The 114,493-nt window shown below is 68.6% G+C and carries 100 protein-coding genes, 7 tRNA genes, 1 other RNA gene and 5 pseudogenes (1 of these 113 running past the window's edge); 47 read left to right on the top strand and 66 right to left on the bottom strand.

The window, feature by feature from the left end:
* The 3 genes from AC1VNH_RS01995 to thrS form a co-directional block, all read right to left on the bottom strand.
* Positions 1-301: the 5' portion of a hypothetical protein gene (locus tag AC1VNH_RS01995; protein WP_483109650.1), read on the bottom strand. Its footprint begins 272 nt before the window's first position; 301 of the gene's 573 nt are visible here — the first part of the coding sequence; the start codon lies at positions 299-301; its stop codon lies beyond the left edge, outside the window.
* Positions 302-383: 82 nt separating this feature from the next.
* A complete protein-coding gene (locus tag AC1VNH_RS01990; RefSeq protein ID WP_243227909.1) occupies positions 384-941 on the bottom strand; it encodes an HIT family protein in 558 nt (185 codons plus the stop codon).
* A complete protein-coding gene (thrS, locus tag AC1VNH_RS01985) occupies positions 938-2,944 on the bottom strand; it encodes a threonine--tRNA ligase (protein WP_483109649.1) in 2,007 nt (668 codons plus the stop codon). The genes AC1VNH_RS01990 and thrS overlap by 4 nt, the downstream gene beginning before the upstream one ends.
* Positions 2,945-3,007: 63 nt before the next feature.
* Between thrS and AC1VNH_RS01980 the strand changes: the two genes are divergently transcribed.
* Positions 3,008-4,162, top strand: coding sequence for an ArsB/NhaD family transporter (locus tag AC1VNH_RS01980; RefSeq protein ID WP_483109648.1), 1,155 nt, complete (start codon positions 3,008-3,010; stop codon positions 4,160-4,162).
* Between the two features lie 2 nt (positions 4,163-4,164).
* On the opposite strand, the gene AC1VNH_RS01975 is transcribed toward AC1VNH_RS01980, so the two are convergent.
* Complete coding sequence (locus tag AC1VNH_RS01975; protein WP_243227912.1) at positions 4,165-4,506, bottom strand: hypothetical protein; 342 nt, start codon at positions 4,504-4,506, stop codon at positions 4,165-4,167.
* A gap of 62 nt (positions 4,507-4,568) precedes the next feature.
* Positions 4,569-5,564: an IS481 family transposase gene (locus AC1VNH_RS01970; protein WP_483109452.1), complete on the bottom strand. Its 996-nt coding sequence runs from the start codon at positions 5,562-5,564 to the stop codon at positions 4,569-4,571.
* A gap of 300 nt (positions 5,565-5,864) precedes the next feature.
* Between AC1VNH_RS01970 and AC1VNH_RS01965 the strand changes: the two genes are divergently transcribed.
* The 4 genes and pseudogenes from AC1VNH_RS01965 to AC1VNH_RS01950 all read left to right on the top strand — a co-directional run bounded on the left by AC1VNH_RS01965 (position 5,865) and on the right by AC1VNH_RS01950 (position 11,334).
* Complete coding sequence (locus tag AC1VNH_RS01965; protein ID WP_483109647.1) at positions 5,865-7,496, top strand: ABC transporter substrate-binding protein; 1,632 nt, start codon at positions 5,865-5,867, stop codon at positions 7,494-7,496.
* 97 nt (positions 7,497-7,593) lie between these two features.
* Positions 7,594-8,666 (top strand): annotated as a pseudogene (locus AC1VNH_RS01960) (ABC transporter permease).
* A complete protein-coding gene (locus AC1VNH_RS01955; protein WP_483109646.1) occupies positions 8,666-9,649 on the top strand; it encodes an ABC transporter permease in 984 nt (327 codons plus the stop codon). Before AC1VNH_RS01960 ends, AC1VNH_RS01955 begins: the two are co-directional and overlap by 1 nt.
* Positions 9,646-11,334 (top strand): dipeptide ABC transporter ATP-binding protein, encoded by a 1,689-nt coding sequence (locus AC1VNH_RS01950; protein WP_483109645.1) that lies wholly within the window; start codon positions 9,646-9,648, stop codon positions 11,332-11,334. Before AC1VNH_RS01955 ends, AC1VNH_RS01950 begins: the two co-directional genes overlap by 4 nt.
* A 57-nt stretch (positions 11,335-11,391) precedes the next feature.
* On the opposite strand, the gene AC1VNH_RS01945 is transcribed toward AC1VNH_RS01950, so the two are convergent.
* Positions 11,392-12,606, bottom strand: coding sequence for a cupin domain-containing protein (locus AC1VNH_RS01945; protein WP_483109644.1), 1,215 nt, complete (start codon positions 12,604-12,606; stop codon positions 11,392-11,394).
* Between the two features lie 153 nt (positions 12,607-12,759).
* Between AC1VNH_RS01945 and AC1VNH_RS01940 the strand changes: the two are divergent.
* The 3 genes and pseudogenes from AC1VNH_RS01940 to AC1VNH_RS01930 all read left to right on the top strand — a co-directional run.
* Positions 12,760-13,110, top strand: a pseudogene (locus AC1VNH_RS01940) (alpha/beta fold hydrolase); the annotation flags it as partial.
* Between the two features lie 161 nt (positions 13,111-13,271).
* Positions 13,272-13,559: an alpha/beta fold hydrolase gene (locus AC1VNH_RS01935; protein WP_483109643.1), complete on the top strand. Its 288-nt coding sequence runs from the start codon at positions 13,272-13,274 to the stop codon at positions 13,557-13,559.
* A 365-nt stretch (positions 13,560-13,924) separates the two neighbouring features.
* The gene (locus AC1VNH_RS01930; protein WP_483109642.1) at positions 13,925-14,401 is read left to right on the top strand and encodes a hypothetical protein; all 477 of its coding nucleotides are present in this window, start codon (positions 13,925-13,927) and stop codon (positions 14,399-14,401) included.
* An 82-nt stretch (positions 14,402-14,483) separates the two neighbouring features.
* Here AC1VNH_RS01930 and AC1VNH_RS01925 read toward each other — a convergent pair.
* The 3 genes from AC1VNH_RS01925 to AC1VNH_RS01915 form a co-directional block, all read right to left on the bottom strand.
* Positions 14,484-14,555 (bottom strand) — tRNA-Val (locus AC1VNH_RS01925).
* Positions 14,556-14,581: 26 nt separating this feature from the next.
* Positions 14,582-14,652 (bottom strand) — tRNA-Cys (locus tag AC1VNH_RS01920).
* A 55-nt stretch (positions 14,653-14,707) separates the two neighbouring features.
* A tRNA-Gly gene (locus tag AC1VNH_RS01915) sits at positions 14,708-14,780 on the bottom strand.
* A gap of 148 nt (positions 14,781-14,928) precedes the next feature.
* Between AC1VNH_RS01915 and AC1VNH_RS01910 the strand changes: the two genes are divergently transcribed.
* A tRNA-Val gene (locus tag AC1VNH_RS01910) sits at positions 14,929-15,004 on the top strand.
* A gap of 392 nt (positions 15,005-15,396) precedes the next feature.
* Complete coding sequence (locus AC1VNH_RS01905) at positions 15,397-16,059, top strand: pentapeptide repeat-containing protein (RefSeq protein WP_483109641.1); 663 nt, start codon at positions 15,397-15,399, stop codon at positions 16,057-16,059.
* A 3-nt stretch (positions 16,060-16,062) separates the two neighbouring features.
* On the opposite strand, the gene AC1VNH_RS01900 is transcribed toward AC1VNH_RS01905, so the two are convergent.
* From AC1VNH_RS01900 to zapE, 3 genes are all read right to left on the bottom strand, one after another.
* The gene (locus AC1VNH_RS01900) at positions 16,063-16,524 is read right to left on the bottom strand and encodes a type II toxin-antitoxin system PemK/MazF family toxin (RefSeq protein WP_483109640.1); all 462 of its coding nucleotides are present in this window, start codon (positions 16,522-16,524) and stop codon (positions 16,063-16,065) included.
* A 95-nt stretch (positions 16,525-16,619) separates the two neighbouring features.
* Positions 16,620-17,846, bottom strand: coding sequence for an ammonium transporter (locus AC1VNH_RS01895; protein WP_483109639.1), 1,227 nt, complete (start codon positions 17,844-17,846; stop codon positions 16,620-16,622).
* A gap of 193 nt (positions 17,847-18,039) precedes the next feature.
* Positions 18,040-19,074: a cell division protein ZapE gene (zapE, locus tag AC1VNH_RS01890; protein ID WP_483109638.1), complete on the bottom strand. Its 1,035-nt coding sequence runs from the start codon at positions 19,072-19,074 to the stop codon at positions 18,040-18,042.
* 122 nt (positions 19,075-19,196) lie between these two features.
* On the opposite strand from zapE, the gene AC1VNH_RS01885 reads away from it, so the two are divergent.
* The 4 genes from AC1VNH_RS01885 (at position 19,197) to AC1VNH_RS01870 (ending at position 22,354) form a co-directional block, all read left to right on the top strand.
* Positions 19,197-20,099, top strand: a complete 903-nt coding sequence (locus AC1VNH_RS01885; protein ID WP_483109637.1) for a sulfurtransferase — start codon at positions 19,197-19,199, stop codon at positions 20,097-20,099.
* 91 nt (positions 20,100-20,190) lie between these two features.
* Positions 20,191-21,162, top strand: a complete 972-nt coding sequence (locus tag AC1VNH_RS01880; protein ID WP_483109636.1) for an IS481 family transposase — start codon at positions 20,191-20,193, stop codon at positions 21,160-21,162.
* 38 nt (positions 21,163-21,200) lie between these two features.
* Positions 21,201-21,641: a SufE family protein gene (locus AC1VNH_RS01875; protein ID WP_483109635.1), complete on the top strand. Its 441-nt coding sequence runs from the start codon at positions 21,201-21,203 to the stop codon at positions 21,639-21,641.
* Positions 21,642-21,643: 2 nt separating this feature from the next.
* Positions 21,644-22,354 (top strand): dihydrofolate reductase family protein, encoded by a 711-nt coding sequence (locus AC1VNH_RS01870; protein WP_483112672.1) that lies wholly within the window; start codon positions 21,644-21,646, stop codon positions 22,352-22,354.
* Here AC1VNH_RS01870 and AC1VNH_RS01865 read toward each other — a convergent pair.
* Positions 22,323-23,546, bottom strand: a complete 1,224-nt coding sequence (locus AC1VNH_RS01865; RefSeq protein ID WP_483109634.1) for an alpha/beta hydrolase family protein — start codon at positions 23,544-23,546, stop codon at positions 22,323-22,325. The two genes, AC1VNH_RS01870 and AC1VNH_RS01865, sit on opposite strands and share 32 nt — an antisense overlap.
* Before the next feature lie 25 nt (positions 23,547-23,571).
* Between AC1VNH_RS01865 and AC1VNH_RS01860 the strand changes: the two genes are divergently transcribed.
* The 4 genes from AC1VNH_RS01860 to AC1VNH_RS01845 all read left to right on the top strand — a co-directional run bounded on the left by AC1VNH_RS01860 (position 23,572) and on the right by AC1VNH_RS01845 (position 28,780).
* The gene (locus AC1VNH_RS01860; RefSeq protein WP_483109633.1) at positions 23,572-24,159 is read left to right on the top strand and encodes a DUF3000 domain-containing protein; all 588 of its coding nucleotides are present in this window, start codon (positions 23,572-23,574) and stop codon (positions 24,157-24,159) included.
* Positions 24,152-25,348 carry a ribonuclease D gene (locus AC1VNH_RS01855; protein WP_483109632.1) on the top strand — a complete coding sequence of 399 codons (1,197 nt, stop codon included), beginning with the start codon at positions 24,152-24,154 and terminating at the stop codon, positions 25,346-25,348. Before AC1VNH_RS01860 ends, AC1VNH_RS01855 begins: the two co-directional genes overlap by 8 nt.
* Before the next feature lie 73 nt (positions 25,349-25,421).
* Positions 25,422-26,627, top strand: coding sequence for a thiolase family protein (locus AC1VNH_RS01850; RefSeq protein ID WP_483109631.1), 1,206 nt, complete (start codon positions 25,422-25,424; stop codon positions 26,625-26,627).
* Positions 26,628-26,635: 8 nt separating this feature from the next.
* Positions 26,636-28,780, top strand: a complete 2,145-nt coding sequence (locus tag AC1VNH_RS01845) for a 3-hydroxyacyl-CoA dehydrogenase NAD-binding domain-containing protein (RefSeq protein WP_483112671.1) — start codon at positions 26,636-26,638, stop codon at positions 28,778-28,780.
* A 58-nt stretch (positions 28,781-28,838) separates the two neighbouring features.
* On the opposite strand, the gene dxs is transcribed toward AC1VNH_RS01845, so the two are convergent.
* The 6 genes from dxs to dut all read right to left on the bottom strand — a co-directional run bounded on the left by dxs (position 28,839) and on the right by dut (position 36,090).
* The gene (gene dxs / locus AC1VNH_RS01840) at positions 28,839-30,797 is read right to left on the bottom strand and encodes a 1-deoxy-D-xylulose-5-phosphate synthase (protein ID WP_483109630.1); all 1,959 of its coding nucleotides are present in this window, start codon (positions 30,795-30,797) and stop codon (positions 28,839-28,841) included.
* Between the two features lie 29 nt (positions 30,798-30,826).
* Positions 30,827-31,198 (bottom strand): DUF2200 domain-containing protein, encoded by a 372-nt coding sequence (locus AC1VNH_RS01835; RefSeq protein WP_483109629.1) that lies wholly within the window; start codon positions 31,196-31,198, stop codon positions 30,827-30,829.
* A 74-nt stretch (positions 31,199-31,272) separates the two neighbouring features.
* Positions 31,273-34,107 (bottom strand): aconitate hydratase, encoded by a 2,835-nt coding sequence (locus tag AC1VNH_RS01830; protein WP_483109628.1) that lies wholly within the window; start codon positions 34,105-34,107, stop codon positions 31,273-31,275.
* Positions 34,108-34,247: 140 nt separating this feature from the next.
* Complete coding sequence (locus AC1VNH_RS01825) at positions 34,248-35,042, bottom strand: DUF3159 domain-containing protein (RefSeq protein ID WP_483109627.1); 795 nt, start codon at positions 35,040-35,042, stop codon at positions 34,248-34,250.
* Positions 35,039-35,638 (bottom strand): DUF3710 domain-containing protein, encoded by a 600-nt coding sequence (locus AC1VNH_RS01820; protein WP_243227932.1) that lies wholly within the window; start codon positions 35,636-35,638, stop codon positions 35,039-35,041. Before AC1VNH_RS01820 ends, AC1VNH_RS01825 begins: the two co-directional genes overlap by 4 nt.
* Positions 35,635-36,090, bottom strand: a complete 456-nt coding sequence (dut, locus tag AC1VNH_RS01815; RefSeq protein ID WP_483109626.1) for a dUTP diphosphatase — start codon at positions 36,088-36,090, stop codon at positions 35,635-35,637. The genes AC1VNH_RS01820 and dut overlap by 4 nt, the downstream gene beginning before the upstream one ends.
* A gap of 21 nt (positions 36,091-36,111) precedes the next feature.
* On the opposite strand from dut, the gene AC1VNH_RS01810 reads away from it, so the two are divergent.
* On the top strand, positions 36,112-36,582 hold the full coding sequence (locus tag AC1VNH_RS01810; RefSeq protein ID WP_483109625.1) for a DUF3093 domain-containing protein: 471 nt from the start codon (positions 36,112-36,114) through the stop codon (positions 36,580-36,582).
* Here AC1VNH_RS01810 and AC1VNH_RS01805 read toward each other — a convergent pair.
* A complete protein-coding gene (locus tag AC1VNH_RS01805) occupies positions 36,557-36,850 on the bottom strand; it encodes a DUF4193 domain-containing protein (protein ID WP_483109624.1) in 294 nt (97 codons plus the stop codon). The two genes, AC1VNH_RS01810 and AC1VNH_RS01805, sit on opposite strands and share 26 nt — an antisense overlap.
* A gap of 84 nt (positions 36,851-36,934) precedes the next feature.
* Between AC1VNH_RS01805 and sepH the strand changes: the two genes are divergently transcribed.
* Positions 36,935-38,146, top strand: coding sequence for a septation protein SepH (gene sepH / locus AC1VNH_RS01800; RefSeq protein WP_483109623.1), 1,212 nt, complete (start codon positions 36,935-36,937; stop codon positions 38,144-38,146).
* On the opposite strand, the gene AC1VNH_RS01795 is transcribed toward sepH, so the two are convergent.
* Positions 38,091-39,212, bottom strand: coding sequence for an alkaline phosphatase family protein (locus tag AC1VNH_RS01795; RefSeq protein ID WP_483109622.1), 1,122 nt, complete (start codon positions 39,210-39,212; stop codon positions 38,091-38,093). The two genes, sepH and AC1VNH_RS01795, sit on opposite strands and share 56 nt — an antisense overlap.
* A gap of 54 nt (positions 39,213-39,266) precedes the next feature.
* On the opposite strand from AC1VNH_RS01795, the gene AC1VNH_RS01790 reads away from it, so the two are divergent.
* Complete coding sequence (locus AC1VNH_RS01790; RefSeq protein WP_483109621.1) at positions 39,267-41,726, top strand: DNA gyrase/topoisomerase IV subunit A; 2,460 nt, start codon at positions 39,267-39,269, stop codon at positions 41,724-41,726.
* Between the two features lie 122 nt (positions 41,727-41,848).
* On the opposite strand, the gene AC1VNH_RS01785 is transcribed toward AC1VNH_RS01790, so the two are convergent.
* The gene (locus AC1VNH_RS01785; RefSeq protein WP_483109620.1) at positions 41,849-43,918 is read right to left on the bottom strand and encodes a DNA gyrase/topoisomerase IV subunit B; all 2,070 of its coding nucleotides are present in this window, start codon (positions 43,916-43,918) and stop codon (positions 41,849-41,851) included.
* A gap of 166 nt (positions 43,919-44,084) precedes the next feature.
* Here AC1VNH_RS01785 and AC1VNH_RS01780 point away from each other — a divergent pair, with 166 nt between their 5' ends.
* Positions 44,085-44,309 carry a DUF7455 domain-containing protein gene (locus AC1VNH_RS01780; protein ID WP_137416902.1) on the top strand — a complete coding sequence of 75 codons (225 nt, stop codon included), beginning with the start codon at positions 44,085-44,087 and terminating at the stop codon, positions 44,307-44,309.
* A gap of 6 nt (positions 44,310-44,315) precedes the next feature.
* Here the strand turns inward: AC1VNH_RS01780 and AC1VNH_RS01775 are convergent, their stop codons facing one another.
* From AC1VNH_RS01775 to AC1VNH_RS01750, 6 genes are all read right to left on the bottom strand, one after another.
* Entirely contained in the window at positions 44,316-45,350 is a 1,035-nt protein-coding gene (locus tag AC1VNH_RS01775) for an alanine racemase (protein ID WP_483109619.1), read from the bottom strand.
* Entirely contained in the window at positions 45,347-46,000 is a 654-nt protein-coding gene (locus AC1VNH_RS01770; protein ID WP_483109618.1) for an alanine racemase, read from the bottom strand. Before AC1VNH_RS01770 ends, AC1VNH_RS01775 begins: the two co-directional genes overlap by 4 nt.
* 4 nt (positions 46,001-46,004) lie before the next feature.
* Positions 46,005-46,751 (bottom strand): type 1 glutamine amidotransferase, encoded by a 747-nt coding sequence (locus tag AC1VNH_RS01765; protein ID WP_483109617.1) that lies wholly within the window; start codon positions 46,749-46,751, stop codon positions 46,005-46,007.
* Complete coding sequence (locus AC1VNH_RS01760; protein WP_483109616.1) at positions 46,748-48,043, bottom strand: MurT ligase domain-containing protein; 1,296 nt, start codon at positions 48,041-48,043, stop codon at positions 46,748-46,750. Before AC1VNH_RS01760 ends, AC1VNH_RS01765 begins: the two co-directional genes overlap by 4 nt.
* A 7-nt stretch (positions 48,044-48,050) precedes the next feature.
* A complete protein-coding gene (locus tag AC1VNH_RS01755) occupies positions 48,051-49,394 on the bottom strand; it encodes an RNA polymerase sigma factor (RefSeq protein WP_483109615.1) in 1,344 nt (447 codons plus the stop codon).
* Between the two features lie 200 nt (positions 49,395-49,594).
* The gene (locus AC1VNH_RS01750; RefSeq protein WP_483109614.1) at positions 49,595-50,524 is read right to left on the bottom strand and encodes a proteasome assembly chaperone family protein; all 930 of its coding nucleotides are present in this window, start codon (positions 50,522-50,524) and stop codon (positions 49,595-49,597) included.
* 81 nt (positions 50,525-50,605) lie between these two features.
* Between AC1VNH_RS01750 and AC1VNH_RS01745 the strand changes: the two genes are divergently transcribed.
* The 3 genes from AC1VNH_RS01745 to sucB are packed head-to-tail and all read left to right on the top strand — an operon-like array spanning position 50,606 to position 55,183.
* Positions 50,606-52,075 (top strand): leucyl aminopeptidase, encoded by a 1,470-nt coding sequence (locus AC1VNH_RS01745; RefSeq protein WP_483109613.1) that lies wholly within the window; start codon positions 50,606-50,608, stop codon positions 52,073-52,075.
* Positions 52,072-53,442, top strand: a complete 1,371-nt coding sequence (gene lpdA, locus AC1VNH_RS01740; RefSeq protein WP_483109612.1) for a dihydrolipoyl dehydrogenase — start codon at positions 52,072-52,074, stop codon at positions 53,440-53,442. The genes AC1VNH_RS01745 and lpdA overlap by 4 nt, the downstream gene beginning before the upstream one ends.
* Positions 53,443-53,497: 55 nt before the next feature.
* Positions 53,498-55,183 (top strand): 2-oxoglutarate dehydrogenase, E2 component, dihydrolipoamide succinyltransferase, encoded by a 1,686-nt coding sequence (gene sucB / locus AC1VNH_RS01735; protein ID WP_483109611.1) that lies wholly within the window; start codon positions 53,498-53,500, stop codon positions 55,181-55,183.
* A gap of 12 nt (positions 55,184-55,195) precedes the next feature.
* Here sucB and AC1VNH_RS01730 read toward each other — a convergent pair whose 3' ends face one another.
* Positions 55,196-56,461: a hypothetical protein gene (locus AC1VNH_RS01730; RefSeq protein WP_483109610.1), complete on the bottom strand. Its 1,266-nt coding sequence runs from the start codon at positions 56,459-56,461 to the stop codon at positions 55,196-55,198.
* Between the two features lie 119 nt (positions 56,462-56,580).
* Between AC1VNH_RS01730 and AC1VNH_RS01725 the strand changes: the two genes are divergently transcribed.
* Positions 56,581-57,291, top strand: coding sequence for a DUF4191 domain-containing protein (locus AC1VNH_RS01725; protein ID WP_483109609.1), 711 nt, complete (start codon positions 56,581-56,583; stop codon positions 57,289-57,291).
* Positions 57,292-57,294: 3 nt separating this feature from the next.
* Here the strand turns inward: AC1VNH_RS01725 and AC1VNH_RS01720 are convergent, their stop codons facing one another.
* The gene (locus AC1VNH_RS01720) at positions 57,295-57,729 is read right to left on the bottom strand and encodes an RDD family protein (RefSeq protein ID WP_243227949.1); all 435 of its coding nucleotides are present in this window, start codon (positions 57,727-57,729) and stop codon (positions 57,295-57,297) included.
* Between the two features lie 135 nt (positions 57,730-57,864).
* On the opposite strand from AC1VNH_RS01720, the pseudogene glnA reads away from it, so the two are divergent.
* A pseudogene (gene glnA, locus AC1VNH_RS01715) lies at positions 57,865-59,288 on the top strand (type I glutamate--ammonia ligase).
* 71 nt (positions 59,289-59,359) lie between these two features.
* Here the strand turns inward: glnA and AC1VNH_RS01710 are convergent.
* From AC1VNH_RS01710 to AC1VNH_RS01670, 9 genes are all read right to left on the bottom strand, one after another.
* Positions 59,360-60,184 (bottom strand): DUF4190 domain-containing protein, encoded by an 825-nt coding sequence (locus tag AC1VNH_RS01710; RefSeq protein ID WP_483109608.1) that lies wholly within the window; start codon positions 60,182-60,184, stop codon positions 59,360-59,362.
* 165 nt (positions 60,185-60,349) lie between these two features.
* The gene (locus AC1VNH_RS01705) at positions 60,350-61,768 is read right to left on the bottom strand and encodes a PepSY-associated TM helix domain-containing protein (protein ID WP_483109607.1); all 1,419 of its coding nucleotides are present in this window, start codon (positions 61,766-61,768) and stop codon (positions 60,350-60,352) included.
* Between the two features lie 11 nt (positions 61,769-61,779).
* Positions 61,780-63,006 carry a Dyp-type peroxidase gene (locus AC1VNH_RS01700; RefSeq protein ID WP_483109606.1) on the bottom strand — a complete coding sequence of 409 codons (1,227 nt, stop codon included), beginning with the start codon at positions 63,004-63,006 and terminating at the stop codon, positions 61,780-61,782.
* A complete protein-coding gene (locus AC1VNH_RS01695; protein ID WP_483109605.1) occupies positions 63,006-63,539 on the bottom strand; it encodes a copper chaperone PCu(A)C in 534 nt (177 codons plus the stop codon). Before AC1VNH_RS01695 ends, AC1VNH_RS01700 begins: the two co-directional genes overlap by 1 nt.
* Before the next feature lie 34 nt (positions 63,540-63,573).
* Entirely contained in the window at positions 63,574-64,170 is a 597-nt protein-coding gene (locus AC1VNH_RS01690) for a copper resistance CopC family protein (protein ID WP_483109604.1), read from the bottom strand.
* A 108-nt stretch (positions 64,171-64,278) separates the two neighbouring features.
* Positions 64,279-64,896, bottom strand: coding sequence for a hypothetical protein (locus tag AC1VNH_RS01685; RefSeq protein ID WP_483109603.1), 618 nt, complete (start codon positions 64,894-64,896; stop codon positions 64,279-64,281).
* 48 nt (positions 64,897-64,944) lie between these two features.
* On the bottom strand, positions 64,945-67,944 hold the full coding sequence (locus AC1VNH_RS01680; protein ID WP_483109602.1) for a bifunctional [glutamine synthetase] adenylyltransferase/[glutamine synthetase]-adenylyl-L-tyrosine phosphorylase: 3,000 nt from the start codon (positions 67,942-67,944) through the stop codon (positions 64,945-64,947).
* Between the two features lie 7 nt (positions 67,945-67,951).
* Entirely contained in the window at positions 67,952-69,289 is a 1,338-nt protein-coding gene (locus AC1VNH_RS01675; RefSeq protein ID WP_243227958.1) for a glutamine synthetase family protein, read from the bottom strand.
* A 61-nt stretch (positions 69,290-69,350) separates the two neighbouring features.
* On the bottom strand, positions 69,351-69,536 hold the full coding sequence (locus tag AC1VNH_RS01670) for an SPOR domain-containing protein (protein ID WP_344230789.1): 186 nt from the start codon (positions 69,534-69,536) through the stop codon (positions 69,351-69,353).
* A 68-nt stretch (positions 69,537-69,604) separates the two neighbouring features.
* Here AC1VNH_RS01670 and ppgK point away from each other — a divergent pair, with 68 nt between their 5' ends.
* Positions 69,605-70,402 carry a polyphosphate--glucose phosphotransferase gene (ppgK, locus tag AC1VNH_RS01665; protein ID WP_243227960.1) on the top strand — a complete coding sequence of 266 codons (798 nt, stop codon included), beginning with the start codon at positions 69,605-69,607 and terminating at the stop codon, positions 70,400-70,402.
* A 1-nt stretch (position 70,403) separates the two neighbouring features.
* Here the strand turns inward: ppgK and AC1VNH_RS01660 are convergent, their stop codons facing one another.
* Positions 70,404-71,093 carry a DJ-1/PfpI family protein gene (locus tag AC1VNH_RS01660; RefSeq protein ID WP_483109601.1) on the bottom strand — a complete coding sequence of 230 codons (690 nt, stop codon included), beginning with the start codon at positions 71,091-71,093 and terminating at the stop codon, positions 70,404-70,406.
* A gap of 80 nt (positions 71,094-71,173) precedes the next feature.
* On the opposite strand from AC1VNH_RS01660, the gene AC1VNH_RS01655 reads away from it, so the two are divergent.
* Entirely contained in the window at positions 71,174-71,461 is a 288-nt protein-coding gene (locus AC1VNH_RS01655; protein ID WP_483109600.1) for a DUF6966 domain-containing protein, read from the top strand.
* Positions 71,462-71,479: 18 nt separating this feature from the next.
* On the opposite strand, the gene rnpB is transcribed toward AC1VNH_RS01655, so the two are convergent.
* The 3 genes from rnpB to AC1VNH_RS01640 all read right to left on the bottom strand — a co-directional run bounded on the left by rnpB (position 71,480) and on the right by AC1VNH_RS01640 (position 74,258).
* An RNA gene (gene rnpB / locus AC1VNH_RS01650) (RNase P RNA component class A) lies at positions 71,480-71,840 on the bottom strand.
* Positions 71,841-71,854: 14 nt separating this feature from the next.
* On the bottom strand, positions 71,855-73,507 hold the full coding sequence (locus AC1VNH_RS01645; protein ID WP_483109599.1) for a bifunctional 3'-5' exonuclease/DNA polymerase: 1,653 nt from the start codon (positions 73,505-73,507) through the stop codon (positions 71,855-71,857).
* Positions 73,508-73,526: 19 nt separating this feature from the next.
* Positions 73,527-74,258, bottom strand: coding sequence for a zinc ribbon domain-containing protein (locus AC1VNH_RS01640; RefSeq protein ID WP_483109598.1), 732 nt, complete (start codon positions 74,256-74,258; stop codon positions 73,527-73,529).
* Positions 74,259-74,400: 142 nt separating this feature from the next.
* Between AC1VNH_RS01640 and AC1VNH_RS01635 the strand changes: the two genes are divergently transcribed.
* The 5 genes from AC1VNH_RS01635 to AC1VNH_RS01615 all read left to right on the top strand — a co-directional run bounded on the left by AC1VNH_RS01635 (position 74,401) and on the right by AC1VNH_RS01615 (position 78,639).
* On the top strand, positions 74,401-75,207 hold the full coding sequence (locus tag AC1VNH_RS01635) for an ABC transporter ATP-binding protein (RefSeq protein WP_483109597.1): 807 nt from the start codon (positions 74,401-74,403) through the stop codon (positions 75,205-75,207).
* A gap of 48 nt (positions 75,208-75,255) precedes the next feature.
* Positions 75,256-76,260 carry an aliphatic sulfonate ABC transporter substrate-binding protein gene (locus AC1VNH_RS01630; RefSeq protein WP_483109596.1) on the top strand — a complete coding sequence of 335 codons (1,005 nt, stop codon included), beginning with the start codon at positions 75,256-75,258 and terminating at the stop codon, positions 76,258-76,260.
* A gap of 28 nt (positions 76,261-76,288) precedes the next feature.
* Positions 76,289-77,107 (top strand): ABC transporter permease, encoded by an 819-nt coding sequence (locus AC1VNH_RS01625; RefSeq protein WP_243227965.1) that lies wholly within the window; start codon positions 76,289-76,291, stop codon positions 77,105-77,107.
* A gap of 240 nt (positions 77,108-77,347) precedes the next feature.
* On the top strand, positions 77,348-77,869 hold the full coding sequence (locus AC1VNH_RS01620; protein ID WP_483109595.1) for a hypothetical protein: 522 nt from the start codon (positions 77,348-77,350) through the stop codon (positions 77,867-77,869).
* 116 nt (positions 77,870-77,985) lie between these two features.
* Complete coding sequence (locus AC1VNH_RS01615) at positions 77,986-78,639, top strand: PKD domain-containing protein (protein WP_483109594.1); 654 nt, start codon at positions 77,986-77,988, stop codon at positions 78,637-78,639.
* 72 nt (positions 78,640-78,711) lie between these two features.
* Here AC1VNH_RS01615 and AC1VNH_RS01610 read toward each other — a convergent pair whose 3' ends face one another.
* Entirely contained in the window at positions 78,712-79,938 is a 1,227-nt protein-coding gene (locus AC1VNH_RS01610) for a multidrug effflux MFS transporter (protein ID WP_483109593.1), read from the bottom strand.
* Positions 79,939-79,992: 54 nt separating this feature from the next.
* Here AC1VNH_RS01610 and AC1VNH_RS01605 point away from each other — a divergent pair, with 54 nt between their 5' ends.
* Positions 79,993-80,466, top strand: coding sequence for a MarR family winged helix-turn-helix transcriptional regulator (locus AC1VNH_RS01605; protein ID WP_483109592.1), 474 nt, complete (start codon positions 79,993-79,995; stop codon positions 80,464-80,466).
* Between the two features lie 33 nt (positions 80,467-80,499).
* On the opposite strand, the gene AC1VNH_RS01600 is transcribed toward AC1VNH_RS01605, so the two are convergent.
* A complete protein-coding gene (locus tag AC1VNH_RS01600; RefSeq protein WP_483109591.1) occupies positions 80,500-80,940 on the bottom strand; it encodes a DUF2000 family protein in 441 nt (146 codons plus the stop codon).
* A gap of 48 nt (positions 80,941-80,988) precedes the next feature.
* On the opposite strand from AC1VNH_RS01600, the gene AC1VNH_RS01595 reads away from it, so the two are divergent.
* Positions 80,989-81,765, top strand: a complete 777-nt coding sequence (locus AC1VNH_RS01595) for a helix-turn-helix transcriptional regulator (protein WP_483109590.1) — start codon at positions 80,989-80,991, stop codon at positions 81,763-81,765.
* A gap of 90 nt (positions 81,766-81,855) precedes the next feature.
* Here AC1VNH_RS01595 and AC1VNH_RS01590 read toward each other — a convergent pair whose 3' ends face one another.
* Complete coding sequence (locus tag AC1VNH_RS01590; protein WP_483109589.1) at positions 81,856-82,593, bottom strand: hypothetical protein; 738 nt, start codon at positions 82,591-82,593, stop codon at positions 81,856-81,858.
* Between the two features lie 240 nt (positions 82,594-82,833).
* Positions 82,834-82,906 (bottom strand) — tRNA-Val (locus AC1VNH_RS01585).
* A 169-nt stretch (positions 82,907-83,075) separates the two neighbouring features.
* Here AC1VNH_RS01585 and aceE point away from each other — a divergent pair.
* The 6 genes from aceE (at position 83,076) to AC1VNH_RS01555 (ending at position 90,644) form a co-directional block, all read left to right on the top strand.
* Positions 83,076-85,802 (top strand): pyruvate dehydrogenase (acetyl-transferring), homodimeric type, encoded by a 2,727-nt coding sequence (gene aceE / locus AC1VNH_RS01580; protein ID WP_483109588.1) that lies wholly within the window; start codon positions 83,076-83,078, stop codon positions 85,800-85,802.
* A gap of 2 nt (positions 85,803-85,804) precedes the next feature.
* Positions 85,805-87,028: a PucR family transcriptional regulator gene (locus tag AC1VNH_RS01575; RefSeq protein WP_137416865.1), complete on the top strand. Its 1,224-nt coding sequence runs from the start codon at positions 85,805-85,807 to the stop codon at positions 87,026-87,028.
* A gap of 85 nt (positions 87,029-87,113) precedes the next feature.
* A complete protein-coding gene (locus AC1VNH_RS01570; RefSeq protein WP_483109587.1) occupies positions 87,114-88,034 on the top strand; it encodes an ACP S-malonyltransferase in 921 nt (306 codons plus the stop codon).
* On the top strand, positions 88,031-89,035 hold the full coding sequence (locus AC1VNH_RS01565; protein WP_483109586.1) for a beta-ketoacyl-ACP synthase III: 1,005 nt from the start codon (positions 88,031-88,033) through the stop codon (positions 89,033-89,035). Before AC1VNH_RS01570 ends, AC1VNH_RS01565 begins: the two co-directional genes overlap by 4 nt.
* Positions 89,036-89,101: 66 nt before the next feature.
* Positions 89,102-89,350 carry an acyl carrier protein gene (locus AC1VNH_RS01560; RefSeq protein WP_019182110.1) on the top strand — a complete coding sequence of 83 codons (249 nt, stop codon included), beginning with the start codon at positions 89,102-89,104 and terminating at the stop codon, positions 89,348-89,350.
* Between the two features lie 55 nt (positions 89,351-89,405).
* Positions 89,406-90,644, top strand: a complete 1,239-nt coding sequence (locus AC1VNH_RS01555; RefSeq protein WP_483109585.1) for a beta-ketoacyl-[acyl-carrier-protein] synthase family protein — start codon at positions 89,406-89,408, stop codon at positions 90,642-90,644.
* Between the two features lie 133 nt (positions 90,645-90,777).
* Here the strand turns inward: AC1VNH_RS01555 and AC1VNH_RS01550 are convergent, their stop codons facing one another.
* Complete coding sequence (locus AC1VNH_RS01550) at positions 90,778-91,281, bottom strand: DUF3145 domain-containing protein (RefSeq protein WP_483109584.1); 504 nt, start codon at positions 91,279-91,281, stop codon at positions 90,778-90,780.
* A 240-nt stretch (positions 91,282-91,521) separates the two neighbouring features.
* Between AC1VNH_RS01550 and AC1VNH_RS01545 the strand changes: the two genes are divergently transcribed.
* The gene (locus AC1VNH_RS01545) at positions 91,522-93,150 is read left to right on the top strand and encodes an MFS transporter (protein ID WP_483109583.1); all 1,629 of its coding nucleotides are present in this window, start codon (positions 91,522-91,524) and stop codon (positions 93,148-93,150) included.
* Between the two features lie 39 nt (positions 93,151-93,189).
* Here AC1VNH_RS01545 and AC1VNH_RS01540 read toward each other — a convergent pair whose 3' ends face one another.
* The 4 genes from AC1VNH_RS01540 to AC1VNH_RS01525 form a co-directional block, all read right to left on the bottom strand.
* Entirely contained in the window at positions 93,190-94,149 is a 960-nt protein-coding gene (locus AC1VNH_RS01540) for a D-alanine--D-alanine ligase family protein (protein WP_483109582.1), read from the bottom strand.
* Positions 94,150-95,304 carry an alanine racemase gene (gene alr / locus AC1VNH_RS01535; protein WP_483109581.1) on the bottom strand — a complete coding sequence of 385 codons (1,155 nt, stop codon included), beginning with the start codon at positions 95,302-95,304 and terminating at the stop codon, positions 94,150-94,152.
* A gap of 80 nt (positions 95,305-95,384) precedes the next feature.
* Positions 95,385-95,458: transfer RNA gene (locus AC1VNH_RS01530), tRNA-Ile, on the bottom strand.
* A 14-nt stretch (positions 95,459-95,472) separates the two neighbouring features.
* Positions 95,473-96,468 (bottom strand): DMT family transporter, encoded by a 996-nt coding sequence (locus AC1VNH_RS01525; RefSeq protein ID WP_234072981.1) that lies wholly within the window; start codon positions 96,466-96,468, stop codon positions 95,473-95,475.
* Between the two features lie 44 nt (positions 96,469-96,512).
* Here AC1VNH_RS01525 and def point away from each other — a divergent pair, with 44 nt between their 5' ends.
* A complete protein-coding gene (gene def, locus AC1VNH_RS01520; protein WP_483109580.1) occupies positions 96,513-97,079 on the top strand; it encodes a peptide deformylase in 567 nt (188 codons plus the stop codon).
* 3 nt (positions 97,080-97,082) lie between these two features.
* Here def and AC1VNH_RS01515 read toward each other — a convergent pair whose 3' ends face one another.
* From AC1VNH_RS01515 to dusB, 6 genes and pseudogenes are all read right to left on the bottom strand, one after another.
* A complete protein-coding gene (locus tag AC1VNH_RS01515; RefSeq protein WP_483109579.1) occupies positions 97,083-98,495 on the bottom strand; it encodes an SPFH domain-containing protein in 1,413 nt (470 codons plus the stop codon).
* A gap of 223 nt (positions 98,496-98,718) precedes the next feature.
* Positions 98,719-98,791: transfer RNA gene (locus AC1VNH_RS01510), tRNA-Asn, on the bottom strand.
* Between the two features lie 52 nt (positions 98,792-98,843).
* The gene (locus AC1VNH_RS01505) at positions 98,844-99,614 is read right to left on the bottom strand and encodes an ATP-binding cassette domain-containing protein (protein ID WP_483109578.1); all 771 of its coding nucleotides are present in this window, start codon (positions 99,612-99,614) and stop codon (positions 98,844-98,846) included.
* A gap of 32 nt (positions 99,615-99,646) precedes the next feature.
* Positions 99,647-101,500 carry a DNA primase gene (dnaG, locus tag AC1VNH_RS01500; RefSeq protein WP_483109577.1) on the bottom strand — a complete coding sequence of 618 codons (1,854 nt, stop codon included), beginning with the start codon at positions 101,498-101,500 and terminating at the stop codon, positions 99,647-99,649.
* Positions 101,500-102,877, bottom strand: a pseudogene (locus tag AC1VNH_RS01495) (deoxyguanosinetriphosphate triphosphohydrolase). Before AC1VNH_RS01495 ends, dnaG begins: the two are co-directional and overlap by 1 nt.
* Positions 102,849-104,010 (bottom strand): annotated as a pseudogene (gene dusB, locus AC1VNH_RS01490) (tRNA dihydrouridine synthase DusB). The pseudogenes AC1VNH_RS01495 and dusB overlap by 29 nt, the downstream one beginning before the upstream one ends.
* 51 nt (positions 104,011-104,061) lie before the next feature.
* On the opposite strand from dusB, the gene AC1VNH_RS01485 reads away from it, so the two are divergent.
* A complete protein-coding gene (locus tag AC1VNH_RS01485; protein WP_483109576.1) occupies positions 104,062-104,565 on the top strand; it encodes a glutathione peroxidase in 504 nt (167 codons plus the stop codon).
* A 1-nt stretch (position 104,566) separates the two neighbouring features.
* Here the strand turns inward: AC1VNH_RS01485 and AC1VNH_RS01480 are convergent, their stop codons facing one another.
* Positions 104,567-105,241 carry a DsbA family oxidoreductase gene (locus AC1VNH_RS01480; RefSeq protein ID WP_483109575.1) on the bottom strand — a complete coding sequence of 225 codons (675 nt, stop codon included), beginning with the start codon at positions 105,239-105,241 and terminating at the stop codon, positions 104,567-104,569.
* Between the two features lie 237 nt (positions 105,242-105,478).
* Between AC1VNH_RS01480 and AC1VNH_RS01475 the strand changes: the two genes are divergently transcribed.
* Complete coding sequence (locus tag AC1VNH_RS01475) at positions 105,479-106,513, top strand: PIG-L family deacetylase (protein WP_483109574.1); 1,035 nt, start codon at positions 105,479-105,481, stop codon at positions 106,511-106,513.
* Between the two features lie 7 nt (positions 106,514-106,520).
* Here AC1VNH_RS01475 and AC1VNH_RS01470 read toward each other — a convergent pair whose 3' ends face one another.
* Both AC1VNH_RS01470 and recO read right to left on the bottom strand, forming a co-directional pair.
* Entirely contained in the window at positions 106,521-107,324 is an 804-nt protein-coding gene (locus AC1VNH_RS01470; protein ID WP_483109573.1) for an isoprenyl transferase, read from the bottom strand.
* On the bottom strand, positions 107,321-108,049 hold the full coding sequence (gene recO / locus AC1VNH_RS01465; RefSeq protein WP_483109572.1) for a DNA repair protein RecO: 729 nt from the start codon (positions 108,047-108,049) through the stop codon (positions 107,321-107,323). The genes AC1VNH_RS01470 and recO overlap by 4 nt, the downstream gene beginning before the upstream one ends.
* Before the next feature lie 35 nt (positions 108,050-108,084).
* Between recO and AC1VNH_RS01460 the strand changes: the two genes are divergently transcribed.
* Entirely contained in the window at positions 108,085-108,786 is a 702-nt protein-coding gene (locus tag AC1VNH_RS01460) for a trimeric intracellular cation channel family protein (protein WP_243227991.1), read from the top strand.
* Between the two features lie 103 nt (positions 108,787-108,889).
* Here AC1VNH_RS01460 and leuA read toward each other — a convergent pair whose 3' ends face one another.
* The 5 genes from leuA to AC1VNH_RS01435 form a co-directional block, all read right to left on the bottom strand.
* Positions 108,890-110,647, bottom strand: a complete 1,758-nt coding sequence (gene leuA / locus AC1VNH_RS01455; protein ID WP_483109571.1) for a 2-isopropylmalate synthase — start codon at positions 110,645-110,647, stop codon at positions 108,890-108,892.
* Positions 110,648-110,779: 132 nt separating this feature from the next.
* Positions 110,780-111,676, bottom strand: coding sequence for a GTPase Era (gene era / locus AC1VNH_RS01450; protein ID WP_483109570.1), 897 nt, complete (start codon positions 111,674-111,676; stop codon positions 110,780-110,782).
* Entirely contained in the window at positions 111,673-112,983 is a 1,311-nt protein-coding gene (locus AC1VNH_RS01445) for a hemolysin family protein (protein ID WP_483109569.1), read from the bottom strand. Before AC1VNH_RS01445 ends, era begins: the two co-directional genes overlap by 4 nt.
* Positions 112,980-113,456, bottom strand: coding sequence for an rRNA maturation RNase YbeY (gene ybeY / locus AC1VNH_RS01440; RefSeq protein WP_234072993.1), 477 nt, complete (start codon positions 113,454-113,456; stop codon positions 112,980-112,982). The genes AC1VNH_RS01445 and ybeY overlap by 4 nt, the downstream gene beginning before the upstream one ends.
* Positions 113,453-114,484, bottom strand: a complete 1,032-nt coding sequence (locus AC1VNH_RS01435) for a PhoH family protein (protein WP_243228218.1) — start codon at positions 114,482-114,484, stop codon at positions 113,453-113,455. The genes ybeY and AC1VNH_RS01435 overlap by 4 nt, the downstream gene beginning before the upstream one ends.
* Positions 114,485-114,493: the final 9 nt, after the last annotated feature.

Genomic DNA, 114,493 nt, shown 5'->3' with positions numbered 1-114,493 from the left:
ACTCCGTGTAGGCCCGCTGCTGCGAGATGAACTCCTGCTGCTCCGGCGTCTTCGGCGTCAGCATCGGGTCACCGGGGATCTGCTGCTGAGCCTCGAAGAAGGCATCGCGCTCGGCGAAGACGTCACCGTCGATCAGATCGTCGGAGCCGGATTCGTCGGTGTTCTGCGTGGGCTCGCCCGAGGGAGAGAGTGCCTCCCCAGGTTCGCTAGATGCCGGCAGCGGAGTGAACTGGCACCCCGCCAGCGGGACCAGAGCCAGCAACAGCATGGGTGCGATGAGGCGGACCGAACGTGTGCGCATGAGAGACCCCCGGGCTCGTGGAACGATGCCCGCCACGCTATCGACAGCGCCCGGTGCGTGCCCGGAGGCTTGTGGAGAACGCTCAGAGCGGCCAGGCGTCAGCGAGGGAGCGGCGCACGTCCCCGAGCAGCTGCGGCAGCGCTTTCGTGCGCGCGATGATGGGGAAGAAGTTCGCGTCGGTCGCCCATCGCGGCACAACGTGCTGATGAAGATGCCCCGCCACCCCGGCGCCGGCGACGGCGCCCTGATTCATCCCGATGTTGAACCCGTCGCACCGGGAGGTCTCGCGCAGCACACGCATCGCCGTCTGGGTGAGCGCACCGATCTCGGCGACTTCCTCGGCATCCGCCTGGTCATAGGTCGGGATGTGGCGGTAGGGGCAGACCAGCAGATGGCCGGAGTTGTACGGGAACAGGTTCAGCAGGACGTAGGCACGGACCCCGCGATGAACGATGAGTCCGTCTTCGTCGCTCTTGTGCGGCGCCGCGCAGAACGGGCACTGCTCGGAGTGCGGCTCGGGGCCGGCCTGGATGTACGCCATGCGGTGCGGAGTCCACAACCGCTGGAATTCATCCGGGACGCCGGGCAGATCGGATGCGGCGACCAGCGCCGCATCCGTCTGCTCCGGCTCTGTCGTCACGCGAGGTCCTCCGCGGTGTTGACGAGGACCTTCTCGGCGATCGCCCGCTGGATCATCGCGATCGCGTCGTCGACGGGAATCCCGTTGGTCTGCGTCCCGTCACGGAAGCGGAACGAGACGGTGCCGGCACTGCGGTCCTGCTCCCCCGCGATCAGCTGGATCGGGACCTTCTGCGTCGTGTGCGTGCGGATCTTCTTCTGCATCCGGTCGTCGGAGTGGTCGACCTCGGCCCGGACGCCCGATGCCCTGAGGCGGTCGACGATGCCGTCCAGGTAGTCCGCGAACTGCTCGGCGACCGGGATGCCGACGACCTGCACGGGCGAGAGCCACACGGGGAAAGCCCCGGCATAGTGCTCCAGCAGGATGGCGAAGAAGCGCTCGATCGAACCGAATAGCGCCCGGTGGATCATGATCGGGCGGTGCTTCTCGCCGTCGGGCCCCGTGTACTCGAGGCCGAAGCGCTCGGGGAGGTTCGGGTCGACCTGCACGGTCGACAGCTGCCACGTGCGGCCGATCGCGTCGCGGGTCTTGAGGTCGATCTTCGGCCCGTAGAACGCGGCCTCGCCCGGCACTTCGGTGAGCTTCAGACCGCTCGCCATGGCGACGTTGCGCAGCGCATTCGTCGAGTACTCCCAGAACTCGTCCGAGCCGATCCATTTCGACTTCTCGTCGTCACGCATCGACAGCTCCAGCTCGAAGTCCTCGAGGCCGAAGTCGCGGAGCATCGAGATGACGAACTCCAGCACGCGGGTCGCCTCGGATTCGAGCTGCTCGGGGGTGACGAACAGGTGCGAGTCGTCCTGAGTGAACCCGCGCACGCGGGTGAGACCGTGCAACGCCCCCGAGAGCTCGTTGCGGTAGACGGTGCCGTTCTCCGCAAGCCGCATCGGCAGGTCGCGGTAGCTGCGGCCGCGCTCCTTGTAGATCAGGATGTGCATCGGACAGTTCATCGGCTTGAGGTAGTACTCCTGGCCAACCTTCGTGACGTTGCCCTCGGCGTCGCGCTCCTCGTCCATCGTGATGGGCGGAAACATACCCTCCCGGTAGGTCACCAGGTGGTTCGAGGTGATGAACAGGTCTTCCTTGGAGATGTGCGGGGTGTAGACGTAGGTGTAGCCCCCTTCCACATGCCGACGGCGGGCATGCTGCTCCATCTCGCCGCGGACGATGCCGCCCTTGGGATGCCAGACGCTCAGGCCCGAGCCGATCTCGTCGGGGAACGAGAACAGGTCGAGTTCCTTGCCGAGTTTGCGGTGGTCGCGCTTCGCCGCCTCCTCCAGTCGGTGCTGGTAGGCACGCAGGTCGTCCTTGCTCGCCCACGCGGAGCCGTAGATGCGCTGCAGCTGCGGGTTCTTCTCGCTGCCGCGCCAGTAAGCGCCGGCGATGCGCTGCAGATCCCAGCCATTGCCGATGACGCGGGTGCTCGGCACGTGGGGCCCGCGGCAGAGGTCCTTCCAGACCGTCTCACCATCGCGGTTCACGTTGTCGTAGATCGTCAGCTCGCCCGCGCCGACCTCGACCGATGCCCCCTCGGCCGCTTCCTTCTTGCCGCCCTTCAACCCGATCAGCTCGAGCTTGAAGGGCTCGTCGGCGAGCTCCGCCCGCGCCTCGTCGTCCGTGACGACGCGGCGCACGAAACGCTGGTTCTCGCGGACGATCCGCTCCATCTCCTTCTTGATGGCCTTGACGTCCTCCGGGGTGAAGGGAGTGTCGGTGCCGAAGTCGTAGTAGAAGCCGTCGGTCACGGGCGGACCGATACCGAGGTTGGTCTGCGGCTTGATGCGCTGCACCGCCTGGGCGAGCACGTGCGCGGTGGAGTGCCGGAGGATGGCGAGGCCGTCCTCGGACGAGATCGTGACCGGCTCGACGACGTCGGTCTCAGCGACCGTCGTCGCGAGGTCCTTCAGTTCGCCGTTCACGCGCAACGCGATGACGGAGCGGTCGGGGAAGAGGGCGAATCCGTCTGCGGGGTAGGCGACGGCTGCCGGGGTCAGATCAGTCAAAGGACGCTCCTGAAGTGGGTCTCAATCGATCCTATCGAGCTTGCGAGGCGGCAAGATGGTGTCGTGAAGCTGGCTCTCATCGGCGGCGCGCTGCTGCTGGTCGGCATCGCCGCGGTCCTTTTCGGCGTCCTCCCCCCGGATGCGGCTGTCGCGGTGGCCGAACGCATCCTTCCCGTCCTCGGCTTCGTCACCGCGATCACGGTCGTCGCAGAGCTCGCGACCCGTGTCGGTCTGTTCGATGTGCTGGGGGCATTCCTGGCCCGCCTCTCTCGCGGGCGCACCATCCTGCTCTGGCTTCTCGTGGTCGCGCTCGCGCTCGTGTCCACCGCCTTCCTCTCGCTCGACACCACGGCGGTGCTCCTGACCCCCGTCGTCGTCGCCGTTGCGAGGGCGAACGGGCTTCCGCCGCTCCCGTTCGCGTTCGCCACGGTGTGGCTCGCCAACACGGCATCGCTGTTTCTGCCGGTGTCGAACCTCACGAACCTGCTCGCCGCCCACAATCTCGAGGACGGCACGGGAGCGTTCATCGGGCTGCTCGGACCTTCCGCACTGATCGCCGTGTTCGTCACCGTCGCGCTGCTGTGGCTGCGCGACCGTCGTCAACTGCGCGGGCGTTTCTCCCCCGCCGGATCACCACAGGTCGCCGACAGGGCCTTGCTGATCGCGGCCGGCGTGATCGTCGCGGTCATGCTGCCGCTGTTGGTCTCTGGCCTGGAGCCCTGGATGCCGGCCACGTTCGCGGCGGTCCTTCTCGTCGGATTCGTCGCGTGGCGCTCACCACGCCTGCTCTCCCTGCGACTCATCCCGTGGCAACTCCTCGTCTTCGCGAGCGGTCTGCTCCTGGTCGCCTCGGCGGCGGATGCGGCAGGCCTGCTCGATCCCGTGTCGGCCGTCCTCAACGCCTCGGACCAGCCGTGGACCGTGTTCACCGTCGCCGGTGCGGGCACCGTCGGTGCGAACGTCATCAACAACCTGCCCGCCTATCTGGCTCTCGAACCGGCGGTCGCCACATCCCCCGTCCATCTCGCGGCCCTGCTCATCGGCGTCAACGCCGGTCCGCTCGTCACGCCATGGGCATCGCTGGCGACGCTGCTGTGGCACGAGCGGCTGCAATCCGAGGGCATCGAGGTGTCGTGGGGACGATTCATCCTGTGGGGTGCGCTGGCCGCTCCCCTTGTGGTGGGTCTCGCCACGCTTCCGCTGGTCTGGATGCGGTGAGCTCAGGCCTCGGTGATGTCGTAGTCGGGGTCGTATCCGTCGTCCGGCTCGCTGTAGCCCTCGACCGCTCGCAGATGCCGCTCGGGCGTCGGGCGCACTCGCGCGAGGTGGGCCTCGAGCTCGGAGCCGTCGAAGTCCGGATCGTCGCCCTCCCACGCGACGGGCACCGAGAGCACGTCGTTGCCGAGGCCGACCACGAGTTCGGCGGTGCCCTCAGGATCGATGGGGACCCGCACGGCAGCCGCTTCGCCACGCTTGGCGAGTTCCGCCGTCAGTTCCACGAGCACGCGCGCCACGTCGTCGGTGGTCAGAACGTTCTCGCCCGCGTAGGTGATGCGTCTCATGCATCCACCATGCGCTCCGGCCCATCGCGTGCCGGGGCGGTTGCGACGACCTCTGCAGTGGTCTAGGTGTAGTGCCCAGTCAGGTTGTTTGAGATCCGGCTGATGGGCGGGAGCTTTCCGATGGCGGTGTGGGGCCTGTGGTGATTGTAGAAGTGCAGCCACGCGGGCAGGGCGGCGCGTCGTGCTGACTCCGAGTTGTAGTGCTTGGCGTAGGCCCAGCCGTCGGCCAGCGTGCGGTGGAAGCGCTCGATCTTGCCGTTGGTCTGCGGTCGGCGGGGCCGCGTGAACTTCGGGGTGATGCCGAGCTCTGCGCATGCGTGTTTCCAAGCGTGGGAGCGGTAGGCGGAGCCGTTGTCGGAGAGCACTCTCTCGACTCTCACGCCGCGGTCGGCGAACCAGGACGACGCTCGACGCAAGACGCCGATCGCGGTCTCTGCTCGTTCGTCGTCGTGGATTTCGGCGTAAGCCGCTCGGGAGTGGTCGTCGATGACGGTGTGGACGAATGCGTGCCGCATCAGCGGGTTCCGATAGTCGTTGCGGTCCTTCCCTGGCGTAGCGGCCCGGTTGCGGCGTCCTTGGGCGCGTCCGACGTAACGCCAGCCGCCGCCGTCGGGGATGTTGCCGAGCTTCTTCACGTCAACGTGGATCAGGGATCCGGGATGATCGTGCTCGTATCGTCGGGCGGGCTCGCCGGTGCGCACGTCAACGTGCGAGAGACGGTTCAGCCGACAGCGGGTCAGGACCGCGTGAACAGTGGAAGCCGACATCCCCAGACGCCCCGCGATCTGGACCGGGCCGAGGCGTTTGCGGATCCTCAGATGCACGATTCGCCTCACAAGGCTTTGCGGGGTCCTGTTCGGATGCCGGTGCGGCCGGCTCGACCTGTCGACCATCCCGTCGGGTCCGAGCTCGACATAGCGTCGAGCCCACTTCGCCGCGGTCGGATACGACACCCGGAAGTAGTCGGCCGCTGCTGACACCGACCAGCCATCCTCGATGATCTGCCTGGCCAGCCGGAGTCGTTGGCGCGGAGTCAGCGCCGCGTTAGCGTGGGACACGAGAACCTCCTCGGTTCAGAGCGGAAGCGGTAGCAGCTCCACTCTGCCTGGGAGGTTCTCGTCACATCAGGGCATCCAGATCAAACAACGTCCCCGGGCACTACATCTAGGCGCGCGCAGAACCGACGATCTCGAGGCTGCGATCTAAGCGATCTGTTGACCGACAACGCCTCGCGGAAGGCGTTTCGGGTGCGTTAAAAGATCGCCATGTTGCTGGGTGTTCGCTCACGATCAGGTGAGAATGACCTGCATGCGCTGGGCGAAGTGCGCCCGGCGACCATTCACAGCAGGGATACCACTATGTCTCTTGTTCACATCAGGCGCGGCCGCACAGCGCTCGCACTCGCCGCTCTTGCCGGCACGGCCGTGATGCTCGCCGCTTGCTCCAGCGGCGACAGCGGCGAATCGAGCGGCGGCGGTGAAGGCGGCGACCTCATCGTCGGCACCACCGACAAGATCACCTTCATCGACCCGGCCGGCTCATACGACAACGGTTCGTTCGCGGTGATGAACCAGGTCTACCCCTTCCTCTTCAACAGCCAGTACGGCACCGCGGATGTGACCCCGGACATCGCCGAGTCGGGCGAGTTCACCTCGCCGACGGAGTTCACCGTCACGCTCAAGGACGGCCTCACCTTCGCGAACGGTCACGAGCTCACCTCGTCGGACGTGAAGTTCAGCTTCGACCGGCAGCTGAAGATCGCCGATCCGAACGGCCCCTCCTCGCTCCTCGGCAACCTCGCATCCGTCGAGGCTCCCGACGACACCACCGTCGTCTTCACCCTGAAGAACGGCAACGACCAGACGTGGGAGCAGATCCTCTCCAGCCCCGCAGGCCCCATCGTCGACGAAGAGGTGTTCTCGCCCGATGCCCTCACGAGCGACGACGACATCGTCGCCGGGAACGCCTTCGGCGGTCAGTACGTCATCGACTCGTACAAGATCAACGAGCTCATCTCCTACAAGCCGAACCCCGACTACAAGGGCGCGCTCGGTGCCGCGGAGAACAGCAGCGTCACGGTCAAGTACTACGCCGATTCGTCGAACCTGAAGCTCGACGTCGCCGGCGGCGACATCGACGTCGCCTTCCGCAGCCTCTCCGCCACCGACGTGGACGATCTGTCGAAGAACGACGCGGTGAAGGTCGTGGATGGTCCGGGCGGCGAGATCCGCTACATCGTGTTCAACTTCGACACGATGCCGTTCGGCGCTGCGACGCCCGAGGCCGACCCGACAAAGTCGCTCGCGGTGCGGCAGGCGATGGCCGACCTCGTCGACCGCGAGGCGCTGAGCGAGGACGTCTACAAGGGCACCTACACCCCGCTGTACTCCTACGTACCGCAGGGTCTGACCGGAGCAACCGAGCCCCTCAAGGAGCTCTACGGCGACGGCGCGGGTGCGCCCGACCTCGACAAGGCGAAGGCCACCCTCGAGGCCGCCGGCGTCTCCACTCCGGTCACGCTGAACCTCCAGTACAACGGCGACCACTACGGCCCCTCTTCGGGTGACGAGTACGCCGCGGTCAAGTCGCAGCTGGAAGAGGGGGGCCTGTTCACGGTCAACCTCGCGCAGACCGAGTGGGTGCAGTACTCCAAGGACCGCAGCGCCGACGTCTACCCGATGTATCAGCTCGGTTGGTTCCCCGACTACTCCGACGCGGACAACTACCTCACGCCGTTCTTCACCGCGGACAACTTCCTCGTGAACCACTACGACAACAGCGCGGTGCAGGAGCTCATCACGGCTCAGGCGTCCGAGACGGATGCGGCCGCGCGCCAGTCGGACATCGAGCAGATCCAGGAACTCGTGGCGAAGGACCTCTCGACGCTGCCGCTACTGCAGGGCACGCAGGTCGCGGTCGTCGGCAAGGACGTGGACGGCGCCGTGCTCGACGGCTCGTTCAAGTTCCGCTACGCCCCGCTCCACAAGTAAGACCCACCGGTCCCCCATCGCTCCGGACGACGCGGCCGCCTCGCGGCCGCGTCGTCCGGACGCGGACGGAGGACTCCGACCGTTCAAAGGTTTCCGCATGGTCACAGCGGTAGACGCCGCCGCCGTCGTCAAGCCCGTCGCTCCCCAGCGGGGCGGGCTCTGGCGCTACATCCTGATCAGACTCGTCCTGATCATCCCCACCGTCTTCATCCTCGTCACCGTGGTCTTCCTTCTGATGCGGGTCACCGGAGACCCCATCACAGCCGCCCTCGGCGGTAAGCTCCCCCGGATCAGCTCGCCGACCGCATCCACGAGGCCGGTTACGACCGCCCGTTGATCATCCAGTACGCCGAGTACATCGGCGGCGTCTTCCGCGGCGACTTCGGCAACACGATCACCGACGGGCGCCCGGTGGTGACGATCCTGCTGCAGTACGGGTCCGCGACCCTCGAGCTCGCCCTGTACGCGCTGATCGTCGCCTTCGTGCTCGGCATCCCGCTCGGTCTGCTCGCGGCCTACCGCCGCGACCGCTGGCAGGATGCGGCGCTGAGGATCGCCGCGATCCTCGGCTACGCGACACCGATCTTCTTTCTGGGGATGGTGCTCAAGCTCATCTTCTCCGTCGGACTCGGCGTCCTCCCCGCATCCGGGCGCGCGGGAACGCGCACCGAGCTCGCCCTGCAGAGCCTGGACGGTCAGACCGGGATCTACCTCATCGACGCCATCAGACTCGGCAGAGCGGATGCGATCGGCGACGTCCTGTGGCATGCCGTGCTTCCGGCGCTCGCCCTCGGCATCCTCACGGCCGGGATCTTCCTGCGCCTCGTGCGCACCAACGTGATCGGCACCCTCGGCTCCCAGTACGTCACGAGTGCACGCGCCCGCGGCGTGGGCGAGTACCGGCTCGTTACGAAGCACGCCTACCGCCCGGCCCTCATCCCAATCGTCACCGTCATCGGCCTGCAGATCGCCGTGCTCCTCTCGGGCGCTGTCCTCACCGAGACCACCTTCGAGTGGAAGGGCATCGGCTTCATGCTCTCCGAGTACCTGAAGGCGCGGGACTTCGTGGCCGTGCAGGGCATCGTCGTCATGATCGCCGTGGTGGTGGCGGTCACGAACTTCATCGTCGACGTCGTCGCCGCCCTCATCGACCCCCGAGTGAGGTACTGATGTCCACCGTCTCCTCTCCGGCCGCCGTCACCGCGCGCCGCCGTCCCCTGATCGACCGGCTACCGGTCCTCTCGCAGCTCCGCCGGAGTGTGGGACTGCAGCGGGGCATGCTCGTGACCGGACTCGTCATCACGGCCCTGTTCATCCTGACCGCCGCCCTCGCCCCGTGGATCGCGCCTTACGGCTTCGCCCAGCGCTCCGTAGACGGTCAGGACTTCGGAACCCTCCAGGCGCCGAACGCGGTCAATCTCCTCGGAACGACCGTCAGCGGCTTCGACGTCCTGTCGCGGACGATCTGGGGCGCGCAGACGGCGCTGCTCGCCATCGTGTGCGCCATCGCGTTCTCGATCTTCCTCGGCGTGCTCGTCGGCCTGCTCGGCGGATACTTCGGGGGCTGGCTCGACCGCATCCTCGTGGTGCTTGCCGACGCCATCTACGCCTTCCCGTCGCTGCTGCTGGCGATCGTCATGTCGATCGTCATCAGCCAGGGACAGTCGACCCTCTGGGGCGGCATCCTCGCCTCGGCGATCGCCATCACCGTCGTCTTCGTCCCGCAGTACTTCCGGGTCGTCCGCAGTGAGGTCGTGCGCGTCAAGGCGGAGCCGTTCGTGGAGTCGGCGCAGGTCATCGGCGTGCCGACCTCGCGCATTCTCCTGCGGCACGTGCTGCGCAACTCCACCCGGTCGCTGCCCGTGGTCGTCACCCTCAATGCATCGGAGGCGCTCCTGACGCTCGCCGGCCTCGGCTTCCTCGGGTTCGGCATCGAGGCAACGGCAGCCGCGGAGTGGGGCTACGACCTCAACCGCGCCGTCTCGGACGTCACGAGCGGTATCTGGTGGACCGCCATTCCCCCGGGCATCGCGATCGTCCTCGTCGTCCTCGGCATCACGCTCGTCGGCGAGAGCCTCAACGATCTCAGCGACCCGCGTCTGCGCACCCGGCGGCGCGCGGCGCGCCCGCGCAAGAAGGAGGCGACCGCATGACCGATATCGCACGCATCGACGACCTCACCGTCACCTTCGCTACCGACGGCGAGCCCGTCGTCGCCGTCGCCGGCATCTCGCTCGCCGCGCACGCAGGCGAGGTCCTCGCCATCGTCGGAGAGTCCGGTTCCGGGAAGACCGTGACGGCCAACACCCTGCTCGGCCTGCTCCCGGAGACGGCGACCACGTCGGGCGCTGTCGTGATCCAGGCTCGGGACGGCGGCGAGACGGACATCGTCCACGCGACCGCCTCCCAGCTGCGCGCCATGCGCGGTCGCGATGCCGCGATGGTGTTCCAGGAACCGTCGACGGCGCTGAATCCCGTGTTCACGGTGGGCTGGCAGATCGCCGAGGGCATCCGGGCCCACGAGCGCGTCACCCGCGCCGAGGCGCGGCGCCGCTCGGTCGAGATCCTTCGCAAGGTGAGAATCCCCGACCCGGAGAGGCGCGTCGACGACTACCCGCATCAGTTCTCCGGCGGGCAGAAGCAACGCGTCGTCATCGCGATGGCGCTCGTCCTCAACGCGGGCCTCATCATCGCGGACGAGCCGACGACCGCGCTGGACGTCACCGTGCAGGCCGAGATCTTGGAACTGCTGCGCGCCTGTCGCGACGAGTTCGGTGCGACGATCGTGCTCATCACGCACAACATGGGCGTAGTCGCCGACCTCGCGGATCGTGTGGTGGTCATGTATCGCGGGGAGATCGTCGAGCAGGCGCCGGTGCGCGAGCTCTTCGCCGATCCGCAGCAGCCCTACACGCGGGAGCTGCTGGCCGCCGTCCCCCACGTCGGTGCCGGCAAGAGCGCCGCTCAGGATGCGGCCGCCGCGGCGCCGTCCGAGCCGCCGGCAGGCAGTCTCGTGGTCGCTCGCAACCTTCACATCGCGTACCCGGGTCGTTTCGGCCGCACGGGCGTCGTGGCCGTGCACGGCGTCGACTTCTGGATCGGACACGGTGAGGTCCTGGGCCTGGTCGGCGAGTCCGGTTCCGGGAAGACCACCATCAGCCGCGCGATCGTCGGTCTGACCTCCGTCGTCGACGGGTCGTTGGAGGTTCTCGGTACCGAGATGCGCGACGTGAGGCCGCGGGCGCTCGCCGCCCTCCGCCCGCAGGTGGGATTCGTCTTCCAGGATCCGGCGACGAGCTTCAATCCCTTGCTGACGATCGCGGAGTGCATCGCCGAACCCCTCGTGGTGCACAAGCGGGTGCGCAGCGCCGCTCAGGCGCGGAAGCGGGTCGACGAGCTGCTGGACGCGGTGCGCCTGCCCGCCGCGTACGGTGACCGTTTTCCGCACGAGCTGTCCGGGGGTCAGCGCCAGCGCGCCTCTCTCGCACGTGCCCTCGCGCTCGACCCGAAGCTCCTCATCGCCGACGAGCCGACGAGCGCCCTCGACGTGTCGGTGCAGGCGACGGTGCTGGAGCTGTTCGCGACGCTCCAGCGGGAACTCGGCTTCGCATCGCTGTTCATCAGCCATGACCTCGCCGTGATCGATGCCGTCGCGGACCGTGTCGTCGTGCTTCGTCAGGGAGAGGTGCGCGAGCAGGGAACGACGGCGCAGGTGCTCCTGCATCCCCAGGACACCTACACCGAGCGTCTCCTGACGTCGCTCCCGGTGCCGGACCCGGTGGCGCAGGCGGAGCGCCGCGCCGCGTGGCTGGCACTGCCTCCCGAAGCGGGACGCTGAACGACGCGTGCGCCGGGACCTCGCCGCAGGCGGCCCGGTCCCGGCCCACGCATCCGCTCATCCGCGCAGAGGCGTGATGCCCTGTGCCGTCCGAGGGAAGGTGGCGAGCACGGCGGGATCGATGTTGAGGTGGGCGGACACGAGCTGGGGCGGCACGTGCGCCAGCCAGTTGGCGAGGCTGATCTCCTCGTACCTGTCGGTACGGAACACCTCCAGAAACTGCAGGACGTCGTCGCCGGTGTTCTCGATGTAGTGACCGTAGTTCTTCTTCACCACGCCGACATCACCCGGACGGAAGTCCGTGGTGTTGGCGTGCGGGCCGGTGTTGAAGACCGTCATGCGGGCGGAGCCGCGCAGGTAGTACTGCCACTCGTCCGCGTTGGGATGCCAGTGCAACTCGCGCATCGAGCCCGGCTCGACCGTCACAAGAGCCGCCGCAACGGTGTTCGAGTACGCGTAGTTGGTGGAGTCGGCGACCTGAACGCTGCCTCCCGAGTTCTGATACCGCGGCTGGGAGCGCGACAGCCGGAAGATGACCGGCTCCATCCCCCACTCGACGCCCGCGGCGGCCTGATCGACCTCCAGGGCGGGCGGTTCGTCGCCCGGGAAGATCCAGAGGTTGTGCAGCGGGATGTCGGAGAACACCTCCTGCGCGACCCCGAAGTTCTTCGCCAGTACCTCCGGCGGCGTGTGCGCGAACCAGTCCGTCAGCAGCAGCGTGTTCGACTCCGACTGCTGTCCGTCGTCGAAAGCGAGCACGAACTCCGCGCCGTCCGGGCCGAGTCCCTGCAACGAATGCGGAGTGCCAGCGGGGAAGAACCACAGGTCCCCCTCCTCCACGTCCTCGACCGCCGGCAGCCCCGAACGACTCAGCGTCGTCACACGAGCCTTGCCGCACGTCATGACGGCCCATTCCGCCGTCTGATGCCAGTGCAGCTCGCGGATCCCACCCGGTTCGAGGTACATGTTGACGCCGGCGATCTCGTCCGAGATGTGGAAGTCGCTGCTGGTGAGCTCGCGCGCCCATCCCCCGCGCTGCACGCGACGCGGCGAGATGTTGAACGAGGACCAGAAGAACGGCTGCGTCGAGATGTCGGTGGCCGGGGCGTCGATCTGGTTCGGGAACTGCGATGCGATGGCGGGGTTCTGCGGGCCCGTCATCACGGTGCTCTGCGGCCGGTCGACCGTGTTGATCTCGCCTTCCGGCGGAAGGTCGGGGTTGCCGAACGTCGCCGCCTCGTGGTGCGGCACTGTGCGCTCCGGGGTGTCCATGATGGTGCTCCTTCGTCCCGTGAAGTGGTTGCCGGTGAGTCTCGTCGAGCCGCGCCGTGCCGTGGCACCGCGGCGTGACGAAGGCGGCTTCGACGCGCGTCGAGGCTCGGACGCGCCTCGTCAGGGAGCGGGGCTGCTTCCGACTCAGAGCGGATGCGAGTCACCGGCGCCGCTTATAGGTTCGGGCCGTACTCGCCCCTCCGTCGGGCGCCCCGCGAGCGAGCACAGGAACCTGAGGAGAATCCACCCATGTCCGATATCACCGTCGTCCTCGTCCACGGCGCCTTCGCCGAGTCGTCGAGCTGGAACGGCGTCCTGGCCCTGCTGCAGGATGCGGGCATCGACGCGATCGCCACACCGAACGCCCTGCGCAGTGTCACCACGGACGCCGAGAACGTGCGTCACCTCGTGGACTCGCTGCCCGGCGACGTCCTGCTGGTGGGCCATTCGTACGGCGGTGCGGTCATCACTGAGGCCGGCGCAGGAAACGGCAAGGTCAAGGGTCTCGTGTACGTCGCGGCCTTCGCACCCGACCACGGCGAGAATGCTCTCGACCTCACCGGTCAGTTCCCGGGCAGCACCCTGGGCGAGCGTGTGCGCTCGGCGACGGCACGAACGATCTCGTCGTCGACCGCGCACTGTTCCCCGACCAGTTCGCCGCGGACGTGCCGCTCGAGGTCGCGAAACTCTCCGCCCTCACGCAGCGTCCTATCCGCGACTATGCGCTCGGCGAAGGTCTGCCCGCCGAGACGCCGGCCTGGAAGACGCTCCCGTCGTGGTTCGTCTACGGCACGGGTGACAAGAACATCCCCGAGGCGGGGCTCGCGTTCATGGCGTCGCGTGCGGGGTCGCGCGGCACCCGCGTCATCGACGGCGCCTCGCACTCGGTGATGGTCTCCAACCCCGGCGCCGTCGCCGAGCTGAGCAAGACCGCGCTCGCCGAGCTCGCCTGACTCTCGAGCCCGTCCGGCGCCCGGCATGCCGCCGCGCCGGGCCGGCTCGCCGCATCCGGCGCGCGGGGCGCGGGGCGCTCGCGATGTCGGCACGGCCCACCCGGACGGTTGTATCGCTCGCGTCCGACGAGGGTCGACGTGCGCAATGGCGTCGTGAAGAACGTCTCAAGGGCTTGCGCACTCAGCATGGAGATCGAACCGGCGACGTATGCTCTCCTCGTCCTCTCCAACTGCGGGGGATCGGGCGGGCCGCGTCGTCAGGCGCGGATGCCGTCGCGGACGGTCGGCGAGGGTTGCGGACAATGATCGAGTCGAGACGGCGTGTGTGGCCCTGGACGATACCGGCCGGCGTCGGTGGATGGCTGATGACAGCCGCGCTGCTCCCCGCGACGATCACCGCGTGCGGCTGGGACGTGATCGACTCCGGGGTGGTCAGCGCTCGCGTCTGGGTCAACAGCTCAATCGTCCTCGCGGGCTCTACGGCGCTGGCAGCAGGCTGGATCGCGACGTACTCGATATGGGCGCGCCGGCGCGCACACCCCGTGTGGGCACATGTGCTGCTCTGCATCGGCTTCGGCGCGACCGCGTGGGGTCTGCCGTACTTCGGGCTCGCCTACACGATCAGTGACCATTGGTCCGAGGGGAAGCCGCTGGAAGGAATCGACCCTCTGGGCTCAGGATCCTGCAGTCTCGATCTCAATCCCGCGGGAGCTGCCATGGTAACCGGGGGCTTCGCAGCCATCGCGGTGTGGCTCGCCTGGTTGTGTGTGACGCGGCCGAGCGAGCGCCGGCGGGCTCGGCCGGTGACTGGTGGCGATAGGGGGCGCCCGCAGAGAGCGTGACGCGATGCGCCTGCGTGAGAAGCGAGCACGTACGGCCCACCCCAGAAACGAGAAAACCCCCGGGTGACCGGGGGTTCTTCGGTGCGCGATACTGGGATCGAACCAGTGACCTCTTCCGTGTCAGGGAAGCGCGCTACCGCTGCGCCAATCGCGCCTGTACAGGCTGTTCAGTTATGGGCGAGGTGGCGACGGGATTCGAACCCGTGTAAACGGCTTTGCAGGCCGGTGCCTAGCCGCTCGGCCACGCCACCGTGTGTGGTTCGACCCACGTGACGTGATCTCCCCGGAGGGAGATCCCCGCACTCGAGCGGATGACGAGACTCGAACTCGCGACCCTCACCTTGGCAAGGTGATGCGCTACCAACTGCGCTACATCCGCATTTCGTTCCCGATCTCTCGGGCACTTGGAAAACATTATCCCAACTCCGACGCTTCGCAAAACCGAGACGGGCCCGCGCGTGTCTCGCCGTCTGGTCAACGGAGCCCGTCCGCATCCGGTATGCTCGATTCTCGGCCCCACGGGTCACGGGCGATTGGCGCAGTTGGTAGCGCGCTTCCTTCACACGGAAGAGGTCATCAGTTCGAGTCTGGTATCGCCCACCATCGAAACCCCCGGTTCAGCCGGGGGTTTCGCGTTTCCTGTCGCGCCCCGCGTTTCTGTCACGGAGTCCTTCGCCGAAGTACCCGGTAGCCGGTATATGCAGCGACGAGCGCCCACAGAACCCAAAGGATCCACACGCCCGCCACGCCCACGATCGGCCCACTGGTGCAGTAACTCGCGTCGGGATCGGTACCCGAGTCGTAGCACGCTCCGTGGGTGGAGCTCGTAATGAGGACGACGACCGCGGCGGCGACGAGGACGGACGCCGCCCAGGCCAATCCGCGGACAGCCCACCTCCGTGTTCGCCGGATGCTCGCGCTCATGGCCCCGAGGCTACAGGCGAGCAGGTGCGGAGCGACAACTCGCTCCACGAGAGCGGCCGGGACGGGCCAGGATGGACGCATGGCGCCGCTCCCGAAGCCCTCAGCTGAACCTCCTGCACCTCGACGACCTCGCCGACGGCAGCCGCACCCAGCTGCGCGCCGAGGCAACGCTGACCGGCATGAGCCTGGCCGTCGAGAGCCACTCCCCCGTTGATCTCACCGACGCCCGGCTCGACGGCGTCCGCTTCGACCGATTCGTCGCCCCTGCGCTGCGCCTCCGTGGCGCGGGTCTGCTCGAGGTCGCGCTCGACGCGCTCGATGTCCCCGTGATGGATGCTGCTCGCACAGACTGGTCTGACGCGCGCTTGAGCGGCCGCGTCGGGGCTCTCACCGCGTACGACAGCTCGCTGCGCAGCATCCACTTCATCGGATGCCGCCTGGGCTTCGTCAACCTGCGCGGCTCGGAGCTGCTCGACGTCCAGTTCACGGACTGCTCGATCGACGAACTCGATCTGGGGGAAGCACGATGCCGCCGAATGCGGTTCACGGACACGAGGATCGCCTCCCTCGAGGTGCCTCGCGCAATCCTCGTGGATGTCGATCTCAGAGGGGCAGAACTCTCAGCCGTCTCCGGCGTCGGCCAACTGTCCGGTGCCACGATCACCCACGAGCAGGCTCTCCAGCTGGCACCGCTTCTCGCGGCGCACGTCGGTCTGTCGATTGCCGACGACTGACACTCATCGCCACCCGAAGCGCGCGCGCAGAGCATCGACGACGCGAGTGAAGCGCGCCGCGTCGAGCGTCGCCCCCTCGCGGCGCAGCCCCGCGTGGGAGACGCTGTAGAGTTGATCGATGTCGGCCCACGACGGCCGACGCTGCGGGTCCCATGCACCCACCCCCAGAGGAACGTAGGCATCGACCCCCGGGTGCGCACGACTGGTGAGTTTGACCGCGTAGACACGGTCGCGGCTCTGACGAGCCACGACGAGCACCGGGCGGTCTTTCCCGCGGCCGTCACGTTCGGCGTACGGCACCCACGTCCAGACGATCTCCCCCGCATCCGGAATCCCATCGGGACGCGGCGCGTACGCGAGTCTCAGCCGACCGACCGAACGGGGGTCCACCTCGTACGTCTGCGACGACGGCGCGGGGCGCACCAGGCGCAGGACACCGCGACCGAGGCGGGAGAGCAGACCCATCGCGCCAGCCTATCCAGCCCGACGGATGCTGCACGCACCGAAAGGAGAGGGCGCCGCGGTGACCCGCGACGCCCTCTCCTGCTGGAAACGATGTGTCAGGACTGCTCGGCGAGCGAGTAGCCCTCCTCGCCGTGAACCGTGGAGTCCACGCCGGCGAGCTCGTCCTCGTTCTTGATGCGGAAGCCGATGGTCTTCTCGATCGCGAAGCCGATGATCCAGGCGACGACGAAGGAGTACACCAGCACGCCCACAGCGGCGATGACCTGCAGCACGAGCTGCTCGTAGTTGCCGCCGACGAACAGGCCCGTGTCGGTCGCGAAGAAGCCGAGGTAGATCGTTCCGATCAGACCGCCGACGAGGTGGATGCCGACCACATCGAGCGAGTCGTCGTAGCCGAGCTTCCACTTCAGCTCGATCGCAAGGGCGCAGACGGCACCGGTGACGACACCGAGCAGCAGAGCCCAACCCGGCGTCAGCGCGGCGCACGAGGGGGTGATGGCAACGAGACCGGCGACGGCACCCGAGGCGGCACCCACCGAGGTGGCCTTGCCGTCCTTGAGCTTCTCGACGACGAGCCAGCCGATGATGGCCGCAGCCGTGGCGCCGAGGGTGTTGATGATGATCAGGCCGACCGAGGAGTCCTCGGTGCCGAGCAGACCGAAGGTGCCCTCAGCGCCGGCGTTGAAGCCGAACCAGCCGAACCACAGGATCGCTGCACCGAGCATGACGAGCGGCACGTTGTGCGGCTTCGTGATGCCCTTCTGGAAGCCGATGCGCTTGCCGAGGACGAGCGCCAGCGCGAGCGCTGCGGCACCGGCGTTGATGTGCACGGCAGTACCACCGGCGTAGTCGATGACCGAGGTCGTGAAGCCGAAGGTCTCACCCAGCTTCATGATCCAGCCGCCACCCCAGACCCAGGCGGCGACGGGGAAGTAGACGACCGTGGCCCAGACGCCGGCGAAGATCATCCAGGCGCCGAACTTGGCGCGGTCGGCGATCGCACCGGAGATCAGCGCAACGGTGATGATCGCGAACGTCGCACCGTACGTGGCGCCGACGAGACCGTTGTCGTCCAGCCCGCCCAGACCGAAGTCGGAGAACGGGTTACCGGCGAAGGCCCACGCGCTGTCGACCGCGCTCATGTTGAACCCGTAGAGGATCCACAGAACGCTGACCAGGCCCAGCGCGCCGAAGCTCATCATCATCATGCTGACGACGCTCTTGGCCTTGACGAGTCCTCCGTAGAAGAACGCGACGCCCGGCGTCATGAAGAGCACAAGTGCCGTCGCAGCGACGGACCAGGCGAGATTTCCGCTATCCATGAAATTCCTCATCCATGTCGTGTTACTCGAGGTATCCCAGGGCCGCAGATCGGGTCGCAGCTCCTCAGGACGTCCACAGTTTGTCGAGAAGGAGTTCCAGTGGTGCGCGAATGGTGTTTCGGCCTTGTTACAGCGAGCCCGCCACGGTAAACAACAGGTTTCCCCACACCGGGAACCCACCAGGGATCACGGCTCAGGAGTGGGTGAGCGCGATCAGACGTGAGATAGCGCGGAGGTACTTCTTGCGATAGCCGCCCGCGAGCATCTCGTCGCCGAACACCTGGTCCAGAGCCACGCCGGTGGCCCGCATCGGAATCTGGGCATCGTAGGCGCGGTCGACGAAGGCGACGAAGCGCAGGGCCGCCGACTGGTCGGTCAGCTGCTGCACGTCGCGCAGCCCGATGGTCGTCACTCCCTCGATGAGGCGGATGTAGCGCGAGGGGTGGACTTTCGCCAGATGGGCGATGAGCGTCGAGAAATCGTCATCGGAGACGACGCCGGATGCGGCGGCCTCGGCGAGTGCACTCTCGTATGCTCCCGCATCCAGAACGACCGCGTGACCGTCGACCGCTCGCTGGCGGTAGTCGACACCGTCGATCCGCAGCGTCTCGAACGAGGCCGACATCGCCTGGATCTCGCGCAGGAAGTCCTGCGCGGCGAAGCGCCCCTCGCCCAGTGCATTCGGCGGCGTGTTGGAGGTGGCGGCGAGCTTGGTGCCGGATGCGACGAGCTCGCCGAGCAATCGCGTCATCACCATCGTGTCGCCCGGATCATCCAGCTCGAACTCGTCGATGCACAACAGGTCGGAACCTCGGAACAGTTCTACGGTCTGCTGGTACCCGAGTGCGCCGACGAGGGCCGTGTACTCGATGAACGAGCCGAAGTACTTCCGGCGCGCGGGCATCGCGTGGTAGATCGATGCGAGGAGGTGGGTCTTGCCGACGCCGAAGCCGCCGTCGAGGTACACGCCGGGCTTGCGCTCGGGCGCGCGGGGGGCACGGCGGAAGAAGCCGCGCCTCGGCGCCTCGACCGCCGCTCCGGCGAACTCGCGGAGGGTCTGCTTGGCCTCGGCCTGTGAGGGGAAGGCATCGTCCGCACGGTAGGTGTCGAAGCTCGCGTCGGCGAACTGCGGCGGCGGCACGAGGGAAGCGACCATGTCCGCACCGGTCACCTGCGGAGACCGCTCGGCGAGGTGCACGAATGCGTTCTGTTGAGCAGGCGAAGTCATGCGGGATCCTGTGTCACACGGTTACGGGGCGGATGCGGACGCGGCGACTCGAACCTAGGCTCGATCAGGCGACTTCCCCACTTTACGTGCTCGGTCGCGTCCCGACTGAACAGGAGAATCCCGTGCCCGTCGACCTCGATTCCACCTCCGAGAAGTTCGCCGCCTACGCGCACCCCGAACGACTCGTCACCACCCAGTGGTTGCAGGAGCGCCTCGGCACTCCCGGACTCGTCGTCGTCGAGTCGGACGAGGACGTCCTCCTGTACGAGACGGGCCATATCCCCGGCGCGGTGAAGATTGACTGGCACACCGAGTTGAACGACCCCGTCGTACGCGACTACGTCGACGGCGCCGGATTCGCCGACCTCCTCAGCCGCAAGGGCATTTCGCGCGAGGACACCGTCGTCATCTACGGCGACAAGAACAACTGGTGGGCCGCCTATGCCCTGTGGGTGTTCTCGCTGTTCGGCCACGAGGACGTCCGACTGCTGGACGGGGGCCGTGACCGGTGGATCGCAGAGGGGCGAGAGACTACCACCGAACCCGCGAACCGCGCGCGCACCGACTACCCCGTCATCGAGCGCGATGACAGCGTGCTGCGCGCGTACAAGGAGGACGTCCTCGCGCATCTGGGTCACCCGTTGATCGACGTACGGTCCCCCGAGGAGTACTCGGGCGAGCGCACGAGCGCCCCCGCATACCCCGAAGAAGGCGCGCTGCGTGCCGGCCACATCCCGTCGGCGCAGAGCGTGCCGTGGGCGCGCGCGGTAGCCGAGGACGGAACCTTCAAGTCGCGCGCCGACCTGGACTCCATCTATCGCGATGAGGCCGGACTCACCGACGGCGAGCCGGTCGTCGCGTACTGCCGGATCGGTGAGCGCTCCAGCCACACCTGGTTCGTGCTGAAGCACCTGCTCGGCTTCGAGGACGTCCGCAACTACGACGGCTCGTGGACCGAATGGGGCAGCGCGGTGCGCGTTCCCATCGTGACCGGTTCCGAGCCGGGCGAGGTGCCCGGCCGCTAGGTGTACTCGGTCTGATCGTTGGTGACGCGGAGATAGGGAGAAGGCCTTCATCCTGAGTGGTGTCTAACGTCACTCGAAGGAAGGCCTTCTCTTGGTTCACCGTAACGCGCGATTGGCGGAAGCTGGTCGCCTGATCCTGGTTCAGCGGGTGTTGGCGGGGCGCCCGGTCTCGCATGTCGCCAAGGAACTCGGGGCGTCACGGCAGTGCGCGCATCGCTGGGTTACCCGGTTCCGTCTTCTCGGACGGGCGGGCTTGCGAGATCGCTCGTCCCGACACCGCACGCACCCCGCCACCACATCGCCGGCGGTGATCGCGCGGTTGCTCGAGCTGCGTCAGGCCGAACGGCTGGGCCGTGATGAATTGGCGCGCCTGGTTGGTGTCAGCCCCTCGACCGCATCTCGACTCATCGTCAGAGCGGGGCTACCCGCCCTGCACGAACTCGATCCGGTCACCGGGATCCGGATCCGCGCCTCGCGTCGCACACAGCTGCGTTACGAACGTGAGCAGCCAGGCGACCTGGTGCATATCGACGTGAAGAAGCTGGGCCGCATCCCCGCTGGCGGTGGCTGGCGACTCGATGGCCCGGACGTCATCGATCACCACAGCTCCCGACCACGACGGGTCGGGTTCGACTATGTCCATGTCGCCGTCGATGACCACTCGCGGCTCGCGTTCGCTCGGATCCTGCCCGACGAGAAGGGGCCCACCTGCGCCGCCTTCCTCGCTGAGGCAGCCGCGTTCTTCCTCGATCACGGCATCACCGTCCGCAGCGTGATGACCGACAACGCACTGAACTACCGACGCTCCCACGCCTTCCAGACCACACTGAACACCCTTGGCGCCACGCACATCCTCACCCGTCCGCACTCGCCTTGGCAGAACGGTAAGGCCGAACGCTTCAATCGGACCCTGCAGGAGAACTGGGCCTACCGGCATCCGTTCACCTCCAACGAAGATCGAGCCAGCGCGCTCGCGCCCTGGCTCGAGCACTACAACTACGCTCGACCCCACACCGCTTGCGCAGGCCAGGCACCCATCAGCCGAACGTCACCAACGAAGTGACCGAGTACAGCTAGGCGCTGCGTGCGAGAATGTCGCGGATGACCGACAGCGCCCTCCCCGAGAAGCTCGCCGAGATCCGCGAGGACTTCCTCGCCCTCGCCGAACCCGAACGCCTGCAGCTGCTCCTGGAGTTCTCGCAGGAGCTCCCGCCGATCCCGGCGGAGTATGAGGGGCACCCGGAGTTGTGCGAGCGGGTGGCGGAGTGCCAGTCCCCCGTGTACATCGTGGTCGATGTGGATGACGACGGCTTCGTCGCGATGCACGCCACCGCTCCGGCGGAGGCTCCGACCACCCGCGGTTTCGCGAGCATCCTGGCCCAGGGGCTGACCGGCCTCACCGTCGCAGATGCCCTCGCCGTTCCTGACGACTACCCGCAGAGCCTCGGCCTGACCCGCGCGGTCTCCCCCCTACGCATCGCGGGGATGACGGGCATGCTGCTGCGCGCGAAGCGCCAGATCCAGCGCAAGAGCGGCGCGTGAAGATGCACCTCACGCGCGTGATCCCCCGCCCGGTCGAGCGTATCGACGCCGGTGACGACGCCGGGCTCCGGTGGCTGCGGAGCGAGTACGAGCCGCATGCCGAGCGGTCGGTGCGGCTCAACATGATCACCTCGTTGACGGGTTCTGCGACGGGCGCGGACGGCACGAGCGACACGCTCTCGAGCCCCGTCGATCGACGCATCCTCGGGGTGATCCGCGGATGGAGCGATGTCGTGGTGGTGGGTGCGCAGAGCGTGCGCGCCGAGCGATACGTCGTGCCCAAGCGCACCCGGCTGGCGATCGTCACCCGGACGGGACGACTCGAAGGCCACCAGCTGGCGCCGGACGACGACACCGCTCGCGTGGTCCTCGTGTGCGCCGAGCGCGATGCCGACACCGTGAGAAGCAACAGCGAGGGTCTGGGGCTCGACGTCATCGCCGTTGCGGGCGACGAGCTCGAGCCCTCCCGCGTGCTCTCGGTCTTCGCGGATCGCGGGTGGCTGCGTGTCGTCTGCGAGGGCGGCCCCACGCTCGCCTCGCAGTTCGCTCGCGCGGGTGTGATCGATGAGTTCTGCGTCTCCGTCGCGCCCCAACTCGTGCCGGCGACCGCGCCGTTCATCCGTGTTCCCGACGGTCACACGCTGGCAGCGCCGCACGGCCTGCTCGTCGACGACTCGGGCTTCAGCTATCTGCGGGCTCGCCCGTCGGCGTGAGTCCCTGCGCACGCACCCAGTCGCGGATGCGGGCACTCCAGCGCTGCTCGTCGTAGTTCCACAGCTTCGTGTGGCGCGCCACCTCGAAGACCTCGAGCTCGACGAGGTCGGGGCGTGCCTGCCGCAGATCGTGAGAGGCGTCCGAGGGGACGAAGCCGTCGTCGTCGCTGTGCAGGATGAGGATCGGGTCCCGCAGCTCGCTCGCGCGAGCGACGACATTCAACCGATCGAAAGGGATCGGTGTCCCGGTGCGGGTGAATGCCGTGCCCCAGTCCGACTCGAGCGCCGAGATGGCGAGCTTCGTGACCGTGGGCGGAAGCTTCATGAGGCCCGCCTGGTAATCGAGCACGACGCGCCAGTCGATGACGGGCGAATCCAGAATGACACCGGCGATCATGTCCCGGTGCGCCGAGCTGAGCGCCAGCTGCAATGCGATCGCACCCCCCATCGACCACCCCATGAGCAGGATGCGGCGGGCACCGTTGCGCCGGGCGAAGCCGATCGCGGCATCGACGTCGCGCCACTCCGTGGCACCGAGCCCGTAGGTGCCCGTGCGGCTGCGCGGCGCCTCACCGTCGTTGCGATACGAGACCACCAGCGTGGTGATGCCCAGGCTGTTCATGAGCGGGACTGCCCGCAGGCACTCGGCGCGCGTCGTGCCCCGACCGTGGATCTGGATGCACCAGAGATCCGTCTCCTGCGCCGCCGGGAACAGCCACGCGGGGCACGGCCCGACAGCCGAACCGATCGGCTGCGAGCTGAAGGGCAGCTGCAGCTGATCGGGGCGGTCGAAGTACCAGCCGCTGAACGCGGCCTCGGCGGAGAGCCGCGCGTCCTGACCGACGTGCGTCAGCAACTTGCGCTTGACGCCCGCTTCGTTCTCGGCGAGGACGCTGCCGAGCTTGACGTAGTCCTCGGTGCCCCGCGTGAACAGACCGTAGCGCCCCGGCAGCTCGGTGTCGTCGTTGCGCTCGAGGGTGATCGTCTGCGACGCCGGATCGAGCGCGAGGATGCGGGTGTCGGCGCGACGTCCGGCGGGCGTCACGACCTGACGCGCGACCCGGATGGCCACGGCGCCGATCAGCGCGGAGCACAGTGCGGTCGCGGTCGCGAGAGCGACGGCTGCGCCACGGAAGAGGGCGAAGGCGGTGGGTGAGGCGCCATGGCGGGCGGCGCGCCTGGAGTCCAACATCGTGGCTTCACTCTAGTCTGTCGCCGTGCCCTCCGACCCAGCCGCACCCGCGTCTGCACTCGATGACGCCGTCGCGCGGATCCTCGAGGTGTCGTTTCGCGAGGACCTCGTCGTGCGTCAGATTCCCGCCCCGTCGGGAATCGCCCCCGCCTCGTTCGCGCTGGCAGGAGATGTGCGCCCCGAGCCGGGCGAACACGAGTCCGCCTTCGGCACGGGTCGCTTCCTGCTTCTGCACGACGCGAGCGAGCCCGAGCCCTGGGACTCGCCGTGGCGCATCGTGTGCTTCGCGCAAGCGCCTCTCGACGCCGAGATCGGCGCGGACCCGCTTGTCGCGGATGTCGCCTGGTCGTGGCTCGTCGACGCTCTGCAGACGCGCGGCGCCGGCTACCACGCCGCCTCCGGCACCGCCACGAAGACCCTCTCCAAGGGGTTCGGTTCGCTCGCGGCGGAGGGAGACGGCGCCCAGATCGAGCTGCGCGCGTCGTGGTCTCCGGAGGGCGAAATCGAACGGCACGTGGAAGCGTGGGCAGAATTGGTATGCATGCTCGCCGGGCTCCCACCCGGCTCGGAAGGGATCGCACAGATCCGGGGAAGGGGTTCATCCCGTGCCTGAGTACTCCGTCATCGCCGACGAAGCAGAGTTCACGTCGGCGATCGAGAGACTCGCCGAGGGTGAAGGTCCGTTCGCTGTCGACGTGGAACGCGCATCCGGCTTCCGCTACTCGCAACGCGCCTACCTGGTGCAGATCTATCGACGCGGGTCGGGTGTGTTCCTCATCGACCCGCCGGCCCTCTCCGACTTCTCCCCGCTGCAGGCCGTTCTCGGCACGGCGGACTGGGTGCTCCACGCCGCCAGCCAGGATTTTCCCTCGCTGCGTGAACTGGGACTGGAGCCGCCGCGCATCTTCGACACGGAACTCGCGTCACGGCTTCTCGGACACGCGCGCGTCGGGCTCGGGGCTGTCGTCGAGGACACGCTCGGGATCACGCTCGCCAAGGCGCACTCCGCGGCGGACTGGTCGACGCGTCCGCTCCCGCAGTCCTGGCTCGAGTACGCCGCACTGGATGTGCTGCATCTGATCGACGTGCGTGACGCGCTCGTGTCGGAGCTGGCAGAGCAGGGCAAGACGGAACTGGCCGAGGAGGAGTTCCAAGCCGTGCTCGACCGGCCGGTGAAGCCGCCGCGCACCGATCCGTGGCGGCGGTTGAGCGGGCTGCACACGCTCCGGGGGCGACGCAACCTCGCCGTGGCGCGCGCACTCTGGGAGGCACGCGAGGAACTCGCCGTCGCGCAGGATGTGTCACCGGGACGGCTCGTACCCGACCGCGCGCTCGTGGCGGCTGTCGCGGCCGCCCCCGAGAGCAAGCGCGCCCTCGCAGCCGTGAAGGAGTTCACCGGTCGCGCCAGCCGGTCCGAGCTCGATCGCTGGTGGGCAGCCATCGAGCAGGGGCGCGCGACGACGGATCTCCCCCTCGAGCGCGTCGGCAGCGACGCGCTGCCTCCGCCCCGCGCGTGGGTCGACCGCAACCCCGAGGCCGACGCCCGGTTGAAAGCCGCGCGCCCACTCGTCGAGGCGCGTGCCGAAGAGCTGACGATGCCGACGGAGAACCTGCTGACGCCCGAACTCCTGCGACGCGTGGCGTGGGAGCCGCCGACCCCGATCGACGCGGACACGGTGGGAGCGGCCCTGCTGGCGCTCGGCGCTCGCCACTGGCAAGTGCGAGAGACCGCACAGGTGATCGCCGATGCTTTTGTGGCTTCCGTGCAATCGGTCGAGAACGCGGCGGAGAACGCTTCGTAGGTTCGATCCAACCGGTTTTTTCCGGCCACGAGCCCCTCCTACGTTGGAGGAAACCCCGATCATTGGAGGCAGAGTGGCCGAGATTTCGGACGTCTTCTTCGTCGACGGCATGCGTACGCCCTTCGGGCGCGCCGGCGAGAAGGGCATGTACTGGAACACCCGCGCGGACGATCTGGTGGTCAAGACGATCATCGGCGTCATGGAGCGCAATCCGCAGGTCCCCGCGGACCGCATCGACGATGTCGCCATCGCCGCGACCAGCCAGACCGGCGACCAGGGCCTGACGCTCGGCCGCTCGGCGGCGATCCTGGCGGGCCTGCCGATGACGGTCCCCGGCTTCGCGATCGACCGCATGTGCGCCGGAGCGATGACGAGCGTCACCACGATGGCGGGCTCGATCGGCGTCGGCATGTACGACGTCGCTCTCGCCGGCGGCGTGGAGCACATGGGGCGTCACCCCATCGGGGCCAACGCGGACCCGAACCCGCGATTCGTCGCCGAGCGGATGGTGGACCCGGGGGCGCTGAACATGGGCGTGACCGCGGAGCGCATCTTCGATCGTTTCCCTCACTTGACGCGCGAGCGCAGCGATATGTTCGGCATGCTCAGCCAGCACAAGGCGCAGGCGGCGTACGAGAACGGCAAGTTCCAGCCCGACCTCGTTCCGGTCGCCATCAAGGACGGCGAAGGGGCGTGGGGTCTGGCGACAGAGGACGAAGGACGCCGCCCTGAGACGACGCTCGAGCAGCTGGCTACTCTGAAGACCCCTTTCCGCCCCCACGGCCGCGTGACGGCCGGCACGTCGTCGCCGCTCACCGACGGCGCGACGATGGGTCTACTTGCCGGCGGCGGCGCGGTGAAGGAGCTGGGTCTGCAGCCCAAGATGCGTCTCGTCTCCTTCGCCTTCGCCGGCGTGCAGCCCGAGATCATGGGCATCGGACCGATCCCGGCGACGGAGAAGGCACTGCGCAAGGCGGGGCTGACGATCGACGACATCGGCCTGTTCGAGCTGAACGAGGCGTTCGCGATCCAGGTCATCTCGCTGCTCGATCACTTCGGGATCGCCGACGACGACCCGCGTGTGAACCCCTGGGGCGGCGCCATCGCCCTCGGCCACCCGCTGGCCGCATCCGGTGTACGCCTGATGATCCAGCTCGCCGCGCAGTTCCGCGAACGGCCCGATGTCCGCTACGGGCTCACGGCGATGTGCGTGGGGCTGGGGCAGGGCGGCTCGGTCATCTGGGAGAACCCGTACTTCGACGGCAAGAAGCGGAAGTGAGTGAGACCATGACCGATTACGACGCGATCGATTTCTCCCCGCTCGACCAGTTCAGCGGCGACGAAGTGGTCACCCACTCCCCCGTGCGCGACATCCGGCTGCCCTCTGGCAGGGTGCTCGCCCTCATCACGCTCGACAACGGCCGGGACCACACACGACCGAACACGCTCGGGCCGGCGACCCTGAAGGAGCTCGGCGACACGCTCGCGGCGCTCGCCACGCGGGCCGCCGCGGGCGAGATCCATGCCGTCGGCATCACGGGCAAGCAGTACATCCTCGCCGCAGGCGCCGACCTCTCCGATGTCTCGAAGGTCCCCTCCCGAGAAGCCGCCAAGCTCATCGCGCAGCGCGGTCATCAGGTGCTGGGCCGCCTCTCCGAGCTCGGTGTGCCCTCCTTCGCCTTCGTGAACGGTCTGGCGCTCGGTGGCGGGGTGGAGATCGCGCTCAACTCCACCTACCGCACGGTCGATGCGTCCGCGGCAGCCATCGCGTTGCCCGAGGTGTTCCTGGGCATCATCCCGGGCTGGGGCGGGTCTTACCTGCTCCCGAACCTCATCGGCATCGAGAAGGCGCTCGAGGTCGTCATCTCGAACCCGCTGAAGCAGAACCGGACTCTCAAGCCTCGCCAGGCATACGAGCTCGGCATGTTCGACGCGATCTTCTCGCCGGCGAACTTCCTCGAGGAGTCCCTCGTCTGGGCCGACGGTGTCATCGGCGGCACGGTCAGGGTGGAACGCAAGAACGAGCCCGGCAAGATCGAGCGCCTCACCAAATGGCCCATCGCGATCAAAATGGCGCGCGGCATGCTCGAGAGCCGCATCGGCACCGTTCCGCGCTCTCCCTATGTGGCTCTCGAGCTGCTGGACAAGGCCAAGGGCGGCACGAAGGCCGAGGGCTTCGCGCGCGAAGACGAGGCGCTCGCCGACCTCGTCGTCGGCGACCAGTTCGCGGCGTCGATGTACGCGTTCGACCTCGTGCAGAAGCGAGCGAAGCGCCCGGTCGGCGCACCCGACAAGGCGCTCGCGAAGAAGGTCACCAAGGTCGGCGTCATCGGCGCGGGTCTCATGGCCAGCCAGTTTGCACTGCTGTTCGTGCGCAAGCTCCGGGTGCCTGTACTCATCACCGACATCGACCAGGCACGAGTGGACAAGGGAGTCGCGCACATCCACGAGGAGATCGGCAAACTGGAGGCGAAGGGTCGACTCGACGCTGACGCCGCGAACCAGCTGCGCGGGCTCGTCACCGGCACGACCGACAAGTCGCAGTACGCGGACTGCGACTTCGTCATCGAGGCGGTCTTCGAAGAGGTCGGCGTCAAGCAGCAGGTATTCGCGGAGATCGAGGCGATCGTCGCCGACGACGCGATCCTCGCGACCAACACCTCGTCGCTGTCGGTCACCGAGATCGGGTCCAAGCTCACCCACCCCGAGCGCCTGGTCGGCTTCCACTTCTTCAACCCGGTCGCCGTCATGCCCCTCATCGAGGTGGTCAAGACGGAAGCGACCTCGGATGCGGCGCTTTCCACGGCGTTTGTTGTCGCCAAGGGCCTCGGCAAGAACGCGGTGCTGACCGCCGATGCTCCTGGCTTCGTCGTCAACCGACTCTTGGCCAAGGTCATGGGCGAAGCGGCGCGCGCCGTCTACGAGGGCACTCCGCTGCTGACCGTCGAGAAGGCGTTCTCGCCCCTCGGCCTGCCGATGACGCCGTTCCAGCTGATCGATCTCGTCGGCTGGAAGGTTGCGGCGCACGTGCAGGACACGATGTCCCACGCGTTCCCCGACCGGTTCTTCGCGTCGGAGAACTTCCACAAGCTCGCCGAGCTGTCCGAGATCGTGGAGAAGGACAAGAACGGGCGGGTCACCGGCTGGACGAAGGCGGCGGAGAAGGTGCTGAAGCCCGCTCTGGGCACGACACCCGTCGCGGAGGCGGAGATTCTCCGCCGCGTACAGGACGGCCTGGCACAGGAGATCCGCATCATGCTGGACGACGAGGTCGTGCCGGAGGTGCAGGACATCGATCTGTGCCTCATCCTCGGCGCGGGCTGGCCGTTCATCGATGGAGGGGCATCGCCCTACCTCGATCGCGAGGGCGCGTCGGAGCGCGTGTTCGGCGCGACGTTCCACAACCCCCCGATCCGCGGCGTCGGCGCCTGACGAACGACGAAGGGGGCGGCCACCGATCGGTGGCCGCCCCCTTCGTCGTTCCAGCGCGTCACGCCTTGTGAGAGCCGACGCCTTCGTCGTCCGGGACACGGAGATCGGCCGCATCCTTCGATCCTCGAGCGACCGGGATCCGGGTGCCCAGCACCTGCGCCACGACGTCTTGCGCGATCTTGGCGGCGGTGAGCCCGGCGTCCACGAGGATCTGGTCGCGGGAGGCATGGTCGATGAACTCGTCCGGGACTCCGAGCTCGTCGACAGCCGTATCGACACCGTGCTCACGGAGAACCTGACGGATGCGGGTGCCGATGCCGCCCACCCGGATACCGTCCTCGATCGTGATCACCAGTCGGTGCGCGGCGGCCAACTCGACGAGAGAGCCGGCCACGGGAACGACCCAGCGCGGATCGACGACTGTCGCGCCGATGCCCTGCGCGGACAGTCGATCGGCGACCTCCACGGCTGTGTGCGCCATGGGTCCGATACCGATGATCAGCACGTCGGCCGCCTGGGGCTTCACGAGAATGTCGACGCCGTCGTCCAGACGCTCGACGGCGGGAAGCTCCTTGCCCACGGCTCCCTTCGGATAACGCAGCACGGTGGGCGCATCCGGGACCGCCACGGCCTCCGCGAGCTCCTCACGCAGCCGCGTCGCGTCGCGCGGAGCGGCGATGCGGATGCGGGGCACGAGCTGCAGCATCGCGAGATCCCAGATGCCGTGATGACTCGGGCCGTCGGGACCCGTGACGCCGGCGCGGTCGAGGACGAACGTGACGCCGGCGCGATGCAATGCCACATCCATCAGCACCTGGTCGAAGGCGCGGTTCATGAACGTCGCGTAGATCGCCACGACGGGGTGCAGCCCGCCATAGGCGAGACCCGCTGCGGATGCGGCCGCGTGCTGCTCGGCGATGCCGACGTCGTAGACCCGGTCGGGGAACCGCTGCGCGAAGGGCAGGAGACCCGTCGGGCGCAGCATGGCGGCGGTGACGGCGATCACGTCGGGTCGCTCCGCCCCGATGCGTGTGAGCTCCTCCGCGAACACGTCGGTCCACGCGGTTCCCGCGTCCGCCCCGAGGGTCGCACCCGTCACCGGGTCGATGCGGCCCACCGCGTGGAACTGGTCGGCCTCGTCGTCCACGGCGGGCTGGTAGCCGCGGCCCTTCTCCGTGATCGTGTGGACGATCACGGGGGCGCCGTAGTTCTTCGCGAGCTCGAGCGTCTCTGTGAGCGCCCGGATGTCGTGACCGTCGATCGGGCCCAGGTACTTGATGTCGAGATTCGAGTAGAGCGCCTCGTTGTTGGTGAACCTCGAGAGGAACCCGCGGGTGCCGCCGCGTACACCGCGGTAGAACGCTCGTGCGGCCGGCCCGAGACGGGTGATGAGATTCCGTGACCCACGATGCAGGCTCTGGTAGGCGTCGGCGGTGCGTACGCGGTTCAGGTAACGCGCCATCCCGCCGATCGTCGGCGCATAGGAACGGCCGTTGTCGTTGACGACGATGACCAGATTGCGGTCGTTGTCGTCGGAGATGTTGTTGAGCGCCTCCCAGGTCATGCCGCCGGTGAGCGCGCCGTCTCCGACGATGGCCACGACGTGTCGGTCCCGACGCCCGGTCTGCGCGAAGGCACGGGAGATGCCGTCCGCCCAGCTGAGCGAACTCGAGGCGTGAGAGGACTCGACGATGTCGTGCTCGCTCTCCGCACGCTGCGGATAGCCGGCCAGCCCCCCGCGCGAGCGCAGCGCAGCGAAGTCTTGCCGCCCGGTGAGCAGCTTGTGCACGTACGACTGGTGCCCCGTGTCGAAGACGATCGGGTCGTTCGGGGAGTCGAAGACCCGGTGCAGAGCGATCGTCAACTCCACCACCCCGAGATTCGGTCCGAGGTGCCCGCCCGTGCGGGCGACGTTCTCGATGAGGAAGGCGCGGATCTCCCCCGCAAGCTCCTCGAGCTGCGCGGTCGTGAGGGTGCGCAGATCGCTGGGCTGGGCCACCTGGGACAACAGCGACATATCGTTTCCCTTCCTCTCGGGCGAGGCGGTCATGGTCGGCTCCCCCTGGCGTCCGCGGGCTCCTGCCGCAACACCTTCGCCATCGGGCGCCCCTTCGCGAGTTCATCGACGAGCTTGTCCAGATAGCGGATCTGCTGCATCAGGGGGTCGTCGATCTCCTCCACCCGAATGCCGCAGATCACGCCGGTGATCCGATCGACACGCGGGTTCAGGTGAGCCTGCGCGAAGAAGTCCTCGAGGCTCGTCCGCTCTGCGAGGTGACGGGCGATCTCCCCGTCCTCGAACCCTGTGAGCCATCGAATGACCTCATCGAGCTCGACGCTCGAGCGCCCCTTCCGCTCGATCTTCGCCACGTAGAGCGGGTAGATGTCGGCGAACGGCGTCGCGAAGATCCGGCTCATCTCCACAGGTTAGCCGCTGCAGCAAAAGACGGGCCGGTCCCTTGCCAGGACCGGCCCGTCTGCGGTGCCGATGCTCAGACGAGCGAGCGCAGCACGTACTGCAGGATGCCGCCGTTGCGGTAGTAGTCCGCCTCGCCGGGGGTGTCGATGCGCACCTTCGCCTCGAACGTGATCGTCTGCTTGCCCTCCGGCGAGAACTCGCTCGGCTCGGCCGTGACGGTCACCGTCTTGGGCGTGACGCCCTCGTTGAGCTTCTCCAGGCCCGTGATCGAGACGATCTCGGTGCCGTCGAGGCCGAGCGAGGACCAGCTCTCGCCCTCGGGGAACTGCAGCGGGACGACGCCCATGCCGATCAGGTTCGAGCGGTGGATGCGCTCGAAGCTCTCGGTGATGACGGCTTTCACACCCAGGAGGCTCGTGCCCTTGGCCGCCCAGTCGCGCGACGAGCCGGAGCCGTACTCCTTGCCGCCGAACACGACGAGAGGCGTGCCCTGCGCGGCGTAGTTCTGGCAGGCGTCATAGATGAACGACTGCGGACCACCGGGCTGCGTGAAGTCGCGCGTGTAGCCGCCCTCGACGACAGCGCCGTCGTTGACCGCGCTGACGATCGCGTTCTTGAGGCGGATGTTCGCGAACGTCCCGCGGATCATGACCTCGTGGTTCCCGCGGCGCGAGCCGTAGGAGTTGAAGTCCTTCTGTGCGACGCCGTGCTCCGTCAGGTACTGCGCGGCGGGCGTGCCCGCCTTGATGTTGCCTGCCGGGCTGATGTGGTCGGTCGTCACCGAGTCGCCCAGGGTGGCCATCACACGGGCACCGGTGATGTCGGAGACCGGGGTCAGCTCCATCGACATGCCGTCGAAGTAAGGCGCCTTGCGCACGTAGGTGGAGTCCGCATCCCACTCGAAAACCGGGCCGGTCGGCGTGGGCAGGTTGCGCCAACGGTCGTCGCCGTCGAAGACGGTCGCGTACTGCTTGATGAACTGCTCACGCGAGATCGAGGTGTCGATGACGGCCTGGACCTCTTCGGTGGAGGGCCAGATGTCCTTGAGGAAGACGTCGTCGCCGTTCTGGTCCTTGCCGAGCGGGTCGTTGTCGAAGTCGAAGTTCATCGAACCTGCCAGCGCGTACGCCACCACGAGGGGCGGGGATGCGAGGTAGTTCATCTTCACGTCCGGGCTGATGCGCCCCTCGAAGTTGCGGTTGCCCGAGAGAACTGCCGTCACGGCGAGGTCGTTCTCGTTGATGGCCTCGGAGACCTCTTCGATGAGCGGGCCCGAGTTGCCGATGCAGATCGTGCAGCCGTAGCCGACGGTGTAGAAGCCGAGACCCTCGAGCGACTTGTCGAGGCCCGACTTCTCGTAGTAGTCGGTGACGACCTTCGAGCCGGGGCCCAGCGTGGTCTTGACCCAGGGCTTGCGCGTCAGGCCCTTCTCGACAGCCTTCTTCGCGAGCAGACCCGCCGCCATCATCACCGAGGGGTTGGAGGTGTTGGTGCAGGACGTGATCGCCGCGAGGGTGACCGCGCCGTTGTCCAGGATGTAGGGCGCGCCCTCGGCAGGCGTGACCTTGACGGGCTTGGACGCCGCCGCGGGCCCGCCGCTGGAGATCAGGATCTCACCCGTGTGCACGTGCTCGTCGCCGGGCACGGGGCCGGGATCGGAAGCGGGGAAGGACTGGTCGCCCTCGAGGTCGACGATCGAGTCCGACGTGGAGGCGGTCGCGTAGTTGAGGATGTCCTTCTCGAACTGCGCCTTCGCCTCGGAGAGCAGGATGCGGTCCTGAGGACGCTTGGGGCCCGCGATCGAGGGGACGACGGTCGCGAGGTCGAGCTCCATGTACTCGCTGAAGACCAGCTCGCGCGAAGGGTCGTGCCAGAGCGACTGCTCCTTGGCGTACGCCTCGACGAGGGCGATCGCCTCGTCGCTGCGTCCGGTGAGACGCAGGTAGTCGAGGGTCACGTCATCGATCGGGAACATGGCGGCCGTGGAGCCGAACTCCGGGCTCATGTTGCCGATCGTGGCGCGGTTGGCCAGCGGGACGGAGGCGACACCCTCGCCGTAGAACTCGACGAACTTGCCGACGACGCCGTGCTTGCGCAGCATGTCGGTGATCGTGAGGACGACATCGGTGGCGGTCACACCCGCCGGGATCTCGCCGGTGAGCTTGAAGCCCACGACGCGCGGGATGAGCATGGAGACGGGCTGACCGAGCATGGCCGCCTCTGCCTCGATGCCACCGACGCCCCAGCCGAGCACGCCGAGGCCGTTGACCATCGTGGTGTGCGAGTCGGTGCCGACGCACGTGTCGGGGTACGCGCGCAGCACGCCGTCGACCGAGCGGTCATAGATGACCTTGGCGAGGTGTTCGATGTTGACCTGGTGCACGATGCCGGTGCCCGGCGGGACGACCTTGAAGTCGTCGAAGGCGGTCTGGCCCCAACGGAGGAACTGATAGCGCTCTCCGTTGCGCTCGTACTCGATCTCCACGTTGCGCTCGAGTGCGTTCTCGGAGCCGAACAGGTCCGCGATGACCGAGTGGTCGATGACCATCTCCGCCGGCGAGAGCGGGTTGATGCGGTTCGGGTCGCCGCCGAGGGCGGTCACCGCCTCACGCATCGTCGCGAGGTCGACGATGCAGGGCACGCCCGTGAAGTCCTGCATCACCACGCGCGCGGGCGTGAACTGGATCTCGGTGTCGGGCTCCGCATCCGGGTTCCAGGACCCGAGCGCCTGGATCTGCTCCTTGGTCACGTTGGCGCCGTCTTCGGTGCGCAACAGGTTCTCCAGGAGCACCTTGAGGCTGAAGGGGAGCTTCTCGTAACCGGCGACCGTGTCGATACGGAAGATCTCGTAGTCGGTGCTGCCGACCGTCAGGGTGCTTTTCGCACCGAAGCTGTCAACCGTGGACACGTCTGTCTCCTTCGTCGGCGTTCACGGGCGTCGTCGCGGGGCCCGATCTGCCCATCTTCCCCGCGTCCGGAAGGGGTTGCTAGGAAGGTAAGCCTTACCCCGTCGCCCGGAAATTTATCTCGATGTCGAGATAAATGGTATCACCGGGCGTCGGACTCCTCGACGGGGGCACTGCCCTGCGAGGCCCGCGCGTGCACGGCGCGGACGGTCAGCCAGGTGACGGCCACGAGAGGCGCGAAAAGCGGCAGCCCCATGGCGATCTTGAGGGTTCCCAGCAGCGCCACCGCGCTCTCCCGATTCGCCGGATCGAGCGACGAGAAGTAGATCGGGAGCTGCACCGCCAACCGCACGAAGAAGAGTGCCGCCCAGGCGATGGTGAGCCAGAAGTAGGCGCGGCGCTTCGGCTTGACCTGACGCCACGCGGTGCCCTCGCCCAGCAGGTAACCGGCCGCCAGCCCGATGATCGGCCAGCCGATGAGTGCGGAGACGAGCATCGCCAGCCCGTAACCGGCGTTCGTCAGCAGCCCCGGCACGAAGTTGTCGGACGGATTGCCCGTGATCAGCGCCAGAACAGCGGCGACACCGGCGGCGACGAGTCCGCCGAGCGCGGCGGATGCCGGCGACTTCTGCAGCAAGCGCACCACGGTGAACACGACGGCGATGCCGACGGAGGCCGCGAGGGAGAGAACGAGGTTCGTCGTCGCGGTGTAGACGATGACGAAGAGGAGGCTCGGGAGCACGGACTCGACGACACCGCGCCAACCGCCCATGGCGTGCCACACGACGTGACCGGTGCTCGCTTCCTGCGCAGGATCCATCCCCGCGCGTCGCGCGGCCGCGCCCAGCGCGGAACCGATGAGCTCGGAGGCGCGGGGCTCGGCGGGAGCAGGCGGGTCCAGCGACGGCCGTTCGCCGTGCGTCTCGTCGGAGCTCACGCCGCGCCGGGGGTCGCCGGCATCTTCAGGGGGATCAGATCGCGCGGGGGCATCGGCGTGCCACCGCGGACCACCACGAGCGATCGGAACAGGTCCTCGATCTGAGCCGCGGCTTCGACGTTGGACGTCGCCGCTCCCCCGATCACGCCGCGCAGGAACCAGCGGGGGCCGTCAACGCCAACGAAGCGTGCGAGTCGCTTGGCGCCGCTGCCGGCGTCACCGGCCACGACGACCGGAACCTCGGCGAGGAGCTCCGGACCGAGCGGGCCTTCGCGCTCCTCGACCCGACCGCCCTGCTGACGCACCTGCTGACGGATCTGCTCGCGCGTCTCCTCCCAGAGCCCGCTCGAGCGGGGTGCGGCGAAAGGCTGCACCTGGAGTGTCGAGTCGGCGTAGTCGAGTCCAACGGCGACGATGCGCTTGGTCTGCTCCTCGACTTCGAGCCGCAGGTTGAGCCCCTCTCGGGGAAGCACCTTGATCGCACCCAGGTCGATGTAGGGACGAACGGGGTTCACCTCCGACTCGTCGAAAGGTCCCGCGGTCTCGCGGTCGATCGGAGCGCTCTTGCCGCTCGGTTCCAGAGATGCGTCGGTCATCGGGTCGTCCTCGCAGAAGTGTCGTATCCGGTGGAGCCGAAGCCCCCTTCGCCGCGCACACTGGCGGGCAGCTCATCGACCGGGATGAAGCGAACCGGCGGGATGGGAAGAACCACCAGCTGCGCGATCCGATCCCCCGCCGAAACCTCGTAGGTCTCGGCGCGGTCGGTGTTCAAGAGCGCGACCTTGATCTCGCCGCGGTAGCCCGCATCGACGGTCCCGGGCGCGTTGACCACGGTGACCCCGTGCTTGGCCGCAAGCCCGGAACGGGGCATGACGAAGGCCGCGTACCCTTCGGGCAGCGCGATGCGCACACCGGTTCCCACGAGCGCACGCTCGCCGGGTCCGAGTCGCACCCCCTCTGCGGCGATCAGGTCGGCGCCGGCGTCGCCCGGATGAGCGAACGCAGGGACGACGGGCGCGATAATGGGGATGTCCACGCTTTCGGCCACCTCACGAGGGTAATGCAGAACATGACTTCCGACGTCGTCTATCGCGAACGCCTGAGCCCCTCGCTGTGGACGCTCGTCGCCGCCGCGGTCTGCGCTCCCATGGTGGCGCTCGCCCTCTCGCCCGTGGACACCACGATCGCGTTGGTGGCCGGTGCCGCGGTCGCGGCGCTGATCATCTGGGCGCTGATGGCATCCGCGCCTCGCGTCGAGGTCAGCGAAGGAGTGCTTCGCGCGGGTCGCGCCCACATCCCGGTCGACCTTCTCGGAGAGCCGGTCGCCTACACGGGCGAGGACGCGCGCTTCGCGCGTGGCCGGGATGCCGACCCTCGGTCATGGATGCTGGTGCGCGGCGGAATCGGTGGGGCGGTCGTCATTCCTGTCGAGGATGCGGACGATCCGACACCGGCGTGGGTGGTGTCCTCTCGGACCCCCGACCGACTCGCCGCGGCTGTGCGCAGAGCGCAGGTCAGGCAGCGCACTCCACGCAGATAGCGCCGAGCGACTCCTCGTGGTCGATCTGCGAGCGGTGCTTCACCAGGAAGCAGCTGACGCAGGTGAACTCATCGTCCTGCGCGGGGAGCACGACGACGTCGAGCTCCAGGTCCGAAAGGTCGGCGCCGGGCAGCTCGAAGCCCGACGGGTTGTCGGCGTCTTCGACGTCGACGGCCCCGGACATCTTGTCCGGAACGCGCTCCTTGAGCGCTTCGATGGACTCGCTGTCGTCTTCGGTCTTGCGGGGGGCGTCGTAGTCCGTAGCCATTCTTCTCGTGTCTCTTGTCGCGTTGTGGATCTCCCGCCGTCGGGCAGGCGGCGATAGTTTGCATGACCGGGTGGCATTTAGCAAATGCGGAAGCGTGGTGCTCTCATCGGGGTCGGCACGCATCGAAACTCGCGCCACGCCCTGGATATTCCCGCCCGCGGCGACGCCCTGTGTCAGCATGGGCCCACACGGCAGATGGGAGGCGTGTGTCGCATGGAACAACTCAGAGTGATCGGCACCGAAGACGGTGTGCTGGTGGTCTCCACCGAGTCCGGGCAGCGCTACTCCCTGGCCATCGATGAAGTGCTGCGCGCGGAGCTTCGTCGGGCGCGCAAGGAGCGCGAGGAGCCCGCCAAGGCGAATCGCCCCAGCCCCCGCGAGATCCAGGCGCAGATCCGCGCAGGCCTGTCGGCACGCGAGGTCGCCGAGGTGCTCGGAGCGACTCTCGAGGACGTCGTCCGGTTCGAGCCGCCCGTGCTCGCCGAACGCGAGTTCATCGTCGGACAGGCGCTCGCCGTTCCCGTCCTGCTCGGATCCGACTTCGACGGCGACAACCAGACCAGCTTCGGCGATGCGGTGCGGGCCAAGTTGGCGGAAGCGGGCGCGACCGGCGAGCGGTGGACCAGCTGGAAGGAACCCACCGGGTGGGTCGTCAAGCTGGGCTTCGTCGCCGGTGATGTCGAGCGCGACGCGCGCTGGAGCTTCGAGCCCCGCCGCAGCTCGCTGTCGCCGCTGAACGCCGATGCCACGCAGCTTCTCCCGTCAGGGTTCGCTTCCCGAGGGACTCATCCCGCGCCTGCGCGCACTCGACGCTCCCGGGATCAAGGACGACACGCGCTTCGACAGCGGCGCGTTCGGCCCCCGCCACGACGCGACGGAACGCCCGACCCTGCCGGCACCGGCGAGCCCCGCCGTGCAGGATGCCGCGATCAAACGCGCGCCCGAAGCCGTGCAGACCTCCGCCGAGACAGCGGATCTGCTGGAGGCTCTGCGCCGCCGACGCGGTCAGCGCACGGCCGCTCCCACCGCAGAGACCTCCGAGGAGCCGACCCGCGCGCCGTCACCTGTCGCGCTCTTCGATGCCTTGGAGCCGGGATACAGCGAGACGAACGACTCCGCACCCGCGGAGGCCTCCCGCACCGAACCCGCCTCCGACGCCGGACGCCGCAAGGGGCGGACGTCGATGCCGTCCTGGGACGAGATCGTCTTCGGAGCCCGTACCGACGAGAGCTGAGCGCTCTCAGCCGGCGAAGCCCCCCAGTCCGATCAGGGGGACGACACGCTCCTCCGTGGTGAGCGAGCCGTGCTGACCCACCATGTGCTGCGCCGACGTGTCGGCGAGGCGGCCGTCGTAGTAGGCGACGCGCCCGCGTGCAGCCACCATCACGTCGCCGATGCGCGCGGCGACCGCGGCGGAGACGGGGCTCCCGAACAGGCCGGCGGCGATCGCCTCCTCGCGAGTGAACACCCAGGCCGTCGGTTCCTCGCGCCAGGCACGGATCAAGGACGCTTCGCCGCCGGGATGTGCGTACAGATGCAGCATCCTCGGTTCCCCGGCGATCGCGGCAGCCGCCTCGAGTCGGGGATCGCCCTCCGTCATGACGATCTGACGGTGTCTCGGGACGTCGACCATCCCGTGATCAGCGGTGAGGATCACCCCGACACCCGCACCGGCGCCCGAGTGCAGGCGGCGCGCTGCCGCGTCCACGGCCTCGAGGGCTGCGGTCCACCGATCTGAGGCGACGCCGTGCCGATGGCCGGCCGAGTCGAGCTCGGGCGCGTACAGGTAGACGATCGTTCCCGGCGCGCTGCGCGCCTCGGTGATCGCACGCTCGACACGATCGTCGAGCCGCTTCTCACCGAAGTTCTCCGCCCCGCGGAGCGTGGCTTCGGTGAAGCCCGTGCCGGCATACTCGGGCTTCGAGGCCACGACCCAGCGGTGCGCCGTGTCGGTCGCGCTCAGCGGGGCGATCTGAGGCCACGTGAGCGGGCCGAGCGCGCGCGGGCCCCAGTCCGTGAGCTGGTTGTGCACGAGCCCCGTCAGCGGGTCGCGCGCACGGTAGCCGACGAGTCCGTGCTGGCCGACCTCGGATGCGGTGAGCAGGCTCGTGAGGGCGGCCGCCGTCGTGCTCGGGAACACCGAGGTCGCGACGCGCTTCTTGCCGCGATGTTCCGCGAGGAAACGCGCATAGGCGACGTTCTCGGCGAGGTTGGCGGCGCCGAGTCCGTCGACGACGAAGACGATGAGGCTCTGCACGGCGGGCCAGCGGGTCGAGCCTGCGTCGAGGGCCGCGACCGCGTCGGGCAGCACGCCGGTGAGCCTCGGGGCGCCGGAGGGGTCCGCCGGTAGGCTGAGGGTCATCGGGCCCAGTCTCGCATACCCGCGCCAGGCCCTTTCCGACCCGAGGTGTTCTGCATGTCCCGAGCCACGTCCGATTCTGCGCCCGCCGAGGAAGGCCGCATCGAAGACATCGACCTGTCTGCCGAGATGCAGGGGTCCTTCCTCGAGTACGCGTACTCGGTCATCTACTCGCGTGCCCTCCCGGACGCGCGCGACGGACTCAAGCCGGTGCAGCGACGCATCCTGTTCCAGATGGCCGACATGGGGCTGCGCCCCGACCGCGGACATGTGAAGAGCGCACGCGTCGTCGGCGAGGTCATGGGCAAGCTGCATCCCCACGGTGACTCGCCCATCTACGACGCGCTCGTGCGCCTCGCGCAGGACTTCGCGCTGCGGGTGCCGCTCGTCGACGGGCACGGCAACTTCGGCTCCCTCGACGACGGCCCGGCCGCGGCCCGATACACCGAGGCGCGTCTGGCGCCGGCCGCGCTGGCACTCACCGAGAACCTCGACGAGGACGTCGTCGACTTCATCCCGAACTACGACGGACAGTTCCAGCAGCCCGAGGTCCTCCCCGCTGCCTTCCCCAACCTGCTCGTCAACGGTACGACCGGCATCGCGGTCGGCATGGCGACGAACATGGCGCCGCACAACCTCAACGAGGTCGTCGCGGCCGCCATCCACCTGCTCGACAACCCGGATGCCACGCTCGAAGAGCTCATGGAGTTCGTCCCGGGACCCGACCTGCCCGGCGGCGGGGTCATCGTCGGTCTCGACGGCATCAAGGACGCCTACGCCCAGGGCCGCGGGAGCTTCCGCACCCGGGCGAAGGTGTCGGTCGAGTCGCTCGGCCCGCGACGCACCGGCCTTGTCGTCACCGAGTTGCCGTACATGGTGGGTCCCGAGCGCGTGATCGAGAAGATCAAGGATGCGGTCAACGCGAAGAAGCTCACCGGCATCGCGGATGTAGCGGACTTCACCGACCGCAATCACGGCCTCCGCCTGGTCATCACGATCAAGACGGGCTTCGATCCGAAGGCCGTCCTCGACCAGCTCTACCGACTGACGCCCCTCGAGGACTCGTTCGGCATCAACAACGTCGCCCTCGTCGACGGCCAGCCCCAGACGCTGGGACTCAAGCCGCTGCTGCGCGTCTACCTCGACCACCGGATCTCCGTCGTCACGCGTCGCAGCCGGTACCGTCTGGCGCGCAAGCAGGAGCGACTGCACCTCGTCGAGGGTCTGCTCATCGCCATCCTCGACATCGACGAAGTCATCCAGGTCATCCGCTCGTCTGATGACAGCGAGCAGGCGCGCGCACGTCTGATCGAGGTGTTCGACCTCTCTCAGCTGCAGGCCGAGTACATCCTCGAGCTGCGCCTGCGCCGCCTCACCCGGTTCTCTCGTATCGAGCTCGAGACCGAGCGCGACCAGCTGCGCGCCGAGATCGCGGCCCTCGAAGAGCTCCTCGGCAGCGACGTGCTCCTGCGCGCTCAGGTCGCGCGTGAGCTAGAGGCGGCATCCGAGACCTATGGCACGCCGCGGCGCACTCTGTTGCTGAACGGCGGTCCGGTCACGCCCCGCGGCGCGAAGGCGGCCGCCGCCGCTGATCTGCAGATCGCCGACGCTCCGTGCCGTGTGTTCCTCACGGCGACCGGGCGGATGCTGCGCGCCGAACTCGTCGCGGATGCGCTCGACGGCGGCATCGTGCCCCCCGCGCGCCGCAGCAAGCACGACGCCATCCGCAGCGCTGTCGATGCGACGGTCCGCGGCGATGTGGGAGCGGTCACCAGCGCCGGACGCCTCGTGCGCTTCTCCCCCGTCGACCTCCCCTCCGTGCCGGGCAACAGCGTGCAGCCCGCGGCGGGTGCCAAGGCCGACCAGTACCTCGGTCTCCCCGCCAACGAGCACGTGCTCGCTCTCGTCCCGCTCGACGCGTCGGCCCCGATCGCGCTGGGCACGGCCCAGGGCGTCGTCAAGCGCGTCGCGGTCAGCGAGCTCGCGCCCGGAAAGCCGGATGCGGAGATCATCGCCCTGAAGCCCGGTGACCGCGTCGTCGGCGCGGCTCTGGCCCCCGACGAGTTCGAGCTCATCTTCGTGAGCTCCGACGCGCAGCTGCTGCGGTTCGACGCGTCCGCGGTGCGCCCCCAGGGCAAGAGTGCCGGTGGCATGGCCGGCATCCGCATCGCCGACGGCGCGAAGGTCATCATGTTCACGGCCGTGGCCGCATCCGAAGAGTCCGTCGTCGTGACGATCGCCGACTCCTCGCAGGCACTCGCCGGCACCGCCGGAGGCAGCGGCAAGGTGTCAGCGCTGTCCGAGTTCCCCGCGAAGGGTCGGGCGACCGGCGGGGTGCGTGCGCAGCGCTTCTTGAAGGGCGAAGACACCCTCATGCTCGCGTGGGTCGGCGACCAGCCCCGCGCCGTCGGACCCGACGGGGCCGTGCGCACGCTTCCCGAGGCGGGCGCGAAGCGCGACGCATCCGGTCAGCCGTTCGACGACGTGATCGGCGCCGTCGGCACCGCCATCGCCTGACCGCGCTCCCTCCACCGCGAGACTGCATTCCCCGCACGAGATCACGGGTAACACCCGTGATCTCGTGGCCGAAATGCAGTCTCGCGGGAGGGGCGAAGGAGCCGGCGGATGGATGCGGCGGCTCAGGCGTCGATGGACTCGCGGGAGAGCCGGTCGCTCGAGGTCACGATGAAGTCGCGGCGCGGGGCGACCTCGTTGCCCATCAGGAGCTCGAAGACCGCGTTCGCCGCATCCGCGTCCTCGACGCGCACGCGACGGAGCATGCGACCCGCGCGATCCATCGTGGTGGTCGCGAGCTGGTCGGCGTCCATCTCGCCCAGACCCTTGTAGCGCTGAACAGGCTCCTGCCACCGCTTGCCGGCCTTCTGCAGCTTCGCGAGCAGCGCGTGCAGCTCCTTCTCGCTGTACGTGTAGACCGTCTCGTTGGGCTTCGTGCCCGGGTTCATCACGACCACGCGGTGCAGCGGGGGCACGGCGGCGTAGACGCGTCCGGCTTCGACCAGCGGACGCATGTAACGGAAGAAGAGCGTGAGCAGAAGAGTGCGAATGTGGGCGCCGTCGACATCGGCGTCGCTCATCAGGATGACCTTGCCGTACCGCGCGGCGTCGATGTCGAAGGAGCGGCCGGAACCGGCACCGATCACCTGGATGATCGCGGCGCATTCGGCGTTGGACAGCATGTCGCTGATCGATGCCTTCTGCACGTTGAGGATCTTGCCTCGAATCGGCAGCAGAGCCTGGTACTCGCTGTTGCGGGCCAGCTTCGCAGTACCGAGGGCAGAGTCGCCCTCGACGATGAACAGCTCGGAGTCGGCGACCTCGTTCGTGCGGCAGTCCGCGAGCTTCGCGGGCAGGGACGACGACTCGAGAGCGGACTTCCGACGCTGCGTCTCTTTGTGGGTGCGTGCGGAGATACGCGCTTTCATCTCCGAGACGACCTTCTCCAGCAGCTGCGCGGTCTGGTTCTTGTCGTCGCGTTTGGTGGAGGTGAACTTCGCGGTGAGCTCGCGCGAGACCACGTTGGCGACGATCTGGCGGACGGCCGGCGTGCCGAGGATCTCCTTCGTCTGGCCCTCGAACTGCGGCTCCGGCAGTCGCACGGTGAGAACGACCGTCAGTCCCGCGAGGATGTCGTCCTTCTCGAGCTTGTCGTTGCCGACCTTGAGACGACGGGCGTTCTGTTCGACCTGGCTGCGGATGACCTTCATCAGGCCGGCTTCGAAGCCCGCCTGGTGCGTTCCGCCCTTCGGGGTGGAGATGATGTTCACGAACGAGCGCATCGTCGTGTCGTAGCCCGTTCCCCAGCGCAGCGCGACGTCGACCTCGCACGAGCGCTCGAGTTCGGTCGGCACCATCGCGCCCGAAGGCTGCAGCACGGGAACCGTCTCGGTGAAGGTGCCCTCGCCGGTCAGACGCCAGGTGTCGGTGATCGGCGCATCGGGTGCCAGGAAGTCGGCGAACTCGGAGATGCCACCGTCGAACCGGTAGCTGGTCTCGACGCGCTCCTCGCCGCGCTGGTCGTCGACCACGATCTCCAGCCCGGGCACGAGGAAGGCGGTCTGGCGCACGCGCTGCACGAGTTCGTCGAGCCCGAACGTCGCGTCCTTCGTGAAGATCTGCCGGTCCGCCCAGTAGCGGATACGGGTGCCGGTGACTCCGCGCGGTGCCTTGCCCACGACACGCAGCTCCGACGAGCGCTGGTAGGGGGTGAACGGCGCGTCCGGCGAATCGCCGGCGAACGTGCCGGGCTCACCGCGGTGGAACGACATGGCGTAGGTCTTGCCCCCGCGGTCGACCTCGACGTCCAGACGCTCCGACAGCGCGTTGACGACCGAGGCGCCGACACCGTGCAGACCGCCGGATGCGGCGTACGAGCCCCCTCCGAACTTGCCGCCGGCGTGCAGCTTCGTGAAGACGACCTCGACGCCGGTCAGCCCCGTGCGCGGTTCGACGTCAACGGGGATGCCCCGCGCCCGGTCCCGTACCTCGACACTGCCATCCGCGTGGAGCAGGATGTCGATGCGCGAACCGTGTCCGGCGAGGGCTTCGTCGACGGAGTTGTCGATGATCTCCCAGAGGCAATGCATGAGCCCGCGGGAGTCGGTGGAGCCGATGTACATGCCCGGCCGCTTGCGCACGGCCTCGAGCCCTTCGAGGACCTGCAGATGATGGGCGGAGTACTCGGCAGTCACAATCCTCAAGGGTATCCGGGGCCACCCCCACGGCTCTGCACAGACACGACACCACCGGGGCCGCCGTACGCGGTCAGCGAAACGCGCGGCACAGCGGGCATGGGTCACAGGCACGCATGGTTACATGTCATATCCGTACCCGCCCGACGCACCGAGGAGGTCTCCGATGAGCACGACGTCGACACCCACCGAGCAGTCCGCCGTACTGGAACACCGGCTGACTGCGGCCGACCGCTGCGACTCGTGCGGAGCGCAGGCCTACATCGCCGCCGAGGTCAACGGCAGCGAGTTGCTGTTCTGCGCGCACCACGGCCGCAAGTACGAAGAGAAGCTTCGCGCCGTCGCCACCAGCTGGCACGACGAGACCGCGCGCCTCGTCGACGCGGTCTGAACCGCTTCAGCGGTATCGCCGCTCCACGAGCGGCGATACCCGCAGCGCGATCTCCTCACCGATCGTGCCGATCGCCTCGGCCAGATCGGTGGGGCTCGCCGCATCCGCGCCATAGATGCGCACCACATCGCCCACGCGCGCACCGTCCCATCCGCTGACGGCTGCACTCACGCCGTTCACCGCCACCAGACGCCGAGGCCCCGCGGGCGTCGCCACGTCGACACGCCCCGCCAGCGCCGACACCAGCCCGTCCAGCGCTCCCACATCGATGAGTACCCGGTCGCCGTCCACGGAGAGCACCTCCGCCTCCCACGAGCCGATCGGTGCGATCCCCAGCTCGGCGTCGGCCGGGCCGCCGGCGGGGCGGATTCCGTAGCAGAACGCCCCCACACGAACGAGGTCGTATCGGAACTCCGAGCGGGCCGACGACGCGGCACTCGCGGCGAGATGGCGGAGCGGACGGTCGAATCCCGCAGCGGTCACGGCCGCAACCGCCTGCTCGAAGGCGGCCCGCGAGAGGTCGTCCTCCTCGTCCGAGGCCTCGGCGATGTGGCTCCACACGCCGGTCAGCTCCACGACGCCCTCACGCGCCAGCGCGACGACGCGGCTCACGGCATCCGTCCACTCCTCGGGTCGGATGCCGTTGCGGTGCAGGCCCGTGTCGATCTTGAGATGAATGCGGGCACGACAGCCCCGCATGCGAGCGACCTCCGCCACTTCCTCGAGAAGGTCCGCATCGCCGATGCCGAGGTCGAGATCGGCATCGAGCGCCGAGCGGATCGCGCTCTCGCCCGCGATCATCCAGACGAAGACACGAGGCTCCTGCCCCACGGCCCGCCGCACCTCGAGCGCCGTCGCGACGTCGAAGGCGCCTATCCAGTGGACGCCCTCGGCGACGGCGCGGCGGACCACCTCTGCCGCACCGTGCCCGTACGCGTCGTCCTTGACCACGAGCATGAGGGCGGCAGGGGTCACCCGGGCGCGCACGACATCGATGTTGCGGGCGAGTCGATCGAGGTCGACGTGCAGCACGGAACTCACGTCGCCACCTCCCGACGGGCTCGCAATCCGACCGCGGTCACGATCTCTTCGGCCCGCCACCCGAGCGCGCGCGCCCAGTCAGCCGCGCGTGGGCCGTCGTCGCCGAAGAAGACGGCGCGCTCGCCTCGAGCGACGGACGCGTCGCCGATGTCGACGACGCAGACATCCATCGCCACGCGACCGACGATCGGATGCGCGATACCGCCGATGACGACGTGCGCTCGATTGCCGAGCTCGCGCACCACGCCTTGCGCATAGCCGCCCGTGACGAGCGCCACGCGTGTGTCCTCCGACGCGCGGTGGATGTATCCGTAAGAGACGCCCTCGCCGGCATGCAGAGCCTTGGTGGACAGGACGGTGCCCACGAGCGTCATGGCCGGAAGAGTGTGCTCCCACCCGAACACGACATCGGGCGCAAGGGTCGCGGATCCGGCCGTCACCGTCCGATCGCGATCAGCCAGCTCAGCCGTCTCGTCGACCAGAAGGACGGCATCCGTGCCCGCGCGTAGCGCGTCGGCAACATGGACGAGCCCGTGTCCGTAGGCGTCGCGGCGAAGATCGACCACCGGTGCGGTGAGACCTGCCGACCGGACGTTGGCCACGATGGCCGACGTCCGGATGCGTGCCACGGGTGCGCCGTCGTCGCTCATGCGGTCAGAGCTGGATGGCGGTGAAGCGCTTGTCGACAGCCAGGCGCTCGATCTCTGCACGCGCCGCGAGGGCGTGAGCGTCGATCTCGGCATGCGCCGGTCCCGGAGAGTACGCGGCGCCGAGACGCGCGAACGCCTGAGCGAGCAGTGCGTCCGCGAGTGCCGGGTTCAGCGGCAGCACCGGGCCCTGCACGTTCGTCGCGTAGATGGAGCCCATGCGGACGGTCTCGAACCCGCCCTCGATGCCGCCGTTGCCGGCGGTCACGGTGCCGTACGCGATGCCGGGATCGCCCAGGCGCCACAGCGACGCGTGGTCTTCGAATCCGATGAGCTTTCCGTCGACCGTGTCGGCGACGACATAGCCCACGCGCCGCTGCTTCGTGCGGCCCACGCGAGCCGGGATGAGTGCCAGTCCGTCGAGATGACTGCCGTCGACGAGGTCGATGCCCTCCGAGAGCAGCTCGGATCCGCCGCCCACGGCGAGCACGACCGTGCCCGCTGCGACGAGCGCTGCCAGCCAGTCGCGACGGCTCTCGAGGTCGTCACGCACAACGCGCAGCGCCGACAGCGGACCGTTGCCGATCACGACGATGTCGGCTTCCGTCGGCGCGTCTTCACCGAGGCCGACGAGTGTCACCTCGCTCTCGTGACCCGCGAGTGACGCGCGCGCCGCGAGCACCTCCACATTTCCACGATCGCCGGTGACACCCAGCAGGTCAGGGTAGAGCTGAACGATTCGCAGCGTCGTCATCGTCGAGCCACCTCCTGGTCGCCGTAGCCGAGGATGCGGCGACCGATCATCATGAGCTCGTAGTTCACGAACCAGATCTGGCGGCCGGCCGACGTGGGAGCGAATGCCCGCATGAGCTCGACCGCCTTCTCCATATCGGGTTCGACCACGCCGATCGGGATGCCCGCGTAGGCGAGGCGTGTCGCGATCTGGTGTGCCTTCTCCCCCGTGACGACGTCGACGTGGTCGAACGCGCTGAGATCGACATCGTAGAGCCAGGACACATCGGGCGTGCCTTCGTCGATGGCCATGAGGATGCGCTCCGGCGCGCCGTCCAGCGCATCGACGTTGAGCTGCAGGCTGGGACCGTTCTTGAACATCACGAACTCGACCTGTTCACCCGAACGGTCGCGGCGCAGCGGCACCAGCTCACCTCGCCCGTAGGCCGGCGTCATCTTCGAGAAGCCCGCAGCGGCCGCGTCGGCGCGGAAGGCGTCGCCCAGGACATGGCGCGCCGTGCTGATCGCGGCTGCCGCATCCACCGCGTAGTGCAGCCCGCGAGCGGGCAGCGTCACAGCGATGGGCTGGCCGTCGAGCGTGATCTCGACGTTGCGCCCGGCCACCGCGGTGACTTCGCTCTCGGCGGGATGATCGAGCGCTCCCACCGTGCCGCTGCGCGTGTCGGCCGCGTTGTTCAGGCCGTGCGCGGATGCCGCGACGACGTCGGTCGAGGCACCGAAGAACGACACCGGCGACCGGAGGGCCGACGCGTCGATCTTGCTGAGATACGGGTCGTCACGGTTGACCACGACGCGCACGGAGGCGCGGGTCGCGGCATCCAGCATCATGTCCGCGACGCGCTCGGTCTCGTAGAAGCGATAGAGCTGATCGACCTGCACGTTCAACGCGACGATGGCGCGCGGCGACAGGATGTCGGCGAGCTCCGCCGCGTACCCCTCGTCGACTTCGAGCACGGCAACGTCGGCGCGCACCTTGCCGGTGGGCGTGGCCTCGGCAAGCAGCGCGCTGGTCACGCCCTGCGGCAGGTTGGCCCCCGTCGGGTTCGTGAACACGCGCAGCCCGTGGGCGCGCAGCACCTCGCTGACCATGTGCGTGGTCGTCGTCTTGCCGTTGGAGCCGAGGACGAACACGACCCCGTACGGAAACTGCGCCGCCAGGCTGCTCAGCAGCGTCGGCGCGAGCCGATTGGCGAGGTAGCCCGGGAAGGCCGACCCGCCGCCGCGCAGACGCGTGGCGAAACGGGCGGCCTTGCCTGCGAGCACCGCGGGGACATAACGGATGCTGCCGCTCACGCCCCGATCACTCCAGGTAGTCGCGCAGCGACTGCGAGCGGCTGGGGTGCCGCAGCTTCGCCATGGTCTTCGACTCGATCTGACGGATCCGCTCGCGGGTGACGCCGAAGGTGTCGCCGATCTGGTCGAGGGTCTTGGGCTGCCCGTCGCCCAGGCCGAAGCGCATGCGGATCACGCCCGCCTCGCGCTCGCTCAGCGAGTCGAGCAGCGACTCGAGCTGGCGCTGCAGCATCGTGAAGCCCACGGCGTCGGCGGGCACCACGGCCTCGGTGTCCTCGATGAGGTCACCGAACTCGCTGTCGCCGTCTTCACCCAGCGGCGTGTGCAGCGAGATCGGCTCGCGGCCGTACTTCTGCACCTCGATGACCTTTTCGGGGGTCATGTCGAGCTCGCGGCTGAGCTCTTCGGGTGTGGGCTCACGGCCCAGGTCCTGCAGCATCTGGCGCTGCACGCGGGCGAGCTTGTTGATGACCTCGACCATGTGCACCGGGATACGGATGGTGCGCGCCTGGTCGGCCATCGCGCGAGTGATGGCCTGACGGATCCACCACGTCGCGTACGTCGAGAACTTGAAGCCCTTGGTGTAGTCGAACTTCTCGACTGCACGGATGAGGCCGAGGTTGCCCTCCTGGATGAGATCGAGGAACTGCATGCCGCGCCCCGTGTAGCGCTTGGCGAGCGACACGACCAGACGCAGGTTCGCACCGAGCAGGTGGCTCTTGGCGCGCTGCCCATCACGTGCGACCCACTGCAGGTCGAGTCCGAGCTGCGTGGACTTCTCGGCCGCCGACATCTTCGACAGCTTCTCCTCGGCGAACAGACCCGCCTCGATCCGCATGGCGAGCTCGACCTCTTCGGCCGCGTTCAGCAGCGGAACCTTGCCGATCTGCTTCAGGTAGTCCTTGACCGGGTCGGCGGTGGCGCCGGTGATCTGGGTCGAGTAGACGGGAACGTCGTCCTCGTCGCTCGAGGAGATGACGATCGCACCGGTCGGAAGCGGCTCGCTGAAGGCGGGCTTGGTGTTCTCGCCATCCTCGTCGTCTGCGTCGTCGTCGGAAGCCTTGGCGGTCTTCTTGTCGCCCGCGGCCTCCTGCTCGTCGCCCTCTTCGGCGTCGTCGCTGTCATCGACCTCGACGTCTACATCGACGTCGTCTTCGAACTCTTCCTCGTCTTCCGCAGCTGCCTTCTTCTTGGCAGGCGCCTTCTTCGCCGGAGCCTTCTTGGCCGGAGCCTTCTTCGCGGGCGCCTTCTTGGCCGGCGCCGCGGTCTCGGTCGCCGTGTCGACGACCTCCTCGTCACCCGGCGTCGCGGTCTTCCGCGAGCGGGATTCGGTCTTCGTGCCAGGAGTCACGGTTCACCTTTCACCGACGCGATCACGCCGGTCGTTCTCGAACACGAGTAAGACCCTTGTCAAGTCCGGAGCGGGAAACTCCTTGATCGACAACGGGCCGGTGCTCTATTGTCTCATACCCCCGGCCGCGGCTTTGCACGCGCGGCCTGCTCCTCTTGACAACACCCCCGAATCCCCCGGCATTCCCCCGACGCCTGGCGTCAGCCGAAACTCGGTCCTCGCTGATCGTCGTCGTGGGAGCCGTTGGCGAGGAAGCGCTCCAGCTCCGCCGCGATCTCGTCGGCACTCGGCAGATCCGCCTCGTGCAGGAGCGGTGTCGCCAGCGTCGCGCCTGCCATATAGGCGTCGTAACGCTCCTCCAGCCCCGTGAGCATCGTGGTGAGTTCGTCGCTCGCGCTCACCTGCTCGCCGACCTTCGACAGGAAGTCCTCGTTCTGTTCGCGCAGATCGTCGACGGCGAACACGAGGCCCGTGGCAGCGGTGATGCTGTCGAGCGCGGTGATGGCCGACGCCGGATACTCGGTGTCGCTCAGATAGTGCGGCACGAGCAGGACGAAACCGGCGACGGAGTGGCCGGAGGCGACGAAGCGGTACTCGAGCAGGTGCCCCACCGTCGCGGGCACGGTCGTGTGCGGCTTCCACACCGAATGCGCTTCGGTGAGCGCGGAGCGGTTGCCCGAAACCGTGGTTCCCAAGGGGCGCGTGTGCGGCACGGGCATGCCGATCGCGTGCACCCACGTGACCGATGAGACCGCGAAGGCCGTCGCCGCACCCAGCACGGCGTTGGCGAACGCCTCCCACGCGAAGTCGGGTTCGTAGCCGGCCAGCAGCAGGAAGGGACGCGAGAGCGCGTCGTAGGCGAGTGAAAGTTCGAGGCGCGCCGGACGGTAGTCAGTGAGGTGGTCGGCGTCGAACGTGATCTGGGGCCTGCGCGCACGATAGTCGAGCAGGACGTCGTTCTCGAAGCGCAGGAGCACGGTGGGGCTCGCCTCATCACGCAGATACCCGATCGACTGCGACACGGCGGAGCCCGCATCCGTGAAACCCGTGAGCAGGATCACGAGCGGCAACCCGGTGGGCACTGCGGGCGCGTCGTCGACGCTCACGTACAGCGGCGGGGTCCAGGACATTCCTCCATGGTACGAGGCCTCGAACACGCAACGGCCCGTGTGGGCCGTCTCTACTCGCCTCGGCGTCCTTAGGATGGAGTCATGCCGTTCCCGGATCTGCACTTCACCTCGGACCCCCTCACCGACAGCACCGCGGACGCGCTGCTGCTGGCCCTGCCGCCTCTCGACGACGTGTTCTACGAGGACGGGCTCGGCGCCGCGATGCGCGACACGCTGGAGGCGGTCGGCTTCACCGGCGCCGCCGGGGCCGTGCAGCGCGTGGTCCTGCCGGGAGTGGCCGAGCTTCCCTCGGTTCCCGTCGCCGTCGTCGGCACCGGAGCCTCGCCGGACGCTGGCGCACTGCGCTTCGCCGCGGGCGCAGGCGTCCGCACCCTCGTCGGCTTCGCTTCCCTGTCGCTCGCCGCGCCGTCGGTCGAGGGCGGCGCACGCGAGCTCGCGGAGGGTGCGGGCCTCGGCGGCTACCGTTTCGCGGGTTACAAGAGCTCGGCGGGCAAGACGCGCGCCGAATCGGTGACGGTCCACGCCGAGGGTTCCGAGGCCGACCTCGCCGCCGCGCGAGCGAACGCATCCGCCGCCGCAGTGGTGAAGGACCTTGTCTCCACGCCCGCCGAGTGGCTCGGTCCGGCCGATCTCGCGGACCAGGCCGCCGCGCTCGTGGCCGATCTCCCGATCTCGGTCGAGGTCTACGACGAGGTGCGGCTGCGCGAAGAGGGCTTCGGGGGGATCCTCGGCGTCGGGCAGGGCTCCGACCGCCCTCCCCGCCTCGTTCGCCTCGACTACTCCCCCGCCGATGCGAAGCGTCACATCGCGCTCGTCGGCAAAGGCATCACCTTCGACACCGGCGGCCTCTCACTCAAGCCCGCAGCCTCCATGGTCGGCATGAAGTACGACATGTGCGGCGCCGCGACCGTGCTCGCGGTCGTCCGAGCGGCGGCGCAGCTCGCCACCGATGTCCACGTCACCGCGTGGCTCTGCATCGCCGACAACATGCCGTCCGGCCGCGCGACTCGCCCGGGTGATGTGCTGCGCATGGCCGACGGCACGACCGTCGAGGTGCTCAACACGGATGCGGAGGGCCGCCTCGTCCTGGGCGACGGCCTCGTCGCAGCGAGCCGCGAGAACCCCGACCTGATCGTCGACGTCGCCACCCTCACCGGTGCCATCACCGTCGCGCTCGGCAACCGCCTGACCGGCGTCATGGGTTCCGACGACGCGGTCGCCGAGTACCTCGCGTCGGCCGAGCGGGTCTCAGAACTCTCCTGGCGCCTGCCGCTCCCCGCGCACATGGAGGAGGAGCTCGATTCCCCGATCGCGGACATGGTCAATGCGAAGATCGGTGACCCCGCGGCCGGCTCCCTGTTCGCCGGCCTCTTCCTGCAGCGGTTCGTCGGCAGGACCGACGGCCCAAGTTCGCCCCGCATCCCGTGGGTGCACCTCGACATCGCCGGCGTCGGGATGAACAAGGGCGCGGGTTACGGCTTCACCGACAAGGGCCCCACGGCTGCCACCGTCCGCAGCCTCATCAACCTCGTCACCGGATCCTCGCGGTGACCGCCCGCAGCACTGACGTCGCCATCATCGGCGGCGGCAGCGGCGGCTACGCGGCCGCGCTGCGCGCCGCGGAGCTGGGGAAGAAGGTCGTCGTCATCGAAGCCGACAAGGTCGGCGGCACATGCCTGCATCGGGGATGCGTCCCCACGAAGGCACTCCTGCACGTCGGCGAGACGGCGGATGCGGTCCGTGAAGGGCCGTCCTTGGGCGTGAAGGCGACGCTCGAGGCGATTGATGTCCCCGCGATGCACGCGTTCCGCACGGATCTGGTCGCGAAGAAGTACAAGGGACTGCAGGGCCTGCTCGCCGCACGCGGCGTGGAGATCGTGCCCGGTCGCGGCCGGATCGCCTCCCCCGGCATCGTCGAGGTCGACGGCGACAGCATCACAGCGACCGACATCATCGTCGCCACCGGTGCCCGCACCCGCACTCTCGGAATCGAGCTCGGCGGCCGCATCCTCTCCAGCGAGTCGGCGCTCGAGCTCGACGAGGTGCCATCTCAGGTGATCGTGCTGGGCGGAGGAGTCATCGGCGTGGAGTTCGCCAGCCTGTGGCGCTCACTCGGAGCCGAGGTCACGGTGGTCGAGGCCGCCGACACCCTCGTACCTGCGGAGGACGAGATCCTGCGCCAACAACTCGCCCGCGCCTTCCGCCGCCGCGGCATCCAGACCCGTCTCGGCTCTCCGTTCGCCGCGGTCACGCAGGATGCGGAGCACGTGCGGGTCGAGCTGGCGGACGGAACCGTCCTCACCGGCGACTACCTGCTGGTGGCCGTGGGGCGTGAACCCGCCGCCGACGGGATCGGTCTCGAAGAGGTCGGCGTCGTCCTCGACCGCGGGTTCGTCGTCGTCGACGACCGGCTGCGCACGTCCGTGCCCGGTATCTGGGCCGTCGGAGACATCGTCGCGGGCCCGCAGCTCGCGCACCGCGGGTTTCAGCACGGCATCGCCGTTGCCGAGCGGATCGCGGGTCAGGACCCGGCGATCGTGCCGGACGAACTCGTGCCGCGCGTCGTGTACAGCTCGCCCGAACTCGCGTCGGTCGGCATCACGCGCCAGGTGGCCGAGCAGCGCTACGGTGCCGACGGCATCCGCGTCGTCGACTACAACCTCGCGGGCAATGCACGCAGTGAGATCCTGGGCGGCGGCGGCGTCGCGAGGGTGATCCGACGCGTCGACGGCCCTGTGGTGGGCGTCCATCTTGCGGGTCCGCGGGTGGGCGAGCTGATCACCGAGGCACAGCTGGTGATCGGCTGGGATGCGCACCCCGAGGATGTCGTCCCGTTCATCCACGCGCACCCCACGCAGAGCGAGGCGCTGTCCGAGGCGTTCCTGGCTCTGGCAGGCAAGCCCCTGCACACGCTATGAGGCTTCGGCTTCACTAAGCTAGACATCGATATCGCAGTTCGAAGGAGCAAATCCCATGAGCACTTCCGTTGTCCTCCCCGCTCTCGGCGAGAGCGTCACCGAGGGAACGGTCACCCGCTGGCTCAAGAATGTGGGTGACACGGTGGAGGCGGACGAGGGTCTGCTCGAGATCTCCACCGACAAGGTCGACACCGAGATCCCCTCGCCGGTCAGCGGCGTGATCGAAGAGATCTTCTTCCAGGAAGACGACACCGTCGAGGTGGGCGCCGTCCTCGCGAAGATCGGCGACGGCTCGGGAGCAGCGGCTCCCGCAGCAGAGCCCGAGGCGGCTGCGGCTCCCGAGCCCGCCGCCGAGGCTGCTCCGGCCGCCGAGCCCGAGCCGGCCGCAGAGGCAGCTCCCGCAGCGGCCCCCGCCGCATCCGGCGGCCGTGACGTCGTCCTGCCGGAGCTCGGCGAGAGCGTCACCGAGGGTACCGTCACCCGCTGGCTCAAGGCCGTGGGCGACGAGGTCGCCGTCGACGAACCGCTGCTCGAGATCTCCACCGACAAGGTCGACACCGAGATCCCCGCGCCGTTCGCTGGCACCCTGCAGGCCATCCTGGTCCAGGAGGACGAGACAGTCGCCGTCGGCAGCCCGCTCGCACGCATCGGCGACGGGGCCGCACCGGCCGCTGAGGCCGCTCCCGAGGCTCCGTCCACCGAGAAGCCCGTCGAAGTCGAGCAGGCCGAGACTTCCGCGGCTCCCGCCGCCGCCCCGGCACCCGCTCCCGCTGCCGCCCCGGCTCCCGCAGCACCGGCACCCGTCGCCGAGACCTCCGGCGATGAGGGGTCGGGCTACGTGACGCCGCTCGTGCGCCGCCTCGCCGCTCAGCAGGGTGTCGACCTCGCCACCGTCACCGGTTCGGGAGTCGGCGGCCGCATCCGCAAGGAGGACGTGCTGAAGGCCGCCGAGGCCGCTGCCACCCCCGCCGCGGCATCCGCACCCGCGGCCCCGGCCGCGTCCAAGGCTCCCGTCGAGGTGTCCGAGCTCCGCGGCACGACCCAGCCGATGTCGCGTCTGCGCAAGGTGCTCGCCAAGCGCGCCGTCGAGTCGATGCAGGCCACCGCCCAGCTCACGACCGTGGTCGAGGTCGACGTGACGAAGGTCGCGCTGTTCCGTGACGGCGTCAAGAACGAGTTCCAGCAGAAGACGGGCGACAAGCTCTCCTTCCTGCCGTTCTTCGTGCTGGCCGCCGCCGAGGCGCTGAAGACCTACCCCGTCATCAACGCGACCGTCGATGGCGAGCAGATCGTCTACCCGTCGAGCGAGAACATCTCGATCGCGGTCGACACCGAGCGCGGCCTGCTGACGCCCGTCGTGCGCGAGGCGGGCGAGAAGAACCTCGCCCAGATCGCTCACGACATCGCCGACCTCGCGGCCCGCACGCGTGACAACAAGCTGAAGCCCGACGAGCTCGCAGGCGGCACGTTCACGGTCACGAACACCGGCTCGCGCGGCGCACTGTTCGACACCCCGGTCGTGTTCCTGCCGCAGTCCGCGATCCTCGGCACCGGCACCGTCGTCAAGCGCCCCGGTGTCGTGACGGTCGACGGCAAGGATGCATTCTCGGTCCGTTCCTACGTCTATCTGGCGCTCTCGTACGACCACCGGATCATCGACGGCGCGGACGCGGCACGCTTCCTCTCAGCGATGAAGACGCGCCTCGAGACGGCCGACTTCGCCGGAGACCTCGGGATCTGACCCATCCCGCACCTATGGGTGCTGCGCGACATCATGGATGCCGCGCAGCACCCATTCTTCGTTCTGACGCACGATCGCCACGATCTGCGGCACCGCTGAACCCCTCGGGTCGTCGGCGCGCAGCAGGGTGAGATCGCCGAGATCGTCGATGACCGTCAGCGACACGTCCGCAACCATGGCCGCACCCGCTGGGTCGGCGTCGATCCGCGCTTCCTGCAGTCTCTGCCGGCAGGAATCCTCTCCGCACGCATTCCATTCGGCGAGCAACGCGCGCGCCGCGGCGACGGGGTCATCCGGCCCCGTTGCAGCAGGAGGATCGACGGGTGGCGCCGTGGCGGCGGCAACCTCTGGGGCGAGAGAAGCTCCGGATGACGCCGGGAGGGGCGCTGTGTCACTGGAATCCGGCCACAGGAGCCCTACCGCGAGAACGAGAGCCACGACACCGAGCCCGACCAGCAGCACGGGACGACGAGAACGCGGCTTCTGCGTCCGCGTCGGGCGCCGCCACCGCTGACGCAGGGCGTCGACACGCTCTGCGACCAGGTCGCTGAGCGAACCGTCCATCGCGACGGTCAGTCGGCGCCACGTCGGTGTCGGTGGGTTCGCCTCCGCGCGCGCCTGCGCGCGGCTGATCGACGTCGCGACGGATGATTCCTCGATGCGCACCGCCTGCGGCCGCGCCGCAGCGAACAAATCGTCCTCCAGGGCGGAGAGCCCTCCGCGCAGACGCCTCGTGTCGCGAACGGCGACGGATGCGGCATCGATCGCGCGTCGGGCGACATCATGGTCACCGCAATCCAGCATCGCCAGCAGATCCGCGGCGCCGACCGCGGCGACGGCACCCTCGTGACCGTGGACGAACAGCGGCGCACCGGCGGCGTCCAGCCACCAGCTGCCGACGCAGGTGCCTCGCGGATGCGCGGTGTTCTCGGCAGCGACGCCGCGGAGCAGGCTCACGGCGATGGTGACGGCCTCACCGGGCGCCACCGTTGCGCGCCGACGAAGCAGCGACTCCAGTGTGCAGCGGACCGTCGGGAGCAGGACGAGCGGCCCCTCGGCCGTGGCGACGACGTCCAGCGGTGCCAGGACGTGTTCGCCCGAGGCCGCCCAGATGCCCGTTCCCTCGACGGCGGCGACCGGCACCGCGAGTGCCGGCTCACCCTCGTGGACCACGATGTCTCCGCCGAACGGGGCGGCATCGGCTCCAACGGAACGCAGGACCACGGGTTCCAGGAGCGAACGCAATGGTGGCGGCGCGGGCAGGAGGAACGAGGACATGTTCCGATCGTGGTCGCCAGAGGGGCAGGCACCGCGGCGTTTCGCAGCGCGGAGGACGCTCGGTGCGCTGCCCTCGGGGTGGGGAGAAGAGATCGGACGGCACCGGTAGGCTGGAGGGTATGGCAGCCCGCGATTCCGCCCCCGAGAAGCGCCCCGGATTCTTCTCGCAGTTGAAGACCCTGTACCGCTACACCAAGGACGCGTACTCCTGGCTGCCGTACGCCCTGATCGGCATCGTGCTGCTCGGCATCGCGCTCGGCGCGGGCGTGGGCTTCCTCATCCCGCCGCTCACCGTCTGGAGCGTCATCCTCTGGGGCATCACGGGCCTGTTCGCCGGCATCCTGGGCTCGCTCATCGTGACCACGCGCCTGTCGACGACCGCGATGTACAAGCAGATCGACGGCATGCCGGGTGCCGCCGGACGTGTGATGTCGGTGTCGCTCGGACGCCGCTGGCAAGCAAGCGAAATGCCCGTCGGCATCAACCCCCGCACTCAGGAGGCCGTCTACCGCGCCGTCGGCCGCGGCGGCATCGTCCTCGTGGGCGAGGGAGCGCGCGGTCGTCTGACGCGTCTCATCGCCGACGAGCGCTCGAAGGCGCAGCGCGTCGCCTCGGGCGTGCCGGTGACCGTGTTCTACGTCGGCCACGGCGAGGACGAGGTTCCGATCGCGAAGCTCGCGAGCACGATCAAGGCTCTGCCCAAGAAGATCGACCGCACCACGATGGCCGCCGTCATCAAGCGCATCGACTCGGTGTCGCAGTCGCTGACGTCGCTGCCGATCCCGAAGGGCGTCGACCCCAACCGCGTGCGCGCCCAGCGCCCGCGTTGATCCTCAGCCGCGGATGAGGACGCTGCCCGCGGCCTGATCGTGCAGTCCTCGCTGGTCGGCATCCCAGACCACCGCGGGGATGACGAGCAGCAGCAGCACCGTGCGGACGATGGGCCGCCAGAGACCGACCCATCCGCCGCGGACAAGCACCAGTCGCATCCCGAGGATGCGGTGCCCCGGGCTTCCGCCGATCAGCGGGATGAACAGGATCTGCACCAGCGCGAACACCAGCATCGGCGCGAAGGTCGACAGCCCCGCCTCCCCCGGCAGCGCCCACGGGTCGTACCGGAGGAAGGCGACGGCCAGGATCGTGGCGCACGTCCAGTCGATCAGCAGGGCGAGCAGGCGCCTGCCCACGCGCGCGACCGATGTCGATCCGGTGCGGGGCAGCCCGAGGCGCTCACCGGGATAGCTGGACTCGACGGGGGTCTCGGGCATGCATCAACCCTAATCGGGGACCCGTAACATCCCGGAAACATATGGGACACTGGCGAGCAACGCCCGATCGATAGCGTCGGGTCAGCCCGCCGTGGCGGGCGGAACTTCCCGAAATGCCCTACCTCTGGAGTCTCCATGTTCAGTGATTCATCCGAGGTGCTGAAGTTCATCAAGGACGAGGACGTCAAGTTCCTCGACATCCGCTTCACGGATCTCCCTGGTGTGCAGCAGCACTTCAACATCCCCGCATCCACCGTGGACGAGGAGTTCTTCACCGTCGGTCAGCTGTTCGACGGCTCGTCGATCCGCGGGTTCGCGAACATCCACGAATCGGACATGCAGCTCATCCCCGACGTGTCGACCGCGTACCTCGACCCGTTCCGCGAGGCGAAGACGCTCGTCATGGTCTTCGACATCTACAACCCGCGCAACGGCGAGATCTACTCGAAGGACCCCCGCCAGGTCGCCAAGAAGGCGGAGAAGTACCTCGCCTCCACCGGCATCGCCGACACCGCGTTCTTCGCCCCCGAGGCCGAGTTCTACATCTTCGACGACGTCCGCTACGAGGTGAAGCAGAACTCGAGCTTCTACTCGGTCGACTCCGAAGAGGGCGCCTGGAACACGGGCCGCACCGAAGAGGGCGGCAACCTGGCCAACAAGACCCCCTACAAGGGCGGCTACTTCCCCGTCTCCCCCGTCGACAAGACGGCGGACCTGCGCGATGACATCAGCCTGCGCCTCATCGAGGCCGGCCTCATCCTCGAGCGCGCGCACCACGAGGTGGGCACGGGCGGACAGCAGGAGATCAACTACCGCTTCGACACCATGGTGCACGCGGCAGACGACATCCTGAAGTTCAAGTACATCGTCAAGAACACCGCCGAGCAGTGGGGCAAGGTCGCGACCTTCATGCCCAAGCCGCTCTTCGGTGACAACGGCTCCGGCATGCACACGCACCAGTCGCTGTGGAACGACGGCAAGCCGCTGTTCTACGACGAGAAGGGCTACGGCGGGCTGTCCGACATCGCCCGCTGGTACATCGGCGGCATCCTGGCGCACGCGCCCGCCGTCCTGGCGTTCACGAACCCCACGCTGAACAGCTACCACCGTCTGGTGAAGGGCTTCGAGGCTCCGGTCAACCTGGTGTACTCGGCCGGTAACCGTTCGGCCGCCATCCGCATCCCGATCACGGGCACCAACCCCAAGGCCAAGCGCATCGAGTTCCGTGCCCCCGACGCCTCGGGCAACCCGTACCTCGCCTTCGCCGCGCAGCTCATGGCCGGCCTCGACGGCATCAAGAACCGCATCGAGCCGCACGAGCCGGTCGACAAGGACCTCTACGAGCTTCCCCCGAGGAGGCCAAGGGCATCCCGCAGGTGCCGAACTCGCTGCTCGACTCGCTCGAGGCGCTGCGCGCCGACCACGAGTTCCTGCTGCAGGGTGGCGTCTTCACGGAGGAGCTCATCGAGACCTGGATCGAGTACAAGATCGAGAACGAGATCCAGCCGATCGCTCAGCGCCCGCACCCCTTCGAGTACGAGCTCTACTTCGGCGTCTGACGCCGAGAGCCTCGCGCTCCCCACGAAGAACCGCCCCGGCACTCGCCGGGGCGGTTCTTCGTGTCTACGACTCAGCCGAAGGAGCCGCTACTCATGGCCGCGACGAGTGCGACCAAGAGGAAGACGCCGACCGCGATGGCGAGCAGCAGCACGATATGACCGAGGATCATGCCGATGATCGCGAGCGTGCGCCCCACGCCGCCGGTACGCTTCGCCTTCGCGAGCCCTGCGTAGCCGAGTGCGACGGAGCAGATGCTCAGCGGGAACGTCATGATCACGATGAAGAATCCGAGGAAGGGGATCAGCAGGCTGAGCAGGGATGCGGCCGAGATCGCGCCGAGGATCAGCGACCACAGCGCAGGGTTGTTGGTGGGTGGGCCCGCGACGACCGGGGCTGCGCCCTCCGTCGAAGACGCGACGGCCGGTTGCTGTCCGGGGGCCGGAGGCTGGTAACCAGGATGCGGCGCGTACACGGGCTGCTGCTGCGGGTACCCGGGCGCCTGCGTCGCCTGGCCGTATCTCTGGACCGGCGGATAGCCCTGCTGGGGCGGTACGGCGTATCCCTGCGCCGGAGCGTGGCCCGGAGCCGGCGGCTGGTTGTATCCCTGTGGGGCCGTCGGGTACCCCGGTGCCTGCGGCTGCGCGTACCCGGGGTAGCTCTGCTGCGGCGGAACGCCGTAAGGCTGCGGTGGGACACCGTAAGGCTGCGGTGGGACACCGTAAGGCGGATAAGTCGGCTGGGGTGCCGCTGCGGCGGGCGGCTGCGGAGCATCGCCCGACTGCGGCGCCATCGGCTGCTCGCTCGCGACGGGCCCCGGCTGGGCCACGGCGTCGGGCGCTGGAACGTACGACTCGGACGGCTGCTGCGGATCGGACATCGTTCCCCCGGTTTTCATCGTGTCACTGTGCATCGGGCCGAGTCGCGCGAGCGCACTCAACGGTTGCCGTCCAGCATACGGATGAGGATGCGGCGATGACCGGCCCTTGCGGGCAGATGGGGATGAACTCTCTCTGGTGGCCGTGGGCTCGCTCCACGACCACCAGAGACGCTGACCGTCGCCTCAGCGAGCTTGCCGTCGCGCCCACAGGCCGAGCAGCACGTCGATCACGACGAACGCGATCAGCGGATACCCGACCAGCGGGAGCCACCAACCGATCACACCCGCAGCCGCGACGACGGAGAGCAGGCCCCACCAGGGCGCCGCGCGCATCGCTCGGCGCGCCGGTGCCGTCCCGACGAGCCGACCGCCGCGGGTCGGTCGGCGCTTCCACCACATCGCGTAGCCGAGAACGACGAGTGTGCCGATGCCGATGGCGATGAACAGCAGCGCGAGCTGATTCACCCAGCCGAACAGCACGCCCATATGCAGGTCGATACCCCAGCGTGCGAGCTTTGCCAGCAGAGGGAAGTCGGCGAAGTCCACGCGCGACACGACCTGCATCGTGGCGCCGTCGATCGCCACCGCATCCGCCTCCGTCGGGAACGAGCGTTTGATCTCCGTGACCGTCCACGCCTGCCCGGGCGCTGACGGCGGCTTGATCTCCACTTCGCCCGCGTTCACGTTGATCCGGCGTGCGATCGCAAGCACGGCGTCGAACGTTGCGGGATTCGCCTCCCCCGTCGGCATCGGCGCTGCCCCACCGTGGTGCGCGGCGTGCTCGTCCGGCGCCTCCTCGGCACCCGAGAGATCCGTCTGCAGCACCGGCGTGGCGCCGCCGACCGCCGCGCGCAGAGCGGAGACGTTCGCCCCGGCATAGGTGGACCATGTGATCCCGGTCGCCGAGAGCATGAGCGCGCCGAGGAGCACCCAGATCCCGACGGAGGCGTGCCAACTGAACAGGCGCCGGTATCCGCGGCGCCTCACGGCGGGCCGGACGAACTCCCGCTTCGCGCGCGCCTTCCGGATGCGCATCACCCACAGCGCACCACCCGCGAGCACGATGATCGCGAGCCAGGATGCGGACAGCTCGCTGTACAGGTGACCGGGCTCGCCCAGATGCAGGTTGCGGTGGAGGTTGGAGATCCACGTGCGCAGCGGCAGCGCGCCGCTTGTCCCGTAGGCGGTCAGATCCCCGCGGATCTCCCCCGTGCCCGGGTCGACGAACACCGCGCGCGACTCGCTGGCTGCGAGCCCGTCCTCAGCGAACATGACCCGGGTCGTATCTCCCGGTTCCGGGGCCGGGCGCACGGCGCTCAGCACCGCAGCGTCGCCGACGTACGCCTCCGCCGCCCTGATCTGCTCGGCGAGCGGCAGCCTGGTGGCGGTCTCGGGTGCATGCAGCTCGTGCACGTAGACGACCTGTTCGAGCTGCGGCGTCAATGCGTACAGAGACCCGCTCATTACGGCCACCAGAATGAAAGGACCGACGAGCAGCCCCGCGAAGAAGTGGAGACGCAGAAGCAGCGCACCGAACCAGCCGCCACGGGGGCGGGCCGGGCGAGGGCGATCCTGTCGCGGACGGGTGAGGGTCTCGGGCATCACTTCCTCCCTCACGCCAGCAGGGTTTCGCCGATGAACCCGCCGGGCGCGCAGCCCGGCGGTGCCGCGAAGACCGCGGACCCGATGGGCGTCGTCCACTCGTTCAACAGGTCGAGCTCGTCCAAGCGTCGCTGCAGCGGCACGAACTGGCCCGCCACATCCGCCTGGAACGACACGAACACCAGGCCCGCCCGGGAGATCTCGCCACCTGCGGGAGTGTCGTCGTAGTTGTAGCCGCGACGGAAGATGCGCTGCCGACGATCATCGCTGCGTGCACGACGCATGTGCGAGAACTCCGGAATGACGGGGAAGCCGATCGGCGTCTTCGCGTCGAAGTCCGGCTCGTCGTGCTCCTGCGTGCCCGTCAGCGGCGCGCCGTTCGACTGGAAACGCCCGACGGACTGGTCGCGTCCGGGGCGGTCGAGCCGATCCCACTTGTCGAGATCCATCGCGACGCGGCGCACGACCACCCCGGTGCCGCCGGTGAGCCATCCGCTCGGATGCCACACCACCTCGTCGAAGTCTGCCGTGCCCGGCTCGGGATTGGCCGTGCCGTCCACCTGTCCGAACAGGTTGCGCATCGTCGTGCCGGGCTTGACCGTTCCGTGCGCCCGACGGAATCCGTTCTGCGTCCACCGCACGCTCGCGAAGCTGCGTGCGTCCTTCAGCAGCATCCTCGAGGCGTGCGCGAGGGTCACCGGATCGTCCGATGCGACCTGGATCAGCAGGTCGCCATCGCAGTACTCCGGCTGCAGGCGGTCGATTCCGAAGGCCGGCAGGGGCGCCAGCCACGCCGGAGCGGCCCCGCCCGCGACGGCGACGAAGCGCGGTCCGAACGCGAACGTGACGGTGAGACGGGCCGGTGCCAGCGCGAGTTCGGGCTCGGAGTCTGCGAGGGCAGGCTCCCCCTGCGTCATCCGCGCCGCGTCGTCGCTCAGCGTGCGCATGAGCCGTCGGAGACCGTCGCGGTCGACCTCGGGCTTCAGATCCAGGGCGAGGAAGACGGCGTGCGACTGCGCATCCGTGTCGATGCCCGCCTGGTGCACGCCGAAGAACGGCACGGTGGCGTCGCCGTTCAACGGCGCGACCGCGGAGGGCGCGGACGGCGCCGCCGGAAGCGCCGCGTCGATGGCGATCGCCGCCGCAGCGCCGATGCCGGCGACAGCTCCCCCGAGGAGGAACTGTCGCCGGGTGGCGCGAGATCGGATGGAGGCGTCGCCGGATTCGCGCCGCGCCATCAGTGGCCCATCCCGCCCATGTCCATGTCGCCGCCCTCGTAGTTCTCGTTCGCACCGGCGTAGTCCTTGACCGGAGCGGTGATCTGCGAGGACGTGCCGTCCGCATACGTGAGGGTGAGGGTGACGTCGTCCCCGGCCACGAGGGGCGCGGTCAGATCCATGAGCATGATGTGGTTGCCGCCGGGGGCGAGAGAGAGGCTCCCGTGCGCGGGGATCACGAATCCGCCCTCGATCTGGCGCATGACCATCTGTCCGGACTCGTTCTCGACGGTCTCGTGGAGCTCGACCGAGGTGGATGCCGGGGTGGAGGCCGCCGTGACGGTGACGTCGACATCGCTGCCGTTGTTGATCTCGCCGAAAGCGGCAGACATACCGGAGTCGGCCGACTTGACCCAGGCGTCGGTGACGGAGATCGACTCAGCTGCGCTGACGGAGCTGGCCGCGGGCTGGGGCTGCGCGGCGCAGCCGGAGAGGGCGAACACCGTGAGCGCGAGAGCTGCGACGAGACGGATGGGGGTGGTGGGATTGTTCACAGGGGTGTGCCTTTCAAAAGCGGGACGACCGAGCTCAGTGCTCGGTGTCGTCCGTGCCACGCGTGTCAGAGCGGCGGCGAAGGAAGAGGATGAGTGCGAAGAGCGCGACGGCGATGCCCGCGCCCGCGGCGCCGACGAACGCGATACGCAGCGCTCCGGCGTTCTCCTGACCGGCCTCATCGGCCGTCGGATCGTCTGCTTGTGCGGCCTGACCGTCCGCCGTCGGCGCCGTCGGCTGCGCCGTGTGCTCGAGAGGCGTTCCGTCGCCGATCGTGAACGGTACGGTGCCCGCGATCGGGTGCCCGTCCGACGACACCACACGCCACCGCACTTCATATCCCGCATCCGGCATGTCCGGCTGCAGATCGACGCTGACGGTCTGGCCGGCGAGCATCGGCTCGGTGGCGGCCCAGTCGCGCCCGTCGGCGTCGGCGACGATGACCGCGGCGCCGGTGTCGAGCACGTCGGCGGAGAAGGTCAGCGTGACCTGCGTCGGCGCCTCGGCGAGTCGTTGCGCGGTGTCGGGCGTGGAGGACAGAAGTTCATCGTGAGCGGACGCGGGAGCGGCCACCGCCAAGACGGCGGCGAACGCCACCACGATCCCCGCGACGATACGTCGCGACAGGGACATGGGACACCTTTCGACAGCGACGCGCGGACGCGCCGCACCACACGGGACGCCTGACAGAACGACAGGCGGAAGCGCAACACACGACGCGAGTGCGTCGTGGAGGCGTGATCAGACCGTGTGCAGGTGCGGCGGGCCGCGTCGGGCGATGTCTCGGAGGAAGAGCCTGTGACGTAGCGGACGCCGCCGTGCGCAGGCAACAGAGGGGAAGCGCGGAGCATCGATGTCGACGTCCGCGACGACGAGCGCGAAGCGGATGCGGAAGCGCCCGACCAACGTGCGCGCCAGCTCGATCAGCGCACGCACGCATCGTTCTCCGCGATGCAGCGCGAGGATCGTCACCACGGCGGCGACGGCGTGACCGACCCACATCGCCGGGTCGCCGTGCAGGGCGTCGACCGTGCCGACGCTCGACGAGGGCATCGCCGCACCCATGCCGTGCATGGCGTGATGGTCCTGTCCCACCCCCGGCACGGCGAAGGACCCCAGCACGAAGAGGGTGTGGAACAGTGCCTGGCTGAGCACGACCGCCACCGACAGTCGCCAGACCGACAGGCGACGCCCGGCGAGGACCGTACAGACGGCGAGCGACAGCACGAAAGGAATCACGATGCCGAGCCACCCCGGCACGGCGCCGCCGGCACTCACGTGAGACAGGAGTGCGACGAAAGTCGCGACGGCCGCAGACGTCGCCCCGCGCAAGAGGCGGGGAAGACGGGAGCTGCGCACGAGCCTATTCTCGCAGCCGCCGACGCGTCGCTCGACCCTCGCCGCCGCTCATCCGTAGAACTGCTTCTCGAACACTCGGCGTGAGAGGCGGGCCGCCCGCATCCAGTCCTCCTCGACCCGGGAGGCGGAGCGCGGCGGATACTCCAACAGACGCCCGATGCCGTCCAAGCGCCGCCGGTCGGCGGGGAGGACGTCGCTCGTCTGGGCCGACAGCAGGGTGTTCGCCGAACGCAGTCGACTGGCCAACCGCCAGGCCTCGTGAAGACGCGGCACGGCGCTCTCGGGCAGCAGCCCCGCCTCCCCGGCGGTGCGCAGCGCATCCGTCGTCGAGGTCGTGCGCAGCGCCGGCACCGCATGGGCGTGCTGCAACTGCAGTAGCTGCACGAGCCACTCCACATCGCTGAGGCCACCGGGACCGAGCTTGAGATGACGTGAGGGGTCCACGCCCTGCGGGAGCCGCTCGCTCTCGACGCGCGCCTTGATGCGCTTGATCTCGCGCACACCCTGCGGGTCCGCGCGCACCGGATACCGCACCTCGTCGGCGAGTTCCGTGAACGCATCGATGAGTTTCACGCTGCCCGCGACGCCCCGGGCGCGCAGCAGCGCCTGCGCCTCCCACGACAGCGACCAGCGACCGTAGTACTCCGCGTACGAGTCCAGCGATCGCACGAGCGGGCCGTTGCGCCCCTCGGGGCGGAGGTCTGCGTCGAGATCGAGCGGAAGGCGGTGGTCTTCGGAGTGCGTGCGCAGCCCTTGGACGAGCTTGAGCGACAGTGCGTGCGCGCGTTCCGGGTCGATGCCGTTCGGCCGGTACACGTACAGCACGTCCGCATCCGACCCGAAGCCCAGCTCCCGCCCGCCGAAGCGCCCCATGGCGATGACGGAGAAGTCGAGCGCGTCGTCCTCTGGCGGGACGACGTCACGACGCACGGCCCGGAGCGTCGCTTGGATCGTCACCTCGGTGATCGTGCTGAGCGAATCGGCGAGCTCCTCGATCGTGAGCACACCGAGTACGGCGGCCATCGCGGTGCGCAGCAGCTCGCGACGTCGGAGCGCGCGCACGAAGGGCATCGCGTCGTCCAGACTGTCGTGCCGTGTCTGGATCGCGCGGGCCTCGGTCTGCAGCGCGACACCGCTGCGCGGGCGCAGGAGCTCGGGATCGTCGAGCCACGCCGCCGCTTCCGGAATCCACTCCATCAGCTCGCCGATGTAGCGCGAGCCCGACAGCACGCGGGTAAGGCTTTCGGCAGCCGCCGACGAGTCGCGCAGGAGGCGCAGGAACCACGGGGTGTCCCCCAGCCGCTCGCTGATGCGACGGAAGGCGAGCAGCCCATAGTCGGGGTCGACGCCGTCCGCGAACCACCGGATCATGATCGGCATGAGATGGCGCTGGATCGTCGCCTTGCGGCTGATCCCGCTCGTCAGCGCCGCGATGTGTCGGAGCGCACCGGCGGGGTCCTGGAACCCGATCGCTGCCAGGCGATCGTGCGCCTGCGCAGCGGACAGCGTGCGCTCGCCCTCCGGGAGCGCCGCGACGGCCGACAGCAACGGTCGGTAGAACAGGCGGACGTGGATGTCGCGCACCTCACGCTTGACCCGCTCCCACTCCGCCGTGACGCCGGCGGCACTGTCGGCGACGCCGCTGGCGCGCGCGAGCACGCGGCGGTCGTCGTCCTTCTCGGGCATGAGGTGCGTGCGGCGCAGTCCCCGCAACTGCAGCCGATGCTCGAGCACACGCAGGAACCGATAATCCCGGGCGAAGGCAGCAGCCTCGGCGCGGCCGATGTACCCCTCCGCGACGAGCGCATCCAACGCGTCGAGCGTGCCGCGCTGACGGATGCGGTCGTCGGTGAGCCCGTGCACGAGCTGGAGCAGCTGCACGGTGAACTCGATGTCGCGGATGCCGCCGGGACCGAGCTTGATCTGCAGCGGAACCTCGTGCGCGGGGATGTGATCCGTGACGCGCTCCCGCATCCGCTGCACGCTGTCGACGAAGTTCTCGCGCGCGGCGCTCGTCCACACTTTGGGCTGCACAGCGGCGACGTACTCGCGTCCGAGCTCCAGGTCGCCGGCGAGCGGCCGCGCCTTCAGCAGCGCCTGGAACTCCCAGCTGCCTGCCCAACGGTCGTAGTACGAGAGGTGGGACTCGAGGGTTCGCACGAGCGCCCCCTGCTTGCCCTCCGGGCGCAGGTTCGCATCGACCTCCCACAACGGCGGTTCGACCTCGATCCCCGAGATGCCCTGCATCGTCTGCACGGCGAGGCGCGTCGCGATGTCGATGAGACGACTCGCGCCCCACTTCTCCTCGGCGCCCTCGGCGGCACCGCAGACGAAGATGACGTCGACGTCGCTGACATAGTTCAGCTCGCGAGCGCCGGTCTTTCCCATGCCGATGATCGCGAGGCGCGTCGCCGCCACTTGCTCCCGGGGAAACAGCCCTCCCGGTCGGCCCTGCGAGATGCGCGTGCGGGCGACACTGAGCGATGCCTCGAGCGCGGCGCCCGCCGCGTCCGCGAGTGCCGCAGCGACCTCGGGGAGCACGTCGATCGCATCCGGCGCCCGCAGATCGAATGCCGCGATGCGAGCCAGCAGCCGCCGGTAGCGCACGCGCAGTGCGACCCAGGAGGATTCGTCCCCGGATGCGGCGAAGCCGTCCTCGGCGCCGACCGACTCCTGCAGCTCCCGCTGCATCTCATCCGCCCGGGGCAGGATCTCGCCCGCCGTCGCGAGGTCTGCGAGCTCTTCGGGGTGGCGCAGATAGAACTCGCCGAAGCCGTCCGAGGCGCCGAGGAGCAGCCAGAACACGCGGCGCGCGTGCGGATCGCGCAGCGTCGCCGTGACAGCGTCCGGGTCACGTCGTGCGATCCTGCTCGCGCTGCGCAGCGCGCCGTCGGGATCGGCGGCGTGTCCGAGGTCGGCGATCACCTCGCCGCGGCTCAGAGCCAGTAGCTCGACGAGCTCGTCGAACGCCTGCTCGGCCGCTTCGAGGTCGCCGAGCCCGAGCCGGACGAGGTCCGTTCGGCTCGAGGAGCGCTCCGTGCCGGCCATCGCCGGCTCAGAGCATCTCGAGGTTGCTCTGCAGCTCGAAGGGCGTCACCTGCGAACGGTAACCCGCCCACTCGCGGCGCTTGTTGGCCAGCACATAGGTGAAGACGGTCTCGCCCAGCGTCTCGGCGACGAGCTCGGACTCCTCCATGTACTGCAACGCCTGGTCGAGGCTCGCCGGCAGCGGCGCGTATCCGAGCGCGCGACGCTCGGAATCGGTGAGCGACCACACGTTGTCCTCGGCCTCGGGCGGCAGTTCGTAGCCCTCCTCGATGCCCTTCAGACCCGCAGCGAGCATGAGAGCGTACGCGAGGTACGGGTTGGCGGCCGAGTCGAGGGCGCGGTACTCGACACGCGAGGAGCCGCCCTTGTTCGGCTTGTACAACGGCACGCGCACGAGGGCCGAGCGGTTGTTGTGGCCCCAGCTGATGAAGCTGGGGGCTTCGTCGCCGCCCCACAGGCGCTTGTAGGAGTTCACAAACTGGTTCGTCACCGCCGAGATCTCGTTGGCGTGACGCAGCAGGCCGGCGATGAACTGACGGCCGACCTTGGAGAGCTGGTACTGCGCGCCCTCTTCGTAGAAGGCGTTGTGGTCCCCCTCGAACAGCGACATGTGCGTGTGCATGCCGCTGCCGGGCTGCCCGCTGAGCGGCTTCGGCATGAACGTCGCGTAGACGCCTTGCTCGATGGCCACCTCCTTGATGACCGTGCGGAACGTCATGATGTTGTCGGCGGTGGCCAGCGCGTCGGCGTAGCGCAGGTCGATCTCGTTCTGACCCGGACCGCCCTCGTGGTGGCTGAACTCGACCGAGATGCCGAGGTCTTCCAGCATCCTCACCGAGCGGCGTCGGAAGTCGTGCGCCGTGCCGCCGGGGACGTTGTCGAAGTAGCCGGCGGAGTCGACCGGCTCGGGCCCGTCCGGACCGTAGGTCGAAGACTTCAGCAGGTAGAACTCGATCTCGGGATGCGTGTAGAAGGTGAACCCGGCATCCGAGGCCTTCGCGAGCGTGCGCTTGAGGACGTGACGCGGATCGGCGACCGCGGGCTGACCGTCGGGCGTCGTGATGTCGCAGAACATGCGCGCGGTCGGGTCGATCTCGCCGCGCCACGGGAGGATCTGGAAGGTCGTGGGATCAGGATGGGCGAGCAGGTCGGATTCGAAGGTGCGTGTGAGGCCTTCGATCGCAGAACCGTCGAAGCCGAGTCCCTCGGTGAAGGCTCCCTCGACCTCTGCGGGGGCGATCGCCACCGACTTCAGCGTTCCGATGACATCGGTGAACCAGAGACGGATGAACTTGACGCCGCGCTCTTCGATCGTGCGCAGTACGAAATCGCGCTGCTTGTCCATGCTTTTCCTCCCGGCCCCGCGGGGCCCGATCACGTGGTGGGGGTGCGCTCCGAGCGGCGCGTCAGTCGTCTTCGCGGGCGTCGTCAGCCGCCCACTGCGCGGAGCGCTGCTTGATCAGCTCGGGGGCGTTCGCCGCTTCTTCGGCGGTGTCGAACGGGCCGGCGCGGTCGATCGCCGGGGACTCGAAACCTCGCTCCACCTCGCCGGTGGTGAGGTTGTACCAGTACTTCTCGCTGTCTTCGCTCACGGCAGACTCCTCATCGCTCTCGAGACGATCCTACTGATCGCGACCCGTGTGCTGGATAGGCTGAACTCATGGCAGCAGAGAAGTCTCGCGCGGTGGGTATCGACATCGGCGGAACCGGCATCAAGGGTGGAATCGTCGACCTCGAGAAGGGCGAACTGATCAGCGACCGGATCAAGGTGTCCACACCTTCGGGCGCAGAGCCGAAGGACGTTCTGGATGCGGTGCGCAGCGTGCTCGACACGCTCGACGTCGCAGATTCCGACTACCCACTCGGCGTCGCCTTCCCGGCGATCGTGAAGAACGGTCGCACACTCTCGGCGGCGAACGTCTCGGACAAGTGGATCGACTTCCCCGCCGAGGAGTTCTTCGAAGAGGGCCTCGGCCGCGACATCCACTTCGCCAACGACGCGGATGTGGCCGGCGTCGCCGAGATGCGCTTCGGCGCCGCGAAGGGCGTCGACGGGCTGACCATCCTCACGACGCTCGGCACGGGCATCGGCTCGGCCGTCATCTACAACAATGTCCTCATCCCCAACAGCGAGCTCGGCCACCTGCAGCGCGCGAAGCACGGCAAGGACGCCGAGGCGTACGCCGCCTACTCCGCGATGGAGCGCGACGAACTGAGCTGGGAGGCGTGGGCGGAACGCCTGCAGTGGTACTACTCGCACGTCGAGTTCCTGTTCAGCCCCGACCTGTTCATCGTCGGCGGCGGCGTCTCGAAGCACGCGGACAAGTTCCTGCACCTTCTCGAGCTCCGCACGCCGATCGTCCCCGCCGTGCACCGCAACAACGCGGGCATCATCGGCGCGGCAGCGCTCTCGCTGGGCGTCGAGCCGGACCTCGAGGAGACCGTCACCGGTCAGTGATTCACGCTCCGGCAAGCCGGGCAGCGGCGCGCTCGACGGTCTCCAGCCGAGTCGTCCTCGCCCACGCCGTCATCATGTCGACGTGAGCGGGATCGGCATCCGTCCCGTCGGGCGAGCCGGCGTCGAACGGCGGTTGTGGGTCGTACTCCATCGCGAGCTGTACAGCCTGGGCCGTCGGCGCGTCGAAGACCTCCGCGGCGACCGTCAGAGCGAAATCGATCCCACTGGTCACGCCGCCGCCCGTGATGACGTCGCCGTCGCGAACCACGCGCGCTCGTTCCGGGATCACGCCGAGCACCTCGAGCATCGGGTGCGATGCCCAGTGCGTCGTCGCCCGTCGACCCTGCAGCAGGCCCGCCGCACCCAAGACGAAGGAGCCCGTGCACACGCTCGTGACGTATCGCGCGTGACGCGCCTGCTCGCGGACGAAGTCGAGGGCCTCGGCGTCGTCCAAGAGGTCGAAGGCGCCCTGCCCGCCCGGAACCATGAGGACCTCCGCCTGGGGTGCGTCCGCGAACGACACCGTCGGCAGAATGGAGAACCCCGCGTCGGTCGCCACCGGCTCGATCCGATGCCACGCGAGATGACTCACCGCGCCGGGAAGGCGCGAGAAGACCTCCACGGGTACCGTCAGATCGAGCTGCGTGACCGACGGGAACAGCAAGGACACGAAGTGCACGGTGTCTGGCATGGCTTCGATGGTGGCCGAAACCCCGCCGCGCCGCGAGTCTTCGTCGCGTGACGAGCCCGCCGACATGCAAGACTCACCTCGTGGATGCCGCAACATCGCTGGAGCAGTCCCTGCGGGAGCTCATCGCGCTGCTCACCTCGGTGGGCGAGACCTACTGGGCGCAGTGGGCGGCGCGCGCCGCCGACCGCATCGCCGCGGGCGGCGATGCCGGCGACGTGCGCGGAGTGTTCGGCGGGATGGGCAGCTTCAGCGATCTGGTCATACATCCGGCCAACGGCCATGCCGTCGCAGACGATCAGGTCGCGGCGGTGAACCGGCGCCTCGACGAACTCCGCGAGAGGATCTACGCCGAGTCGCAGGCGGTCTAGAGCGCTCGACGGGCGGGGCGAATGGGCCGGCCTGTACGCCGGGTTCTGTCCGGGGGCTATCGCCCCGTGGACGGTCATCTCTCTCGGCGACACGTTGCCGTGCCGCTCCAGCGGCCTACCCGGGGACTCGGCGAGCCGCGTCATCATCCCCTGTCTGGCCTTGCTCCGGACGAGGTTTACCTTGCGGGTCGTGTCACCACGACCCCGGTGGTCTCTTACACCACCCTTTCACCCTTACCCGGGCCGAAACCCGGGCGGTCTGCTCTCTGTGGCACTGTCTCGCGGATTGCTCCGGGTGGGTGTTACCCACCGCCCTGCCCTACGGAGCCCGGACGTTCCTCGGCGCGGTTACCCGCGACGCGACCGTCCAGCCGACCCATTCGCGTGTCGAGTCTACCGGGGCTGAGCCGCATCGTCCGGCTCCTGTCGGATGACCTCGACATCGAGCGGGAAGTCGATCGGGAACGTGCCGAACAGCAGGCGCCCTGCCGCCTCGGCGGCCTCGGCCACCGCCCGCGCGGCCGCGTCCGCCAGTTGCTCCGGCGCGTGCACCATGACCTCGTCGTGGAGGAAGAACACCAGATGCGCGCGATCTGCGAACGCCGGCCCGGATGCGGATGCGGGCGGTCCTGATGCCGCCGGCAGTGCGTCCAGGCGCCGCCGGATCTCGGCGAGCCAGCACAGCGCCCACTCCGCCGCGGTGCCCTGCACGACGAAGTTCCTCGTGAAGCGGCCACGTTCGCGCGCAGCGCGCAGCGCACCCTCGCGAACGCCCGGCTCCGCATCCACCTCGCTCGCGCGCGCCTGCAACGCAAGCCACGGCGCCTCCGCGTCGGGTGTGCCGCGTCCGAGCCAGGTGGCCACCCCGCGGCCGTCTTCCCCGGCGACCGCCGCGTCGTCGACGAGGGCCATCGCCCTCGGGAACGTCTTGCGCAGACGCGGTACGAGGCGTCCACTGTCGCCGGTGGTCGCGCCGTACATCGCCCCGAGGACCGCGTACTTCGCCTCCTCACGGGTCGCGACCGCGCCGGTGGCGACGATCCCCTCGTACAGGTCCCGCCCGCGCGCCGCCTCCGCCATCCTCGTGTCGCGGGACATCGCGGCGAGCACACGCGGCTCGAGCTGGGCCACATCCGCATCCACGATGACCCACCCGGGATCGGGGCGCACGGCCGGACGCAGCTGCCTCGGGATCTGCAGTGCTCCCCCGCCGCTCGATGCCCAGCGACCCGTCACGACGCCTGCCGGCACGTATACGGGGCGAAAGCGGTCATCGCGTACCCACTCGTCCAGCCACGCCCAGCCGTTCGCCGTGTAGAGCCTCGCGAGCTTCTTGTACTCCAGAAGCGGCTCCACCACCGGATGCTCGATCTGAGCCAGCTCCCACTTGCTCGTCGAGCCCACCGTCAACCCGGCCCGATGCAGCGCCCGCAGCACCCGCGGCGGGGAGTCCAACGAAAGCGACGCGTCACCGAGTGCCGCGCGTACCCGTTCACCCACCTCGCGCATCCGGTCGGGCGCACCGCCCGCCACGGGGCGACGACCGAGCGTGTCGACCAGGATCCGCTCGTGTGTCGCGCGATGCCAGGGCAGGCCCGCGGCGTGCATCTCGGCGGCGATCAGCGCGCCCGCGGACTCCGCCGTGATGAGCAGCGTCAATCGCCCCGGATCGTGCGATGCGCCGATGACGCCCTGCTGAGCGCGCCACTCGGCCTCGACCTCATCGAGATCGAAGGCGGGCACCTGGTCGAACGCGAACAGCGTCTCCCCGCCGTCGTTCGCGGTCGGGGCGAGATCCCACCGGTCACTCGCGCTCCACGGCACGCTCGCGGGGCTCAGCGGGCTGTGGCGCAGGATGCGGCGGGCCAGCCGCACGTCCCACGCGCGCGCCACGCGATCCCCCGCCTGGAGGATCACCGGATAGCTCGCGGCAGTATCGGCCCACACCCAGCGGGTGGGCGTCGGCGCGTCGCCGGACACATCACGGACGCCGTCGGCCGCGACGATCCGCCAGGACAACGACGGCGAGCTTTCGCGGCCGGTCATCTCATCGGACCGCGGCGGCTCACAACCCCGATTCGGCGGTGCGCACGAGGATGCAGCCGCACTCGGGGCATGTCGCCACGACGTCGTCGGCGACCTGCCTCAGGGCTGCGAGGTCGGTGCCGGAGAGCATCATGTGGCACCCGCCGCAGGTGCGGGCCTGGAAAAGGGCCGCCCCGGCCGAGCGCGTCGCGAGCTTTTCGTACAGCGCGAGGAGCTGCTCCGGAACGGAGCCGGCGACGGCGGCGCGGTCGCGGCCGAGCTGCTGCTCGAGCGCCGACGCGGCTTCCACCGTCTCCTTCGCCTCCGCCGAGAGGCGCGATCCCTCGTCGTTGTTCGCGGCCACCAGCTGTTGCTGCTCGGCGACGGCCGCTTCCGCGGCTTCGAGACGCTCCATGAGCTCGAGCTGCGCCTCCTCGAGCTCGTCCTGACGACGGGTGAGAGACGCGAGCTCGCGCTCGAGGCCGACGGCGTCCTTGGCGCTCGCCGTCTTCTGCAGCAGCTCCTCATCGCGCTGACGTCGCGCGACGACCAGCGCCACATCGCCCTCCACACGCCGCAGCTCCACGGCGACGTCGTCGACGACGTTCTGGCGCGCGGCGAGCTCCTGCGCGAGCTGCTGCTTAGCCTTCACGAGCTCGCCGATGCGAGTGGCCTGCGGCGGATTGCGTCGGGCGTGATCGGCCTGCGCACGGCGGGCGTCGATGTCGGCGAGGTCCAACAGGCGCAACTGGTCAGCGTGGGCGGCGTTCACCCCTCCAACCTACGCCAGCGCACCGTGCACCGCGGCGGCGCTGCGGTGACGGCTTGTTACCTCGCGTGTCGGCCGGTGTGCTCCGGCCCGCGAGGCTCGTTAGTTTCGGGACTCGACCCCCGCCCGCCCCGAGGAGCCCGTCATGAGCACCGCCGTCGCCACGAACCGCGTCCACCCGGATGCGGCAGCGCCCGCATCCCGTCTGCAGTTCGACGGCCTGGGGCGCACCTTCGGCACGCACGTCGTGCTGGACGGGATCGACCTGACGGTCGAGCCGGGCGAGCTGGTCGCCATCCTCGGCGCCTCCGGCTCGGGAAAGTCGACGTTGCTGCGCATCGCGGGCGGCCTCGATCGCGCGAGCGAGGGGTCGGTGTCGATCGACGGTCGGCCTGTCGCTGCCCACGACGCCCGCGTCGCCATCGGCTTTCAGGAGCCGCGGCTGCTGCCATGGAGATCCGTCTCGGAGAACATCGCACTCGGGCTCGGTCCCGGCCTCTCGCGCGACGAGCGCTCTCAGCGCATCGGATCCCTGCTCGAGCTCATCGGGCTCACCGCCTTCGCGAACCACCGTCCGCGCGAAATCTCCGGCGGGATGGCACAGCGCACCTCGCTCGCTCGCGCGCTCGCGCGACGCCCCGGCGTGCTCCTGCTCGACGAACCGTTCGGCGCTCTCGATGCGCTGACAAGACTCAAGATGCAGGATCTCCTGCTCTCGATCCTCGACGAAGCGCCCACGACGACGCTTCTGGTCACGCACGACGTCAACGAGGCCCTGCAGGTCGCCGATCGGGTGATCGTTCTCGGCGTCGAGCCGGGTTCGGCGGGTGCCCGCATCCAGCGCCTGGTGACGGTTCCCGGAACCCGCCCGCGCGACCGCGGCTCAGCCGAACTCGCCGAGCTCCGTGCCGATCTGCTCGGCGCGCTCGGTATCGATCGCCACGCGCACTGACGCCTTCCCTTCCGCACCCTTCCTTTCCACAGCAATCGAGAGGCCCTCATGTCCCGCTCACGCCGTTTCCTCGGTGCCTTCGCCGGCTTCGCCGTCGCCGCCGTCGCCCTGTCGGGCTGCGTCGCCGGCGAGGATGCTCCCGCTGCCGCGGGCAGCGACGCCGCCGCATCCGACGTCACCATCAAGCTCGACTGGGCGACCTATAACCCGCTCAGCCTCATCATCAAGGATCAGGGCTGGCTCGAGGCCGACGGCTACAACGTCGAGTGGGTGCAGTCGCTGGGCTCGTCGAAGGCGAACGAGGCCCTGCGCGCCGGCGCCATCGACTTCGGTTCGACGGCGGGCTCGGCAGCGCTGCTCGCCCGCTCCAACGACGTGCCCCAGCAGATCGTCGACGTCGTCGCACAGCCCGAGTGGTCCGCGCTCGTGGTGCCCGCCGACTCCGACATCACATCGGTCGCAGATCTGAAGGGCAAGTCGGTCGCTGCAGCCCTGGGCACCGACCCGTACTTCTTCCTCGTCCAGGCTCTGGAGGCGGAGGGCCTGTCGATCGACGACGTCACCGTGCAGAACCTCATCCACGCCGACGGCTGGGCCGCGCTCCAGGGCGGATCCGTGCAGGCATGGGCGGGTCTCGACCCGATCATGGCGTCCGCAGAGGCCAGCGGTGCAAAGCTGCTTTACCGCAACCTCGACTTCAACTCGTACAGCGTGCTGAACGCCACCGAATCGATCATCAAGGACCACCCCGAGATCGTGCAGGTCGTCGTCGACGCGTACGAGCGTGCACGTGCGTGGGCACTGGATAACCCCGACAAGACGGCGCAGATCCTCGCCGATGCCGCCTCGATCGATCTCGCCGTCGCCCAGAAGGTCATCGACGAGCGTGAGGGCCTCGATGTCGATCCGGTGCCCGGCTCCGCGCTGTCGAGCGTGCTCGCCCCGATCGGCGCGATCCAGGTCTCGCTGGGCGACGTGAAATCGCAGGACAAGGTCGACCAGGCGCTTGACACCCTGTTCGCGCCGGAGTTCGCCGAGAAGGCCAAGGGCTGACGCCCGCGGCCGAGAGGACGACACGACGATGAGCACGACCGGCACCCCTGCACGCACGTCACAGACCGCATCCGCACCCGGACCGCTGTCACGCCGCAGCGTGCGCACCCTCCTGGGCTGGGTGGTGCCGGTCGTCCTCATCGCGCTGTGGTTCCTGCTGACGAACCCGGCGGCACCCATCGTGCCGGCGTACAAGTTCCCGAGCCCCGAGGCCGTCTTCACCGCGGGCGTGGACCTCGCCCAGCGGGGTGAGTTGTGGCAGTTCACCGCCATCTCGCTGCAGCGCGTCGTCATCGGATTCACCGCCGGTGCGCTGCTCGGCATCTCACTCGGCGGTCTCATCGGGCTGTCGCGATTCTGGGACGCGCTGCTCTCCCCCACGCTCGGCGTCATCCGCGCCGTGCCGAGCCTCGCGTGGGTCCCGTTGCTCATCGTGTGGTTCTTGGTCGGCGAGCAGTCGAAGATCATCCTCATCGCGATCGGCGCGTTCTTCCCCGTCTTCACGACGGTCTCGCTCGCGCTGCGTCACGTCGACGCACAGCTCGTCGAGATGGGTCGCTCGTTCGGCTACACCGGCCTGCGCCTGTTCTTCACGGTGCAGCTGCCCGCGGTTCTGCCCGCGCTCTTCTCCGGTCTGCGCCTGGCGCTCGTGCAGGCGTGGCTCTTCCTCGTGGCGGCCGAGCTCCTCGGCGCATCCATGGGCCTCGGGTTCTTGCTCCTGCGCGGCCAGAACAACGGCCGCGTCGATCAGATCGTGCTCGCCATCATCCTGCTCGCGGTCATCGGCAAGCTCACCGACTCCCTGCTTGCGGTCTTGCAGAAGTGGGCCGTCCGCCGCTGGGGTTGACCTCTCCTCCCCCACTCGCGGCACTGCAGAAGGCCTGCCGGTCGGCGCGGTGCGCGCATCCGTCGCACGCCTGTCGGAGATTCCGTGTCCCGTCGGAGGTTTGCGCCTGAATCCTCCGACATCGGCGGGAATCTCCGACGGTCGGAACGTCGACCGCGCGCACGAGTAAGCAGATGCGGGCAGCCGGTCGGCTGTGGATAAGCCCTGCCGACACTCGATGTCCGCCGCTACCGTGGCGACATGTTCCGGCGTCACGTCTCGATTGCGGCCATGATCGGCCTGTTCGCGACGTTGACCCTCGCCGGCTGCACGACGCCGTCGCCCGAGCCGACGACCACACCGAGCGGCTTCGCCACCGAGGCCGAAGCCTTCGCCGCCGCAGAGGCGACCTACCGCGCGTACATCGATGCGCTGAACCAGGTCGATCTCAGTGATCCCGCCACCTTCGAGCCGGTGTACGAGCTGACCTCTGGAGAACTCAACGCATCGGAACGCGAAAGCTATTCGCAACTGCACGCTGAGGGCAACACGATCACTGGGAAGATCACTTACTCCAATGCTGAGCTGTTGGACAGGAGCGACAACCTCGCGACGATCGCCGTTTGTCTGGATGTCTCTGAAGTCGACGTTCTTGACTCGGACGGATCCTCGATCGTGCCCGACTCTCGTCCCGATATTCAGTCGGTCGCGGTCGATGTCGATCTCGCGATCGCAAAGCTCCTTGAGATACGTCCTAGCGAGATTGCTGGCCGATGTTTGTAAGTGCGACATTCAACGCGGCCTTGCTCCTCGCGGGATTGCTTCTAGCGACTTCGAATCCAGGTTGCGCCGGAGCCCCGTCGGTGCTGGGCGGGTGCGCCAGCACAGACGGCACGTCGGTGATCGTGGAGGGGTCGCAGACGCAGCCGGGAACGAATGGCGGCGGATCGGAGTGGATCCCCACGGGCGGCAACGGGGGCGGTGGAGCGACCCCCGCGGAGCCTGCGAACCCGTACGGCATGGACCTCCTCTACGACCACATTCCGCAGGACGAGCCGACGGAGGAGATTCCCGCTGTCACTGTGGCGGACCTCGCGGCGTTCACTCCGCAGCGACCGTCCTTCGCCGCGGAACCGGCGGGTCTCGGCGTTGCAGGGCTGCCCACCAACGTCATCGCGGGAGCGTCCGAGCACACGATCGCGGGCACACTGTTCGACCGCCCCGTGACGGTGCGATTCACTCCGGTCGCGTACCGGTTCGACTACGGCGACGGCAAGATCGGCACGTCGTCGACGGGCGGCGCCCCGTGGGCGGCCCTCGGACAGGCTCAGTTCACGCCGACCCCGACGAGCCACACCTATGGCGCGCCCGGGAACTACACGATCGCCGTGAGCGTCGCCTACGCCGCCGTGGTCGACTTCGGCGTCACGACACGAGCCGTCAATGGAACCGTCACTGCGAACGCCGCGCCGCAGACGCTGCGCGTCCTCGAGGCCCGCACGGCACTCGTGGACAAGACGTGCGCGCAGAATCCCCGAGGTCCCGGCTGCTGAGCCCGAGGAAGGTGCCGACATTCCCATGACGGCACCTTCCTCCCCACGGCTTCGCTCGAGGCCGGCCTGCCGTCAGGGACGGTCGCGACGTGCCGCGAGCAGTCCGCCCACGGCGATGAGTGCGGCCGAGAGCATCGTGAGAGCGAGCGGCAGGGTCGTGTCCTCGCCCGCGATGCCGACCACACCTGCCACGACGCCGGCGAGGACGAACTGAAGCAGACCGAGGAGCGCCGACGCGGTGCCGGTGGCCGCATGTGGCACCGCCGACAGGGCGAGCGCGGTGGCGTTGCCGAAGACAAGTCCCAGAGGCGCGATCGCGAAGAACATCGGCACCAGCATCCACGCGGCAGGGACTGCCAGCAGCGTGAACATGAGGACGACGAGCACCGCGGCCAGGCTCACGAGCAGTCCCGTGAGCGCGAGCGTCGAGGTGGATACGCGTCCGGCGAGACGGGCCGATGCTCCGGTGACGACGACGATACCGATCGCGTTGATCGCGAAGGCGATCCCGTAGCCCAGCGGGGTGAACCCCATCATGTCCTGGTACACGAACGGCGACGCCGAGATGTAGGCCATCATGATCGACATGCCGCAGGCGAAGGCGAGCAGATTCCCCGAGAAGGAACGCGAACGGAGCACGCTCCACGCCGTCGGTCGCGCCGCACCGGCCGAACTCTGTCGTGCGCTACGCGGACGGGTCTCCCGCACGAAGAGGAGTGTGGAGACGAAGGCCACTGCGCCCAGACCCGCGAGGATCCCCAGCAGCCCTCGCCAGCCGAGCGCCTCGGCAAGAAGACTCCCCGCCAGTGGAGCCACGACCGGCGCAACCCCTCCGATCAGCATCATCACGTTCAGTGCGCGCGCTGCTGCGACACCGCGTGCGCGGTCCAGGATCATCGCCCGACCGAGAACCATCCCCGCGGCACCGCCCAACCCCTGGACCAGTCGCGCGGCGACCAGGATCTCTACGCTGCCCGCGAAGACGGAGACGACACTCGCGACGAGGAACACCCCGAGCCCGATCAAGAGGGGCAGCATCCGCCCGACACGATCCGACCACGGCCCGAAGATCACCTGCCCCAAGCCGGCGCCGACGAGGAAGGCGGTCAGCGAGAGTTGCACCCCCGTCGCGTTGGTAGCCAGATCCACTGTCATCTGCGGGAACGCCGACAGATACAGATCCGTGCCGAACGGAGCCACCGCTGCCAAGACGGCCAGCGTGATCAAGAACGAGCCGGCGATCCGCCCCGTGTCGCCCCGCGCTCCCGGCGCGCTCTTCCGCGTCAAGACTTCAGTCATCCAGGAACATCCATTCTATTCTGAAAACATAGTTATGGATGTAGAATAACGCACATGACAAGCAGCCCCGAAGCCGGGACCGAACCGCGTCGTCGCGAACTGGCGCCCGTCGTCGAACTCGCCGATGCCGTGCTGCACCTCGCCCGAAGGCTCGGCAGCCATCGCTTCGCCGACCCCGGCATCGTTCCGCTCAGTCAAGTCGAACGGCTGGTGCTCCAGTACGTGAATCGGAATCCCGGTGTGACCCCGTCCGAACTCGCGCACGACCTCGCGCTGCGATCCTCGAACGCGAGCACCGCGCTGAACGGATTGGTCAAGAGCGGTCAGCTGCGCCGGGAGGAGGACCCCGCCGACAAGCGAGCCGTGCGGCTGTACATCACGAAGGCCGCAGAGGAGAGCATTCGACTGGTCCACCGCGAATGGCAGGCACTCTTCGCCGCCGCACGCATCAGCGACTCGGCGCTCCGAGATGCGGCGCAGACCCTGCACACGCTGGACGCAGCCATGGACGAGTCCACGACACGGTGAGCCGAGGCGCCTGGATGCCGGTCGTTCCGAACATCAGGCGTGCATCCGAGCACCCTTCACGATGCGGTCCACGACGTTCTTCGGTCCACGCATGGCGACGCCGACGAGATCGAGCTGGGCGGTCGGGACCGAGGCTACCGCCGCACGGTTCGCCGCGTCGTGCCCGGACGCGAACAGCTCGGCCGTGTAGATCGCGAGCGGCACCTCACGCCGCAACGCGCGTTCCCTCGCCGCCGCCAACGTCGCCGCGTCCGCGGACATCACCACCACAGGTTGACGGAGCATCGGAAGATACTCGACCCCGTCGCCGTCTCGATACGGCTCGCCGGTCAGCCCGGGTTCGATCGTTGCGACGCCCGACATTAGGAAGGCCGTGACGTTCAGCTCCTGCCACGCAAGGAGGTCCTCGCGCAGCACGACGACGACCTTCGTATCGAAGCGGACAGGGACGGATGCGGAATCATCGGAAGTCACCGGTTCATCGTCGCGCCGCGACGGTGGCGGGTCTTGTACGTTTCTTGCATGACCGAGCGGGTGAGGGCGTGGCGTCCCGGCGTGCCGCTCGTCCAAGAGGTCTTGCACGCGACGTTCGCCGAGCACGCGTATCCCGCGCACACGCACAATGCCTGGACCGTGCTGTCGATCGACACGGGCGCGGTGGTCTACGACCTCGACGGTCGACGTCAACATGCGGACGCGTCGAGTGTGACGATCCTGCCTCCGCACATTCCGCACGACGGGCAGTCCGAGACGCGCGGAGCGGCCTTCCGCAAACGCGTGCTCTACCTCGAGGAGTCCTGGCTGCCCGCGGGGCTGATCGGGTCGTCCGCCCGGCGCCCATCACTCACCGGGGCCCATCTGCGCGCCGTGCTCGAACAGATCCATCGTTCGCTCCGCACGCCCGGCGACTCGCTCGTCGCGGAAGGCAGCGTGCTGCGTCTCGGCGATCTGATCCAGCAACAGTTGGGTGCCGAGATCGTGACACGCGCCGATGCACCGCTCGCTCGTCGGCTGCGGTCCCTTCTCGACGACCGCCTCACCGACGCGTTCACCATCGACGAGGCGGCCGGTATGCTCGGCACCCACCCCAGCCACCTCGTGCGGGTGTTCTCGCGGGCGTACGGCATCCCTCCGCACCGATATGTCATCGGCCGCCGCATCGACCGTGCGCGGCATCTCCTGCTCGCCGGCGTATCGCCGGCGGACACAGCGGCCCTGAGCGGGTTCCACGATCAGGCGCATCTCACCCGCCACTTCCGGCGCACGCTCGGCACCACCCCGGCCGCCTTCGCGGCCTGACCGATAGACGCGCCGGCATCCCACGCCGAATGTGGACCGGATCCGGAGAGGTTCGAAGAGGTCCGCGAACGGCTCGCCGAGCCGCCTGAATCAGCGGGTCACACCGAGCTGGGCAGCCAGATCGCGGAACTTCTTGTCGTCGCCGCTCGCGCCGAACAGAGTGTCCACATCGATCGTGATCGTCAGCGGTTCCTCCCCGGCGACCTCGACCTCGATCGGGTAGGTGCCCGCGAACGCCATGACGCGCGGTGATGCTCCGGCGAGATTCGAGAACGCTGCTGTCACATCGACGCCGTTCACGCTGTAACGGGTGCCTTCGGGCAGCAGGGATGCGTCGGCCGCGTCGAATCCCGCACGCGCCGTGTCGACGAGGAACACCCAGTGGTCAGGGACGCCGTTCGCCGCCTTCACGAATTCGAGCTGAATGCTCTCCGTGCGCTCGCTCTCCCCGACCGCGTACGTCACCTCGACGTCGGCGCGATCACCGTCGTCAGAGACCTGCGGTTCGCCGACCTCCCTGAGCGTCGGCCTGTCCGCGAGGGATTGATACGCGGCGTCGTCGATGAATGGCGCATCCCTCGCCGATTCGTCGAACGGGAGGTCGGTCATCCGCACCGCAGCGCCGGAATCTCCGGCGGTGAGATAACCGAAGAACGTCTCGACCACCCCGGGAATCGCGGCTGCGTTCAGGTCCACCGGTCCGACGGGTTCCACCTCGGGCGATGAACACGCGGTGATCGTCATGGCGAGCGACAGCACGGCCCCCGCCAGCGCAGGGTGCCCTCGTCGAGATCTTGTCGCACCGCCGCGTGCACGCTCGTACGCCATCGTGATCCCCCTTCTCACCGTGGCTCGATAGTGCCATCTTCGACGCGCGCGAATCACGCCGTTGTCAGGATGTGGAGTGATGCGATATCGCCTTCGCGACGCGCGGGGCCCCTCGCTCGGTGGGCCTCCCCCTTGCTACCCCGCACGTCGCCTTCGCGACGCGCGGGGCCCCTCGCTCGGTGGGCCTCCCCCTTGCTACCCCGCACGTCGCCTTCGCGACGCGCGGGGCCCCTCGCTCGGTGGGCCCTGCCGGGATCGAACCGACGACATCCACGGTGTAAACGTGGCGCTCTACCAGCTGAGCTAAAGGCCCTTCCTGAACAGTCTAGGCGGCGGCGTGGGCGGCCCGTGCCGCGATGTCACCCGTGGGCGTCTACACACTCGCTAAGCTGGACGATGGTGCATTTGTCCACTGCCGACAAGGCTCGCACCAACCCGATGGTTCCTTCCGGCAAGACCTGCCGTGTGATGAAAGGCGTCTCGTGACTGTCAACCAACAGGATCCGTACTCGCAGGGCCCCCTCGACAGCGATCCGGAAGAGACCGCGGAATGGCGCGAGTCGCTGGAGCAGCTCGTCCAGGCGAAGGGCCGCGGTCGCGGTCGCGAGATCATGCTGAGCCTGCTCCAGGATTCGCGTGAGCTTCACCTCGGTGTGCCGATGGTTCCCACCACCGACTACATCAACACGATCGCCCCCGAGAACGAGCCGGACTTCCCCGGCGACGAGGAGATCGAACGTCGCTACCGTGCATGGATCCGCTGGAACGCAGCCATGACCGTGCACCGCGCGCAGCGCCCGGGTATCGGCGTCGGCGGACACATCTCGACGTACGCGTCCTCGGCCGCGCTCTACGAGGTCGGTTTCAACCACTTCTTCCGCGGACTCGACGACCCCCACGGCGGCGACCAGGTCTTCTTCCAGGGCCACGCCTCGCCCGGCATGTACGCACGGTCCTTCCTCGAGGGACGCCTGAGCGAACAGCAGCTGGACGGGTTCCGCCAGGAGAAGTCGGCAGCACCGCTCGGGCTTCCCTCGTATCCGCACCCGCGCCTGCTGCCCGAGTACTGGCAGTTCCCCACCGTCTCGATGGGCCTCGGCCCCATCAACGCCATCTACCAGGCGATGACGAACAAGTACCTCACCAACCGCGGCATGAAGGATCTGTCCGACTCGCACGTCTGGGCGTTCCTCGGCGACGGCGAGATGGATGAGGTCGAGAGCCGTGGTCAGCTTCAGGTGGCCGCGAACGAGGGTCTCGACAACCTGACCTTCGTCGTCAACTGCAACCTGCAGCGCCTCGACGGACCCGTCCGCGGCAACGGCAAGATCATCCAGGAGCTGGAGAGCTTCTTCCGCGGTGCCGGCTGGAACGTCATCAAGGTCATCTGGGGCCGTGAGTGGGATTCGCTGCTCGCCAACGACGACCAGGGCGCCCTGCTCAACCTCATGAACGTCACCCCGGACGGCGACTTCCAGACATACAAGGCCGAGAACGGCGCGTACATCCGCGAGAACTTCTTCGGTCGCGACGAGCGCGCCGCAGCCCTGGTCAAGGACTACACCGACGACCAGATCTGGAACCTCAAGCGCGGCGGCCACGACTACCGCAAGGTCTACGCGGCGTTCAAGGCGGCCGTCGAGCACAAGGGCCAGCCGACCGTCATCCTCGCGCACACGATCAAGGGCTACGGCCTGGGTCCGCACTTCGAGGGCCGCAACGCGACCCACCAGATGAAGAAGATGACCCTCGACGACCTGAAGCACTTCCGCGACGCGATGCACATCCCGGTCTCGGACGCGCAGCTCGAGGAGAACCCGTACCAGCCTCCGTACTACAACCCCGGAGCACAGGACGAGACCATCCGGTACATGGTCGAGCGCCGTCGTCAGCTCGGCGGCTTCCTGCCCGAGCGCCGCACCACGCACGTCGGCCTCGAGCTGCCGGACGACAAGGCCTACGCGCTGCCCAAGAAGGGTTCGGGCACGCAGGAGATCGCCACGACCATGGCGTTCGTGCGCCTGCTGAAGGATCTGCTGCGCGTCAAGGACTTCGGCGAGCGGATTGTCCCGATCATCCCGGACGAGGCACGCACGTTCGGCATGGACGCGTACTTCCCGACGGCGAAGATCTACAACCCGAACGGCCAGAACTACACCTCGGTCGACCGCGAGCTGCTCCTGGCGTACAAGGAGAGCCCGCAGGGCCAGATCATGCACGTCGGCATCAACGAGGCCGGCGCCATGGCGGCGTTCACCGCCACGAGCACCGCGTATGCGACGCACGGCCAGCCGCTCATCCCGGTCTACATCTTCTACTCGATGTTCGGCTTCCAGCGCACGGGCGACGCCCAGTGGGCCGTCGGCGACCAGATGGGCCGCGGCTTCATCATCGGCGCCACTGCCGGTCGCACGACGCTGACCGGTGAGGGACTGCAGCACGCCGACGGTCACTCGCACCTGCTCGCCTCGACGAATCCGGCAACCGTCTCCTACGACCCGGCCTACGGGTACGAGATCGCCCACATCGTGCGCTCGGGCATCGACCGCATGTACGGCGGCAACCACCCCGACCCGAACGTCATGTACTACATCACGGTCTACAACGAGCCGATCGTGCAGCCGGCCGAGCCGGAGGGTGTCGACGTCGACGGCATCGTGCGCGGCATCCACCGCATCTCCGAGGGCTCCGGCGACGGGCACCGCGCGCAGATCCTGGCCTCGGGCGTCGGTGTGCCGTGGGCGCTCGAGGCGCAGAAGCTGCTCAGCGAGGACTGGGGAGTGAGCGCCGACGTGTGGTCGGTCACCTCCTGGTCCGAGCTGCGCAATGACGGCCTCGCCGCCGAGGAGCACAACTTCCTGAACCCGGACGCGGAGCCGCGCACCGCGTACCTGACCGAGAAGCTGCGCGACGCGCAGGGCCCGGTGGTGGGTGTCAGCGACTTCATGCACGCGGTGCAGGACCAGATCCGTCAGTGGGTCCCGGGCCGCTACCTGACCCTGGGCGCCGACGGTTTCGGCTTCTCCGACACCCGTGCCGCCGCACGTCGCTTCTTCAAGATCGACGGTCCCTCGATCGTCGTGCGCACCCTGCAGGGCCTGGTGGACGAGGGGCGTCTCGACCGCTCCGTCATCGCTCAGGCGATCGAGAAGTACCGTCTGCACGACGTGAACGCCGGAACTTCCGGCAACGCCGGCGGCGAGAGCTGAGAATGAGCCGATCCCCGGAGTCGTCGTCGGACAAGACGGAGACACTCGCCTGGTTGCGACGCATCTCCGGGGATCTGGCCACGGTCACTCTCAAGCGCCTCGAGGACACGCTGCCCTGGTACGCCGACATGCCGCCGGCCCGGCGGTCGTCGGTGGGCCTCGTGGCCCAGGCCGGCATCACGTCGTTCATCCAGTGGTACGACGACCCGACGGCGACGCCGTGGATCGCAGCGGACATCTTCGCGGCGGCTCCCCGCGAGCTGCTGCGGTCGGTGAGCTTGCAGCAGACCCTGCAGCTCATCCGCGTGACCGTCGAGGTCACCGAGGAGCGCGTCGCGGGTCGCGGTGAGGATCTCCGCGAGGCGATCCTGCTCTACTCGCGCGAGCTCGCCTTCACGGCGGCCGACGTCTACGCGCGCGCCGCGGAGGCCCGCGGGCTCTGGGATGCACGCCTCGAGGCGCTCGTGGTCGATTCGATCCTCACCGGCGAAGCCGACGAGGAGCTTCCGAGCCGCATCGCCGCGCTGGGGTGGCACGGGCACGGTGAGGTCTCCGTCCTGGTCGGCACGACCCCGCCGCAGTTCGATGTCGACCAGTTGCGGCGCATGGCCCGCAAGCTCGGCGTCGACGTCCTCGTGGGCGTGCAGGGATCCCGTCTCGTGCTCGTGATCGGACGCACCGACGCCGACCACCGTGCGGGCGGGGACGAGCAGTCGGAACTGCCCTTCCCCGAGATCGCGCGGCGCCTCGAGCCCGGCTTCGGCACGGGCCACCTCGTACTCGGGCCCACCGTCCCCGCCCTCGTCGACGCGGGCCAGAGCGCGCGCGCCGCCCTCGCCGGCTTCGCCGTGGCCCGTGCCTGGCGCAACGCCCCCCGCCCCGTCGAGGCCGACGATCTGCTACCCGAGCGGGCGCTGGCGGGTGATCCGCTCGCCAAGCACACCCTCGTGGAGCGGATCTATCGTCCACTCAAGGCGCACAGCTCGGACCTGGTGACGACGCTGTGGAGCTACCTCGACAACGGCCGCTCGCTCGAGGCAACGGCGCGCGAGCTCTTCGTGCACCCCAACACCGTGCGGTACCGGCTCAAGCGCGTGTCCGACGTCATCGGCTGGGATGCGACAGGGCCCCGTGAGGCGCTCATCCTCCAGACGGCACTGGTTCTCGGGGCCATCGGAACCGACAACACGCGCCGTCGCGCCGCGGGGACACGCCGCCCGCGCTGATAATTGGCGGGTATCTGCAAAGGAACCCGCGTTTCTTGTCGCATGACATCCATACCCCCGTCGGGGAGATTGGCAGGATAGAACGGTGATCATCGGTCTCTTCCCCGGGCAGGGCTCTCAGACGCCCGGGTTCCTCTCACCCTGGCTTGAGCTGGACGGCGTCGCCGCTCGGCTCGACGAGCTCTCGGAGGCGGCGCAGGTCGACCTCGCCGCGGCGGGAACCGAGTGGGATGCCGATGCCATCCGCGACACCAAGGTGGCGCAGCCGCTCATCGTCGCTGCGAGCCTGATCTCGTGGCACGCGCTCGTCGCGCGCGCAGCCGGCCTTCCCGCCGGTGTCGCCGGACACTCGGTCGGCGAAGTCGCTGCCCTTGCCGCATCCGGTGTGATCGACGACGTGTCTGCCCTGCGCCTGGTCGGCGTCCGCGGGCGCGCGATGGCGGATGCCGCCGCGCAGGTCGAGACGGGCATGAGCGCCGTCCTCGGCGGCGACGAAGAAGCCGTCCTCGCCCGCCTCGCCGAGCTCGACCTCACCCCGGCCAACTACAACGGCGGAGGTCAGATCGTGGCCGCCGGCGCACTCGGCGCGCTCAGCGAGCTCGCGGCGGAGGCGCCTCGCGGCACCCGCGTCATTCCCCTGCAGGTCGCCGGCGCGTTCCACACGCGCTACATGGAGCCCGCGGTCGAGGCGCTTGCGGCCGCGGCGGCGGAGCTCACCGCATCGCATCCGACGCTCACGCTCTGGACGAACAAGGACGGCTCCGAGGTCACCGACGGGGCCCGTGCGCTCGACCTGCTGGTCGGCCAGGTCGCGTCGCCCGTGCGCTGGGACCTCGACATGGCTGCCTTCGCCGCGGCGGGCGTCACCGGCCTCATCGAATTCGCTCCCGCGGGCACCCTCACCGGGCTCGCCAAGCGCGGGCTGCGCGGTGTTCCCGCCGTCGCCGTCAAGACCCCAGACGACCTGGATGCGGCCGTCGCACTGCTCTCGGAGGAGAACGCATGACCGCCCCCACCCTGCGCCAGACCACCGGTCCGCAGTACACACGCATCCTCTCCTACGGCGCCGCCCGCGGCGAGAACGCCGTTCCCAACGACGACCTCATCGAACCGATCAACTCGAGCGACGAGTGGATCCGCCAGCGCACCGGCATCGTCACGCGCGTGCGAGCCAACGCGACCACGAGCGCCACGGACCTCGCCACGATCGCAGCGAAGGAGGCCGTCGAGCGCTCCGGCGTCTCTCCCGAGCTGATCGACCTCGTCATCGTCGCGACGATCAGCAACGTCCGCCAGACTCCCTCGATGTCGGCCGTCGTCGCCGACCGGATCGGCGCGAACCCTGCGGCGGCGTACGACTCGAACGCCGCGTGCGCGGGTTTCACCTACGGCGTCGCCCAGGCCGATGCGCTCATCCGCGCGGGCGTCGCGCACTACGCCGTCGTGATCGGCGCGGAGAAGCTTTCGGACGTCGTCGACCCCACCGACCGAACGATCTCGTTCCTGCTCGGTGACGGCGCCGGCGCGGTCGTCATCGGCCCGAGCGACTCCCCCGCGATCGGCCCCACCATCTGGGGATCCGACGGCTCGAAGGCGGATGCGGTGGGCATGGACGCCACTCTCGTCGAGTTCCGCGACGGCACCTCCCCCTGGCCGACGCTCCGGCAGGAAGGCCCCACCGTGTTCCGATGGGCCGTCTGGGAGATGGTGAAGGTCGCACGCCAAGCCCTCGAAGAGGCCGGCGTCACCGCCTCCGATCTCGCCGCCTTCGTGCCGCACCAGGCGAACATGCGCATCATCGACGAGTTCGCCAAGCAGCTGGGCCTGCCCGACACGGTCCTCATCGGCCGCGACATCGAGACCACGGGCAACACGTCGGCAGCCTCCGTGCCGCTCGCCACTCACCGCCTGCTCGAAGAGCATCCCGAACTCAGCGGCGGCCTCGCGCTCCAGATCGGCTTCGGCGCCGGTCTCGTATTCGGCGCACAGGTCGTCGTGCTCCCGTGAGCCGAGACCCCGCGCCTCTAGACTGATTCGCGGTCAACGCCCAGCCATATCGAACAAGGAGACATCATGGCTTTCACCACTGACGAGGTCCTCGCCGGACTCGCCGAGCTCATCACCGACGAGACCGGCATCTCGGCCGACGAGGTCGCGCTCGAGAAGTCCTTCACCGATGACCTCGACATCGACTCGATCTCGATGATGACCATCGTCGTCAACGCCGAGGAGAAGTTCGGCGTCACCATCCCCGACGACGAGGTCAAGAACCTCAAGACCGTCGGCGACGCCGTCACCTACATCACCTCGAACCAGGCGTGACCCCCTGCGGTGGGGGCGCACAGCCCCCACCGCCACCCCGACTCGGAGACCGAACATGAGCACCGCCCGCATCGTCGTCACCGGCATCGGAGCCTCCTCCCCCCTCGGAGGAACAGCACCCGAGAGCTGGTCCGCCCTGCTGAACGGAGAGTCCGGCACCCGCACTCTCGAGCACGACTGGGTGGAGCAGTACTCCCTCCCGGTGACCTTCGCCGCCGAGGCGAAGGTCCGCCCCGAGGATGTGCTGGAGCGGCCGATCGCCAAGCGCCTCGACCCCTCTTCTCAGTTCGCTCTCATCGCGGCCAAGGAGGCCTGGGCCGACGCCGGCGCGCCGGATGTCGCCCCGGAGCGTCTGGGCGTCGACTTCGCCACCGGCATCGGCGGCGTCTGGACCCTTCTGGACGCATGGGACACCCTGCGGGAGAAGGGCCCTCGTCGCGTCATGCCGATGACGGTCCCGATGCTCATGCCCAACGCTGCGGCCGGCAACCTGTCGCTGCACTTCGGCGCCCGCGCATTCGCCCGCACCGTGGCCAGCGCGTGCGCCTCCAGCACGGAGTCCATCGTCAACGCGATCGAGCACCTCCGCGACGGGCTCGCCGACGTCGTCATCGCCGGCGGAACCGAATCGGCCATCCACCCCATCACGATCGCATCGTTCGCCTCCATGCAGGCGCTGTCCAAGCGCAACGACGATCCCGCCACGGCATCGCGGCCGACCAGCATCGACCGCGACGGCTTCGTCATGGGCGAGGGCGCCGCGGCGCTGATCCTCGAGACCGAGGAGCACGCTCGCGCGCGCGGTGCGAAGATCTACGCGTACGTCGCCGGCGGCGGCGTCACGGCCGACTCGTACCACATCACCGCCAACGATCCTGAGGGCGCCGGCGCTGCGCGGGCGGTGGAGCTCGCGCTCGCGATGGCCGACGCATCCGTCGACGACGTGACCCACATCAACGCGCACGCCACGTCGACGCCCGTGGGCGACCCCAACGAGTACACCGCCCTCAAGGCGGTCTTCGGTGACCGCATCGACGACATCCCCGTGTCGGCGACCAAGGCGTCCACGGGTCACCTTCTCGGCGGCACCGGTGCGCTCGAAGCGATCTTCACGATCCTCGCGATCAGCGAGCGGCAGGCACCGCCCACGATCAACATCACCGAGCAGGACCCGGCCGTGCCCTTCCGCGTGTCGGGTTCGGCTCAGCCGCTGGGCTCCGGCGACCAGCTCGCGATCAGCAATTCGTTCGGCTTCGGCGGTCACAACGCCGTCGTCGCGTTCTCGAACGTCTGACCCTCGCGTCGAAAGGCCCGGAGAGCAAACGCTCTCCGGGCCTTCGTCGTATCGGGCGGCGGTGCGCCTTCCCAGCGCCGGGACGAGGTCGACCGGCATCCGGTAGCAGCGCTCCCGCCGCCCGAGGTCTTGGTCAGCCGACCTTGTGCAACCACACCACCGGGGCCTCGTCGCCTGCCTGACGGAACGGCTCCAGCTCTTCATCCCATGCGCCACCGAGGGCGACGCTGAGCTCACGCTGCAGTTCCACCGCGTCGCCCGCGGCGATCTCCATCGCGTAACGGATACGGTCTTCGCCGATCACCACGTTGCCCGCGCTGTCTGTCTGCGCGAAATGCACTCCGAGGTCCGGCGTATGCATCCAGCGACCGCCGTCGCTGCGCGCGCTCGGATCTTCGGAGACTTCGAAGCGCAGATGCTCCCACCCGTGCATCGCGCTCGCGAGGGCCGCACCGGTGCCGTTCGGGGCTTCCCAGTAGAACTCTGCGCGCCGGCTGCCAGGCAGCACCGGCTGATCGGACCACTCGAAGTTCACGGCACGCCCGAGGACGCGCCCGACGGCCCACTCGAGGTGGGGACACAACGCCCGTGGCGCCGAGTGGATGAAGACCACTCCGCGCGCCATGTGTGCAGCCATTCTCTCTCCGATCATCAGGTGCGTCTTCCCCTACGACCTGACTCGGCGAACGAGCTGTGGATATGCGGTTGTCCCGGCCATTATCTCCGGCGCACCTGAGAATCACAAGTCTGTAACTCTCTGGATGTCTGCATCCCGTCGAGCGTGTCGAGCGTTCTTTCGTCAGCTGTCCTGCGGGTCGGACCGGATGACGCGCTTTGCTGGGTGCGTGTCCGGCATCGGACGCAGGAAAGGCAACGCATGATCGAGGCATCCGACCCGGCAACCGTTCCCGCGCCGCCGACGCGAGTGGGAACACTGGCGCCTCTCACCGTGCCGGCGTTCCGCGCGTTGTGGATCGCCGCCCTGATCAGCAACATCGGCAGCTGGATGCAGACGGTCGGGGCGCAGTGGTTCCTCGTCGAGCAACACAGTTCGCCGTTGCTCATCGCCCTCGTCCAAACGGCGAGTGCCGCGCCCGTGCTTCTGCTCGGCATCCCCGCGGGCGTGATCGGCGAACTCCTGAATCGACGGACCCTGTTGATCTGGGTTCAGGCCACACAGGTGGTCATCGGGGGCGCGCTGGTCGTTCTCACGATGAGCGGTGAGATGTCGCCCTATCTGCTGCTCGCGTTGACCCTCGTGCTCGGAGCGGCGTCCGCTGTGCAGCTGCCCGCGTACGGCGCGATCTCCGCTGAGATCGTTCCGACGCCCTTCATCCCGAACGCGGCTTCGTTGAGCTCGATCTCAGTGAATGTGGCCCGGGCGATCGGTCCCGCCATCGCGGGCGCCCTGGTCTCGCTCCTGGGTGTGGCGTTCGTCTTCGCGCTGAACGCCGCATCCTTTGCCGTCTTCCTCGTGGTCCTGTTGGCGTGGCGAGGCTATCGCCCGTCACCGCACGGTTTTGAACCCTTCCTGGATGCGACACGAGCGGGTGTGCGCTATGTCCGCAACGCGGGGATCATCCGCGCGCTCTACCTGCGCCTCGGGCTCTTCATCGTTCCCGCCTCGGCGCTGTACGCGCTTCTCCCGCTCCTCGCGACGCAACGACTGGGATTGGATGCGACGGGCTACGGCGTGCTGCTGGCCGGCGTCGGTGCGGGTTCGATCGTGGGCGCTTTCACGATGCCCCGACTACGGGACGCGATCGGCGTGAACCGTACCGTTCTGCTGTGCGCCCTCGTGTTCGGGGTCAGCATGGTCGGTACCGCCCTGTCACCGTGGCCGGTCCTGAGCGTCGTCGTCCTCGCCATCGGCGGTGCCGGCTGGATCGGGGTGATCGCAACGCTCAACGGAGCCGTGCAGTCCTTCCTGCCCACGTGGGTGCGCACGCGCGGGCTCTCGATCTATCAGATGGTGCTGTTCGGCTCGACAGCGGCCGGGTCCGCGCTCGCCGGCGCCGTGGCCGGCTGGACCGGGTCGGTCACGGCCTGCCTCGGGGCGGGTGTCGTCGTCGTGCTGGTCGGGCTGAGTCAGCTGGCCCTCCCTCTGGCCGCGACGGCACACATCCCCCGCGGTCGCGGCGCGCTTCCCCTGCCGCCCCTCGAGCTGGACGGCGACATCGATGAGAACGCGCAGACGCTGGTGCTCGTGCGCTACCGGGTGGACGACGAGCACCGGGCCGAGTTCCTCACTCGGATGGCGCTCGTCGAGCACAGCCGGCGGCGAACCGGGGCACGCAGCTGGACCCTCTACACCAACAGGGAGCAGCCCGGCGTGCTTGTGGAGGCCTTCGACGTCGGAAGCTGGCGAGAGCATCTGAGCCAGCATGCCGAGAGGCTGACGGGCTACGACGAGCAGGTCATCCACGATGCGCAGATTCTCGCGATGTCCGTCGACACCGAACATCTCATCGCGACGGGCGCGGCGCCGCTCGCCCCGCGAGCGTAGGTCATGACGCCGACAGCACTCCGTCGGCGTTCACGTCGTTCACCGCGCCACGGCTGCGTCGAGCAGCTGATCGATCAGGGCGGTGTAGCCGACCCCGACGGCGGCGAACATGCGAGGCACCTGCGAGTGCTCGGTCAGCCCCGGAGTGGTGTTCACCTCGTTGAGCACGACACCACGCCCGGTGACGAAGAAGTCGAAACGTGCGACACCCGCGCATCCGAGTGCGTCGTAGAGACGCACCGCGTCCCGCTCCAGCACCTCCAGTTCGTCCGAGCTCACACGCGCGGGGATGATGAACGGTGCGCTGCCGTCGTACTTCGCTGCGTGGTCGAACACCGAGCGCTCGGCGACGGCGATCTCGAGCGGCTCACCGACCCGCAATGAGCCCGAGCGCCCGCGGAAGACGGCGATATCCACCTCGCGTCCGGTGATGAAAGGCTCGACCAGCACGCTGGCTCCGGCGCAGCGGGCCCGTTCGATCGCGACCGCCAGGTCCGCCGCATCGGAGACCAGCGAGACCCCGTTGCTCGACCCGCCCGAGGTCGGCTTCACCACGAAGGGCGCGGCGAGGGGAACGGTCGAGACCTCATCACCCGGCTCGATGAGGATCCCCGGCGCCGTTGCCACCCCGAGGGCACCCGCGACGAGCTTCATCGCCCATTTGTCCATCGCCAACGCGCCGGCACGCACCGGCGAGCCCGCGAACGGGACGCCCAGCATGGTGAGAAGTCCGGCGATGGCGCCGTCCTCGCCGTTCACCCCGTGCAGCGCCGGGAACACGACGTCGCAGCCGTCGAGAAGTCGGACGGCGTCAGCGGGCGTGAGCGATCCGCCGACGCCTCGCCACTGCCCTCCCCGATCGATGGTCAGCTGGCAGACATCGTCACCCAGTTCTCGCGCCGCACGCGCCACCGCGGCGGCCGACGCGAGCGACACCTCGTGCTCGTCGTTCGCTCCGCCGCCGATGACGGCGACCCTTCGCTGCCGGAGTGTGGTCATTCACGGTTCCCTTCGATGTGCGCTGCGGTGCACGCGTGAGACGCGTGCACCGATCCGCGTGACGATCTCGTGTTCGATGGTGTCCGACCATCTCGCCCAATCCGACACGGTGGGCTCTCCCGCATCCCCCGGACCGAAGAACGTCACGGTCTCCCCCGGGGTCAGTACGTCGTCGCCGGTGTCGATGACCGCCATGTCCATGGAGATGAGGCCGACGATCGGACGACGGCGACCCCGAACGAAGACCTCGGCCCGGTGGGAGGCCGCGCGCGGCAACCCGTCCGCATACCCCAGCGGGAGCAGCGCCAGGTGGGTAGGGCGGTCGGTGGTGAAGCGGGCGCCATAGCCCACGCTCACATGCGCACCGACACGTCGCGCGCTGATGACCGGCGCGTGCAGCGAGAGCGCGAAGCGCAGCTCGTGCGAGGTCTGCGAGGGGTCGATCCCGTACAGGCCCGCGCCGATGCGGTGCAGGTCATGGTCGCCGCCGACCCCGGTGATGGTCGCCGCCGTGGCCGCGAGATGCGTGACGGCGGGCGCCAAGCCCCTGTGCCGGGCACTGCGGATCGCGGCCCCGAAGAGAAGGCGCTCTCGGAGGTTCTGGGGGTCATCAGGACGGTCCGCGCACGACATGTGGCCCATGACGCCGATGACCTGCACGCGCCCGTCGTGCTCGGCCACCCGGGCGAGTTCGCACAGGCTCCGCCACTCGGATGCGGGTGCGCCGTCGCGGCTCATACCGAGATCGACGTGCAGGTGCACACGGGCGCGGCCGTCAAGGCGATGCGCAGCGCGTGCGATGGCATGCAGCGCCGCGACGCTGGCCACGCCGAGGTCGATGCGCTCCGACACGGCCGATGCGAAGTCGGCATCGATCGCATTCAGCCAGCTCAGGATCGGGACGGCGGCACCGCCTCGGCGAAGGGCGAGTGCCTCGTCGATCGACGCGACCCCCAGCGAGGTCGCACCCTCCTCGACCACCGCAGACGCGACGGGACCGTGCCCGAACGCGTCTGCCTTCAACACCGCCATCAGCCGGCCGCGCGTCAGACGGGTGAAGTACCGCGCGTTGGCTCGGATCGCATCCTCATGCACCCGCAACTCGGCTCCGGGCAGGCCGGCCGTGCCATCGGAGAGTTGCGGGGCGTGCGGCACCCTGAGAGTCAATCCACAAGCTCGTCACAGCGCCGTATGGAGTTTCGGATACGTCCGCGATAAGCGCGATCCGTCATGTGTAGGGCGGGTGGGACTTGAACCCACGATCGTCGGGTTATGAGCCCGCTGCCTTGACCAGCTTGGCCACCGCCCCCTGTGGCGAAAAGCCTATCGCGGCGGCGCGGTGTCTCCGCGGCTGCCTCGCTGCAGGGGCAGTTCCTGACTGTCGCTGATGACCTGCGGGTGGTTTCGGGTCAGCGAGAACACGCCGTAGACCGCGATGAGACCGGCCACGACGAAGCCCGCGATCGCCCAGGCCCCTGCGGTCGCCGCCTCCTGGAGGATGACGAGACCGATCACGACGGCGACGATGGGGTCGATGACCGTGAGCCCCGCGATGACCAGGTCGGGCGGCCCCACCGAGTACGCGGTCTGCACGAAGTACGCACCGAGGGTGACCGCGACGAGCAGACCCACGATGCACAGGATCGAGAGCCAGCCGAAGTCGCCCTCCTGGATGTTCTTGATCACGACCTTCGCGAGGGTGGCGACGAACGCGTACAGCACTCCCGCCGCGACGATGTAGAAGAGCGGACGCGCGTGCTTGCGCATCCACAGCCACCAGGAGAGGGCGGTCAGCACCACCACGACCGCGAGAAGTCCGAGGATCGTCAGGAGCTCCGACTGCGAAATCGGCTGCTCCGTCGCGACGAAAGCAGCAATGGTGACGAAGATGAGGATGCCGCCCACACACGCGATGATCGAACGCACCGACGCCTTCGTCGGCTTGTGTCCGGAGATCCTCGCATTCAGCAGCGTCGTGATCACGAGGGACACCGCCCCGAGCGGCTGAACCAGGATCAGCGGCGCGAAGGCGAGAGCCGTCAGCTGACAGGTGATCCCCAAGCCGAGCATCACGGTCCCCGCGACCCAGGACGGCCGCCTGAGCAGCTGGAGGAGCTGACCGCCGCTGAGCCCGCTCGCACCAGACGCGTTCGCGAGGCGCTCGACCTTGACGACACCGCGGTGCTGATACTGCGCGCCGAGCGACATGAACACCGCACCCAGAAGGGCGATCGGGATGCCGATCAGGATGCCCGGGTCGCGGAACACACCGACGAGGTCGTTGGCGACATCGTTCAGGATCACTTCCGCTGGGAGCACCCTATGACCCTAACCTCAGGCGTGCGCTCGGTAGGCTCAGACACGTGGCTGTCCTTCCGATTCGCATCATGGGCGATCCCGTCCTCCACTCCCCCGCCGCCCCCGTCGAGGAGGTGACCGACGAGATCCGCTCCTTGGTCGCCGACATGTACGAGACCATGGACGCCGCGCCCGGCGTCGGTCTCGCCGCACCCCAGGTGGGCGTGGGCGTGCGCATCTTCACCTACACCTATCAGGACGACGAGGGCGCCGAGTGGCGCGGCGAGATCATCAACCCCGAGCTCTGGATGACACCGCTCATCCCCGGGGAACCCGACGAGGACGAGGAGTCGGAGGGCTGCCTCTCCTTCCCAGGCGAGCGCTTTCCGCTGCGCCGCTCGGAGCGAGTCCGCGTGACGGGAACCGACCTCGAAGGCCGTCCGGTCTCGATCGAGGTCGACGGTTGGCGCGCCCGCATCCTCCAGCACGAGTTCGATCACCTCGACGGAATCCTGTACATCGATCGCCTCAGCGACTCGGACTGGAAGACGACGCAGAAGATCGCACGCAAGCGCGGATGGGGACGCCCGGGAGCGTCCTGGCTCCCGGGCGTCGACGACCTCGAGGGCTGAGCCTCACGCTCCTTCAGGCGACGCGTCGTCGGCCGCTGTCGACGACGCGGGCGGGGTGCGCCGAGCCTGCGGCGCCGCGGCCTGGAGCTGCTCTCCCATCGCCTGACCGACGACACGGCCCTGGATGATCTCCGCGAGGTCGAGGCCGGTCGCGACCTTGACCGCATCGAAGGTGGCGCGCAGGCCCTGTGCCGACTCGGCCGCGAGGTGGCTGCTGGCGCCTTCTCCGCCGAGGACGGTGACGGAACCGACCTTGTCGTACCCCTTCGCGAACTCGGCCATCATCGGGACGAGTGCCTCGAGAGCGCGCTGCGCGAGCAGCGCCTGCTGGTTGCGGCTGAGCGCCTCAGCCTCGGCCTGGATCGCCGCGGCACGCGCCTCACCCTCGGCACGGACCGCGTCGGCCTCCGCGTTGGCACGCAGTCGCGTGGCGGCCGCATCCTGCTCGGCGATCTGCGCCTGAGCCTGCGCCGCCTTGACCTTGGCGTACGCGTCGGCATCGGCCGCGCGCTCACGCTCGTAGAGGTTGGCGTCGGCGACCTTCTTGATGTCCGCATCCAGTCGCGCCTGCTTGTTCTCTGCTTCCTGGAGCAGAACCGCCTGCTGCCGCTCCGCACGGGCGAGAGCCTCTGCCTGCTCCGCCTCGGCATTGGCGCGGCCGACCTCGGCCTGCGCGGCTGCCGTGTTCTTGTCGAGCGCGGTCTGCTCGATCAGGTTGGCCTCCTGCGTGGCGATCTGACGGGCTCGGATCTCGCGCTCGGCGTTGATCTTGGCGACCTCCGCCTCGCGCTTCACACGCTCGACCTCGGTCGCGCCGAGAGCCGAGATATAGCCGTTCTGGTCGGTGATGCCCTGGATCTGGAACGAGTCCAGGATCAGGCCCTGAGACGACAGATCGCTCTTGATGCCTTCGGCGATCTGGTCAGACAGCCGCTGACGATCGCGCATCAGCTCTTCGACCGTGAGGGTCGCGACGACGCCGCGAAGTGCACCTTCGAGCTGTTCGGTCGTGAACTGCTCGATGGCCTTGTCCTGCGAGGCGAAGCGCTCGGCCGCACGGCGGACGGATTCGGGGTCGGAGCCGATCTTTACAAGAGCGACGCCGCTGACGTTGACGGTCACGCCGTTGGAGGACTGCGCCGTCGGCTCCATCTTGATCTGACGCGCACGCAGGGAGATCATCTCACCGCGCTGAGTAAGCGGGTTCACGATCGCACCGCCGCCGGTGATCACCGTGATGCGCGAGTCGCCGCTCGTGCTGCGCTGCTTCTTACCGACGATCACGAGAGCCTCGTCGGCCTTTGCCACCCGGTACCAGGCGCGAATCAGGATCAGCACGATGACCAGAACGACGATCAGCACGATTCCGCCGACGATGGCCAGCAGCCCCATTGCTCCGAGTGCGGCGATATCCATGTGCATCCTTCCGGTCGCGGCGACGGACGCCTCACCCCGAAGCGTCTCCCCCTCACCCTATCCAGCGGCTATGCCCGCACCGAGCCGGTTGTGGACGAGCGCAGCAACCCGGTACGCGGACGCGCACGCTGCTGTCGCGACCGGTCAAGAGGGCATGAAAAAAGACCCGGGGTGGAAGCCCGGGTCTCAGGTGAGAGCTGCGGTAGATAACGCAGTACTCTCGCTCCCCGGCTTGGACTCGAACCAAGAACCTATCGGTTAACAGCCGATTGCTCTGCCAATTGAGCTACCGAGGAATGCTGTCCTTCTTGCGAAGGCAACCCCCCTATCGTAGCAAACTCCGAGGGCTCACGACGACACGAGACGACGATCGGCCGACGATGAGGGCGTCCACTGCATCTTCTTCACGCCGTGCCCGAACCCCACCGCATGCCCCGCCTGCATCACGAGCACGTCGGCATCGAAACTCGCGAGCGTCTCCGCCTCGTTCGCCACGAGCAGCAGAGACGTACCGCGTTCCCGGCGCCGCGCCTCGAAGGCGGTACGCACCAGTTCCCGCCCTTCGACGTCGAGGTTCGCCATGGGCTCGTCGGCCACCACCAGACGCGGATCGAGCACGAGTGCTCGGGCGATCGCGACCCGCTGGCGCATCCCCGAGCTCAGCTCGTACGGAAACTTCGACGCAGCTCCGATGCTCAGACCGAGCTCGTCGAGCAAGGTCACCACCCGGAGCTCGAGTGCACGGGCATTCACCCGCCGCGCACGGCTGGTGACCGGTTCCGCCACGATCTCGGCAACAGTCAACCGGGGTGGCAGCTGGGCGCCGTCCTGCTGCCCGAGGTAGCCCGCGAAGACCGGGACGGCGCGACGGCGGCGGCCGCCGTGCCGCACGGACACCCCTTCGACGACGGCGTCACCGCCGACGACGTGGACGCCCTCGTCGGCGTGCCCGGCCAGCACCGCCGCAAGCGTCGACTTCCCGGAACCCGTGGAACCGACGAGGATGAGGGCGGCTCCGCGCTCGAGCCGGAAGGAGATCCCGTCGATCACACGCTCTTCGCTGCCGGCGTGAGCGAGCGAGATGTCGCTGCAATCGATGCTGAGCGCGGGCTGATCCATGGAGTCATCCTGCACGCTGAGCGTCCGAATCGCTACTGATCAAGGGTCAGCCGCAGTCGCGCCGCATCCAACTCGCGCAGCCGCAACCGTACCTCTCGCCCCTCCGGTGAATCGGGTGCGAGACGCTGGATGTCTCCCACCAGCTGATGTTTCTGCCGGTCGATGGCACGCAACCGGATGCGCAGGGCCAGGTCCCGGGCGGAGATCACCGCGTGCTCCTCGTCGCGCGCCGGAAACTCGCCCGTCAGCAGCTCGGCGGCCAGCGAGCGGTACGGCTCCCTCACGGCGTCCACGGCCGCGGCCGCCCATCCCGGACGAGAGTGGTCGGGAACCGCGGCGATGCTCGAGCGCACCACCTCCAGCGCGGGATGCTGGAACGTCTCGTCGAGCGCCGCGCGCAACTCTACGGGGTCGAGACGGTGCCCGTACTGCAGGAATCCCATCACTGCGTCGCGCTCCAGATCGGCGGAACGCGGCAGCGAGGCCAGCGTGACGCGCACCGCCGGCGGCAGTGGCGCATCGGGCTGGGCAGCCGGGGCGGCTGCGGGCTCCGGTGCGCCCGCGGCGCGCGCCCGCTGGCGAGCCACCTCACGGTGGACGTCCTTCAGATCTTCCCCGAGCCGGCGCGCGAGGACGTGCTCGTAGCGCCGGCGGAGCGGCTCGTCGCGGATCTCCGCCAGCAGGGGGGCTGCGAGGTTCAGGCCCGCGAGTCGACCCTCGACCGTACGCAGGTCGAGGCCGGCGAGTCGCTGGTCGATGACGAACTCGAACATCGGGACCTTGGTGTCCATCAGGGCGCGCACCGCGCCGTCACCGCGGGCCAGCCGCAGATCGCACGGATCGAGATCCGCCGGCCCCGCGGCCACGAAACTCTGCACGTTGGCCGTGCGCGTCTCGGCGAAGGCGCGCACCGCCGCCTTCTGTCCCGCCGCATCCGGATCGAAGGTGAAGACGATCTCCGCGGCCGCGTCGTCGCCCATGATGCGGCGCAGCACCTTCATATGGTCGGCGCCGAACGCCGTGCCACAGGTCGCGACCGCCGTGGTGAGCCCGGCCAGGTGGCACGCCATGACGTCGGTGTAGCCCTCGACGACGATGACCCGACGCTTGTCGCCGCGAGCGATGTCTCGCTTGGCGAGGTCGATGCCGTAGAGCACCTGCGACTTGCGATAGATCGGCGTCTCGGGCGTGTTGAGGTATTTCGGGCCCTTGTCGTCCTCGAGCAGGCGTCGCGCACCGAAGCCGAGCACCTGACCGGTGACATCGCGGATGGGCCAGACGACCCGACCGCGGAATCGGTCGTAGACGCCGCGCTGACCCTGCGACACGAGGCCCGCCGTCAGCAGCTCCTCCTTGGTGAAGCCTTTCGCCGTCAGCGCGTCGAGCATTCCGGACCAGCCCGGCGGCGCGAATCCGACACCGAAGTGCGCGGCGGCGCCCGCATCGAAGCCCCGCTCGCCCAGGAAGCGGCGTCCGACCTCCGCCTCGGGAGTCAGCAGCTGCGCCCGGAAGAACTCGGCAGCCGCGGCATTCGCCGCGTAGAGACGGGCGCGTCCGGACGTCTCGGGCGCAGCCCCACCCTCCTCGTAGTGGAGCGAATATCCGATGCGTCCCGCGAGACGCTCGACCGCCTCCGTGAACGTCAGGTGATCCATCCGCCGCAGGAACGTGTACACGTCGCCGGACTCGCCGCATCCGAAGCAGTGGTAGAAACCCACCTGCGGTCGCACGTGGAAGCTGGGACTCTTCTCATCGTGGAACGGGCACAGGCCCTTGAGCGAGCCGACGCCCGCGGACTTCAGCGCGACGCGCTCCCCCACGATGTCGGCGATGTTCGTGCGGGCCTTCACCTCCTCGACGTCGGCCTGCGCGATGCGCCCCGGCATCAGAGCCCCTCGAGGGGCTCGGGAAGGGCGTACAGGGAGCGAGCGATGGTTCGTCCTCCCGGCATCCAGACGTCGAGGGTCTCGGTGTCTATCTCGCCGACGAGCCGGTGGTGCCAGCCGAGTGCGAATCGGTCGGTCAGACTCGCCACCTGGTCGACGATCACCCGCCGACGTGCGCTGTCGTCGTCCGCACCTGCGAAATCCTCCGCGTGCAGGGCGTCGAGATGCTCCGGCGCCTCCCACAGGGCCGTCGCGAGCCTCTTCAGCAGACGTCGCTGCTCCCGGTAGAGCTCCTTGCGCCCCTCGATCGTCACGACGAACGCTCCGATCGTGCCTTTGAGTACGGCCATCTCGGCCTCGACCACGCGCGGAACGACGACGTGGCCGTTGTACCTCGTGAGCGCCGGCGCGTCGTACGCCTCGCGCGTCGCAGCAGTCGCGGCGCGCGCGAAACGGCCGATCAGGTCGGAGGTGAGGTTCTTCAGCCGCGCGTGCGCCGCGCGGGTGCCGTCGAAGGACGCGATCCACTCCGGCAGGCTGGTGAGGCGGTAAAGCGCATCCTCGAGCTCGTCGCGCGTGAAGTCGTAGCCGACCCACGTCTGGATGGCACTCAGCAGCGCCGTGTGCTGACGCGGGTCCGAGAGGCGGCCGGGATCGAGATATCCGTTGATGACGGCGTCCTCGAAGTCGTGCACCGAGTAGGCGATGTCGTCGGAGAGGTCCATGACCTCCGCTTCGATACAGCGGACCCGTCCCGGCGCGCCCTGACGCATCCAACGGAAGACCGGCTCGTCGTCGGGATACACACCGAACTTCAGCCGCCCGCCCGGATCGGGCACGGGGCTGTCGATCGTCCACGGATACTTGCAGGTCGCGTCGAGGCTCGCGCGCGTCAGGTTGAGCCCGTAGCTGTGGCCGTCGTCCGAGATCACCTTCGATTCGAGGCGGGTCAGGATGCGGAGCGTCTGGGCATTGCCCTCGAAACCACCGATGTCCTCGGCCCAATCGTTGAGCGCACGCTCGCCGTTGTGTCCGAACGGCGGATGGCCGAGGTCGTGACTCAGGCATGCCGTGTCCACGACGTCGGGTGCGAGCTGCAGGGCGGTTGCCAGCCCGCCCCACCTGCGCGACCTCGAGCGAGTGCGTCAATCGGTTGCGCGCGAAATCGGCCGGGCTCGCGGGAGAGAGCACCTGCGTCTTGGCCGCCAGGCGGCGCAGCGAGGCGGAGTGGAGGACTCGAGCGCGGTCGCGGGCGAAGTCGTCGCGCTGCGAGCGGTGCTGCTCCGCGTAGAAGCGTTCGGCGTCGCTCGCCTCATACCCGTCGGGGCGCGTCCCCGTCACGGATCGTTCAGCCGCCACTGTGGTCGAGCTCCGCATCCGCCAGCGCGCCGGCAGCATCCGTTGCCAGCTTCTCGAGTGTCGAGCCATCCCTCGGGAAGCGCCGGGCGCTTCGGCGTACCCGCCCGGCCGCGCTGGCCCTCCGCCGCTTCACCCGGATAGGGCGCGTCGAACTCCAGCGTGCCGAGGAGGTCGTCGATCTCCTGCAGCGACGACGCCGTCGCCAGCCGCGCGCGGATGTCGCCTCCGACGGGATACCCCTTGAAGTACCAGGCCACATGCTTGCGGATGTCCCGGCATCCGCGGTCCTCGTCCTCGAAGAACTCCACGAGCAGCTCCGCGTGACGGCGAAAGGCGTCCGCCACGAAGCCGAGCGTCGCATCGACGGGCTGCGTACCGGCACCGCCGCCGAACGCGCGCGCCAGGTCTCCGAAGAGCCACGGGCGCCCGAGGCAGCCGCGCCCCACCACGACACCGTCGCAGCCGGTCTGCTCGACCATCCGCACGGCATCCTCCGCCGACCAGATGTCGCCGTTGCCCAGCACCGGCACGCTCGTGATGGTCTGCTTCAGCGTCCCGATCGCGTCCCAATCGGCGTTGCCCGAGTAGAACTGCGAAGCTGTGCGCGCATGCAGCGCGATCGCCGCGACCCCCGCGTCCTCCGCGATACGGGCGGCATCGAGGTAGGTGAGGTGATCGTCGTCGATGCCTTTGCGCATCTTCACGGTCACGGGGATGTCGCCCGCGCCCTGCACGGCCGCGCGAACGATGTCGCCGAACAGTCCGCTCTTCCACGGCAGCGCGGCTCCGCCGCCCTTGCGGGTGACCTTGGGAACGGGGCAGCCGAAGTTCAGATCGATGTGGTCGGCGCGGTCCTCGTCCGCGAGCAGCCGCGCAGCCGCTCCCACCGTCGCCGGGTCCACTCCGTAGAGCTGCACCGAGCGCGGTGTCTCGGACTCGTGATGGCGGATGAGGCGCATGGTCGTGTCGTTGCGCTCCACCAGGGCGCGCGAGGTGATCATCTCGCTCACGTAGAGGCCTGCGCCGTACTCGCGGCACAATCGGCGAAACGCCGTGTTCGTGATGCCGGCCATGGGGGCGAGAACCACCGGCACCTCGACCTCGATGGGGCCGAGCCGCAAGGGACGCGCGGGGGCGATTGTCGTGGTCACCAAATCATTCTCCCAGACCGAGGGGCTGCGCGGCGGCGTACTGTAAGGCGCATGAGCGCGACCACCGCCGAAGACCTCCGCAGCATCCCCTTCACCACCGCAGACGGCAGCCAGAAGACCCTCGCGGAGTACGGACAGAACGTCCTCATGATCGTCAACGTCGCTTCACGCTGCGGGCTCGCCCCGCAGTACGAGCAGCTCGAGGAGCTGCAGCGCACCTACGGCGAGCGGGGATTCACCGTGCTCGGATTCCCCTGCAATCAGTTCATGGGCCAGGAACCGGGATCCGTCGAGGAGATCCTCGAGTACTGCTCGATGACATGGGGTGTGACGTTCCCGGTGAACGACAAGGTGAAGGTCAACGGCCCGGGCGCGGCTCCTCTGTACAAGGCGCTGAAGCGCGCGAAGGACGAAGAGGGCAAGCGCGGTCCGATCCTCTGGAACTTCGAGAAGTTCGTGCTCACGCCCACCGGAGACGTGCACCGGTTCCGCCCGACGGTCAAGCCCGACGATCCGGCCATCGTCGAGGTCATCGAGCGGAACCTGCCCGCCTGAGTCAGGCCGTCTCGGCGCCCTGTCGCTCCGCCCACACCTGGCGGGCGATCTGCGCGAACGCCTCGGGCGGCTGTGCTCCGCTCACCCCGTAGCGCTCGTCGATCACGAAGAACGGCACGGCGTTGATGCCGTACGCCGTCGCCTGTGCCTTGTCGGCCTCGACGGCATCGAGATAGCGGTCGCTCTCCAGCGCCTCACGCGCCGCATCCGCATCCAACCCCACCTCGGCCGCCAGCGTCACGAGGTCGTCGACCCGACCCACGTGGTGCCCTTCCACGAAGTAGGCGGCCATCAGACGCTCGGTCATCTCCCGCTGCAGCCCCTGCTCCTTGGCGAAGTGCAACAGCTGGTGCGCCAGCACCGTGTTGGTGTGCTGCAGCTTCTCGAAGTGGTAATCCAGGCCCGCCTCGGCCGCGACTCCGGTGACACGATCGAGCATCTGGCGAACCTGGTCGTGCGGCATCCCCTTGTACTCCGCCAGGAAGTCGACCTCGTTCCCGTGGAAGTCGACCGGCGTGTCGGGCGAAAGCTCGTACGAGTGGAAGGTCACCTCCACCCGCGGGGCGTCCTCGTCATCCGCGGTGGCCTTCAATCCGGCCTCGAGATTGCGCTTGCCGATGTAACACCACGGGCACGCGATGTCACTCCACACGTCGATACGAATCGGGTCTGTCATGACGGGAGCAACGGCGGTTCGGCCCTCACTATTCCGACGCCCCGGCAACCGGGAGCGACGAACGCTGAGAAGGTGTGAAGAATGACCGTGTGAACGCGGCCCGCTGTGCGAGACTGCTGATGGCTGCCGTGGGGGTATGCCGGCACCTGAGCAACATGGGGAAAGTACGTGGGGACCCGAACCCCGGCGCGTGACGCGCGCCACGCACGACGACGACGTCGCCGCACCATCGTCTGGGTGAGCTCGCTCATCGCCATCCTCGCGGTGGGCGCGACCACCGCGGCGGCCGTGGTCCTGCCGCAGCTGCCGCCGTCGTTCCCGTTCGCGGCCGAACCCACGCCCAGCGCGTCACCCACGGTGGTCCACTCGCCGGATCCGGCGCCCCTGCCCACGCCGGTCGAGACCCCCGATGCTCCCCCACCGCCCCCCGCCGCACCGACCTCCCCACTCGCACTCCCGTGCGACACCACAACCCTGATGTCGGTGTGGGCACACCAGGACGACGACCTGATCTTCGCGAACCCGTCACTGCAAGAGGCCGTGAGCAACGGCGAATGCGTCCGCACGCTGTATCTCACCGCCGGCGACGCCGGCAAGGGGACGAACTACTCTCGGTCTCGCGAACTGGGCATCCTCCGGGCGTACAACACCATGCGCGGCGCGCAGGCGTTCTGGGACGAGACCAGCGTGACCACGCTGTCCGGCGCGCATGTCACGATCTTCTGCCGGCAGGGCGACCCCAAACTCAGCGTCGCGTTCCTGCGCCTCCCCGACGGCGGTCTCGACGCGGGCGGATTCGTCGCCACCGGCCACGGGAGCATCCCGCAGCTCGAGTCCGGCGCGATCCCGGCGCTGGCTCCCATCGACGGCGGCCCGCCGCTCAGCGCCGCAATGTTGCAGCAGACCGTCGCCGAAGCCATCACAGCCTGGGCACCCACCCGGCTGTTCACCCATGTCCCGGCGAACTCTCCCTTGACCCAGGGCGATCATCCCGACCATGGCGCGACGGGGGCGATCGTGCGGGCTGCGGCGCAGAGCGTCGGCTATCCGATCGACGCCATCAGGTACTTCGTGGGGTACCCGTCCCAGAATCTGCCCGTCAATCTCAGCGGCGACGTCCTCAACCACAAGGTCGACACGTACCGCGTCTACGCGAAGGAGGACCCGGTGATCGCCTGCGCCGACAACACCGCCTGCCTCGCCCGCAAGGGATTCGGCGCGTGGTTGCAGCGCTCCTACCCGAAGACGGACGCGGAGCTCGGTATCGGCTGAGCCCGCGTCACGCGCGCGGCGCGTCGACCGCGCCGCCGAAGCGGCGATCGCGTCCCAGGTACAGGTCGATCGCCCGCCACAGATCGCGGCGTCCGAAGTCGGGCCAGAGGGTGTCGAGGAACACGAACTCGGCGTAAGCAGACTCCCACAGCAGGAAGTTCGACGTCCGCTGCTCGCCGCTGGAACGAACGAACAGGTCCACATCCGGCATGTCCGGCTGATAGAGCCGACGCTGAACGAGCTTCTCCGTGACGGCGGACGGTCGCAGGCGCCCAGCCGCGACGTCATCCGCGATCGACCGCATCGCGTCGACGAGCTCGACCCGGCCGCCGTAATTCACGCACATCGTCAGTGTCAGCACCGTGTTGTCGCGCGTGAGCTCTTCGGCGTACTGGAGCTCTTTGATGACCGAGCCCCACAGCCTCGGTTTGCGTCCTGCCCACCGCACCCGCACGCCCCACTCGTTGAGCTGATCGCGGCGACGGTGCAGCACGTCGCGGTTGAACCCCATCAGAAACCGCACCTCGTCGGGCGAACGGCTCCAGTTCTCGGTCGAGAACGCATAGACCGAAAGGTGGGTGACGCCGGCCTGAATCGCGCCCGCGACCACATCCAGGAGCGCCGCCTCGCCCGCCTTGTGCCCCTCGACACGGGTGAGTCCGCGGCCGTTCGCCCACCGACCGTTGCCGTCCATCACGATCGCCACGTGACGGGGAACCGCGCCGCGCTGGTACGCGGGCGGGTACTCCCCCGTCCAATCGACGGGTCGATACGGCACCGCATCCCGGTGTGTGTAGGGCTTCGGACTCATCGGGCTCTTTCCACGTGGGACAGGGATCGGATGCCGCGCTCGAGGTGCCACTGGGCGTAGGCGGCGACGAGCCCGGAGGCGGAAGCGTGCGTGCGCTCGGTCGCAGCGTCCACGCTGGGCCAGTCGCCGGTCAGCAGCGCACGGAGATGGCCCGTGGTCTCGACATCGACACGCGCTGATCCCGCGGGCGCGCAGGAGGGACACACCATGCCGCCGGACTGCGCGACGAACGCGCCGTGCGGCCCGGGCGTCCCGCACCGGGCGCAGTCGTCGAGGCCCGGAGCCCAGCCCGAGAGGGCGAGAGCGCGCAGAAGGTAAGAGTCGAGGATGCTGCGCGGCGCGTGATCGGCTCGAGCGAGAGCCCGCAAGCCTCCCACCAGCAACAGATAGTGCGACGAGGACGCCTCCGCATCGCCGAGCCGGTCAGCCGTCTCAGCCATCGCGCTCGCGGCAGTGTAGCTGTCGTAATCGGCGGCGATGTCGGCACCGTAGGTGCCCAGCGACTCGGCCTGCTGAACGATGTCGAGCGAACGCCCCGCGTAAAGCTGAACGTCGGCGACCATGAACGGTTCCAGCCTCGCGCCCAGCCGAGACGACGTGCGGCGCACGCCCTTCGCGACGGCGCGGATCTTGCCGGTGCGGCGCCCGAGCATGGTGACGATCCGATCCGCCTCACCCAGTTTGTGGGTGCGCAGGACCACGACTTCGTCGCGATAGGTGGGCACACTCGATTATCCCGCGGAGCAGAGACAATGGATGCGTGACCGAGCCGCTCTTCGTGATCCCTCTCTGGGCCGATCTCACCGCCGTCGCCCTCGGAGGGGTCCAGGGCGCGCTCTTCGCATCCGGATTCCGCGGACAGCGCCGGCTCGACCTCCTCGGCGTCGCCATCATCGGCATCCTGTTCGGCATGGGCGGCGGTCTGATCCGCGACCTCCTGCTCGGGGTCGCTCCTGCCACCCTGCAAAGCGACTGGTACCTGCTCACGGCCATGGCCGCATCCCTCATCGGCATGCTGCTCGCGGGCCTGTTCCAGCGCCTGAACCGGGTCATCGTCTCGCTCGACGCGTTCGTCATCGGGCTCTTCGGCGCCTTCGGCACGAGCAAGGCCCTCGCTCTGGGGCTGCCGGTCGTGCCCGCCGTGTTCGTCGGCGTCTGCGCCGCTGTGGGCGGCGGAGTACTCCGTGACGTCATCATGGGCCTGCCGGTGGCCATCATGCACGTGGGATCGCTCTACGCCGTGGCCGCGGCCGCCGGCTGTGTCGTGCTCGCGACGCTCGATGCCTTCGGCGTGAACCTCGTCGTCGCGGCGATCGTCGGCATCGCGGTGACGACCATCATCCGCATCCTCGCCGTGATCTTCGATCTGTCCCTCCCGGAGCAGCGGATGCTGTACCGCCGCAAGGTCGCGGTGGAGACCGCCGCGATCCCGATCGTGCGCCCCGCCGCCGAGCCCGAGTAAACGACCGCGAGACTGCACCCTCGCCACGAGATCACGGGTACTACCCGTGATCTCGTGCGGGAGATGCAGTCTCGCGGTGGTGGGATGGGGACGGGATGCGGGATCAGGCGCTGGCGACCAGCTCGCGCTCGCGGGTGCGGATCGCGCGGTTCACGCTCGAGACGACCGCCTTGAGGCTCGCCGTCGAGATGTCGCCGTCGATGCCGACGCCCCACAGACGCTCGCCGTCGACCTGCAGTTCGACGTAGGCCGCCGCCTGAGCGTCGCCTCCGGCGCTCATCGTGTGCTCGACGTAGTCGTAGAGCGAGATGTCGAAGCCGCGGGAACGCAGCACCTCGAGGAAGGCCGCGATGGGGCCGTTACCGTTCCCGACCGCGTCTTCGACCGTGTCGCCGTCGCGCAGACGCACGTTCAGCTCGACGTCGCCGGTCATCTCGCTCGAGGTCCGAGTACCGAGCAGCTCGAAACGGCCCCAGCGTGCGTCCTCGGACTCAGACGGCAGGTACTCGTCCGAGAACACCGACCAGATCTGGTCGCTCGTGACCTCGCCGCCCTCGGCGTCGGTCTTGGCCTGCACGACACCGGAGAACTCGATCTGGAGCTTGCGGGGCAGATCCAGCGCGTGGTCGGTCTTGAGCAGGTACGCGACCCCGCCCTTGCCCGACTGCGAGTTGACGCGGATGACGGCCTCGTAGGAGCGACCCAGGTCCTTCGGGTCGATGGGCAGGTAGGGCACGGCCCACTCGATCTCATCGACCGAGACCCCGCGCGCCGCGGACTCGGCGGCCATCGCCTCGAAGCCCTTCTTGATGGCGTCCTGGTGCGAGCCGCTGAAGGCCGTGAAGACGAGGTCGCCCGCCCACGGGCTGCGCTCGGGAACCGGCAGCTGGTTGCAGTACTCGGCCGTGCGCTTGATCTGATCGATGTCGCTGAAGTCGATCTGCGGGTCGATGCCCTGCGTGAACAGGTTGATGCCCAGGGCGACCAGGTCGACGTTGCCCGTGCGCTCGCCGTTGCCGAACAAGCAGCCCTCGATGCGATCGGCGCCGGCCATGTAGCCCAGCTCCGCCGCGGCGACGGCCGTACCGCGGTCGTTGTGCGGATGCAGCGAGATGATGACGTTCTCACGGTGGTTGAGGTTGCGCCCCATCCATTCGATCGAGTCGGCGTAGACGTTCGGGGTGGCCATCTCGACCGTGGCGGGCAGGTTGATGATGACCTTGCGCTCGGGCGTGGGCTCCAGAACCTCGAGCACGGCGTTGCAGATCTCGGCCGCGAACTCCAGCTCGGTGCCCGTGTAGCTCTCGGGCGAGTACTCGTAGTACACCGCCGTCTCGGGGATGCGCTTCTCGTACTCGCGGCACAGCCGCGCACCCTCGAGCGCGATGTCGATGATGCCCTGCTTGTCGGTGCGGAACACCACCTCGCGCTGCAGCACGCTCGTGGAGTTGTACAGGTGCACGATCGCCTGCTTGGCGCCGGCGATGGCCTCGTAGGTGCGCTCGATCAGGTGCTGTCGCGCCTGCGTCAGCACCTGGATGGTGACGTCGTCGGGAATGAGGTCCTTCTCGATCAGCTCCCGCACGAAGTCGAAGTCGGTCTGGCTCGCGCTCGGGAAGCCGACCTCGATCTCCTTGTAGCCCATGCGCACGAGCAGGTCGAACATGACCCGCTTGCGCTCGGGACTCATCGGGTCGATCAGCGCCTGGTTGCCGTCGCGCAGGTCGACCGCGCACCAGCGCGGAGCTTCCGTGATGCGCTTCGAAGGCCAGGTGCGATCGGGCAGGTCCACGCGGATCTGCTCGTGGAAGGGACGGTACTTGTGCGTCGGCATGCCGGACGGCTTCTGAGTGTTCTCCATGGCTGCTTTCCTCGTCGGATGATGCGGGCCGTCGACGAGCTCCGCGACGAGAAGGGCCCTAGAACGAGGTCTCGTCGCGGCGACTAAGGAGAAGCACGGCCGCGCGCATGCGGACAGCTTACACCCGGCGCCTCAGAAGCCCAGGCGCCCCAGCTGCTTCGGGTCGCGCTGCCACTCCTTGGCGACGCGCACGTGAAGGGACAGGTACACCCGGCGACCGAGAAGCTCCTCGATCCCCGCGCGCGAGGCGGCACCCACGTCGCGCAGGCGCTGACCCTTGCGTCCGATGATGATCGCCTTCTGGCTGTCGCGCTCGACGACGATGTCGGCGAAGACATCGGTCAGGTCGGAGTCCTCGCGCTCGGCGATGTCCTGGACGACCACCGCGATGGAGTGAGGGAGCTCCTCACGCGCATCACCCAGGGCGGCTTCGCGGATGATCTCGGCGATGCGGTCCTCCGTGGTCTCATCCGTCACGACGTCCGCGTCGTACAGAGCGGGACCCGTGGGCATGAGAGCGAGCAGCTCGTCGGAGAGCACCACCAGCTGCTCCCCCGTCAGCGCCGAGAGCGGGATGACCGCGTCCCAGTCCTCGCGGAGAGCATCCACCTCGATGAGCCGTTCGGTGATCTGCTCGCGGGATGCGGCATCCGTCTTCGTGACCACGGCGACCTTGCGTGCCCGGGGATAGCCGTTCAGCGACTCCGCGATGCGGCGATCGCCAGGACCGACCTTCTCGGTCGCGGGCGCGCAGAACGCGATCACGTCGACGTCGCCGAGCACGTCCTCGACCAGATCGTTGAGGCGCTGTCCGAGCAGGGTGCGGGGTCGGTGCAGTCCGGGCGTGTCGACGACGACAAGCTGACCGGCGGGCCGGTTCACGATGCCGCGGATGGCGCGGCGCGTCGTCTGCGGCTTCTCGCTCGTGATGGCGATCTTCTCGCCCACGAGTGCGTTGGTCAGCGTCGACTTGCCGACGTTCGGGCGACCCACGAATGTCACGAAGCCGCTGCGGTGCTCGTCGGTCATCGTTCTCCCTTCACCGGCACGGGGATCGAGCCCGTCCGGGTATCCGACTGCGGTTCGGGGGCGCGCTCCACCAGGACCGTCGCGAGACCGCGTCCGCGTCCGCGCGAGGCTCCGCCCGTCAGGTGCAATCCCTCATAGGTGACGCTGGCACCGGGCTGCGGAACCCGGCCCAGCACCTTGCCCAGAAGCCCGCCGACGGAGTCGACCTCATCGTCGTCAAGCTCGAGGCCGAACAGCTCGCCGACCGCATCCAGACCGAGGCGGGCGCTCACACGATAGCGATCGGGACCGAGCTCGACGACCTCGGTCGCCGGGGCGTCGTACTCGTCCGCGATCTCGCCCACGAGCTCCTCGATGACGTCCTCGAGGGTCACGAGGCCCGCGATGCCGCCGTACTCGTCGACGACCATGCACACGTGCACGGCGTCGCGCTGCATCTGCTGCAGCAACGGCTCGACGCGCATCGACTCGGGGACGAAGACGGGGACGCGCGCCAGCTGCGCCACCGACTGGGCGCCCCAGTCCTGCTCGTCGCGGAACGCGCGGCGCACCAAGTCCTTGAGATAGAGGATGCCGCTGACGTCCTCGCCGTCGGCGGTGAGCACGGGGATGCGGGAGACCCCCGTGTCGAGGAAGATCCGTAGCGCCTCTCGCGCCGTGTCGTGCTCGGCGAGCGTGACGAGGTCGGTGCGCGGCACCATGACGGCGCGTACGTAGGTGCCGGTGAACTCGAAGACCGAGTGGATGAGCTCGCGGTCGTCCTCCTCGATGAGGTCGTGCATGGCCGCCTCGTCGACCATGCTGAGCAGCTGCTCCTCGGTGTCGAACGACGCCCCGCGGGCACCACCGGGGGTCACCCGGCTGCTCAACGCGACAAGGCCGTGCGCGAGGGGGCCGAGAAGGATGCGGACGCCGCGGATCACCGGCGCGGCGCCGCGCAGCAGGCCCTCTGCGTGTCGGCGGCCCACCGAGCGGGGGCTGACGCCGACAGCCACGAAGGAGAGGCCCGTCATGAGCACGACGGCTGCCAGGATCGCCCACCAGACGTTGTCGAACAGCTGGTCGAACGCGGCGGTCACGAGTACCGCGGCACCGGTCTCCGCCAGCACGCGGATGAAGGCCACCGCGTTGGCGTGCGCCTCCGGGTCGGCGCTGATGCGGCCGAGCGGTGCGGCGTTGCGTCCGGACCCCGAGAGATCGACGAGGTCCTGTCGCGAGGTGACACCGAACGCCGCGTCGATCGCGGCCATGAGAGCACCGAACGCGATGAGCAGAACGGCCGCGGTCAGCAGCAGCGCAGCGGTCATCCCCGCGCCCTGCGCCGTTCGGCGAGGGTGAAGGCGACGATGAGATCGCGCTGCAGACCGAACATCTCTGCCGCGTCATCGGGCTCGGCGTGATCGAAGCCGAGCAGGTGCAACAGGCCGTGCGTGGTGAGCATGATCAGCTCGTCCTGCATGGGATGCGGCGGCTTCGCCTCGCGCGCCTGGGTCTCGGCGACCTGCGGGCACAGCACGATGTCGCCCAGGAGGCCGGGAGGCGTCGGGGCCTCTTCGGAACCGGGTCGCAGCTCGTCCATCGGGAAGCTCAGCACGTCGGTCGGCCCAGGCTCGTCCATCCACTGCACGTGCAGCGCTTCCATGGCGCCCTCATCGACCAGGAGGATCGCCACGTCGGCATCCGGGCTGATGTGCAGCTCGGAGAAGTTGCTCTCCATGAGTCGCAGCAGCACGGTCTCGTCGACGTCGATGCCGGACTCGTTGGTGATCTCGATCGTCATGAGCGTCCTCGCTTCGGAAGGTGGTCTCGTGCACCGCCGCGCCGCTGGGCGCGATTGGCGAGCTCGCTTGCCTCGTCCCGCTCGCGGCGGGACGCGAGACGCCGCTCGTCGAACTCGGTGTAGGCGTCGACGATCTTGCCGACGAGGGTGTGGCGCACCACGTCGTCGCTGGTGAGGTACGAGAAGTGGATGTCGTCGATGTCTTTGAGCACCCGCGTCACCAAGCGGAGACCCGAGGCGCCCTGCGGCAGGTCGATCTGCGTGATGTCGCCGGTGACCACCATGCGTGTGCCGAACCCGAGGCGGGTGAGGAACATCTTCATCTGCTCGGGGGTGGTGTTCTGCGCCTCGTCGAGAACCACGAAGGAGTCGTTGAGCGTGCGCCCGCGCATGTAGGCGAGCGGCGCCACCTCGATGGTCCCGCTGGCCATGAGCTTCGGGACGAGTTCGGGGTCGAGCATCTCGTTGAGAGCGTCATAGAGCGGACGCAGGTACGGATCGATCTTGTCGGTCAGCGAGCCGGGGAGGAACCCGAGACGCTCGCCCGCTTCGATCGCCGGACGGCTGAGGATGATGCGGCTGACCTCCTTGCGCTGCAGCGCCTGGACGGCCTTGGCCATCGCGAGGTAGGTCTTGCCGGTTCCGGCGGGACCGATGCCGAACACGATCGTGTTGTCTTCGATGGCGTCGACATAAGCCTTCTGGCCGAGTGTCTTCGGTCGGATGACCTTGCCGCGCGACGACAGGATCGCCTCGCCCATGACCTCGGACGGACGCATCCCGCCGTCCGCATCGAGGATGCGGCGCGACGACGCGACGTCGGCGGGACCCAGGTCCTGCCCGCGGCGGGTCATGACGAGCAGTTCCTCCACGAGCGTCTTGGCCGCCGCGACGTCGGCGGCAGAGCCCGAGAGGGTGATCTCGTTCCCGCGCACATGCACATCCACATCCGGATGCTCGCGCTCGACCACGCGCAGGAGGCGGTCCTGCGGTCCCAGCAGCTGCACCATGGCGATGCCGTCGGCCATCAGCTTCTC

The organism is Microbacterium sp. KU4F (assembly GCF_056868075.1).
This window is presented reverse-complemented; position numbering and strand designations above follow the sequence as displayed.

Bases quoted from the DNA above. Each gene is read 5' to 3' on its own strand.
- AC1VNH_RS01975 (WP_243227912.1), bottom strand. From the start codon at position 4,506: ATGAGACGCATCACCTACGCGGGCGAGAACGTTCTGACCACCGACGAC.
- AC1VNH_RS01965 (WP_483109647.1), top strand. From the start codon at position 5,865: ATGTCTCTTGTTCACATCAGGCGCGGCCGCACAGCGCTCGCACTCGCC.
- AC1VNH_RS01955 (WP_483109646.1), top strand. From the start codon at position 8,666: ATGTCCACCGTCTCCTCTCCGGCCGCCGTCACCGCGCGCCGCCGTCCC.
- AC1VNH_RS01950 (WP_483109645.1), top strand. From the start codon at position 9,646: ATGACCGATATCGCACGCATCGACGACCTCACCGTCACCTTCGCTACC.
- AC1VNH_RS01945 (WP_483109644.1), bottom strand. From the start codon at position 12,606: ATGGACACCCCGGAGCGCACAGTGCCGCACCACGAGGCGGCGACGTTC.
- AC1VNH_RS01930 (WP_483109642.1), top strand. From the start codon at position 13,925: ATGACAGCCGCGCTGCTCCCCGCGACGATCACCGCGTGCGGCTGGGAC.
- AC1VNH_RS01905 (WP_483109641.1), top strand. From the start codon at position 15,397: ATGGACGCATGGCGCCGCTCCCGAAGCCCTCAGCTGAACCTCCTGCAC.
- AC1VNH_RS01900 (WP_483109640.1), bottom strand. From the start codon at position 16,524: ATGGGTCTGCTCTCCCGCCTCGGTCGCGGTGTCCTGCGCCTGGTGCGC.
- AC1VNH_RS01895 (WP_483109639.1), bottom strand. From the start codon at position 17,846: ATGGATAGCGGAAATCTCGCCTGGTCCGTCGCTGCGACGGCACTTGTG.
- zapE (WP_483109638.1), bottom strand. From the start codon at position 19,074: ATGACTTCGCCTGCTCAACAGAACGCATTCGTGCACCTCGCCGAGCGG.
- AC1VNH_RS01875 (WP_483109635.1), top strand. From the start codon at position 21,201: ATGACCGACAGCGCCCTCCCCGAGAAGCTCGCCGAGATCCGCGAGGAC.
- AC1VNH_RS01870 (WP_483112672.1), top strand. From the start codon at position 21,644: ATGCACCTCACGCGCGTGATCCCCCGCCCGGTCGAGCGTATCGACGCC.
- AC1VNH_RS01865 (WP_483109634.1), bottom strand. From the start codon at position 23,546: ATGTTGGACTCCAGGCGCGCCGCCCGCCATGGCGCCTCACCCACCGCC.
- AC1VNH_RS01845 (WP_483112671.1), top strand. From the start codon at position 26,636: ATGACCGATTACGACGCGATCGATTTCTCCCCGCTCGACCAGTTCAGC.
- dxs (WP_483109630.1), bottom strand. From the start codon at position 30,797: ATGTCGCTGTTGTCCCAGGTGGCCCAGCCCAGCGATCTGCGCACCCTC.
- AC1VNH_RS01835 (WP_483109629.1), bottom strand. From the start codon at position 31,198: ATGAGCCGGATCTTCGCGACGCCGTTCGCCGACATCTACCCGCTCTAC.
- AC1VNH_RS01820 (WP_243227932.1), bottom strand. From the start codon at position 35,638: ATGACCGACGCATCTCTGGAACCGAGCGGCAAGAGCGCTCCGATCGAC.
- AC1VNH_RS01810 (WP_483109625.1), top strand. From the start codon at position 36,112: ATGACTTCCGACGTCGTCTATCGCGAACGCCTGAGCCCCTCGCTGTGG.
- AC1VNH_RS01805 (WP_483109624.1), bottom strand. From the start codon at position 36,850: ATGGCTACGGACTACGACGCCCCCCGCAAGACCGAAGACGACAGCGAG.
- sepH (WP_483109623.1), top strand. From the start codon at position 36,935: ATGCGGAAGCGTGGTGCTCTCATCGGGGTCGGCACGCATCGAAACTCG.
- AC1VNH_RS01795 (WP_483109622.1), bottom strand. From the start codon at position 39,212: ATGACCCTCAGCCTACCGGCGGACCCCTCCGGCGCCCCGAGGCTCACC.
- AC1VNH_RS01790 (WP_483109621.1), top strand. From the start codon at position 39,267: ATGTCCCGAGCCACGTCCGATTCTGCGCCCGCCGAGGAAGGCCGCATC.
- AC1VNH_RS01780 (WP_137416902.1), top strand. From the start codon at position 44,085: ATGAGCACGACGTCGACACCCACCGAGCAGTCCGCCGTACTGGAACAC.
- AC1VNH_RS01770 (WP_483109618.1), bottom strand. From the start codon at position 46,000: ATGAGCGACGACGGCGCACCCGTGGCACGCATCCGGACGTCGGCCATC.
- AC1VNH_RS01765 (WP_483109617.1), bottom strand. From the start codon at position 46,751: ATGACGACGCTGCGAATCGTTCAGCTCTACCCTGACCTGCTGGGTGTC.
- AC1VNH_RS01750 (WP_483109614.1), bottom strand. From the start codon at position 50,524: ATGTCCTGGACCCCGCCGCTGTACGTGAGCGTCGACGACGCGCCCGCA.
- AC1VNH_RS01745 (WP_483109613.1), top strand. From the start codon at position 50,606: ATGCCGTTCCCGGATCTGCACTTCACCTCGGACCCCCTCACCGACAGC.
- sucB (WP_483109611.1), top strand. From the start codon at position 53,498: ATGAGCACTTCCGTTGTCCTCCCCGCTCTCGGCGAGAGCGTCACCGAG.
- AC1VNH_RS01730 (WP_483109610.1), bottom strand. From the start codon at position 56,461: ATGTCCTCGTTCCTCCTGCCCGCGCCGCCACCATTGCGTTCGCTCCTG.
- AC1VNH_RS01725 (WP_483109609.1), top strand. From the start codon at position 56,581: ATGGCAGCCCGCGATTCCGCCCCCGAGAAGCGCCCCGGATTCTTCTCG.
- AC1VNH_RS01720 (WP_243227949.1), bottom strand. From the start codon at position 57,729: ATGCCCGAGACCCCCGTCGAGTCCAGCTATCCCGGTGAGCGCCTCGGG.
- AC1VNH_RS01710 (WP_483109608.1), bottom strand. From the start codon at position 60,184: ATGAAAACCGGGGGAACGATGTCCGATCCGCAGCAGCCGTCCGAGTCG.
- AC1VNH_RS01705 (WP_483109607.1), bottom strand. From the start codon at position 61,768: ATGCCCGAGACCCTCACCCGTCCGCGACAGGATCGCCCTCGCCCGGCC.
- AC1VNH_RS01700 (WP_483109606.1), bottom strand. From the start codon at position 63,006: ATGGCGCGGCGCGAATCCGGCGACGCCTCCATCCGATCTCGCGCCACC.
- AC1VNH_RS01690 (WP_483109604.1), bottom strand. From the start codon at position 64,170: ATGTCCCTGTCGCGACGTATCGTCGCGGGGATCGTGGTGGCGTTCGCC.
- AC1VNH_RS01680 (WP_483109602.1), bottom strand. From the start codon at position 67,944: ATGGCCGGCACGGAGCGCTCCTCGAGCCGAACGGACCTCGTCCGGCTC.
- AC1VNH_RS01675 (WP_243227958.1), bottom strand. From the start codon at position 69,289: ATGGACAAGCAGCGCGATTTCGTACTGCGCACGATCGAAGAGCGCGGC.
- ppgK (WP_243227960.1), top strand. From the start codon at position 69,605: ATGGCAGCAGAGAAGTCTCGCGCGGTGGGTATCGACATCGGCGGAACC.
- AC1VNH_RS01660 (WP_483109601.1), bottom strand. From the start codon at position 71,093: ATGCCAGACACCGTGCACTTCGTGTCCTTGCTGTTCCCGTCGGTCACG.
- AC1VNH_RS01645 (WP_483109599.1), bottom strand. From the start codon at position 73,507: ATGACCGGCCGCGAAAGCTCGCCGTCGTTGTCCTGGCGGATCGTCGCG.
- AC1VNH_RS01635 (WP_483109597.1), top strand. From the start codon at position 74,401: ATGAGCACCGCCGTCGCCACGAACCGCGTCCACCCGGATGCGGCAGCG.
- AC1VNH_RS01630 (WP_483109596.1), top strand. From the start codon at position 75,256: ATGTCCCGCTCACGCCGTTTCCTCGGTGCCTTCGCCGGCTTCGCCGTC.
- AC1VNH_RS01625 (WP_243227965.1), top strand. From the start codon at position 76,289: ATGAGCACGACCGGCACCCCTGCACGCACGTCACAGACCGCATCCGCA.
- AC1VNH_RS01620 (WP_483109595.1), top strand. From the start codon at position 77,348: ATGTTCCGGCGTCACGTCTCGATTGCGGCCATGATCGGCCTGTTCGCG.
- AC1VNH_RS01610 (WP_483109593.1), bottom strand. From the start codon at position 79,938: ATGACTGAAGTCTTGACGCGGAAGAGCGCGCCGGGAGCGCGGGGCGAC.
- AC1VNH_RS01605 (WP_483109592.1), top strand. From the start codon at position 79,993: ATGACAAGCAGCCCCGAAGCCGGGACCGAACCGCGTCGTCGCGAACTG.
- AC1VNH_RS01595 (WP_483109590.1), top strand. From the start codon at position 80,989: ATGACCGAGCGGGTGAGGGCGTGGCGTCCCGGCGTGCCGCTCGTCCAA.
- AC1VNH_RS01590 (WP_483109589.1), bottom strand. From the start codon at position 82,593: ATGGCGTACGAGCGTGCACGCGGCGGTGCGACAAGATCTCGACGAGGG.
- AC1VNH_RS01575 (WP_137416865.1), top strand. From the start codon at position 85,805: ATGAGCCGATCCCCGGAGTCGTCGTCGGACAAGACGGAGACACTCGCC.
- AC1VNH_RS01565 (WP_483109586.1), top strand. From the start codon at position 88,031: ATGACCGCCCCCACCCTGCGCCAGACCACCGGTCCGCAGTACACACGC.
- AC1VNH_RS01560 (WP_019182110.1), top strand. From the start codon at position 89,102: ATGGCTTTCACCACTGACGAGGTCCTCGCCGGACTCGCCGAGCTCATC.
- AC1VNH_RS01555 (WP_483109585.1), top strand. From the start codon at position 89,406: ATGAGCACCGCCCGCATCGTCGTCACCGGCATCGGAGCCTCCTCCCCC.
- AC1VNH_RS01550 (WP_483109584.1), bottom strand. From the start codon at position 91,281: ATGGCTGCACACATGGCGCGCGGAGTGGTCTTCATCCACTCGGCGCCA.
- AC1VNH_RS01545 (WP_483109583.1), top strand. From the start codon at position 91,522: ATGATCGAGGCATCCGACCCGGCAACCGTTCCCGCGCCGCCGACGCGA.
- AC1VNH_RS01540 (WP_483109582.1), bottom strand. From the start codon at position 94,149: ATGACCACACTCCGGCAGCGAAGGGTCGCCGTCATCGGCGGCGGAGCG.
- AC1VNH_RS01515 (WP_483109579.1), bottom strand. From the start codon at position 98,495: ATGGATATCGCCGCACTCGGAGCAATGGGGCTGCTGGCCATCGTCGGC.
- AC1VNH_RS01505 (WP_483109578.1), bottom strand. From the start codon at position 99,614: ATGGATCAGCCCGCGCTCAGCATCGATTGCAGCGACATCTCGCTCGCT.
- dnaG (WP_483109577.1), bottom strand. From the start codon at position 101,500: ATGCCGGGGCGCATCGCGCAGGCCGACGTCGAGGAGGTGAAGGCCCGC.
- AC1VNH_RS01485 (WP_483109576.1), top strand. From the start codon at position 104,062: ATGAGCGCGACCACCGCCGAAGACCTCCGCAGCATCCCCTTCACCACC.
- AC1VNH_RS01480 (WP_483109575.1), bottom strand. From the start codon at position 105,241: ATGACAGACCCGATTCGTATCGACGTGTGGAGTGACATCGCGTGCCCG.
- AC1VNH_RS01470 (WP_483109573.1), bottom strand. From the start codon at position 107,324: ATGAGTCCGAAGCCCTACACACACCGGGATGCGGTGCCGTATCGACCC.
- leuA (WP_483109571.1), bottom strand. From the start codon at position 110,647: ATGGAGAACACTCAGAAGCCGTCCGGCATGCCGACGCACAAGTACCGT.
- era (WP_483109570.1), bottom strand. From the start codon at position 111,676: ATGACCGACGAGCACCGCAGCGGCTTCGTGACATTCGTGGGTCGCCCG.
- AC1VNH_RS01445 (WP_483109569.1), bottom strand. From the start codon at position 112,983: ATGACCGCTGCGCTGCTGCTGACCGCGGCCGTTCTGCTCATCGCGTTC.
- ybeY (WP_234072993.1), bottom strand. From the start codon at position 113,456: ATGACGATCGAGATCACCAACGAGTCCGGCATCGACGTCGACGAGACC.
- AC1VNH_RS01435 (WP_243228218.1), bottom strand. From the start codon at position 114,484: ATGGCCGACGGCATCGCCATGGTGCAGCTGCTGGGACCGCAGGACCGC.